Origin of the sequence: Enterobacter sp. 03-F-07-AD-ECC, assembly GCF_047530935.1 — a bacterium.
Taxonomy (GTDB): domain Bacteria; phylum Pseudomonadota; class Gammaproteobacteria; order Enterobacterales; family Enterobacteriaceae; genus Enterobacter; species Enterobacter cloacae.
On the sequence record NZ_JBLKBZ010000007.1, the window covers coordinates 121,707 to 235,558 of the forward strand.

General features: G+C 55.0%; 109 protein-coding genes, 2 tRNA genes and 1 other RNA gene (1 of these 112 only partly in view). 54 read left to right on the forward strand and 58 right to left on the reverse strand.

The features are described 5' to 3' along the window. Positions 1-77: 77 nt before the first annotated feature. Both aroH and ppsR read right to left on the reverse strand, forming a co-directional pair. The gene (gene aroH / locus ACMWKA_RS13065) at positions 78-1,124 is read right to left on the reverse strand and encodes a 3-deoxy-7-phosphoheptulonate synthase AroH (protein ID WP_095439343.1); all 1,047 of its coding nucleotides are present in this window, start codon (positions 1,122-1,124) and stop codon (positions 78-80) included. A 152-nt stretch (positions 1,125-1,276) separates the two neighbouring features. Next, positions 1,277-2,110: a posphoenolpyruvate synthetase regulatory kinase/phosphorylase PpsR gene (gene ppsR / locus ACMWKA_RS13070; RefSeq protein ID WP_023620693.1), complete on the reverse strand. Its 834-nt coding sequence runs from the start codon at positions 2,108-2,110 to the stop codon at positions 1,277-1,279. Positions 2,111-2,445: 335 nt separating this feature from the next. On the opposite strand from ppsR, the gene ppsA reads away from it, so the two are divergent. The 3 genes from ppsA (at position 2,446) to ACMWKA_RS13085 (ending at position 8,837) form a co-directional block, all read left to right on the forward strand. Further along, on the forward strand, positions 2,446-4,824 hold the full coding sequence (gene ppsA / locus ACMWKA_RS13075) for a phosphoenolpyruvate synthase (RefSeq protein WP_013096979.1): 2,379 nt from the start codon (positions 2,446-2,448) through the stop codon (positions 4,822-4,824). 233 nt (positions 4,825-5,057) lie between these two features. Further along, positions 5,058-6,458, forward strand: a complete 1,401-nt coding sequence (locus ACMWKA_RS13080) for an MFS transporter (protein ID WP_414760311.1) — start codon at positions 5,058-5,060, stop codon at positions 6,456-6,458. Between the two features lie 3 nt (positions 6,459-6,461). Continuing rightward, positions 6,462-8,837, forward strand: a complete 2,376-nt coding sequence (locus ACMWKA_RS13085) for a glycoside hydrolase family 3 N-terminal domain-containing protein (RefSeq protein WP_040019742.1) — start codon at positions 6,462-6,464, stop codon at positions 8,835-8,837. Positions 8,838-8,842: 5 nt separating this feature from the next. Here ACMWKA_RS13085 and rprA read toward each other — a convergent pair. Further along, positions 8,843-8,950: antisense sRNA RprA (gene rprA, locus ACMWKA_RS13090), an RNA gene on the reverse strand. 208 nt (positions 8,951-9,158) lie between these two features. Further along, the gene (gene ydiK, locus ACMWKA_RS13095) at positions 9,159-10,274 is read right to left on the reverse strand and encodes an AI-2E family transporter YdiK (protein ID WP_013096976.1); all 1,116 of its coding nucleotides are present in this window, start codon (positions 10,272-10,274) and stop codon (positions 9,159-9,161) included. Between the two features lie 199 nt (positions 10,275-10,473). Here ydiK and ACMWKA_RS13100 point away from each other — a divergent pair, with 199 nt between their 5' ends. From ACMWKA_RS13100 to ACMWKA_RS13110, 3 genes are all read left to right on the forward strand, one after another. Beyond that, complete coding sequence (locus ACMWKA_RS13100) at positions 10,474-13,530, forward strand: FAD-binding and (Fe-S)-binding domain-containing protein (RefSeq protein WP_414760312.1); 3,057 nt, start codon at positions 10,474-10,476, stop codon at positions 13,528-13,530. After that, a complete protein-coding gene (gene menI, locus ACMWKA_RS13105; RefSeq protein ID WP_023620692.1) occupies positions 13,527-13,937 on the forward strand; it encodes a 1,4-dihydroxy-2-naphthoyl-CoA hydrolase in 411 nt (136 codons plus the stop codon). The genes ACMWKA_RS13100 and menI overlap by 4 nt, the downstream gene beginning before the upstream one ends. 85 nt (positions 13,938-14,022) lie before the next feature. Continuing rightward, positions 14,023-14,217 carry a YdiH family protein gene (locus ACMWKA_RS13110; RefSeq protein WP_013096972.1) on the forward strand — a complete coding sequence of 65 codons (195 nt, stop codon included), beginning with the start codon at positions 14,023-14,025 and terminating at the stop codon, positions 14,215-14,217. Between the two features lie 44 nt (positions 14,218-14,261). On the opposite strand, the gene ACMWKA_RS13115 is transcribed toward ACMWKA_RS13110, so the two are convergent. Then, positions 14,262-14,891 carry a helix-turn-helix domain-containing protein gene (locus tag ACMWKA_RS13115; RefSeq protein ID WP_013096971.1) on the reverse strand — a complete coding sequence of 210 codons (630 nt, stop codon included), beginning with the start codon at positions 14,889-14,891 and terminating at the stop codon, positions 14,262-14,264. A gap of 66 nt (positions 14,892-14,957) precedes the next feature. Next, the gene (locus tag ACMWKA_RS13120) at positions 14,958-15,617 is read right to left on the reverse strand and encodes a helix-turn-helix domain-containing protein (RefSeq protein WP_013096970.1); all 660 of its coding nucleotides are present in this window, start codon (positions 15,615-15,617) and stop codon (positions 14,958-14,960) included. Between the two features lie 356 nt (positions 15,618-15,973). Between ACMWKA_RS13120 and ACMWKA_RS13125 the strand changes: the two genes are divergently transcribed. From ACMWKA_RS13125 to fliB, 7 genes are all read left to right on the forward strand, one after another. Continuing rightward, positions 15,974-16,504 carry a fimbrial protein gene (locus ACMWKA_RS13125; protein WP_029882031.1) on the forward strand — a complete coding sequence of 177 codons (531 nt, stop codon included), beginning with the start codon at positions 15,974-15,976 and terminating at the stop codon, positions 16,502-16,504. A 57-nt stretch (positions 16,505-16,561) separates the two neighbouring features. Next, positions 16,562-17,239, forward strand: coding sequence for a molecular chaperone (locus tag ACMWKA_RS13130; RefSeq protein WP_058684475.1), 678 nt, complete (start codon positions 16,562-16,564; stop codon positions 17,237-17,239). 44 nt (positions 17,240-17,283) lie between these two features. Continuing rightward, positions 17,284-19,821, forward strand: coding sequence for a fimbria/pilus outer membrane usher protein (locus tag ACMWKA_RS13135; protein WP_414760313.1), 2,538 nt, complete (start codon positions 17,284-17,286; stop codon positions 19,819-19,821). A gap of 1 nt (position 19,822) precedes the next feature. Beyond that, the gene (locus ACMWKA_RS13140; protein WP_149896460.1) at positions 19,823-20,770 is read left to right on the forward strand and encodes a fimbrial protein; all 948 of its coding nucleotides are present in this window, start codon (positions 19,823-19,825) and stop codon (positions 20,768-20,770) included. 35 nt (positions 20,771-20,805) lie between these two features. Next, positions 20,806-21,294, forward strand: a complete 489-nt coding sequence (locus ACMWKA_RS13145; RefSeq protein ID WP_100168537.1) for a fimbrial protein — start codon at positions 20,806-20,808, stop codon at positions 21,292-21,294. A gap of 51 nt (positions 21,295-21,345) precedes the next feature. Further along, positions 21,346-21,990, forward strand: a complete 645-nt coding sequence (locus tag ACMWKA_RS13150; RefSeq protein ID WP_013096964.1) for a helix-turn-helix transcriptional regulator — start codon at positions 21,346-21,348, stop codon at positions 21,988-21,990. A gap of 88 nt (positions 21,991-22,078) precedes the next feature. Next, the gene (gene fliB / locus ACMWKA_RS13155; RefSeq protein WP_414760314.1) at positions 22,079-23,296 is read left to right on the forward strand and encodes a flagellin lysine-N-methylase; all 1,218 of its coding nucleotides are present in this window, start codon (positions 22,079-22,081) and stop codon (positions 23,294-23,296) included. Positions 23,297-23,343: 47 nt separating this feature from the next. Here fliB and fdhF read toward each other — a convergent pair whose 3' ends face one another. The 4 genes from fdhF to ycgZ form a co-directional block, all read right to left on the reverse strand. Then, a complete protein-coding gene (gene fdhF, locus ACMWKA_RS13160) occupies positions 23,344-25,494 on the reverse strand; it encodes a formate dehydrogenase subunit alpha (RefSeq protein ID WP_414760315.1) in 2,151 nt (716 codons plus the stop codon). Positions 25,495-25,670: 176 nt separating this feature from the next. Then, positions 25,671-25,949: a biofilm development regulator YmgB/AriR family protein gene (locus ACMWKA_RS13165; RefSeq protein WP_013096961.1), complete on the reverse strand. Its 279-nt coding sequence runs from the start codon at positions 25,947-25,949 to the stop codon at positions 25,671-25,673. Between the two features lie 29 nt (positions 25,950-25,978). After that, positions 25,979-26,299 carry a hypothetical protein gene (locus tag ACMWKA_RS13170; protein WP_047023701.1) on the reverse strand — a complete coding sequence of 107 codons (321 nt, stop codon included), beginning with the start codon at positions 26,297-26,299 and terminating at the stop codon, positions 25,979-25,981. Between the two features lie 4 nt (positions 26,300-26,303). Next, positions 26,304-26,543, reverse strand: a complete 240-nt coding sequence (gene ycgZ / locus ACMWKA_RS13175) for a regulatory protein YcgZ (RefSeq protein ID WP_013096960.1) — start codon at positions 26,541-26,543, stop codon at positions 26,304-26,306. A gap of 341 nt (positions 26,544-26,884) precedes the next feature. On the opposite strand from ycgZ, the gene ACMWKA_RS13180 reads away from it, so the two are divergent. From ACMWKA_RS13180 to ldtE, 9 genes are all read left to right on the forward strand, one after another. Continuing rightward, positions 26,885-28,105, forward strand: coding sequence for a diguanylate phosphodiesterase (locus tag ACMWKA_RS13180; RefSeq protein WP_013096959.1), 1,221 nt, complete (start codon positions 26,885-26,887; stop codon positions 28,103-28,105). 190 nt (positions 28,106-28,295) lie between these two features. Then, complete coding sequence (locus tag ACMWKA_RS13185) at positions 28,296-29,024, forward strand: MerR family transcriptional regulator (RefSeq protein WP_013096958.1); 729 nt, start codon at positions 28,296-28,298, stop codon at positions 29,022-29,024. Between the two features lie 313 nt (positions 29,025-29,337). Next, positions 29,338-29,706, forward strand: a complete 369-nt coding sequence (gene sufA / locus ACMWKA_RS13190) for a Fe-S cluster assembly scaffold SufA (RefSeq protein ID WP_008500631.1) — start codon at positions 29,338-29,340, stop codon at positions 29,704-29,706. 8 nt (positions 29,707-29,714) lie between these two features. Then, positions 29,715-31,205, forward strand: a complete 1,491-nt coding sequence (gene sufB / locus ACMWKA_RS13195) for a Fe-S cluster assembly protein SufB (RefSeq protein WP_013096956.1) — start codon at positions 29,715-29,717, stop codon at positions 31,203-31,205. 9 nt (positions 31,206-31,214) lie between these two features. Next, on the forward strand, positions 31,215-31,961 hold the full coding sequence (gene sufC, locus ACMWKA_RS13200; RefSeq protein ID WP_013096955.1) for a Fe-S cluster assembly ATPase SufC: 747 nt from the start codon (positions 31,215-31,217) through the stop codon (positions 31,959-31,961). Next, entirely contained in the window at positions 31,936-33,207 is a 1,272-nt protein-coding gene (gene sufD / locus ACMWKA_RS13205; RefSeq protein WP_150057220.1) for a Fe-S cluster assembly protein SufD, read from the forward strand. The genes sufC and sufD overlap by 26 nt, the downstream gene beginning before the upstream one ends. Beyond that, positions 33,204-34,424, forward strand: coding sequence for a cysteine desulfurase SufS (gene sufS, locus ACMWKA_RS13210; RefSeq protein WP_414760316.1), 1,221 nt, complete (start codon positions 33,204-33,206; stop codon positions 34,422-34,424). The genes sufD and sufS overlap by 4 nt, the downstream gene beginning before the upstream one ends. A 14-nt stretch (positions 34,425-34,438) precedes the next feature. After that, positions 34,439-34,855: a cysteine desulfuration protein SufE gene (gene sufE / locus ACMWKA_RS13215; RefSeq protein ID WP_013096952.1), complete on the forward strand. Its 417-nt coding sequence runs from the start codon at positions 34,439-34,441 to the stop codon at positions 34,853-34,855. 97 nt (positions 34,856-34,952) lie between these two features. Beyond that, positions 34,953-35,966 (forward strand): L,D-transpeptidase LdtE, encoded by a 1,014-nt coding sequence (gene ldtE, locus ACMWKA_RS13220; RefSeq protein ID WP_023620680.1) that lies wholly within the window; start codon positions 34,953-34,955, stop codon positions 35,964-35,966. Positions 35,967-36,027: 61 nt separating this feature from the next. Here ldtE and lpp read toward each other — a convergent pair whose 3' ends face one another. The 4 genes from lpp to ACMWKA_RS13240 all read right to left on the reverse strand — a co-directional run bounded on the left by lpp (position 36,028) and on the right by ACMWKA_RS13240 (position 40,892). Beyond that, on the reverse strand, positions 36,028-36,264 hold the full coding sequence (gene lpp / locus ACMWKA_RS13225) for a murein lipoprotein Lpp (protein WP_001082307.1): 237 nt from the start codon (positions 36,262-36,264) through the stop codon (positions 36,028-36,030). Positions 36,265-36,575: 311 nt separating this feature from the next. Then, on the reverse strand, positions 36,576-37,988 hold the full coding sequence (gene pykF, locus ACMWKA_RS13230; RefSeq protein ID WP_013096950.1) for a pyruvate kinase PykF: 1,413 nt from the start codon (positions 37,986-37,988) through the stop codon (positions 36,576-36,578). 377 nt (positions 37,989-38,365) lie between these two features. Next, on the reverse strand, positions 38,366-39,511 hold the full coding sequence (locus tag ACMWKA_RS13235; protein WP_029883873.1) for a trans-sulfuration enzyme family protein: 1,146 nt from the start codon (positions 39,509-39,511) through the stop codon (positions 38,366-38,368). 10 nt (positions 39,512-39,521) lie between these two features. Further along, positions 39,522-40,892 (reverse strand): pyridoxal-phosphate dependent enzyme, encoded by a 1,371-nt coding sequence (locus tag ACMWKA_RS13240; RefSeq protein ID WP_414760317.1) that lies wholly within the window; start codon positions 40,890-40,892, stop codon positions 39,522-39,524. A 398-nt stretch (positions 40,893-41,290) separates the two neighbouring features. Between ACMWKA_RS13240 and ACMWKA_RS13245 the strand changes: the two genes are divergently transcribed. From ACMWKA_RS13245 to ACMWKA_RS13285, 9 genes are all read left to right on the forward strand, one after another. Continuing rightward, complete coding sequence (locus tag ACMWKA_RS13245) at positions 41,291-42,313, forward strand: methionine ABC transporter ATP-binding protein (protein ID WP_151347598.1); 1,023 nt, start codon at positions 41,291-41,293, stop codon at positions 42,311-42,313. Continuing rightward, on the forward strand, positions 42,306-42,974 hold the full coding sequence (locus ACMWKA_RS13250; RefSeq protein WP_013096946.1) for a methionine ABC transporter permease: 669 nt from the start codon (positions 42,306-42,308) through the stop codon (positions 42,972-42,974). Before ACMWKA_RS13245 ends, ACMWKA_RS13250 begins: the two co-directional genes overlap by 8 nt. Positions 42,975-42,998: 24 nt before the next feature. Beyond that, positions 42,999-43,811, forward strand: coding sequence for a MetQ/NlpA family ABC transporter substrate-binding protein (locus ACMWKA_RS13255; protein ID WP_129327508.1), 813 nt, complete (start codon positions 42,999-43,001; stop codon positions 43,809-43,811). A gap of 109 nt (positions 43,812-43,920) precedes the next feature. Continuing rightward, a complete protein-coding gene (gene fumD, locus ACMWKA_RS13260; RefSeq protein WP_013096944.1) occupies positions 43,921-44,130 on the forward strand; it encodes a fumarate hydratase FumD in 210 nt (69 codons plus the stop codon). Between the two features lie 118 nt (positions 44,131-44,248). Further along, positions 44,249-44,416 carry a hypothetical protein gene (locus ACMWKA_RS13265; protein WP_032666818.1) on the forward strand — a complete coding sequence of 56 codons (168 nt, stop codon included), beginning with the start codon at positions 44,249-44,251 and terminating at the stop codon, positions 44,414-44,416. 144 nt (positions 44,417-44,560) lie between these two features. Continuing rightward, entirely contained in the window at positions 44,561-45,967 is a 1,407-nt protein-coding gene (locus ACMWKA_RS13270) for a DUF1996 domain-containing protein (protein ID WP_414760318.1), read from the forward strand. A gap of 72 nt (positions 45,968-46,039) precedes the next feature. After that, positions 46,040-47,368: a sensor histidine kinase gene (locus ACMWKA_RS13275; protein ID WP_414760319.1), complete on the forward strand. Its 1,329-nt coding sequence runs from the start codon at positions 46,040-46,042 to the stop codon at positions 47,366-47,368. Continuing rightward, the gene (locus ACMWKA_RS13280; RefSeq protein ID WP_013096940.1) at positions 47,361-47,972 is read left to right on the forward strand and encodes a response regulator transcription factor; all 612 of its coding nucleotides are present in this window, start codon (positions 47,361-47,363) and stop codon (positions 47,970-47,972) included. The genes ACMWKA_RS13275 and ACMWKA_RS13280 overlap by 8 nt, the downstream gene beginning before the upstream one ends. 90 nt (positions 47,973-48,062) lie before the next feature. Then, positions 48,063-48,542, forward strand: coding sequence for a GlcG/HbpS family heme-binding protein (locus ACMWKA_RS13285; protein WP_029883877.1), 480 nt, complete (start codon positions 48,063-48,065; stop codon positions 48,540-48,542). 36 nt (positions 48,543-48,578) lie between these two features. Here the strand turns inward: ACMWKA_RS13285 and ACMWKA_RS13290 are convergent, their stop codons facing one another. Then, a complete protein-coding gene (locus ACMWKA_RS13290) occupies positions 48,579-48,719 on the reverse strand; it encodes a hypothetical protein (protein ID WP_013096938.1) in 141 nt (46 codons plus the stop codon). Positions 48,720-48,844: 125 nt separating this feature from the next. Here ACMWKA_RS13290 and ACMWKA_RS13295 point away from each other — a divergent pair, with 125 nt between their 5' ends. Together ACMWKA_RS13295 and ACMWKA_RS13300 are read left to right on the forward strand one after the other, a co-directional pair. Then, the gene (locus tag ACMWKA_RS13295) at positions 48,845-49,627 is read left to right on the forward strand and encodes a hypothetical protein (protein ID WP_058660879.1); all 783 of its coding nucleotides are present in this window, start codon (positions 48,845-48,847) and stop codon (positions 49,625-49,627) included. A 72-nt stretch (positions 49,628-49,699) separates the two neighbouring features. Further along, positions 49,700-50,335 (forward strand): carbonic anhydrase, encoded by a 636-nt coding sequence (locus ACMWKA_RS13300; protein WP_013096936.1) that lies wholly within the window; start codon positions 49,700-49,702, stop codon positions 50,333-50,335. A 25-nt stretch (positions 50,336-50,360) separates the two neighbouring features. Here the strand turns inward: ACMWKA_RS13300 and ACMWKA_RS13305 are convergent, their stop codons facing one another. The 4 genes from ACMWKA_RS13305 to mdtK form a co-directional block, all read right to left on the reverse strand. Continuing rightward, the gene (locus ACMWKA_RS13305; protein WP_129327504.1) at positions 50,361-51,956 is read right to left on the reverse strand and encodes an FAD-NAD(P)-binding protein; all 1,596 of its coding nucleotides are present in this window, start codon (positions 51,954-51,956) and stop codon (positions 50,361-50,363) included. 119 nt (positions 51,957-52,075) lie between these two features. Continuing rightward, positions 52,076-52,152, reverse strand: a tRNA-Val gene (locus tag ACMWKA_RS13310). 4 nt (positions 52,153-52,156) lie between these two features. After that, positions 52,157-52,233, reverse strand: a tRNA-Val gene (locus tag ACMWKA_RS13315). A gap of 153 nt (positions 52,234-52,386) precedes the next feature. Then, positions 52,387-53,760 carry an MdtK family multidrug efflux MATE transporter gene (gene mdtK / locus ACMWKA_RS13320; RefSeq protein ID WP_414760320.1) on the reverse strand — a complete coding sequence of 458 codons (1,374 nt, stop codon included), beginning with the start codon at positions 53,758-53,760 and terminating at the stop codon, positions 52,387-52,389. Between the two features lie 226 nt (positions 53,761-53,986). Here mdtK and ACMWKA_RS13325 point away from each other — a divergent pair, with 226 nt between their 5' ends. Next, positions 53,987-54,628, forward strand: coding sequence for a riboflavin synthase (locus ACMWKA_RS13325; protein ID WP_013096933.1), 642 nt, complete (start codon positions 53,987-53,989; stop codon positions 54,626-54,628). Positions 54,629-54,659: 31 nt separating this feature from the next. On the opposite strand, the gene cfa is transcribed toward ACMWKA_RS13325, so the two are convergent. Both cfa and punC read right to left on the reverse strand, forming a co-directional pair. Further along, a complete protein-coding gene (gene cfa / locus ACMWKA_RS13330) occupies positions 54,660-55,808 on the reverse strand; it encodes a cyclopropane fatty acyl phospholipid synthase (protein WP_013096932.1) in 1,149 nt (382 codons plus the stop codon). Positions 55,809-56,106: 298 nt separating this feature from the next. Further along, positions 56,107-57,306 (reverse strand): purine nucleoside transporter PunC, encoded by a 1,200-nt coding sequence (punC, locus tag ACMWKA_RS13335; RefSeq protein WP_038980360.1) that lies wholly within the window; start codon positions 57,304-57,306, stop codon positions 56,107-56,109. Positions 57,307-57,421: 115 nt separating this feature from the next. Between punC and punR the strand changes: the two genes are divergently transcribed. Next, entirely contained in the window at positions 57,422-58,333 is a 912-nt protein-coding gene (gene punR / locus ACMWKA_RS13340) for a DNA-binding transcriptional activator PunR (protein WP_013096930.1), read from the forward strand. Positions 58,334-58,349: 16 nt separating this feature from the next. Here punR and purR read toward each other — a convergent pair whose 3' ends face one another. Next, positions 58,350-59,375 carry an HTH-type transcriptional repressor PurR gene (gene purR / locus ACMWKA_RS13345; RefSeq protein WP_013096929.1) on the reverse strand — a complete coding sequence of 342 codons (1,026 nt, stop codon included), beginning with the start codon at positions 59,373-59,375 and terminating at the stop codon, positions 58,350-58,352. Between the two features lie 297 nt (positions 59,376-59,672). Between purR and ACMWKA_RS13350 the strand changes: the two genes are divergently transcribed. Together ACMWKA_RS13350 and ACMWKA_RS13355 are read left to right on the forward strand one after the other, a co-directional pair. Next, positions 59,673-59,762: a YnhF family membrane protein gene (locus tag ACMWKA_RS13350; protein ID WP_020688313.1), complete on the forward strand. Its 90-nt coding sequence runs from the start codon at positions 59,673-59,675 to the stop codon at positions 59,760-59,762. Between the two features lie 163 nt (positions 59,763-59,925). Beyond that, positions 59,926-61,092, forward strand: a complete 1,167-nt coding sequence (locus ACMWKA_RS13355) for an MFS transporter (RefSeq protein WP_262819416.1) — start codon at positions 59,926-59,928, stop codon at positions 61,090-61,092. A gap of 35 nt (positions 61,093-61,127) precedes the next feature. Here the strand turns inward: ACMWKA_RS13355 and sodB are convergent, their stop codons facing one another. Beyond that, complete coding sequence (gene sodB / locus ACMWKA_RS13360) at positions 61,128-61,709, reverse strand: superoxide dismutase [Fe] (protein ID WP_414760321.1); 582 nt, start codon at positions 61,707-61,709, stop codon at positions 61,128-61,130. Between the two features lie 122 nt (positions 61,710-61,831). Further along, entirely contained in the window at positions 61,832-62,605 is a 774-nt protein-coding gene (locus ACMWKA_RS13365) for a C40 family peptidase (RefSeq protein WP_161657528.1), read from the reverse strand. A gap of 338 nt (positions 62,606-62,943) precedes the next feature. Here ACMWKA_RS13365 and grxD point away from each other — a divergent pair, with 338 nt between their 5' ends. Then, positions 62,944-63,291, forward strand: coding sequence for a monothiol glutaredoxin 4 (gene grxD / locus ACMWKA_RS13370; RefSeq protein ID WP_003832760.1), 348 nt, complete (start codon positions 62,944-62,946; stop codon positions 63,289-63,291). Positions 63,292-63,335: 44 nt separating this feature from the next. On the opposite strand, the gene rnt is transcribed toward grxD, so the two are convergent. The 5 genes from rnt to eptA all read right to left on the reverse strand — a co-directional run bounded on the left by rnt (position 63,336) and on the right by eptA (position 68,008). After that, entirely contained in the window at positions 63,336-63,986 is a 651-nt protein-coding gene (gene rnt / locus ACMWKA_RS13375; protein WP_013096924.1) for a ribonuclease T, read from the reverse strand. 96 nt (positions 63,987-64,082) lie between these two features. Further along, positions 64,083-64,490 carry a lactoylglutathione lyase gene (gene gloA, locus ACMWKA_RS13380; RefSeq protein ID WP_013096923.1) on the reverse strand — a complete coding sequence of 136 codons (408 nt, stop codon included), beginning with the start codon at positions 64,488-64,490 and terminating at the stop codon, positions 64,083-64,085. Between the two features lie 100 nt (positions 64,491-64,590). Next, positions 64,591-65,688 (reverse strand): alkene reductase, encoded by a 1,098-nt coding sequence (locus ACMWKA_RS13385; RefSeq protein WP_013096922.1) that lies wholly within the window; start codon positions 65,686-65,688, stop codon positions 64,591-64,593. Positions 65,689-65,741: 53 nt separating this feature from the next. Further along, a complete protein-coding gene (locus ACMWKA_RS13390) occupies positions 65,742-66,341 on the reverse strand; it encodes a TetR/AcrR family transcriptional regulator (protein ID WP_028028082.1) in 600 nt (199 codons plus the stop codon). A 41-nt stretch (positions 66,342-66,382) separates the two neighbouring features. Further along, complete coding sequence (gene eptA, locus ACMWKA_RS13395; protein ID WP_097534256.1) at positions 66,383-68,008, reverse strand: phosphoethanolamine transferase EptA; 1,626 nt, start codon at positions 68,006-68,008, stop codon at positions 66,383-66,385. Between the two features lie 148 nt (positions 68,009-68,156). Here eptA and ACMWKA_RS13400 point away from each other — a divergent pair, with 148 nt between their 5' ends. The 3 genes from ACMWKA_RS13400 to sodC all read left to right on the forward strand — a co-directional run bounded on the left by ACMWKA_RS13400 (position 68,157) and on the right by sodC (position 69,941). Continuing rightward, positions 68,157-68,396 carry a DUF1289 domain-containing protein gene (locus ACMWKA_RS13400; RefSeq protein ID WP_013096919.1) on the forward strand — a complete coding sequence of 80 codons (240 nt, stop codon included), beginning with the start codon at positions 68,157-68,159 and terminating at the stop codon, positions 68,394-68,396. A gap of 48 nt (positions 68,397-68,444) precedes the next feature. Then, positions 68,445-69,341, forward strand: coding sequence for an aldo/keto reductase (locus ACMWKA_RS13405; RefSeq protein WP_013096918.1), 897 nt, complete (start codon positions 68,445-68,447; stop codon positions 69,339-69,341). Between the two features lie 81 nt (positions 69,342-69,422). After that, a complete protein-coding gene (sodC, locus tag ACMWKA_RS13410; protein ID WP_013096917.1) occupies positions 69,423-69,941 on the forward strand; it encodes a superoxide dismutase [Cu-Zn] SodC in 519 nt (172 codons plus the stop codon). Here sodC and ACMWKA_RS13415 read toward each other — a convergent pair. Genes ACMWKA_RS13415 through ACMWKA_RS13425 form a run of 3 tightly spaced genes read right to left on the reverse strand, consistent with a single transcriptional unit; the run spans position 69,920 to position 73,046 of the window. Further along, the gene (locus tag ACMWKA_RS13415; protein WP_130626028.1) at positions 69,920-71,947 is read right to left on the reverse strand and encodes an FUSC family protein; all 2,028 of its coding nucleotides are present in this window, start codon (positions 71,945-71,947) and stop codon (positions 69,920-69,922) included. The genes sodC and ACMWKA_RS13415 overlap by 22 nt on opposite strands. Beyond that, positions 71,947-72,807, reverse strand: a complete 861-nt coding sequence (locus ACMWKA_RS13420; RefSeq protein ID WP_013096915.1) for an HlyD family secretion protein — start codon at positions 72,805-72,807, stop codon at positions 71,947-71,949. The genes ACMWKA_RS13415 and ACMWKA_RS13420 overlap by 1 nt, the downstream gene beginning before the upstream one ends. 2 nt (positions 72,808-72,809) lie before the next feature. After that, on the reverse strand, positions 72,810-73,046 hold the full coding sequence (locus tag ACMWKA_RS13425) for a DUF1656 domain-containing protein (protein WP_013096914.1): 237 nt from the start codon (positions 73,044-73,046) through the stop codon (positions 72,810-72,812). A 186-nt stretch (positions 73,047-73,232) separates the two neighbouring features. Between ACMWKA_RS13425 and slyA the strand changes: the two genes are divergently transcribed. Next, complete coding sequence (gene slyA, locus ACMWKA_RS13430) at positions 73,233-73,676, forward strand: transcriptional regulator SlyA (RefSeq protein ID WP_020688303.1); 444 nt, start codon at positions 73,233-73,235, stop codon at positions 73,674-73,676. Between the two features lie 33 nt (positions 73,677-73,709). On the opposite strand, the gene ACMWKA_RS13435 is transcribed toward slyA, so the two are convergent. Together ACMWKA_RS13435 and slyB are read right to left on the reverse strand one after the other, a co-directional pair. Continuing rightward, positions 73,710-75,071, reverse strand: coding sequence for a GGDEF domain-containing protein (locus ACMWKA_RS13435; RefSeq protein ID WP_040023036.1), 1,362 nt, complete (start codon positions 75,069-75,071; stop codon positions 73,710-73,712). A gap of 198 nt (positions 75,072-75,269) precedes the next feature. Next, positions 75,270-75,737, reverse strand: a complete 468-nt coding sequence (gene slyB / locus ACMWKA_RS13440; protein ID WP_013096912.1) for an outer membrane lipoprotein SlyB — start codon at positions 75,735-75,737, stop codon at positions 75,270-75,272. A gap of 254 nt (positions 75,738-75,991) precedes the next feature. On the opposite strand from slyB, the gene anmK reads away from it, so the two are divergent. From anmK to pdxY, 5 genes are all read left to right on the forward strand, one after another. Then, a complete protein-coding gene (anmK, locus tag ACMWKA_RS13445; RefSeq protein WP_029882777.1) occupies positions 75,992-77,116 on the forward strand; it encodes an anhydro-N-acetylmuramic acid kinase in 1,125 nt (374 codons plus the stop codon). 93 nt (positions 77,117-77,209) lie between these two features. Further along, on the forward strand, positions 77,210-77,533 hold the full coding sequence (gene mliC / locus ACMWKA_RS13450; RefSeq protein WP_013096910.1) for a C-type lysozyme inhibitor: 324 nt from the start codon (positions 77,210-77,212) through the stop codon (positions 77,531-77,533). Between the two features lie 57 nt (positions 77,534-77,590). Then, positions 77,591-78,247 (forward strand): pyridoxamine 5'-phosphate oxidase, encoded by a 657-nt coding sequence (gene pdxH, locus ACMWKA_RS13455; protein ID WP_013096909.1) that lies wholly within the window; start codon positions 77,591-77,593, stop codon positions 78,245-78,247. 125 nt (positions 78,248-78,372) lie between these two features. Then, positions 78,373-79,647: a tyrosine--tRNA ligase gene (gene tyrS, locus ACMWKA_RS13460; protein WP_014831636.1), complete on the forward strand. Its 1,275-nt coding sequence runs from the start codon at positions 78,373-78,375 to the stop codon at positions 79,645-79,647. 66 nt (positions 79,648-79,713) lie between these two features. Next, positions 79,714-80,574 (forward strand): pyridoxal kinase PdxY, encoded by an 861-nt coding sequence (gene pdxY, locus ACMWKA_RS13465; RefSeq protein ID WP_097534337.1) that lies wholly within the window; start codon positions 79,714-79,716, stop codon positions 80,572-80,574. An 86-nt stretch (positions 80,575-80,660) separates the two neighbouring features. On the opposite strand, the gene gstA is transcribed toward pdxY, so the two are convergent. The 12 genes from gstA to blr all read right to left on the reverse strand — a co-directional run bounded on the left by gstA (position 80,661) and on the right by blr (position 90,946). After that, positions 80,661-81,266 (reverse strand): glutathione transferase GstA, encoded by a 606-nt coding sequence (gstA, locus tag ACMWKA_RS13470; RefSeq protein WP_414760322.1) that lies wholly within the window; start codon positions 81,264-81,266, stop codon positions 80,661-80,663. 98 nt (positions 81,267-81,364) lie between these two features. Continuing rightward, the gene (gene dtpA / locus ACMWKA_RS13475; RefSeq protein WP_013096905.1) at positions 81,365-82,873 is read right to left on the reverse strand and encodes a dipeptide/tripeptide permease DtpA; all 1,509 of its coding nucleotides are present in this window, start codon (positions 82,871-82,873) and stop codon (positions 81,365-81,367) included. Positions 82,874-83,490: 617 nt separating this feature from the next. Further along, complete coding sequence (gene nth, locus ACMWKA_RS13480) at positions 83,491-84,126, reverse strand: endonuclease III (protein ID WP_020688297.1); 636 nt, start codon at positions 84,124-84,126, stop codon at positions 83,491-83,493. Beyond that, the gene (locus ACMWKA_RS13485) at positions 84,123-84,809 is read right to left on the reverse strand and encodes an electron transport complex subunit E (protein WP_023622212.1); all 687 of its coding nucleotides are present in this window, start codon (positions 84,807-84,809) and stop codon (positions 84,123-84,125) included. The genes nth and ACMWKA_RS13485 overlap by 4 nt, the downstream gene beginning before the upstream one ends. Positions 84,810-84,811: 2 nt before the next feature. Continuing rightward, positions 84,812-85,432 (reverse strand): electron transport complex subunit RsxG, encoded by a 621-nt coding sequence (gene rsxG, locus ACMWKA_RS13490; protein ID WP_048971240.1) that lies wholly within the window; start codon positions 85,430-85,432, stop codon positions 84,812-84,814. A gap of 10 nt (positions 85,433-85,442) precedes the next feature. Beyond that, the gene (rsxD, locus tag ACMWKA_RS13495; RefSeq protein ID WP_048971242.1) at positions 85,443-86,495 is read right to left on the reverse strand and encodes an electron transport complex subunit RsxD; all 1,053 of its coding nucleotides are present in this window, start codon (positions 86,493-86,495) and stop codon (positions 85,443-85,445) included. Positions 86,496-86,513: 18 nt separating this feature from the next. Next, on the reverse strand, positions 86,514-88,616 hold the full coding sequence (gene rsxC / locus ACMWKA_RS13500) for an electron transport complex subunit RsxC (protein WP_414760323.1): 2,103 nt from the start codon (positions 88,614-88,616) through the stop codon (positions 86,514-86,516). Further along, a complete protein-coding gene (rsxB, locus tag ACMWKA_RS13505; RefSeq protein ID WP_013096899.1) occupies positions 88,609-89,187 on the reverse strand; it encodes an electron transport complex subunit RsxB in 579 nt (192 codons plus the stop codon). The genes rsxC and rsxB overlap by 8 nt, the downstream gene beginning before the upstream one ends. Then, on the reverse strand, positions 89,187-89,768 hold the full coding sequence (gene rsxA / locus ACMWKA_RS13510) for an electron transport complex subunit RsxA (protein ID WP_013096898.1): 582 nt from the start codon (positions 89,766-89,768) through the stop codon (positions 89,187-89,189). Before rsxA ends, rsxB begins: the two co-directional genes overlap by 1 nt. A 76-nt stretch (positions 89,769-89,844) precedes the next feature. Then, complete coding sequence (locus ACMWKA_RS13515) at positions 89,845-90,285, reverse strand: DUF2569 domain-containing protein (RefSeq protein ID WP_013096897.1); 441 nt, start codon at positions 90,283-90,285, stop codon at positions 89,845-89,847. An 87-nt stretch (positions 90,286-90,372) separates the two neighbouring features. Then, on the reverse strand, positions 90,373-90,588 hold the full coding sequence (gene ydgT / locus ACMWKA_RS13520) for a transcription modulator YdgT (protein ID WP_013096896.1): 216 nt from the start codon (positions 90,586-90,588) through the stop codon (positions 90,373-90,375). A 232-nt stretch (positions 90,589-90,820) separates the two neighbouring features. Then, positions 90,821-90,946, reverse strand: a complete 126-nt coding sequence (gene blr, locus ACMWKA_RS13525) for a division septum protein Blr (protein ID WP_168112406.1) — start codon at positions 90,944-90,946, stop codon at positions 90,821-90,823. A 243-nt stretch (positions 90,947-91,189) separates the two neighbouring features. Between blr and ACMWKA_RS13530 the strand changes: the two genes are divergently transcribed. Next, on the forward strand, positions 91,190-92,230 hold the full coding sequence (locus ACMWKA_RS13530) for an oxidoreductase (protein WP_029882780.1): 1,041 nt from the start codon (positions 91,190-91,192) through the stop codon (positions 92,228-92,230). Positions 92,231-92,274: 44 nt separating this feature from the next. Here ACMWKA_RS13530 and add read toward each other — a convergent pair whose 3' ends face one another. The 3 genes from add to malX all read right to left on the reverse strand — a co-directional run bounded on the left by add (position 92,275) and on the right by malX (position 96,186). Further along, a complete protein-coding gene (add, locus tag ACMWKA_RS13535; protein WP_013096893.1) occupies positions 92,275-93,276 on the reverse strand; it encodes an adenosine deaminase in 1,002 nt (333 codons plus the stop codon). Positions 93,277-93,372: 96 nt separating this feature from the next. Then, a complete protein-coding gene (locus ACMWKA_RS13540; protein WP_284958597.1) occupies positions 93,373-94,545 on the reverse strand; it encodes a MalY/PatB family protein in 1,173 nt (390 codons plus the stop codon). Between the two features lie 48 nt (positions 94,546-94,593). Further along, complete coding sequence (gene malX / locus ACMWKA_RS13545) at positions 94,594-96,186, reverse strand: maltose/glucose-specific PTS transporter subunit IIBC (RefSeq protein ID WP_020688287.1); 1,593 nt, start codon at positions 96,184-96,186, stop codon at positions 94,594-94,596. Positions 96,187-96,364: 178 nt separating this feature from the next. Here malX and ACMWKA_RS13550 point away from each other — a divergent pair, with 178 nt between their 5' ends. Then, positions 96,365-97,393 carry a Mal regulon transcriptional regulator MalI gene (locus tag ACMWKA_RS13550; protein ID WP_029882782.1) on the forward strand — a complete coding sequence of 343 codons (1,029 nt, stop codon included), beginning with the start codon at positions 96,365-96,367 and terminating at the stop codon, positions 97,391-97,393. Positions 97,394-97,479: 86 nt separating this feature from the next. On the opposite strand, the gene ACMWKA_RS13555 is transcribed toward ACMWKA_RS13550, so the two are convergent. Beyond that, the gene (locus tag ACMWKA_RS13555) at positions 97,480-99,012 is read right to left on the reverse strand and encodes a YdgA family protein (protein WP_414760324.1); all 1,533 of its coding nucleotides are present in this window, start codon (positions 99,010-99,012) and stop codon (positions 97,480-97,482) included. 98 nt (positions 99,013-99,110) lie between these two features. Beyond that, positions 99,111-100,286 carry a mannose-6-phosphate isomerase gene (gene manA / locus ACMWKA_RS13560; protein WP_058684449.1) on the reverse strand — a complete coding sequence of 392 codons (1,176 nt, stop codon included), beginning with the start codon at positions 100,284-100,286 and terminating at the stop codon, positions 99,111-99,113. Between the two features lie 199 nt (positions 100,287-100,485). Here manA and fumA point away from each other — a divergent pair, with 199 nt between their 5' ends. Then, positions 100,486-102,132 (forward strand): class I fumarate hydratase FumA, encoded by a 1,647-nt coding sequence (gene fumA / locus ACMWKA_RS13565; RefSeq protein ID WP_038419230.1) that lies wholly within the window; start codon positions 100,486-100,488, stop codon positions 102,130-102,132. 137 nt (positions 102,133-102,269) lie between these two features. After that, complete coding sequence (gene fumC, locus ACMWKA_RS13570; protein ID WP_414760325.1) at positions 102,270-103,664, forward strand: class II fumarate hydratase; 1,395 nt, start codon at positions 102,270-102,272, stop codon at positions 103,662-103,664. On the opposite strand, the gene tus is transcribed toward fumC, so the two are convergent. From tus to rstA, 4 genes are all read right to left on the reverse strand, one after another. Beyond that, positions 103,665-104,594 carry a DNA replication terminus site-binding protein gene (gene tus / locus ACMWKA_RS13575; RefSeq protein WP_013096877.1) on the reverse strand — a complete coding sequence of 310 codons (930 nt, stop codon included), beginning with the start codon at positions 104,592-104,594 and terminating at the stop codon, positions 103,665-103,667. Between the two features lie 73 nt (positions 104,595-104,667). Then, positions 104,668-105,966 (reverse strand): two-component system sensor histidine kinase RstB, encoded by a 1,299-nt coding sequence (gene rstB, locus ACMWKA_RS13580; RefSeq protein WP_013096876.1) that lies wholly within the window; start codon positions 105,964-105,966, stop codon positions 104,668-104,670. A gap of 109 nt (positions 105,967-106,075) precedes the next feature. Further along, positions 106,076-106,336 carry a hypothetical protein gene (locus ACMWKA_RS13585; RefSeq protein WP_048971255.1) on the reverse strand — a complete coding sequence of 87 codons (261 nt, stop codon included), beginning with the start codon at positions 106,334-106,336 and terminating at the stop codon, positions 106,076-106,078. A gap of 247 nt (positions 106,337-106,583) precedes the next feature. Beyond that, on the reverse strand, positions 106,584-107,300 hold the full coding sequence (gene rstA, locus ACMWKA_RS13590) for a two-component system response regulator RstA (RefSeq protein ID WP_013096874.1): 717 nt from the start codon (positions 107,298-107,300) through the stop codon (positions 106,584-106,586). 128 nt (positions 107,301-107,428) lie between these two features. Between rstA and ACMWKA_RS13595 the strand changes: the two genes are divergently transcribed. Then, complete coding sequence (locus tag ACMWKA_RS13595) at positions 107,429-107,764, forward strand: GlpM family protein (RefSeq protein ID WP_013096873.1); 336 nt, start codon at positions 107,429-107,431, stop codon at positions 107,762-107,764. Here the strand turns inward: ACMWKA_RS13595 and folM are convergent. The 3 genes from folM to ydgH all read right to left on the reverse strand — a co-directional run bounded on the left by folM (position 107,761) and on the right by ydgH (position 111,035). Continuing rightward, positions 107,761-108,483, reverse strand: a complete 723-nt coding sequence (gene folM / locus ACMWKA_RS13600; RefSeq protein ID WP_013096872.1) for a dihydromonapterin reductase — start codon at positions 108,481-108,483, stop codon at positions 107,761-107,763. The genes ACMWKA_RS13595 and folM overlap by 4 nt on opposite strands. Before the next feature lie 39 nt (positions 108,484-108,522). After that, on the reverse strand, positions 108,523-109,905 hold the full coding sequence (locus ACMWKA_RS13605; RefSeq protein ID WP_414760326.1) for an amino acid permease: 1,383 nt from the start codon (positions 109,903-109,905) through the stop codon (positions 108,523-108,525). A gap of 185 nt (positions 109,906-110,090) precedes the next feature. After that, positions 110,091-111,035, reverse strand: a complete 945-nt coding sequence (gene ydgH / locus ACMWKA_RS13610; protein WP_013096870.1) for a DUF1471 family protein YdgH — start codon at positions 111,033-111,035, stop codon at positions 110,091-110,093. 534 nt (positions 111,036-111,569) lie between these two features. Here ydgH and pntA point away from each other — a divergent pair. Further along, complete coding sequence (gene pntA, locus ACMWKA_RS13615) at positions 111,570-113,099, forward strand: Re/Si-specific NAD(P)(+) transhydrogenase subunit alpha (RefSeq protein WP_020688274.1); 1,530 nt, start codon at positions 111,570-111,572, stop codon at positions 113,097-113,099. A 10-nt stretch (positions 113,100-113,109) separates the two neighbouring features. Further along, positions 113,110-113,852 carry the 5' portion of a Re/Si-specific NAD(P)(+) transhydrogenase subunit beta gene (gene pntB / locus ACMWKA_RS13620; RefSeq protein WP_013096868.1) on the forward strand. It continues 646 nt past the right edge of the window, so the window shows 743 of its 1,389 coding nt (coding positions 1-743); it begins with the start codon at positions 113,110-113,112; its stop codon lies off the right edge, out of view.

The window sequence follows — 113,852 nt, forward strand, 5'->3', positions numbered from 1 at the left end:
CCGGCCCTCTCCCACAGGGAGAGGGAGAAGGGCACGTATCGTAGGTCGGGTAAGCGCAGCGCCACCCGACAATAACATCAGAAGCGCGAATCTACCGCCGACGCCAGCTTCTCCAGCAGCAGTTCGCTGTCTTCCCAGCTCAGGCACGGGTCGGTGATCGACTGGCCGTAAACCAGCGGCTGACCCGACACGATTTTCTGCGTGCCTTCGCGGATAAAGCTTTCGGCCATAATGCCCGCAATGGCGCTTGAACCGCTGCGGATCTGCTGGCAGATCTCATCGCAGACATCCAGCTGGCGACGGTGCTGTTTCTGACAGTTACCGTGGCTGAAGTCCACCACCAGATGTTCCGGCAGATCGAACTCGGCCAGCGTTTCACAGGCCGCGGCAATATCCCCGGCGTGATAGTTCGGTGTCTTGCCGCCGCGCATAATGATATGCCCGTACGGGTTACCGCTGGTCTGGTAGATGGTCATCTGGCCGCTCTTATCCGGCGAGAGGAACATGTGGCTGGCACGCGCAGCGCGGATCGCATCGACCGCAATCCGGGTGTTGCCATCGGTTCCGTTTTTAAACCCGACCGGGCAGGAGAGAGCAGAGGCCATTTCACGGTGGATCTGGCTCTCGGTGGTCCGCGCGCCAATCGCGCCCCAGCTGATCAGATCGGCGATAAACTGGCCGGTCACCATATCGAGAAACTCGGTGGCCGTGGGAACGCCCAGCTCATTCACCTGCAAAAGCAGCTTACGTGCCAGCTCAATCCCATGGTTAACGCGATAGCTGCCGTTGAGGTCGGGGTCTGAAATTAATCCTTTCCAGCCCACCACGGTGCGGGGTTTTTCAAAGTAGGTCCGCATCACGATCTCAAGGCGATGCTGGTGTTTTTCCCGCAGCCCCTGTAGCCGTTTTGCATAATCCATCGCCGCGTCCAGGTCATGGATCGAGCAGGGGCCAATTACCACCAGAAGACGTTTGTCTTCACCATTAAGAATTTTTTCAATGCGTCGGCGCGAGGCCGTAACATGCTCCGCAACGCCTGCGGAAAGTGGATGCCGCTGTGCCAGTTCAGCCGGTGTAACCAGGCTGTCAATGCGCGCTGTGCGGAGTTCGTCGGTTTTATTCATGGAATGTCTCAGAAATTTTTTGCTTCATCGGCAGACTACCGGGAAGTGATGGGCATCACCTTAAACCAATCCCTGCTGATTTCAAGTTCGGGGCGGCTCCGCCCCGAGGATGTGGTGGATGATACCTGAATCTGAGCTAATGTACTAGCATATTAGTACATGCGGCGATTAAGACCCATGATGTCGAGAATTTTGGTGGCGATCTCTTCGACCGAATAGTTGGTGCTGTTCAGCCACGGGATCTGGTTTTTGCGGTACAGCGCTTCCACTTCGGAGACCTCCATTCGACACTGGCGCATGGAGGCGTAGCGGCTGTTCTCGCGGCGCTCTTCGCGGATGGCGGCAAGGCGCTCCGGATTAATGGTCAGCCCGAACAGCTTGTGCTGCAGCGGCTTCAGGGCGGCAGGCAGCACCAGATTGTCCATATCATCGGCAATGAACGGGTAGTTGGCGGCACGAATACCAAACTGCATCGCCAGGTAGAGGCTGGTAGGGGTTTTGCCGCAGCGCGAGACGCCCAGCAAAATGACCTGCGCCTGGTCGAGGTTTCGCAGCGAAATACCGTCGTCATGCGCCAGGGTGTAGTCAATGGCGGCGATACGCGCATCGTATTTGGTCAGGTTGCCGGGGTTCAGCCCGTGGGTTCGGTGTGCGATGGGGGTCGGGTCGAGCTTCAGCTCGCTCTGCAGCGGGGCCACCAGCGCCTGCACGATATCCTGACAAAAGCCTTCGCTTTGCAGAATGATGTTGCGAATTTCCGGGATCACGATGGAGTAGAACACCAGCGGCCGTACGCCCGTCTGCTGGTAAATGGCATCAATCTGGTCCTTGACCGCCCGCGCGCGGCTCTCATTTTCCACAAACGGCAGCGTGATGCTGTTAATCGAAACGGGGAACTGTGACATCACCGCATGCCCCAGCACCTCGGCGGTAATCGCCGTACCATCAGAAATATAAAAAACGTGGCGATCGACAGCATTATCCATTTTATCCACCCTGAATATCGGACCTAATTGTCTGAAAGCATAAATTAAAAAAGTTAATTGCACAGCAAAGAAGTTATCTGAATTTAAAATGAAATGGTGTTTTTGATTTTCCTGAAAAGTGGATTTCATTTTTCAAATAGCGACGTCATTTTTGTGGTTTTTGGCTGAATATATAGGAATCATCGGCTTATCCGGTGGAGGGAAAGTATCCGAAAAGTTGAAAATTTAAATTGCTTACACGATTCACCGTTTTTTTAGCGTAAATAAATATGCCAGTATAAATACGTAGTCAGGTGTTTCTTACTCCGATCAAATATCACAAAAGGATTGTTTCGATGTCCAACAATGGCTCGTCACCGCTGGTGCTTTGGTATAACCAACTCGGCATGAATGATGTAGACAGAGTTGGGGGCAAAAATGCCTCCCTGGGTGAAATGATTACAAATCTGTCCGGTATGGGTGTCTCCGTACCAAACGGGTTTGCCACGACCGCCGATGCGTTTAACCTGTTTTTAGACCAGAGCGGTGTAAACCAGCGCATTTACGACCTGCTGGATAAAACGGATATTGATGACGTTACCGAGCTTGCTAAAGCCGGGGCGCAGATCCGCCAGTGGATTATCGACACACCTTTCCAGCCGGAACTGGAAAAAGCCATTCACGATGCGTACAACCAGCTCTCCGCTGATGATGCGCAGGCCTCTTTCGCCGTGCGCTCCTCGGCAACCGCAGAAGACATGCCGGATGCCTCGTTCGCCGGACAACAGGAAACTTTCCTGAATGTTCAGGGGTATGACGCGGTACTGGTGGCGGTGAAACACGTGTTCGCCTCCCTGTTTAACGATCGCGCTATCTCCTATCGCGTGCATCAGGGCTATGACCATCGCGGCGTCGCGCTCTCTGCGGGCGTACAGCGTATGGTGCGTTCCGACGTGGGCTCTTCCGGTGTGATGTTCTCCATTGATACCGAGTCCGGCTTCGACCAGGTGGTATTCATCACCTCCGCGTGGGGCCTGGGTGAGATGGTGGTGCAGGGGGCCGTGAACCCTGACGAATTCTACGTCCACAAACCGACGCTTGCCGCTAACCGTCCGGCGGTAGTTCGCCGCACCATGGGCTCGAAAAAAATCCGCATGATCTATGCCCCGACCCAGGAGCATGGCAAGCAGGTGAAGATTGAAGATGTACCGCAGGAGCTGCGCGACCGCTTCTCCCTGACCGACGCCGAAGTGCAGGAGCTGGCGAAGCAGGCGGTGCAGATTGAAAAACACTACGGCCGTCCGATGGACATCGAATGGGCCAAAGATGGTCACACCGGCAAGCTGTTCATCGTCCAGGCGCGCCCGGAAACGGTTCGCTCCCGCGGCCAGGTGATGGAGCGTTATACCCTCCACGCGCAGGGCAAAATCGTGGCGGAAGGCCGCGCGATTGGTCACCGCATTGGTGCCGGTCCGGTGAAAGTGATCCACGATATCAGCGAGATGAACCGCATTGAACCGGGCGACGTGCTGGTAACCGACATGACCGATCCGGACTGGGAACCGATCATGAAGAAAGCCGCGGCTATCGTCACCAACCGTGGCGGGCGTACCTGTCACGCGGCGATCATCGCCCGCGAGCTGGGGATCCCGGCGGTTGTCGGCTGCGGTGACGCAACCGAACGCATGAAGGACGGACAGAACGTGACCGTCTCCTGTGCCGAAGGGGATACCGGCTACGTGTATGCTGACATCCTTGACTTCAGCGTGAAAAGCTCCAGCGTCGATACCATGCCGGACCTGCCGCTGAAGATCATGATGAACGTCGGTAACCCGGACCGCGCGTTTGACTTCGCCTGCCTGCCGAACGAAGGCGTGGGCCTGGCGCGTCTGGAATTCATCATCAACCGTATGATTGGCGTTCACCCGCGCGCGCTGCTGGAATTTGACGACCAGGACGCAAAGCTGCAGAACGAAATTCGCGAGATGATGAAAGGCTACGACTCGCCGAAAGAGTTTTATGTTGGCCGTCTGACCGAAGGGATCGCGACGCTCGGGGCGGCGTTTTATCCGAAGCGCGTGATCGTGCGTCTGTCAGACTTTAAGTCTAACGAATACGCCAACCTGGTGGGCGGCGAGCGTTACGAGCCGGAAGAAGAGAACCCGATGCTGGGCTTCCGTGGGGCCGGACGTTATGTCTCCGACAGCTTCCGCGACTGCTTCGCGCTGGAATGTGAAGCGGTAAAACGCGTGCGCAACGACATGGGGCTGACTAACGTTGAGATCATGATCCCGTTCGTACGTACCGTGGACCAGGCGAAAGCGGTGGTGGACGAGCTGGCGCGTCAGGGGCTGAAGCGCGGCGAAAATGGGCTGAAGATCATCATGATGTGTGAGATCCCGTCCAACGCCCTGCTGGCAGAGCAGTTCCTGGAGCACTTCGACGGCTTCTCTATCGGTTCGAATGACATGACGCAGCTGACGCTGGGTCTGGACCGTGACTCCGGCGTGGTCTCTGAGCTGTTCGACGAACGCAACGAGGCGGTGAAAGCCCTGCTGTCGATGTCCATCCGTGCGGCGAAGAAACAGGGTAAATACGTCGGGATTTGTGGCCAGGGCCCTTCTGACCATGAAGACTTCGCGGCCTGGCTGATGGAAGAGGGGATCGACAGTCTTTCCCTCAACCCGGACACCGTGGTGCAAACCTGGCTGAGCCTGGCTGAACTGAACAAGTAACGTCTTCCGTATCTGAAAAGGCGAGGGAAATAATCCTCGCCTTTTTTATTTCCACTTATATTTGCTCCCCATCACAAATAAAGTAAAAAACCAAATATCATAATTTGTCTGTTAATTTAGACAATTGTTAGCACACAAAGGGTTGCTAATACTTGAGCCTTACCGCGCAAATCAACAGGATTTTGCGCAACTGGTTGAAATACGTTTTAACCTGATAAAAAGGCAAATAACAAATGACAATCTCCTCTGTACTGCGTACCAAAGATAAAATAGGTTATGGCTTAGGTGATATGGCCAGTGCGCTGGTCTGGCAAACAGCGACGTTATTTCTTGCTTATTTCTATACAGACGTTTTCGGTTTACCCGCGGCCATTATGGGCACCATGTTTTTAGTGGTACGCGTGGTCGATGCCTTTATTGATCCCTGTATCGGCGCGCTGGTGGATCGCACCCAAACGCGTCACGGTCGTTTCCGTCCATGGCTGCTGTGGTTTGCCATTCCGTTTGGCGTAAGCTGCCTCATTACGTTCTACGTTCCCGACGTCGGGCCCACGGCGAAAATCGTCTATGCCTGTGTGACCTACGGGATTTTAAGCCTCATCTATTCCGCCATTAACGTCCCTTACTGCGCCATGCCGGGCGCGCTGACGCTGGATCCGCGCGAGCGCCATTCGCTGCAGTCGTGGCGCTTTGGCCTGTCGTTTATCGGCGGGTTGATTGTGACGGTTATCGCTTTGCCGTTGGTTTCGCATCTTGGACAGGGCAACGTACAGAAAGGCTATTTCTATGCCATGAGCCTGATGGGATTACTGGGGATTATTTTATTCTTCTGCTGCTTCCTGATGACCCGCGAGCGCTATTCTCCGCGGAATGATACTTCTGGCTCCATGCTCACCGATTTAAAACTGCTGGCCGGGAACAGCCAGTGGCGAATTGTGTTCCTGTTTAATATTTTGCTGTTAACGGCGGTCGTGACGCGTGGCTCTGCCACGATGTATTACGTGAATTATGTGCTGTTGCGTCCGGAACTGGTGTTTGCCTTTATCGTCTCCGGGATGGTGGCCTCCTTAAGTGGCGCATTATTATCCGAACGGCTGCTGGGGAAATTTGACCGCGTTCGCGCTTATCAGTGGACCATTATTTCCTTCGTGATTTTTGGGGCGCTGATCTTCTTCCTGCCGCCTTCACAGGCCTGGCTGATTTTCGGCCTCAATATTGTCTTTAGCTTCATCCAGAACCTGACCACGCCGCTGCAGTGGACCATGTTCTCCGATGTGGTCGACTATGAAGAGCACCGCAGCGGTCGCCGGCTCGATGGCCTGGTCTTCTCCACCGCGCTGTTCGCCATCAAATTTGGTCTGGCGTTGGGTGGAGCAGTGGTGGGTTGGGTGCTCGGGATGGTGGATTACGCGCCAGGCCAGGCAACCCAGACGCCGCACGTACTCACGACCATTAACGCACTGTTTACCCTCATTCCGTGCGTGCTGTTCCTCTGCATGGTCGCGCTGCTTGCCATCTACAAACTCAACAGTCGGCTGGTGGATTCCATCGCCCGCGAACTGGCCAGCAAGCGCGACGTGCGGCCAGAAGCAGGGCAACTCAGCCCGGCTGCCCCTTCCGCCCTACAGGAGTAAAACATGACTGCAATCTATAAGGACGCGGGACGTCCCGTGCACGAGCGCGTCGCCGACTTGCTGGCACGCATGACCCCGGAAGAGAAGTTCGCCCAGATGCACGCGTACTGGCTGATCCTCGATGAAAACGGCAACCACCGTGAACGCAGCGACTTGAGTGACGAATTCGCGGGGGTGAGTGAACAGGCCTCGCTCAGCGAACGACTTAAGCTGGGCGTCGGGCAGATCACCCGTCCGCTGGGTACCCATATCGTTGATGCGCAAACCGGCGTGCGCGCCGCCAACCGTCTGCAGCGGATGATGATGGAAGAGACGCGGCTCGGCATTCCGGCGCTGTTCCATGAGGAGTGTCTGGTGGGGTTGTTGTGCAAAGCGGCCACGCTGTTCCCGTCATCGCTCAACTACGGTTCAACCTGGGATCCGGCGCTGGTACAGCGGGCAGCCGAGCACATAGGTAAAGAGGCGCGCTCTGTGGGCTGCCAGCAGGGGCTGGCCCCGGTGCTGGATGTCTCCCGCGATGTGCGCTGGGGGCGCACGGAAGAGACCTTTGGCGAAGATCCCTGGCTGGTGGGCGTGATGGCCACGGCCTACGTTAAAGGGCTGCAGGGCGATAAACGCGATCTGCTGGCCACGCTTAAGCACTATGTGGGCCACTCGTTCAGCGAGGGAGCGCGCAACCATGCCCCGGTTCATCTGGGCTTTAGCGAACTGAATGATACCTTCCTGCTGCCGTTTGAAATGGCGGTGAAGCTGGCCAATGCCGGGTCGGTGATGCCTGCCTACCACGATATCGACAATCAGCCGGGGCACAGTGACCACTTCCTGCTGACCACCGTCCTGCGCGAACAGTGGGGCTTTGACGGGATCGTTGTGGCGGACTATGGCGGCGTCAGCCTGCTACATCAGCATCACGGGGTCTCGCATGATGCGACCGAATCCGCCGCGCTGGCCTTTAACGCCGGGCTTGATGTTGAGCTGCCGAAAGATGACTGCGCCCGCCATCTGGCCGAGGCCGTTGAGCGTGGTCTGATCTCCATGGCGAAAGTGGACGAGATTGTAGGACGCGTGCTGACCGAAAAATTCCGTCTCGGCCTGTTTGAAAACCCGTATGCCGATGAAAGTGGCATTGATTTGCAAAATGAGACCACCCGGCAGGTTGCACGTGAGGTGGCGACCCGCTCGCTGACGCTGCTGGAGAATAACGGCATTTTGCCTCTCGGCGGCAAACCCCGCGTGGCGGTGGTGGGCCCCACGGCGGACGATCCGCTGGCGTTGCTCAGCGGCTACAGCTTCCCGGTGCATTTGATTATCAGCGATATGGTTGACGAAACGTCACAGGTGACGACTCCGCGCGCGGCGCTGGAGCACTATCTGGGCGCGTCGAACGTGCGTTATGCCAAAGGGTGTCACATCATCGAAAAACGAATGGCGGGCGCGCCGGTCTTCCCGGGTGACAGCGGGGGCAAACCGATGCAGCAGTCGCCGGTGTCGCAAAGTACCGCGCTGATCCCCGAAGCCGTGAACGCCGCGCAGGAGAGCGACGTGGTGGTGGCCTGCGTCGGCGACCTCGCCGGTTTGTTCCAGAGCGGCACGGTAGGGGAAGGATCCGATACCGATTCCCTGAACCTGCCTGGCGTTCAGCAACAGCTGCTGGAAGCCCTGGTCGCCACGGGCAAACCGGTGATTGTCGTGATGACCGGTGGGCGGCCGTACAATCTTCAGGGGCTGGAAGATAAGGTCGCGGCGCTGATGATGGCCTGGGCACCTGGGCAGGAAGGGGGCTGGGCAATTGCCGATGTGTTAACCGGCCGCGCGGAGCCGCAGGGACGTCTGGTGGTGAGCGTGCCGAAAAGTGCGGGCGCCATGCCGTACTACTACAACCACAAGCTGAAAAGCGGCGGCACGCCATTCGCGTTCCACTTTGGCTCCCGCTATCCCTTTGGTTTCGGCCTTGGCTGGACGCAATTTAACTGGGGCGCAGCACGCCTCGCGCAAAACAGCTTACCGGTGGACGGCGAGGTTGTGTTGAGTATTGACGTCACCAACCGCGGTGAACGCAGCGGCAGCGAGGTGGTGCAGGTGTACGTCCGGGATAAGGTTGCCACGCAGGTGCGGCCGCTTCAGGAGCTGAAAGCGTTCCAGCGCGTGGCGCTCGCGCCGGGCGAAACGGCCACGCTCACCTTTACGCTGCCCGTGGAGATGTTCAACTTTACCCGTCGGGACGGCAAACGCATTGTCGAGCCGGGCGAGTTTGAGCTACAGGTGGGAGCATCGTCGGCGGATATTCGCGACGTGGTGACGGTCAATGTGACGGGAGAGACGCGGGTGCTGCCTGCTGAATGGCGCATGCTAAGCACCTGTCAGGTTCAGCACGCGTAGCCAGGATAAAAAAAAGCCCATCGTGGGAGATGGGCAAAGACTACACACAGCAATTCGTTGTTTCACTCAGGGGATTTCCATGCTTATAAATCAAGGTGTTGATTTATAACCGTGAGCTAATAGTAGGCATGCCAACCTTGAGCGTCGATCAGATTCGTCTCAATAGTTAAAGAGAAGTAAAGATTTCTTGAGGTGAATAGCGGACTTAGAGCAAAAAAGGCGGGTCGGACCAGTGCGCAACGAATAAATAGTTTAGCAACGTTTAAGTATTGCCGGGGAGAATGTAGGCCGGGTAAGCGTCACGCCACCCGGCAACCCCTTTTACTGCGTATTCTTCTCTTCCAGCTCTTCGAGCTCGCTCAAAATCACATCCGGGTCGGTGCCCGGCGGCGGCACTTCGTGTACCCAGGCGGAGAAGAGACGCCAGGTGACGGCAAGCAGCACCGGTCCAATAAACAGACCGATCATCCCAAAGGCGATTAACCCGCCAATGACGCCGGAGAGGATCAGGATCAGCGGCAGGTCCGCGCCCATGCGGATGAGGATGGGACGAATCACGTTATCCATGGTGCCGACCACGCAGCTCCAGACCAGCAGAACGGTTCCCCACGTGGTATCCCCCGTCCAGTAAAGCCAGATGATGCTGGGGACCAGCACCAGCAACGGCCCCAGCTGCGCAAGACAGGTCATCAGCATCACCACCGTAAAGACGGTAGCGTACGGCACGCCAGAAATGGCCAGGCCGATACCGCCCAGCACCGCCTGCACCAGCGCCGTGACGACCACCCCAAGCGCAACCGCCCGCACGGCCTGCGCCGCCAGCAGAACCGCGGCATCGCCGCGTTTACCGGCCAGTCGGGTAGCGAAATGGCGTACGCCCAACGCTACCTGCTCACCGCGCCAGTAGAGCAGGGCGCTGAAGACCAGCATCAGCGCACAGTGCATCATAAAGCGACCAATATGTGCCGCCTGACCCACAAACCAGGTGGTGGTGGTGCCAATATACGGACGCACTTTCGCCATCAACGCGCTGCCGCCCATCTCCAGCAGGCTGTGCCAGCCGCTGTAAAGTTTGGCGCCTACCACCGGAATGCTGTTCAGCCAGGCGAGATCCGGCAGCGTCAAATCACCGCTGGTGACGGCGCGAATAACCGGGCCACTGGAATCGACAAGGCTGTTCACCAGCAGCGCAATCGGAATAATAAACAGCAGGAACAGCAGCAGCGTCATGACCAGTACCGCCAGACCGCGGCGGCCAAACAGCAGTTTCTGCAAACGTAACAGCACCGGCCAGGTCGCCACGACCACCGTCGCAGCCCAGGCGAAGCCAAGTATGAAAGGTTGAACAATCCACAGACACGCAATAATCATGAGGGCCAGAAACAGCACCGACAGCAAAATTTGCGCAACATCCCTGGGCTGGCGAAGATTGACCATAAATGAAACTTTCCTTAATAAACACCAGCGAGGCTGGCGGGAACGGATAACCGCGTCACTCTAATCATTAATGATATCAGCGATTTTTGACAGGCGGATTTTGCCCGTAATTCAGCGAAGCACATAAGAAAAAAATGTGATAAAACTTTCCAGACACAACGCAAACGATTTCACACTACTCTAATTAGGGTCGACAGTCATGATCCCACAGATTTCTCAAGCACCTGGCGTCGTTCAGCTGGTGCTTAATTTTTTGCAGGCACTGGAGCAACAGGGTTTTACAGGTGATACCGCCACGAACTATGCCGACAGGCTGACGATGGCGACCGATAACAGTATTTACCAGCTTCTTCCCGATGCAGTCGTCTTTCCACGTTCAACGGCCGATGTGGCGCTGATTGCCCGGCTGGCGACACAAGAGCGTTTTAGCGCTCTGGTGTTCACCCCGCGCGGCGGCGGCACCGGAACAAATGGCCAGGCCCTGAACCAGGGCATCATCATTGATATGTCGCGCTATATGAACCGCATCATCGAGATCAATCCTGAAGAGGGATGGGTTCGCGTTGAAGCGGGCGTGATTAAGGATCAGCTCAACCAGTATCTGAAGCCCTACGGCTACTTTTTTGCGCCGGAGCTTTCTACCAGCAACCGGGCAACCATCGGCGGGATGATCAACACCGATGCCTCCGGGCAGGGTTCGCTGGTCTACGGAAAAACCTCCGATCATGTTCTGGGCGTACGGGCGGTGCTGCTGGGCGGCGATATCCTGGATACCCAGCCTGTGCCGGTCGAGCTGGCGGAAACGCTGGGTAAAGAGAACACCGCAAGCGGGCGCATCTATCGCACCGTGCTGGAGCGCTGTCGCGATAACCGCCAGCTGATCCTCGACAAATTCCCCAAACTGAACCGCTTCCTGACCGGTTACGACCTGCGTCACGTCTTTAACGACGAACTGACCCAGTTTGATTTGACCCGTGTGCTGACTGGCTCCGAAGGAACGCTGGCGTTTATTACCGAGGCACGGCTGGATATCACCCGGCTGCCCAAAGTGCGCCGCCTGGTGAACGTCAAATATGACTCCTTTGATTCCGCGCTGCGTAATGCCCCGTTTATGGTGGAGGCGCAGGCGCTGTCGGTGGAAACCGTTGACTCGAAGGTGCTTAATCTGGCGCGGGAAGATATCGTCTGGCACTCGGTGCGGGAGCTGATTACCGATGTGCCGGACAAAGAGATGCTTGGGCTTAACATCGTTGAATTTGCCGGAGACGATGCAGAACTTATCGATAGCCAGGTGACCACGCTCTGTCAGCGGCTTGATGAACTGATCGCCCACGGCGAAGGTGGGGTCATTGGCTGGCAGCTCTGTAACGACCTGGCCGGCATTGAGCGTATCTATGCGATGCGTAAAAAAGCCGTGGGGCTGCTCGGCAATGCCAAAGGCGCCGCGAAGCCGATTCCGTTTGCGGAAGATACCTGCGTCCCTCCTGAGCATCTGGCGGATTATATCGTTGAATTCCGTGCGCTGCTGGACAGCCACGGCCTGAGCTATGGCATGTTCGGCCACGTTGATGCCGGGGTGCTGCATGTGCGTCCGGCCCTGGACATGTGCGATCCGCAGCAGGAGATCCTGATGAAACAGATCTCCGATGAGGTGGTGGCCTTAACCGCGAAATATGGCGGCCTGCTGTGGGGGGAACACGGAAAAGGGTTCCGCGCCGAGTACAGCCCGGCGTTCTTCGGTGAACAGCTCTTCGGCGAGCTGCGCAAGGTCAAAGCGGCGTTCGATCCCAATAACCGTCTCAACCCGGGGAAAATTTGCCCGCCGGAAGGCGTGGACGCGCCCATGCTGCAGGTGGATGCCGTCAAACGCGGCACGTACGACAGACAAATCCCCATTGCCATGCGCGCGTCCTGGCGCGGGGCGCTGGAGTGTAACGGCAACGGCCTGTGCTTTAACTTCGACGTGAAAAGCCCGATGTGCCCGTCGATGAAAATCACCAGCAACCGCATTCATTCGCCAAAAGGGCGTGCGACGCTGGTACGCGAATGGCTGCGTTTGCTGGCCGATCGCGGTATCGACCCGCTCAAGCTGGAGCAGGAGTTGCCGGAAAAACGGGCCAGCCTGCGTTCCCTGATTGAGCGCACCCGCAACAGCTGGCATGCGAATAAGGGCGAGTATGATTTCTCCCATGAGGTGAAAGAGGCCATGTCCGGCTGCCTGGCCTGTAAAGCCTGTTCGACCCAGTGCCCGATTAAGATAGACGTACCGGAGTTCCGCTCGCGCTTCCTGCAGCTCTACCACACGCGCTATCTGCGCCCGATGCGCGACCATCTGGTGGCAACGGTGGAGAGCTATGCCCCGCTGATGGCCCGGGCGCCAAAGACGTTCAACTTCTTTATCAATCAGCCGCTGGTGCGCAAGCTTTCCGAAAAACATATCGGGATGGTGGATCTGCCGCTGCTCTCGGTGCCGTCGCTGCAGCGTCAGCTGGTGGGGCACCGCTCGGCAAACATGACCCTGGAGCAGCTTGAGGCGTTAAGTCCTGAGCAAAAAGCGAAGGTGGTGCTGGTGGTGCAGGATCCGTTTACCAGCTATTACGACGCGCAGGTGGTGGCCGATTTTGTCCGTCTGGCGGAAAAACTGGGGTATCAGCCGGTGGTTCTGCCGTTCTCACCCAACGGTAAGGCGCAACACATTAAAGGCTTCCTCAACCGCTTCGCGAAAACGGCGCAAAAAACGTCTGATTTCCTTAACCGGGTCGCCGGGCTGGGCATGCCGATGGTGGGTGTCGATCCGGCGCTGGTGCTCTGCTATCGCGATGAATATAAGCAGACGCTGGGCGATAAACGCGGGGCGTTCCACGTTATGCTGGTGCACGAGTGGCTGCCGGCGGCTCTCGAGCAGACCAGCGCCATGGAGGTCAGCGGTGAGCCGTGGTACCTGTTTGGCCACTGTACCGAAGTCACCGCGCTGCCGGGCGCACCTGCGCAATGGGCCTCTATTTTTGCCCGCTTTGGCGCGAAGCTTGAGAGCGTCAGCGTCGGTTGCTGCGGCATGGCAGGCACTTACGGGCATGAAGTGAAGAATCACGCCAACTCGCTCGGTATCTACGAGTTGTCATGGCATCAGGCGATGCAGCGCTTGCCGCGAAACCGCTGCCTGGCAACGGGCTACTCCTGTCGTAGCCAGGTGAAACGTGTTGAAGGTAACGGGGTACGCCATCCGTTACAGGCTTTACTGGAGATTATCGGATGATCTGGAAACGTGCCGTCACGCTACAGGCGTTAAACGCCATGGGCGAGGGGAATATGGTTGGGTTGCTGGATATTCAGTTTATCCGCATCGGCGAAGACGATCTGGAGGCCACCATGCCTGTCGATCATCGTACGCACCAGCCGTTTGGTTTACTGCACGGCGGTGCGTCCGTGGTGCTGGCCGAAACCCTGGGCTCGGTGGCGGGGTATCTCTGCACCGAAGGGGAGCAGAAGGTCGTCGGGCTTGAGGTGAACGCCAACCATATTCGCTCGGTGCGCAGCGGGCGCGTGCGCGGTATTTGCCGCGCGCTGCACGCCGGTAGCCGTCATCAGGTGTGGCAGATTGATATTCTCGATGAGCAGGATCGGCTGTGCTGCTCATCCAGGCTGACGACGGCGGTGGTGTAAATTTCCTGATGTTTTTGCATTTGGTCAAAATCTCGCCAGGGTGTTGTGATATACTGGTCAGGATTTGTACACAAGTGAGGACATCATGGATACTGAAATAACCCCAACGCAACTGGCAATTGAATATTTACGTCGCGATAACAGCAACCTGTCTCCGGCGCAGTACCTGAAAAAGCTGAAACAGCTTGAACTGGAGTTTACAGATTTGCTGGCGCTCTCTTCGAATGAACTGAAAGAAGAGATCTATTTTGCCTGGCGCTTGGGCGTTCACGTCCATTGAGAGAATGAAAAGGCCGCGAGCGCGGCCTTTTTTGTGTCTGCAATTCAGTACCGGGCGGGAAGTTTATTGATTTTAATCAGCCTGCCATCTTCCATTTCAATAAAGCCCCCTGTTTTGAGATCGGCCAGGATACGCATCACGCCGCTGCGGGAAAGCTGGGTTTTATCGCGAATGTAGCGTTCTGCGGTTATCTCCCGGCGATAAGATTCATCTTCATTCATTAATAACATCAGCTGCTGGCGGATCATCTCATAGGCCGTCGGGGCACCCTTTGGCATGACGGTGTTATAGAGCCGGTTGTACATAAACATCAGGTGGTTTGATATCAACCCCCACAGCGCCTTCTCCTGAATAATGACGTGGAGCTGCTCTGCGGTCAGCGTTCCAATCTTGCAGGGGGTCACCGTTTTCAGGTAGTCGTCAAAAAAGATGTCATTAATATTGGCCACTCCAAATAACGCCGGGCTTTTCGCGGTCGACAGCATCAGATTGTCGCTGCGTCGGTAAATAGCAACGGTCCCTTCCAGAATCAAATAACTCATTCCCCGGCCATCAACCACCAGATCCAGCTGCTCCCCGCGATCGAGATGACGGACAGTAGAATAAGGTTGTAAGTGCGTAATCAGCGCTTGCGCATAGGGAGAACCACGATGGGGTTTTTCTGTGGAGGACATAACCTGAACCTGAAAGAATCGTCTTTCTGATTATAGCGTTACTCCTTATTACCGACATCACCTGAATCAGTATTTCCGCGGCAGATGGTGGACATCAAGCAGCACGCCGCGCTCCATCGTAATGTACTTCCCGGTGCGCAGTTCGGCCAGGATCCGCATTATCCCGCTACGCGAAAGCCAGGTGCGACTTTGTATATAGGCGGCCGCCGTGGTGTTCAGCCGTATTGCTTCGGGCTCCTGCATCAATTCAACCAGCTGAAAACGGATGATGTCATAGGCCGACATCTGCGAGATCCGCGAGCAGTGCTCATAGACCCGGGAGGCGGTATAGATCAGCAGATGCGAAAACGGCTCCCACAAATTGTGTTGCGCAATCACGCCGTTAAAACGCTCCAGCGAAACGCCGGCGAGTTCGGAGGTCTCCAGCGCCCTGACATACAGGTGCTCTGAGGAGAACTGGCTACTCACGCCAAGAATAAACGGCGCGGATTCAGAATTTAAGACGATGCCATCTCCCCGACGGTGCAACGCCACGCTGCCCTGGAGCAATAAAAAACACTGACGCACGTCGTTTGCATAATAGTGGAGCACTTCCCCCCGGGACAGTATGCGCCTCTCTGCCAACGGAAGAAGATGATCAATTAATTTCTCGATGTGCTTATAGGGTTTAGCCGTAAGCACGGTGGCTTTTTCATTATCGAGACTGGGAGCCATTCGGGTGTTCATCAGATACCTCACTCACGGACGCGATCATTATTTGATCGATATAGAGAATTATCTTAAAAAACAGCGAGTCGTGGAATATTTAAGACGGGTCCAAAAATAGACCGCAGTAAATGATGAGCCTAATTATATGAATTCTAAGGGCGTAAATTAGGGGTCTAAAAGTAGACTGAAAATAGAAAGGCTTAAGAAATTTCAAAACTGAAATGTATTTATTTTGTTAAAGAGAAGTCTACAGCTAGACCTCAAAATAGATTGTGTGCCGAAAAAGAGTTGTATAAATTTCGGTCATCGGCTGATGAAGCCCGAATTATGTAATCTGGATTTCAGTAATAAATAAAGTGATACAGGATTTGATGATGAAAAATAAAATGATGATAACCCTGCTGGCAGTGGGTTCCGCCCTGACAGCAACCCACGCTTTCGCCGCAGCAGGTACCGTTAATTTTAACGGAAATATTCTGGATTCCGCCTGTGACGTTGATGTGGCTTCGCAGAACCAGGTGGTGGTATTAGGTGATTATTATAAGACCGAGTTTCCAACCACCGGGGCCAGAACCGCAGCCACGCAATTTAATATCGTGTTGAAAAATTGCCCGGTGACGGTGACCAACGCGAAGGTTCGCTTTGATGGTACACCAGATGCCACCAATTCCAGCCTGCTGGCGATTGATTCGTCTGCGGCGGGAGCGGCGACCGGAGTGGCAATCAACCTGATGAGTGCGGATAAGGCGGATCTGCCGCTTCACGGCAGCAACAGCTATAGCTATGTGCTGAGCAGCACCGCGGATAATACCCTAAGTTTCTACGCTCAGTATATTTCCACCGCAGCGACTGTCACCGCCGGTCCGGCGAATTCTGTCGCTAACTTCTCCGTGGTTTACAACTAATCGTTTGCAGCAATGTGCAGGGGGCCATCCCGGCCCCTTTGTGGTATGAGGTTTACAATGCGTTTTATCAACACAACCGGACTGGCCGTAGCGCTGTCAGCACTGACGCTGAGCACAGCGCAGGCCGGAGTGATTATTGGCGGCACCCGTATCATTTTCGATGGGACAAAAAAAGAGGCGTCAATAAGCATTAATAATCCTGACGCGACGCCTTATTTAATTCAGTCATGGATAGATCTGCCGGAAGGTAATTCAGGTAAAGCGCCTTTTATTATTACACCACCGCTATACCGACTGGATGGCGGGCAAAAAAACGTCGAGAGAATTGTGATGGCGGGTGCACTGCCTCAGCAGCAGGAAAGTTTATTTTGGCTGAATATTAAAGCGATCCCTTCGGCATCAAAACAGACGAACGCCCTGCAAATAGCAGTGAAAACGCGCATCAAACTGATCTACCGGCCAGAAAGTTTGCGGGCGTCTACGCCAGAAGAACAGGCTAATAAATTAACCTGGCAACGAGCCGGGAATGAAATTCAGGTCAACAACCCCACGCAATATGTCGTCAATTTTAATGAAATTACGCTGGGGGGGAAAAAGCTGGACGATGTGACCTACGTGTTACCCGGTGCCTCAGCCCGGTTTGTATTACCCAATGAGGCAAGGGGAAATTCACTCACGTTTAAAATTATTAACGACTATGGCAGTCCCGGCGTATTACATAAAGCCAGTTTGTGATCCTTTCACAAACGGCAACGCCTGCATTAACCCGGTAATTCGCAATGACGGTAAATAACACGATGAAACCCGCACGCCTGGCGATGTTTATCGCCTTAGCGTTTGGCGGATCCTCAACCTCGCTCTACGCCAGTGTTGCCTTTAACACCGAATTAATTGAGCTGGATAATCCAGGCATGGATAAAGCCGATTTGTCGGCCTTTGAATCAGGTTCGCAGGCAGCGGGGATCTACCATGTCGATATTATTGTCGACGACGCGTTTCTCGAGACGGGGGATATTCAGTTTACCGCGAGCAAAGCCGACAACGGCGATGCGTCATTGCAGCCTTGTCTGAGTCTTGCGCAATTAAAACGCTGGGGGGTGAAAACGGCATTATTTCCTGCGCTCAGTGCAGGACACGGTGAATGCGTCAATCTTCAGGCGATTCCCCAGGCCAGTGCCGATTTCCAGTTTGGTGCCCAGCGTCTGGTGTTGAGTATTCCGCAGGCCGCCATCGATCTGCCGGCAAGAGGCTATGTGCCGCCGGAGATGTGGGATGAGGGGATAACGGCAGCCATGCTCAATTACAGCCTCAGCGGCGCGAACAGCCGGGCGAAAGCGGGTGAGGGGGCCAGCAGCAACAGCCAGTATGCGAACCTGCGTCCGGGGATAAATATTGGCCCGTGGCGTCTACGCAACTACACCACCTGGTCACGGGATGGCGCGGGGAAAGATCGATGGGACACGGTCTACAGCTATCTGCAACGTGCCGTTATTCCCCTGAAAGCGCAGCTTACCCTTGGGGACAGTTCCTCCCCGGCGGATGTCTTTGACAGCGTGCCTTTTCGCGGGGTTCAGCTGGCATCGGATGATGACATGTTACCGGACTCCCTGAAAGGCTATGCCCCAGTGGTCCGCGGGATCGCGCGCACCAATGCTCAGGTGGTGATTCGCCAGAATGGCTATCAGATCTACCAAAGCTACGTGGCGCCGGGCGCGTTTGAAATTACCGATATGTATCCCACCGGCGGCGCGGGCGATTTAGACGTGACCATCAAAGAGGCCGATGGCAGCGAGCAGCATTTCACGCTGCCGTATGCCTCGGTACCGATATTGCAGCGCGAAGGGCGACTGAAATATGCCCTCACCGGTGGACAGTATCGCGCCTACAACAGCAGCGTGGAGAAAACCCCGTTCGGGCAGATCGCCGCGATTTATGGGCTTCAGAAGGGCATCACGATCTATGGCGGGGTGCAGGGTGCCAGCAAATATCAGTCGCTTGCGGTCGGCGCCGGTAAAAACATGGGGGATTTCGGCGCGCTTTCCGTCGATGTCACCCAGGCCTGGTCAACGCCGGCCAATACTGCAAAAACGCAGGGGCAGTCCTGGCGAGCGCGTTACAGCAAGAACGTCATTAATACCGGCACCAACTTTTCGATTGCGGGGTACCGTTATTCAACGCGCGGCTATTACGGACTCCAGGACGTGCTGGACTCCTGGGGGAACAACGGCGCACTTCAGGACAGACGGCGTAACCGCCTGGAGCTCACCATGAGCCAGACGCTGGGCGGTGACCGGGGGGCGCTGACGCTCAGCGCCGCGCGGGAAGATTACTGGAACGCTGACAGACCCATGGCGTCGTGGAGTGTCGGCTACAACAATGACTGGCACAACATCAGCTATGGCGTGAGCTGGACATACAGCAAAAATGGCAGCCCGTCGTCCGGCAGTGGAAGTACAAAGACCTACGCTAACGACCAGCTTCTGGCGCTGACCGTTAGCGTACCGCTGGATAAATTTCTGCCGCAGACGTGGGCTAACTATGGCCTGAACGCCAGCAAGAACAGTGGCACGACGCACAGTATCGGCATGAACGGGGTGGCCCTCGACAATAGCGCCCTGAGCTGGAATATCCAGCAGGGTTACGGTACGGATGGCGTGGGCTATACCGGTACGCTCAACGGCGACTATAAAGGCACGTACGGGGAAGTTACGGCGGGCTATGGGTACGACAAACATAGCGAGCGCCTTAGCTATGGTTTGCAGGGAGGGATCCTCGCGCATGCTGATGGCGTGACGCTGTCTCAGCCGCTGGGGGAAACCAACGCGTTAATCAAAGCCCCGGGCGCGCACGGCGTGAATATTCGTAATCAGTCCGGCGTGCGAACGGATTTCCGGGGCTATACGGTGGTGAATAACCTCTCCGTATACCGCAAAAACGATCTCACTCTCGATCCGGAAAATATGCCTGACGATGTGGAGCTGGAGATCAACACCCGCACGGTCACGCCTACGCGCGGCGCGGTGGTAAAAGCCGATTATTTGTCCAAAGTCGGACGTCGGGTGCTGATGACGTTGACGACGCCTGAGCAGTTCGTGCCGTTTGGCGCGGTTGTTACCCTGGCGGATGATGACAAGAGCAGCTTTATCGTGGGCGATCGCGGCCAGGTCTATTTAACCGGCCTGCGCGACCAGGGCACGGTCCTGGCAACATGGGGACATCAACCTCACCAGCAGTGTCGGGCAGATTTTAGCCTGCCGAATGGAGCGCAATACGGCGGCATCACGGACATCAGCGTCTCGTGTCGCCGGGAGCATTAAGATGAAACGGATCAACATGTTATTACTGCTGTGCTGTCTTTGCGCATGGCATATCGCCCGGGCCGGGACCTGCACCACCATTACGCCTCAACTTTCTACGCTGTCGGTGGGCACAATCAATGTTCAGCGCGATGCGCCTGTCGGCACGGTGATTTTTTCCGGCGCGGCGAGTAATACCGGCACCTACCTTAGCGGGTGTACCAATCCACTTATGTTGGGTTTTAGCATGCGATACAACAATGCCGCGCTGAGCAGCTACGGCAATCATGTTTACAACACCAACGTTAGCGGGATTGGCATTCGGCTTTCATCAAATGCCTATTTTGAGAACCCGAGCAATACGTTCTCGTATAGTGCGCAGACCTCGTATGTGGTCTGGTACGGGGGCTGGGTCGAGTTGGTGGTGACTGGCCCGGTATCGTCCGGCGCCTTAACGCCAGGCCCCATAGGGGCGGTGACGCTGCAGGGCAGCGACGGTATTTACCGTGACGGGTTAACCGTGCAGCTGACCGGCGGCACAATCAACGCGCTGGCCTGCACCATCACCACGCCGCAGCTGACGTTCCCGATTGGTGATATTTCGGCCGCAGCATTTGGCTCAGTGGTGGGGACCACGCCAGCAGTTGCGCAGAATACGCAAAACCTCGGGTTGAACTGCAGCGTTGGCACCAATATTTCGGTTTCCCTGAGCGGAATACAGAACCCGGACAGTGCGAATACCAGCGTAATGGCATTAACAGGGCAGGGAAACAGCGGCACCGCAAAAGGCGTTGGCGTGCAGCTTCTCTATAATGGCTCGCCGCTGACGTTAAACAGCCGTCTTTTATTAAAACAGTCAGCAGGCGGGCAGGAGACGCTCCCGTTAACGGCACGCTATTACCAGACATTAACATCCGTTGAGTCCGGCTCGGCAAATGCCTCCGCCACCCTTAATTTGACCTACCAGTAACAGGTGAAATGATGAAATTACCCTTCAGGAGAGGGATGTTCCTCCTTGCATTCAGCTGGAACGTCGTTGCGGCTGATAGCGTTAATCTGGGCGTGACGGGAAATATCATCGCCTCGCCCTGTGTATTTAATGGCGGGAGCGCAAACCTGGATATTAATCTTGGAAATATACAGGCGACTAATATGGCGACGCCGGGATCGACATCAGATCCGGTGCCGTTTAATTTGCAATTTACCCAGTGCCCGGCGGGGACCCGCAGCGTCACGGTCTCGTTCACCGGCACCCCCGATCCGGCGGCCGGTGCGGACTACTACATGAACAGCGGCTCGGCGACAAACGTGGCGATAGCCATGCGTGAGGCCGCAACGGGAACGTTGAAGGGGACCGGGTCCAGCATAACGCAAAATATTGCGCCGGACAGAACGGCGACCATGGCCATGCAGGCTTCGGTAAAATCTGTTACCGGTGGCGCGACGCCGGGCAGCGTCAGCGCAGTTGTTGTGATGACCATGCAATACAATTAACAATCCCGCGCGTTAATAACGCTTATTGACTGACCCACATCGGTATTTGCTATGTTGAATATTCTGATTCAAGAGACAGACCAATTTTTTCACCATGGGCTGCAGTGTTTCTTTGTGGAATTCTTTTTGCGTAATTTTAAGCAGCAGATTCATTTCGAGGCGGAGCTTAGCCGTGATAACGTCAGTGCCGCCGATATTATCGTTCTCTCGTTTTGTATGGGGGAGGCGCTGGTCTGTTTTCCCGAATTACAGGCGCGCCAGAAAGGGATTGTGATCGGATTGGTAGAAGATGAATATCATTTTTCTGCCTTACCCTCCTGCTTTAACGATATTATTTTTATTTCACGTCGTGCTTCTCTTGATCGGATAAGCCAGGTGCTGTTCATTGCCTGGTACCGCGCAGAGCTGGCGGGGAACAGCTGGAAGCAAAAAAGCTGCGCAGAGTGTCAGCATAAAATATTATCACCCCAGCAAAAACGCATTATGGCCAATTTTTACCGGGGATTATCGGTAGTGCAGATCGCGCATGCGCTGAAGATCAGCGATAAAACCGTTTTTACGCAAAAGTATGTAATGATGCAAAAGTTTAATCTGCGAACCGATTTTGAACTGATTGCCCTTATTCGCCGAATGGTGCAAAGGAACAGTTACCCAAACCGGCTCGGTGACTATCTCGCATTCTCTTTGATACTGTAAATTACCTGAATTTGTGCGCCGTTATGCGCCTTTAGCATAGCGCGCGCGTCATGGTACTTTTTATGCTTTATATAATGACGCCTTCACTATGCAAATTCACAAAACCATCAAGCCGATTTTTGTCTGTAAATTTAAGTGTGTTGGGCCAGAATGCTTAATGTCATGTTGTCGTGGCTGGACAATCGCTATCGACAAGAAAACTCATCAGAAATACGTTCTCTCCTCGCACACAGAGATTGCCGCCATTGCCAAAAAGAACCTTATCCTGCAGAGAAAGGGTAAGAATAGCTACTCCAGAGTGAAGTTAAACGAAAAAGGGGACTGTCCTTTTATCGATGAAAACAAGCTCTGCATGGTCCACCGCGATCTGGGGGAAGAGGCGCTCTCGCATACCTGCAGCACTTACCCCCGGAGTTCAACTCGCTACCAGGATGAGACACGGCACACGATGACGCTCTCCTGCCCGGAAGTGGTGCGGCGGGTGCTGTTTGACCCGGATGCGATGCTGCTTCAGGAGCAGGATGAGCTCGTGGCGGGCTATAAAACCAATTTGATTGGGCAGCGCCAGTCTGTCTCGCAGACTCAACAGGTGATCCATCTTTTCGCCTGGAATTTAATCCAGTCGCCATCCCGTAATATAGAAGAAAATTTGATGGCGCTGGCGCAGTTTATTCTTTGTCTCCCGCACGTTAACTTTGATCTGCATAATAAATTTGCTGAAGTGGAAAATTTCTACGAAGCGCTTCTCAATGAGTTGCAAAGCGAAAAATCGCTGATGGATTCCGGTCATCTGGCGAAGTCAAACGCAATGAAATATCTGGCGTTGTCCGTCATGGGAACGCATGTTGCAAAAGATTCAGCCCGGGACGGTTTTATTCTTGAAGGGCATCAGCAAATTGCCGCATACCTGGATGTTGCCGGTATTAGCGACGCGGCGGAACTGGAGACGAAATTCGACGCGATTAATCAGCAGTGGCACAAATTATGTGAGGATTCCTGTTTGTCAGAACCTTACGTGTTACGCAATTACCTGCTGTACAAACTCTACAGCAGCTATTTCCCCGGCAAAAACATGGCGACGATGATGCGTCAGTTTTATCGTATCGTGCTGGACTTTTTCTATATCAAATTCATCCTCAGCGTGAGATCGATGCAGGGCGAAATCGACCAACAGGTGGTAATGAAAACCATCGCCAGCCTCTCCGAAAAGACCATGCACAATAACACCATTGATGCCCGCATGGACGCTGCGATTGATAAAATCAATGGCGGCGATGATTTATCCTGCCTGCTGTTGATTGAATAAACGCCCGTAACGTAGGCCGGGTAAGCGCAGCGCCACCCGGCATTTTCTCAGGCATTCACCGCACTGATCAGCCGAGACTTCATGGACTGGTACGCCGATGCCGCAAAGTCCTCAGCCCAGCGTTGATCCTCAATGGCGTCCATCTGAACAGCACAATACTTCGTTTCCGGCGTTTTGGAGATCGGATCAAGATTATCCTGCGTCAGTTCGTTGCAGGCACCAATCCACCACTGATAGGTCATATATACAGCCCCGGCGTTGATGCGTTCGCTGAGGCTGGCGCGGGTAATCACTTTACCGCGGCGCGAACGCACCCAGACCAGTTGCCCGTCAGTGATACCGCGTTGTTCCGCATCCGCCGGGTTCAATTGCACCCGACCCGGTTCGTCGGCCAGGCTTTGCAGCGCAGCGCAGTTTCCGGTCATGGAACGACAGGAGTAATGTCCCACTTCGCGCACCGTGCAGAGCACCAGAGGATAGTCTTCGTCTGGTGTTTCAGCGGGCGCTCGCCAGGGCGCGGCAAACAGTTGCCCTTTGCCGGTTGGCGTGTCGAAGTGATTATCTTTGTACAGATACGGTGTGCCGGGGTGATCGAGCGTTGGGCATGGCCACTGGACATGGCCCATTTCGCCCATTTTTTCGTATGTTACGCCGTAGAACAGCGGACACAGCGCGCGCATCTCATCCCAGATCTGCTGGTTTGAGGTGTAGTGCATCGGATAGCCCATTTCTGTCGCCAGCAGGCTGATGATCTCCCAGTCGCGTTTTACGTTGCCGCTGGCCTCGACGGCCTTGCCGAAACGCTGGAAGCCGCGATCGGCACAGGTAAAGACGCCCCCGTGTTCGCCCCAGGAGGTGGCGGGTAACAGAACATCCGCCACTTCCGCCGTTTTGGTCATGAAGATGTCCTGAACCACCACAAAGTCGAGCGCCTCAAAGCCGCTGCGCACCAGGCCCAGGTCGGCCTCGGTCTGCAGCGGATCTTCCCCCATGATGTAATAGGCTTTGACTTTACCTTCCAGGGCGAGATGCGGCACCTCGGTAATGCGCGTGCCGACGCGATCGTCCATTACCGTAACGTCAATTCCCCAGGCATCGGCGAACTTCTGCCTGACAGCCGGGTCCGTCACGTCCTGATAGCCGGGGAACATATTGGGCAATACGCCCATGTCACACGCTCCCTGCACGTTATTTTGTCCGCGAACGGGACCGACGCCGACTGCAGGGCGACCAAGATTACCGGTTAACAGCGCCAGACTCGAAAGGCCTTTTACCACATCTACGGCCTGACCAAACTGTGTGACGCCCATTCCCCACATCACGGTCGCGGAAGGGGCCGCTGCGAAAGTGCGCATCGCCTGGCGGACATCGTGGGCGGGAATGCCGGTCAGATGTTCGACCTTCTCTGGCGCGTACTCTTTCACCGTCTGCCGGTAGGCCTCAAGCCCCTCCGTGAAGCGTGCGACGTAGTTTTTGTCGTACAACTCCTCTTCCAGCAGCACATAGCCAAAGGCGTTAACCAGTGCCATATTGCTGCCGTTTTTCAGTTGCAGATGTTGGTCGGCAATGCGGGCTGTTTCAATCCGACGCGGATCGCAGACGATAATTTTCGCACCGTTCTCACGGGCTTTCAGCACGCGGCGGGCGACTATTGGATGGGAATCGGCGCAGTTGTATCCGAAAACCAGCAGGCATTTTGAGTGTTCAATGTCGTTAATGGAATTACTCATCGCGCCGTTGCCCAGCGTTTCCTGCAAACCCGCCACGGAAGGCCCGTGGCAGACGCGTGCGCAGCAGTCCACGTTGTTGGTATGGAGTACCGCACGGGCGAATTTCTGTATCACATAGTTGGTTTCATTGCCCGTCCCCCGGGAAGAGCCGGTGGTCATGATGGACCGCGGGCCGAACTGCGCTTTAATGTTTTTAAGCTTGTTGGCGGTATAACGAATGGCCTCGTCCCAGGTGACCGGGGTAAAGGGTTCGCCTTTGTGGTAGCGGATCATCGGTTGCGTCAGGCGAGGGGTGAGCAAGCGGGTATCGTTAAGGAAGTCCCAGCCGTAAAAGCCTTTCAGGCATAAGGTGCCCTGATTGGTTACGCCGTCTGCGGCTTCGGCACGGATAATACGGTTATTTTCAACAACGAGGTTTAATTTACAGCCTGCACCACAGTAAGGGCAGACGCTGGCGATTTTTTTCATCAATAACAGACCTGTTAAGAAATGAAGCAAGATGACCGGAGAGCCCGATCCCGTAAAGAGGAATAAGCAGGAAGTGTGCCATCTTTACGATGCGTGTTTCACAGGGTGTTATGAGGGGGGGAGGGGTGTCATCGTCAGGCTGGTCGACAGTTATGACGATGACACGTTAGCTAATTTTAAAGGTCGTCCATTGTGTAACCCACAACAATTTCCAGCGTTTTACGAATGACGTCGGCCTGAACCACGTCATCCGTCGCTTCCAGCGTCTGGATCAGCCAGAGAATGATCGCTTTGTTGGTAAGGTGACCTTCCGTGGCCAGGACACAACGTACTGCAGTAGAAAAAATCGCGGATTCTTCAGCAAAACGATCGCCAGCGTGGCGGAAATACTCCGACAAAGCGCTGTCCAGAAAAGCCGAATGGTATTCGGGTTGTGGCTGAATATTCTGTCTCATTTGTTCTCACCGTAGCTGTTAAATTGCAGTCAATGTATTTTCCTGGGATTGGACGGTTTTCCATCACCAAATAACGGCACTACATTGTCTCTGTTATCCTTGAGAGATCCCTCTCTGCCTGGTCGTCCTTGCGCGGTTCTGCGACGTATAAAGGCGCTGTTTTTTGAGCCGATGTCGGCTATCACCCTCGCCAGTGTCTCCCGCCGCCGGGGATCCTTTTCATGTATTTGCATTTTACGCAGACGCTGTACCAGAGAATCGGTCGTCAGTGGCCCCCGTTCTTTCAGGAGGGAAAGCACGGCTTCACCGATAAGCTGGTCTGTGAGTCTTTCAGCGTCACTGCGATTCATAACGTTACCGTTCGAAGAGCAAACCAAGCAGCATGTGGTAATGCTGTTCCTCTTCCGGCCCTTCGGCCTTTTCGAGGCGACTTAAGAGTTTGGTGCAGAGCGACTTGCGGTTGAGGTTTCGCCCGTCGCTAAGAATTTCAACCACAACTTCACCCAGCGTTTCCTGTTGCGTTGGAAGCGCGGCTTTTTCGAAGTACTGCGCAATAGCGGCGGCAGAATCTGCGACGTAACCGTTCTGTTGCATGTTTCGCTCCTGTAAAATTTAGTAATCACTAACGTTACATTTAAGGTATACACAAATCCCAAATCTGTACATTAAAAATGTACAGATTTTTAAATATTTTATGATATATTTTATAAACTTTTTATATTTCAGAAGGTTATCGATGGAGTTTGTAACGGTATCGTAACAGAATATATTGTACAACTTGAAGCGTCGTGGTTAAGTTGTACAACATCGAAAACTCGGGTCATAAACGTCCTAAATCATTGAGACGTAAATTATTTGCCTGACAATTAATATGCTATAACAGAACTCTATCCACGCGTTTTCGTGGCCAAACCCCTAACCCCTCCAGGAAAAGCATGCTGACAACCATCATATACCGCAGCCATATCTGCGATGACGTTCCGGTGAAAGCGCTGGAAACCATGGTCGCTGCTGCAGATAGTAAAAACCGACAATCCGACGTCACGGGGATCCTGTTGTTTAACGGCACGCACTTTTTTCAGTTGCTCGAAGGGCCAGTCGAAAACGTGACCGCCATTTATGAGCAGATCTGCCGCGATCCGCGTCACCACAATGTGGTGGAACTGATGCGCGATCACGGACCTTCCCGGCGTTTTGGCAATGTTGGGATGGAGCTCTTTGATTTGCGTCACTTCGACCGGGAAGATGTTCTTCAGCAGGTGCTTAATAAGGGCACGACCCGCTATCAGCTGACCTATAACGATCGTCCGCTGCAGTTCTTCCGCACGTTCGTTGAGGCAACCGAGAAGGCCAACTATTTTGAATTGCCGCCCGCCGATGCCTGGGATTTTATCCCCGAGGAGACGCCGTTATCCGCACAACCGCCGGTGGTAGCAAAAGGGGCAGACTGCAGCTTTGCGTTTCAGCCGATTGTGGATCCCTTTATGCAGGAGGTGGTCTCCTGGGAGGCACTGCTGCGCACGCCATCCGGCGACTCGCCACGGGCCTATTTTGCGGCTCTTCCGCGTGAAGAGGTCTACGCAGCAGATTTGCACAGCAAACAGGTTGCGCTCTCCATGGCCAGTGCGCTGGGGCTACAGAATCAGACGCTGTCGATTAACCTGTTGCCCATGACGCTGGTCAATGTCCCGCATGCCGTCGATTTCCTGCTCACCGCTATCGACGCGAACGGCTTTGTGCCGGAGCAAATTGTGGTGGAATTCACCGAAAGTGAAGCCATCTCGCGCTTCGATGAGTTTACCCATTCGGTCCGGCAGTTAAAAAGTGCCGGTATCAGCGTGACGATCGATCACTTCGGGGCCGGTTTTGCCGGGCTGCAGTTGCTGGCCCAGTTCCAGCCGGACAGAATTAAGATTAATCGCGATCTAGTGCTGGATGTGCATAAAAGCGGTCCGCGTCAGGCCATCATTCAGGCGATTATCAAGTGCTGTTCCTCGCTGGAAATTCAGTTCTGCGCCGTCGGCGTGGAGAAGGCTGAGGAGTGGATGTGGCTGGAATCTGCGGGAATTTCCCAGTTCCAGGGGCATCTGTTTGCCAGCCCCCGACATGGCGGCATTCCGGCAATTTCGTGGCCCGAGAAAAAGTCTGGATTGTGATAAAGCTGTACAACCTTTGGCAGAGTTAACTGTACGTAAGGTGGAATTTAGACAACAATAGAGTTAACGGCGTGGATGGTGTCCTCACCATTCACCTGTTTCAAACTGAGGTCTTAGTTATACAAATAGCTTGTACAATCTGATAAGGTTGCTGTGGTTGGGTATGGAAGTATTGAGCGTGAGGGAGTTAATGGCCTATTACAGTATCGGCGAAGTCGCCGAACGATGCGGTATCAACCCCGTTACGCTGCGTGCCTGGCAGCGCCGTTATGGTTTGTTGAAGCCGCAGCGCAGCGAAGGGGGGCATCGTCAGTTCGACGACGAGGATATCCTGCGTATTGAAGAGATCAAACGTCTGATGAAATCAGGCGTTTCGGTGGGGAAAGTAAAAGCCTTGCTGGAGAACAAGGAAGTGATGACCCAGGGTAACTGGGCCGCTTTCCAGGAAGAGATGATGACCGTTTTGCGCTATGCCAGCCCGGCAAAACTGCGCGCAAAAATTGGCGAGTTTCGCCGCGATCACGCCATGGATGCGCTGATCGACAACATTATTACCCCCGTAAGGCAGCGCATGAATCAGGATCAAAATACGGTGCGCCATATGGCGAGCCTGTTTGATGGTGTGCTGATCGAATTCGCCGTGGCAAGCCTGGCAGAATCGCGTAAAAAAGCTGGTAAAGATGCGTTGCTCATCGGTTGGGAGTGCGACGACCGCACTCATCTGTGGCTTGAAGCCGCGCGCTTAGCCAATAAGGGCTGGCATATCGACGTGCTGGCAGAGCCGATTGATTCACCGCGTCCCGAACTCTTCCCCGGGCAGAAACTCTTTGTCTGGACGGGAAAATCGCCCACGCCCCGTCAGCAGGAACAGCTCGATCACTGGCGTGAACAAGGTTTTTCCGTCGCCTTTCATCATTAATCATCAGAGGCCTTGAGGGCCTTTTTTTCTTTCTGTCCTGTCCTGCGCAAAAGCTATCTCAAAAATAGGCATTTCCGATGCATATTTTGCTTTTCCTTTTAATCAGACGAACGACGCAGCGAAATGCATTATTAATCAATGCATTGAACAATTAAATCCATCCCGCCAGCATCCTCTCACAGGGTCTATGCTTAATAAAACCAGGCAAAAAGGGCGATTAAGCCTAATGCCCCTGCTGTCAGAGGGTTGAAGTGATAATCGTTATCACTAACATGGTGTTATGCCCTGATGGCTTATCAGATGAGGTGGACCTATGGAACTGCATTCAGAAACCTTTAACCCTGCCGATTTCGCCTGGCGCGGTTTAACGCTCACGCCAGCGGCGGCGGCACATATTCATGAGCTGGTGGCGAAAAAGCCAGAGATCCTCGGCGTGCGTTTAGGGGTCAAGCAGACCGGCTGCGCGGGGTTTGGTTATGTGCTCGACACCGTCACCGAACCCGAAAAAGATGATCTGGTGTTTGAAACGGATGGCGCAAAACTGTATGTCGCGCTTCAGGCGATGCCGTTTATCGACGGCACCGAAGTGGACTACGTGCGTGAAGGTTTAAACCAGTTATTCAAATTTCATAACCCGAAAGCCCAGAACGAATGTGGCTGCGGCGAAAGCTTTGGGGTATAGGCGGTACTATGTCTCGTAATACTGAAGCAACGAGTGAAGTAAATACCTGGAGCGGCGGACACCTCAACTATAAAGAGGGGTTCTTCACCCAGCTGCAAACTGATGAACTGGCGAAGGGCATCAACGAAGATGTCGTGCGCGCAATTTCAGCCAAACGTAACGAGCCGGAATGGATGCTCGAATTCCGCCTGAGCGCTTACCGGGCCTGGCTGGAGATGGAAGAGCCGCACTGGCTGAAAGCCCACTACGATAAGCTGAATTATCAGGATTACAGCTACTACTCTGCACCTTCCTGCGGCAGCTGTGACGACACCTGCGCCTCGCAGCCCGGCGCGGTACAGCAAACTGGCGCGGATAATAGCTTCCTGAGTAAAGAGGTGGAAGAGGCGTTTAACCAGCTTGGCGTACCGGTTCGCGAGGGGAAAGAGGTGGCGGTGGACGCCATTTTTGACTCTGTCTCGGTGGCAACCACCTACCGTGAGAAGCTGGCAGAACAGGGGATCATTTTCTGCTCTTTCGGCGAAGCGATCCACGATCACCCGGAACTGGTGAAAAAGTACATTGGCACCGTGGTGCCGTCTAACGACAACTTCTTCGCGGCGCTCAACGCAGCGGTCGCCTCAGACGGCACCTTCATCTACGTGCCGAAAGGGGTACGTTGTCCAATGGAGCTGTCGACCTATTTCCGCATCAATGCGGAAAAGACCGGCCAGTTCGAGCGCACCATTCTGGTGGCGGACGAAGGCAGCTACGTCAGCTACATCGAAGGGTGTTCCGCGCCGGTGCGCGACAGCTACCAGCTCCACGCCGCGGTGGTTGAAGTTATCATCCATAAAGACGCCGAAGTGAAATACTCCACGGTGCAGAACTGGTTCCCGGGCGACGGTAATACCGGCGGTATCCTCAACTTCGTCACCAAGCGTGCGCTGTGCGAAGGCGAAAACAGCAAGATGTCCTGGACCCAGTCTGAAACCGGCTCGGCCATTACCTGGAAGTATCCGAGCTGTATTTTGCGCGGGGATAACTCCATCGGCGAGTTTTATTCCGTTGCGCTGACCAGCGGCCATCAGCAGGCGGATACCGGCACCAAGATGATCCACATTGGTAAAAACACCAAATCGACCATCATCTCAAAAGGTATCTCCGCCGGACACAGCCAGAACAGCTATCGCGGGCTGGTGAAAATCATGCCTACGGCCACCAACGCGCGAAACTTTACCCAGTGTGACTCCATGCTGATTGGCGCAGACTGCGGCGCGCATACCTTCCCGTACGTGGAGTGTCGCAACAACAGCGCCCAGCTTGAGCATGAGGCGACAACGTCGCGTATCGGGGAAGATCAGCTTTTCTACTGCCTGCAGCGCGGGATCAGTGAAGAAGATGCCATCTCGATGATTGTCAACGGCTTCTGTAAGGACGTGTTCTCTGAACTGCCGCTGGAATTTGCCGTTGAAGCCCAGAAACTCCTCGCCATTAGTCTTGAACACAGCGTCGGTTAAGGAAAGCACATGTTAAGTATTAAAGATTTACAGGTTAGCGTGGAAGACAAAGCCATCCTGCGTGGCCTCAATTTTGACGTCAAGCCGGGTGAAGTCCACGCCATTATGGGGCCGAATGGCTCCGGGAAAAGTACGCTTTCAGCGACGCTGGCGGGACGCGAAGATTACGAAGTGACCAACGGCTCGGTGGAGTTTAACGGCAAAGATTTGCTGGAGATGTCGCCGGAAGAGCGCGCGGGGGAGGGCATCTTTATGGCTTTCCAGTATCCGGTCGAAATTCCGGGCGTCAGTAATCAGTTCTTCCTGCAAACGGCGCTCAACGCGGTACGCAAATACCGTGGCCTGGAGGCGCTGGATCGTTTTGATTTTCAGGACCTGATGGAAGAGAAGATCAAGCTGCTGAAAATGCCGGAAGATCTGCTGACCCGCTCGGTGAACGTCGGTTTCTCCGGCGGCGAGAAGAAGCGCAACGACATTCTGCAGATGGCGGTGCTTGAACCTGAACTGTGCATTCTGGATGAGACCGATTCCGGTCTGGATATCGATGCCCTCAAGATTGTCGCCGACGGGGTGAATTCTCTGCGCGACGGCAAACGGTCATTCATTATCGTTACCCACTATCAGCGTATTCTTGACTACATCAAACCGGATTACGTCCACGTGCTTTACCAGGGGCGCATTGTGAAATCCGGTGATTTCACGCTGGTCAAACAACTGGAGGAGCAGGGTTATGGCTGGCTTACCGAACAGCAGTAATGCGCTCCAGCAGTGGCACCGCCTGTTTGAAGCGCAGGGCGGAAGGCGTTCTGAGCAGGCACAACAGCACCTGCAACAGATGCTGCGCCTCGGTTTACCCACGCGTAAACATGAGAACTGGAAGTACACGCCGCTTGAGGGCCTGCTGAACGCTGAATTTGTCTCGCAACGGGCGGATATCACACCGACGCAGCGCGATGCACTGGCGCTGAATGTGGATGCCCTGCGCCTGGTGTTTGTCGACGGCCAGTTCCGTCCTGATCTGAGCGACAGCACCGACGAGAGCGGTTATACGATCGCCATTAATGATGAGCGCCAGAGCCTGACGGCACCCGTGCAGCCGGAGGTCTTTCTGCACCTTACCGAGAGCCTGGCGCAGAGTGTGACGCAGATTCACGTGAAGCGAAACCAGCGCCCGGCGAAACCGCTGCTGCTGATGCACATCACCCAGGGCCTGGACGGCGATGAAATCAATACTGCGCACTATCGCCACCATCTGGAGCTGGCGGAGGGGGCGGAAGCCACGATTATTGAACATTACGTCAGCCTCAACGATACCCGCCACTTTACCGGGGCGCGCCTGACGATGAATGTCGCCGCCAACGCTCAGCTGCACCATATCAAGCTGGCATTCGAGAACCCGCAGAGTCACCACTTTGCGCATAACGATATCCTGCTTGGACAAGATGCAGCGGCATACAGCCACAGCTTCCTGCTGGGGGGCGCGGTACTGCGTCACAATACCAGCACGCAGCTTAACGGCGAGAACACCACCCTGCGCATCAACAGCCTGGCGATGCCGGTCAAATCGGAAGTGTGCGATACGCGGACCTGGCTTGAGCACAACAAAGGCTACTGCAACAGCCGCCAGTTGCACAAAACCATTGTCAGCGACAAAGGCCGTGCGGTGTTTAACGGTCTGATCAATGTGGCGCAGCACGCCATTAAGACCGACGGGCAGATGACCAACAACAACCTGCTGCTGGGGCGCCTGGCAGAAGTGGACACCAAGCCGCAGCTGGAGATCTATGCCGACGACGTCAAATGCAGCCACGGCGCCACGGTCGGGCGCATTGACGATGAACAGATGTTCTATTTGCGTTCGCGCGGTATTGACCAGCAGGCGGCGCAGAAAATGATTATCTACGCCTTTGCCGCAGAGCTGACGGAGGCGCTGGACGATGGCCTGTTAAAACAGCAGGTGCTGACCCGTATTGGTCAGCGTCTGCCTGGAGGCGAAGCATGAGTTTTCCCCTAGAGAAAGTACGGGCCGATTTCCCGGTTCTGACCCGTGAAGTGAATGGACTGCCGCTGGCCTATCTCGACAGCGCTGCCAGCGCGCAAAAACCGAATCAGGTGGTGGATGCAGAAGCCGAATTCTACCGACACGGTTACGCCGCCGTGCATCGCGGTATTCATACGCTGAGCGCAGAGGCGACCCAGCGTATGGAGAACGTCCGCACCCAGGTGGCCGCTTTTCTGAATGCGCGCTCGCCGGAAGAACTGGTGTTTGTGCGCGGCACGACGGAAGGGATCAACCTTGTCGCCAACAGCTGGGGCAGTGCGCAGGTCCACGCGGGCGATAACATCATCATCACCGAGATGGAACACCACGCCAATATCGTGCCGTGGCAGATGCTCTGTGAGCGTGTGGGTGCTGCGCTACGGGTAATCCCGTTGAATCAGGACGGCACGCTTCAGCTTGAGCACCTTGATGCCCTGCTGGACGACCGCACGCGGCTGGTGGCGATAACCCAGGTCTCTAACGTGCTGGGCACTGAAAACCCGGTAGCAGAGATCGTCGAAAAAGCCCACCGGGCGGGCGCGAAGGTCCTGATTGATGGCGCTCAGGCGGTGATGCATCACGCGGTGGATGTTCAGGCGCTGGACTGCGATTTTTACGTCTTCTCCGGGCATAAGCTTTATGGCCCAACCGGGATCGGCGTGTTGTATGTGAAAGACGATATTTTGCAGGCCATGCCGCCGTGGGAAGGGGGCGGCTCGATGATCGCCACCGTCAGCCTGTCGGAAGGGACCACCTACGCGCGCGCGCCGTGGCGTTTTGAGGCTGGTACGCCCAATACCGGCGGGATTATCGGGCTTGGGGCTGCTCTCTCTTATGTCTCCTCCATTGGCCTTGAGGCCATCCAGGAGTATGAGCAGATGCTGATGCACTACGCGCTGCAGGAGCTTGCCAGCGTGCCCGAGTTGACCCTGTATGGCCCGGCCAACCGGCAGGGCGTGATTGCGTTCAATCTGGGAAAACACCATGCCTATGACGTGGGCAGTTTCCTCGATAACTATGGCGTGGCCGTGCGTACCGGGCACCACTGTGCCATGCCGCTGATGGCATTTTATCAGGTCCCGGCAATGTGCCGCGCGTCGCTGGTGATGTACAACACAACGGAAGAGGTCGACAGGCTGGTGGCGGGGCTAAAACGCATTCACCAGTTGCTGGGCTAACGGAGAAGCGAACAATGGCAGAGTTGCCGGACAAAGATAAATTACTGCGTAACTTCGGACGTTGCGCAAACTGGGAAGAGAAGTATCTCTATATTATTGAGCTGGGGCAGCGTTTGCCGCCGCTCAGTGAAGCGGCGCATAACCCGGATAATATTATTCAGGGCTGCCAGAGCCAGGTGTGGATTGTGATGGAGCAAAAGGGCGACGGTACGATTGAATTGCACGGCGACAGCGATGCCGCGATTGTGAAAGGGCTTATCGCCGTGGTCTTTATTCTCTACCACCAGATGTCCGCGCAGGATATTGTCGCCTTTGATGTGCGCCCGTGGTTTGAAAAAATGGCCCTGACCCAACACCTCACCCCGTCCCGCTCCCAGGGGCTGGAAGCGATGATTCGCGCCATCCGCGCCAAAGCTGCAATCATTAGCTAGACTTACAGGACAGCATTCATTCTGTTTCGCGAGGTGGTTCCCGCCTCGCTGGTTTTTCAGCTTTCTGGCGTTCTGTCAGTGAATAAGGAATCTCAGCATGAAGCGCGCGTCTCTAATAACACTCTTACTCCTTGGTTCGCTCGGCGCTCTTAATTCGGCCAGTGCGATGGATTATCCGTTACCGCCCGCAGGCAGCCGTCTGATTGGGCAAAATCAAACCTACACAATACAGGAAGGGGATACCAAACTTCAGACCATCGCACGTCGGTTTAATACTGCGGCACAGCTCATCCTTGAAACCAATAATACCATTGCGCCGGTAAACCCTGCGCCGGGAACGGTGATTACCATTCCATCCCAGATGCTGCTTCCGGACACGCCACGCGAAGGTATTGTGGTGAACCTGGCCGAGTTACGGCTTTACTACTATCCGCCGGGGGGGAATATCGTCCAGGTCTTCCCGCTGGGGATTGGACAGCTGGGGCTGGAGACGCCGGTCACGACGACCCGCGTGAGCCAGAAGATCCCTAATCCAACCTGGACCCCGACGCCGGGCATCAGAGCGCGCTCTCTGGAACAGGGCATTAAATTGCCGCCGGTCGTACCCGCCGGGCCAAATAACCCGCTGGGGCGCTTTGCACTGCGTTTAGGCGTGGGCAATGGGGAATATCTCATCCACGGTACCAGTGCGCCGGACAGCGTTGGTCTGCGGGTGAGTTCAGGCTGTATGCGCATGAATGCCCCGGACATTAAAGCCCTGTTCGAACAGGTGCGGGTCGGCACACGGGTGCAGATTATTAATGAGCCGGTGAAGTTCTCCGTCGAGCCGGATGGCAAACGCTATATTGAAGTGCATCGTCCGCTGGCGCAGGTGGAGGGAGAAAACCCGCAGATTACACCTATTACCCATTCCGCTGACTTTGCCTCGTTTGTTTCTCAGGCAGGAAGTGACAAAGCGCTTATTGATAAAGCCTTGTCGCGCCGGGCGGGGATCCCGGTCGCCGTATCGGCGGCTAACGGCCCGTCGGCCAGCAACAACGTGCAGTCCGTGCAGAACAGCCGTGTCTCTGCTGCGGTAACGGAAGAGGATGGCGAGAAGGTGACGCAGTAGGGGGTTTGACGCAGGCAAAAAAAATGGCGCACAATGTGCGCCATTTTATTAACAGGTACTATTACTTACGGTATTTAGTAGCCTGGTTGTCCAGACGCTGGTTAGCGCGAGCTGCGTCGTCTTTAGCAGCCTGAACGTCGGAACGCATTGCGTTCACGTCGTTGCTCAGCTGGTCAACTTTAGCGTTCAGAGTCTGAACGTCAGAAGACAGCTGATCGATTTTAGCGTTGCTGGAGCAACCTGCCAGCAGAGTAGAACCCAGGATTACCGCGCCCAGTACCAGTTTAGTACGATTCATTATTAATACCCTCTAGATTGAGTTAATCTCCATGTAGCGTTACAAGTATTACACAAACTTTTTTGGGTTGAGAATATTTTTTTGATGGGAATACGCCTATTTTTGATCGTTCGCTCAAAGAAGCAACGAATTCGGCATTTTTGTCGAAAAAGCTATGTTAAAAAAGGCATTTTTCATCGGATTCATCTTACATAAATCGCGATTAAATAGAAAAACCCGATTTGCTTTTTGAATAGAGTTGGCTAATACCACGAATAAAAAAAGCGCCCCGAAGGACGCTTTTTATCAAAAACTAATTCGTTTGAACATTATTACAGCACGTGAACAGAGGCGGTATTGGTTGTACCACTCGGTACCAGTGCACCCGAGACCATTACCACCACGTCGCCTTTCTGTGCCAGGCCGCTTTCCAGCGCCAGTTCTTTACCCTGAATATAGAAATCGTCAGTAGAGGCGATCTCTTTCACCAGGTGCGCAACAACACCTTTGCTCAGCACCAGCTGACGCGCAGTGGTTTCATTGGTGGTCAGCGCCAGGATAGTAGCATCCGGGAAGTATTTACGTACGGCACGCGCAGATTTACCGCCCTGCGTTGCAACCACGATCAGTGGCGCTTCCAGCTTCTCAGCCGTTTCTACCGCACCGCGGCAGACCGCTTCAGTGATGCGCAGTTTGCGGCTGTCGTTGTTGAAGTCCAGACGGCTGGTCATCACGCGGTCAGTACGTTCGCAGATGGTGGCCATGATGGACACCGCTTCCAGCGGATATTTACCTTTTGCGGATTCGCCAGACAGCATGACGGCATCAGTACCGTCGAGGATGGCGTTCGCCACGTCGCCTGCTTCTGCGCGGGTTGGACGTGGGTTTTTGATCATGGAGTCCAGCATCTGGGTGGCAGTGATAACCACTTTACGTGCGCGGACACATTTCTCGATCATCATCTTCTGCGCGAAGATCACTTCTTCAACCGGGATTTCAACACCCAGGTCGCCACGCGCAACCATGATACCGTCAGACGCTTCGAGGATTTCGTCGAAGTTGTTCAGGCCTTCCTGGTTTTCGATTTTGGAGATGATCTGGATCTTCTCGCCGCCGTGCGCTTTCAGGTGCTCACGGATTTCAACCACGTCGGAACGTTTACGGATGAAGGAGGCAGCAACGAAATCAACGCCTTGCTCGCAGCCGAAGATCAGGTCTTGCTTGTCTTTTTCAGCCAGTGCTGGCAGCGCGATGGAAACGCCTGGCAGGTTAACGCCTTTGTTTTCGCCCAGGTCGCCGTTGTTCAGCACTTTACAGATGACTTTGTTGCCTTCGATGGCGGTCACTTCCATTCCGATCAGACCATCGTCTACCAGCACGGTGTTACCCACAGACAGATCGCTGGTGAAGCCTTCATAGGTTACCGCAACGATTTCGCTGTTACCGACCACAGACTTGTCAGTGGTGAAGGTGAAGGTCTGGCCCGCTTTCAGGGAGACGTCGTTACCACCTTCCAGTTTGATGGTGCGGATTTCAGGACCTTTGGTATCCAGCAGGATGGCGGCTTTTTTACCGGTCTTGCTCATGACGTTGCGCAAGTTCTGGATACGCTGACCATGTTCAGCGTAGTCACCGTGAGAGAAGTTCAGACGCATAACGTTCATGCCGGCGTCCAGCATTTTGGTCAGCATCTCTTCAGATTCGGTTTTCGGGCCGATGGTACAAACAATTTTCGTCTTTTTCATGACAGTCTTAGTCTTTAAGTTGGGAAGGATATGGAAATCTCGCTCCGGGGGCGCACCGCCGCGGAGTCAAACCTGTGTTGCAAAAGAGTATATGACACGCACTAAGGATAGGAGACATCAAATGAGCGTGCAGAAGAAAGTGTGCCTGAGTGACAGCCCAACGAAGGATAGGAGAAGTTGTACGTTGTTTTTTGTATTCCAAGCGCTGAAACCATTCACCAGGGATTTAGCGCGCATTATACGCTGATTTTAAGATAAAAGGAAAATGGAAACGGTGTTTCAGAAATAATCTGTGCAGTTTCACATAATATTGTTATCAATGCGTTAAGGCATAATGACATCTTATGGCGGCAGGCGAGGGGCCTGCCGCCTTTTGCTTATTTTTCCAGCGCCTGACTCAGATCGGCAATCAGATCGTCTGCCTCTTCGATCCCCACGGACAGGCGGATCAGCTGCGGCACAATGCCGTTAGCCAGACGCTGCTCGCGCGGGATTGAGGCGTGGGTCATGCTGTAGGGCTGGCTCACCAGGCTTTCCACACCGCCGAGACTTTCTGCGAGGGTGAACAGCTTCAGCTTGCGGATCACCTCCGTCGCACGTTGCGCATCACCTTTCACCACGACGGAAATCATCCCGCCCGGCAGCGCCATTTGCCTGCGGGCGAGCTGATAGTGCGGGTGCGAATCCAGCCCCGGATAGAACACCTTTTCGACCTGCGGCTGCTGCGCAAGCCATTGCGCAATCGCCAGCGCGTTGCTGCTGTGCTTTTCCATCCGCAGAGCCAGGGTACGCATTCCGCGCAGCGTCAGAAAACTGCTGAAGGGATCGAGCACGCCGCCGATGGCGTTTTGCAGATAACCCAACCGTTCCGCCAGCGCCGGGTTATCGCCCACCACCGCCAGCCCGGCTACTACGTCGGAATGGCCGTTCAGGTATTTGGTGGCGGAGTGCACCACGATATCAAAACCCAGCTCCAGCGGACGGTGAATGACCGGGGAGGCGAAGGTGTTATCCGCCACGCTTATCACGTTATGGCGGCGGGCAATGGCCCCGATGGCTGCCAGGTCGGCCAGTTTCAGCAGCGGATTAGTCGGCGTCTCCACCCAGATCATGCGCGTTTGGGGACCAATGGCGGCTTCCAGCGCGGCCAGATCGTCGGGCTTTACCCAACTGACCCGCAGCCCGGTGCTGCGCTTACGCACGTTTTCAATCAGACGGTAGGTGCCGCCATACACGTCATCAATGGCGACGATATGGCTGTCTTTATCCAGCAGCTCCAGTACGGTGGAAATGGCGGCCAGACCGGAGGCAAAAGCATAGCCGCGCGTGCCGCCTTCCAGTTCGGCGATGGCGGTTTCCAGCGCATGGCGGGTAGGATTGCCGCTACGGGAATATTCGTAGCCGGTATGCTCCCCGGGCGACGGTTGCGCAAACGTCGAGGTGGCGTAAATGGGCGGCATGACCGCGCCGTGTTGATCGTTAACCTGGCCGCTGTGTACGCTGAGCGTGGCGAGATTTTTCATTCTTGTTTCCTTATTGCTGTAGACGGTTGCGCCAGGCGGTGAGGAGATCGCTGCGGGTGATCAGACCCAGAAAACGATCATTGTCATTAATCACCGCCACCAGACCGCGGTCGAAGATGGCGTGCAGGGCACTTTCCGGCGCGTGCTTATCGAGAATCTCCACCTGTTGCGTCATGGCCGCCGTGACGGGGAGGGCAAAGCGAGCCCCGTCGCCGCCAATGTGGCGCAGCAGATCCCACTCATCAATAATGCCCACCACCTTGCCGTTCTCCAGCACCGGCAACTGCGAGATGTCATACAGGCGCATGCGTGCCAGTACGGTGGAAAGCGTGTCGTCCGGGGCGGCGGTGACGGTGGCGCCCTCGTCGTGGCGCAGTGCAATGTAGTCAGAGAGATCGCCTGCCTGCGGGCGGGACATCAGCCCCTGCTGGCGCATCCAGTCATCGTTGAACATCTTTGAGAGGTATTTGTTGCCGCTGTCGCAGGCGAAGGTCACCACGCGTTTCGGCGTGGTCTGTGCCTGGCAATACTTCAGCGCGGCTGCCAGCAGAGTTCCGCTGGAGGAGCCAGCCAGAATGCCTTCCGTTTTCAGCAGCTCGCGCGCGGTGGCGAACGCGTCGCGGTCGGTGATGCGACAGGCGCGATTCACCCGGTCAATGTGGGCCAGTGGCGGAATAAAGTCTTCGCCAATTCCCTCAACCAGCCAGGAGCCCGCGTCGCGGTAGCGTCCGGTTTCCACCTGGTCGGCCAGAACCGATCCTGCCGGGTCTGCGAGGACAAACTCCGTGTGCGGCGAGTGTTCGGCGAACCACGCCTGCAGGCCACCCAGCGTGCCGCCTGACCCCACGCCCACCACGATGGCGTCGATCCTGCCGTTAAGCTGTTCAAACAGCTCCGGCGCGGTGGTGGTACGGTGCGCCAGCGGATTGGCTTCGTTGTTGAACTGGTCGATGTAAAACGCGCCGGGCAGTTCACTCGCCAGACGCCGGGCGTAATCCTGGTAATAGGCGGGATGGCCCTTATTGACGTCCGAACGCGTCAGTACCACCTGGGCACCCAGCGCGCGAAGGTGGAAGATTTTCTCGCGGCTCATTTTGTCCGGTACCACCAGGATCAGCGAATAGCCTTTCTGGGCGGCGATCAGGGCCAGACCCAGGCCGGTATTTCCCGCCGTGGCCTCAATAATCGTGCCGCCCGGCTGCAGCTGGCCGGTGCGCTCCGCTTCATTAATCATCGACAGCGCCACGCGGTCCTTTATAGAGCCACCCGGGTTCTGGTTCTCCAGTTTCAGAAACAGCGAGCAGAGGCCGGTGTCCAGTTTATGCAGCTGGATAACCGGTGTATGGCCAATCAGTTCAGTGACGGAGTGGTAAATCGTCATGGTTTTTTCCTTTCAGGAGGTCATGACGGGATGATAGGGCGGTGAAAATTTCGCAAGAAAGAACGAATCTCTGCTTTTTAGAACAGAAAAGAATATAAATGGTGTTTTTGGATGTCAGGATAGCAAGACGTAAAGTGCTCCGGATGTGAGGATGGCTATATCAACAGGATATGTTGAAAAAATGCGCGTTTTTGGCGTGGGTCGCCCCTGACATATGCATCGTGCAGATAAACATTGCTGAAATTGGTCTAAACGGGTCCCGCCCGCGACAGGCAGTGTTTATTCCCGCTGGTTATAACACATGCTTTTTTGTTCATTTAAAAGCAAGTAACGGCTGATTACTATCGTTTGGACATCCATACTTCTAAACCGCCAGGGCGGACGGATAACGAATAAGAATGATTGTTCTCAGCAATATTTCGAAGGTCTTTGACAACGGCAAGGTGGCGCTCACGGCCGTTGATAACGTCAATCTGACGATTGAGCAGGGGCAGATATACGGCATTATTGGCTACAGCGGCGCGGGGAAAAGTACGCTTATCCGCCTGTTAAATGGCCTGGAAAAACCGAGCAGCGGCAGCGTGACCATTAACGGTCAGGACATTTCTGCCGCAAAGGGGGAAGCGCTGCGACAGGCGCGTCTGAAGATCAGCATGGTGTTCCAGCACTTCAACCTGCTGTGGTCGCGAACGGTAGCGGAAAACATTGCCTTTTCGATGCAGATCGCCGGGGTGCCAAAGGCCAGGATTCAGGCCCGCGTGGCCGAGCTGGTGGAACTGGTCGGGCTGAAAGGCCGTGAAAATGCGTATCCGTCGCAGCTGAGCGGCGGGCAAAAGCAGCGCGTGGGCATTGCGCGTGCGCTGGCGAACAACCCGGATGTATTGCTCTGTGACGAAGCCACCTCTGCGCTCGATCCACAGACCACCGATCAGATCCTCGATCTGCTGCTGGACATAAACCGTCGTTTCAGGCTGACCATCGTCCTCATCACCCACGAGATGCACGTGGTGCGCAAAATCTGTGACCGGGTGGCGGTGATGGAGAACGGTAAAGTGGTGGAAGAGGGCGACGTGCTGAGCGTTTTTACCCATCCGCGGCAGCCGATTACGCAGCAGTTTGTCCGCCAGGTGAGCCAGTACGCCGAGGAAGAGACCTTTAATACCGAGCTGGCAAACGATCTGGAAGGGACGGTCATCCGTCTGACCTTCACCGGGCACAGCACACATAAACCGATTGTGGGTGAATTGACGCTGCGCTACGGCCTGCCGTTTAACATTCTGCACGGAAAAATGACCCAGACGGCGCACGGCGTGTTTGGCCAGCTGTGGGTACACGTGGTGGCATCCGATGAACAACTGAACAATATCCTCGCCGACCTGAAGCACAGCGATATTGAAGGCGAGGTGATTAAACATGGCTGAGAATCTCTTTCCGCATCTGAAGTGGGATCAGCTCTGGGCGGCAACGCTTGAGACGCTGTACATGACCGCGCTCTCCGGTGTGGCGACCTTTGTGCTGGGGATCGTACTGGGTCTGGCGCTGTTTTTAACCGCCCGCGGCGGATTGTTCCACAACCGCACGGTCTATAGCGTCATTTCAATTGTGGTGAACGTGTTCCGCTCTATCCCGTTCATCATTCTGATTGTTTTGCTGATCCCGTTCACCAAGACCGTTGTTGGCACCATCCTGGGAGCTAACGCGGCACTGCCTGCCCTGATTGTGGGCGCCGCACCGTTCTACGCCCGTCTGGTGGAGATCGCCCTGCGTGAAGTGGACAAAGGGGTCATAGAAGCAACGCGCTCAATGGGGGCACGACTGAGCACCTTAGTGTTTCGGGTTTTACTGCCGGAATCATCACCCGCACTGGTTTCTGGTATTACGGTGACGCTGATTGCGCTGGTGAGCTACAGCGCAATGGCCGGGGTGATTGGCGCCGGTGGGTTGGGAAATCTGGCTTATCTGGAAGGATTCCAGCGCAACCATGGTGACGTCACGCTGGTGGCAACGGTGACCATTTTGATCATCGTTTTTGTTATCCAGTTCTGTGGCGACATCATTACCTCACTGTTAGATAAACGCTAATAAATACACACAGGAACCATCATCATGAAAAAGACACTGACACTGATCGCCGCAGCAACCCTCAGCGTCCTGAGCTTTGCCTCCTGGGCTGACACCCTCACCGTGGGCGCGTCGAATACGCCACATGCTGAAATTCTTGAGCAGGCGAAGCCGATTCTGGCGAAGCAGGGTATCGACCTGGAGATCAAACCGTTCCAGGACTACATTCTGCCCAACACTGCCCTGGCGGGTCATGACATTGACGCGAACTACTTCCAGCACATCCCTTACCTGAACAGCGTGCTGAAAGATCACGAAGGCGATAAGGATTATGATTTTGTCAGCGCAGGCGCGATCCACATCGAGCCCATCGGCATCTACTCCAAAAAATACAAGTCGCTGAAAGACCTGCCGGAAGGCGGCAAAATCATCATGCGTGATGCCGTTTCTGAAGAGGGGCGTATTCTCTCTATCTTCGAAAAAGAAGGGGTGATCAAGCTGAAGCCTGGCATCGACAAAGTGACCGCGCGCATCAGCGACATCGTGGAGAACCCGAAAAAGCTGCAGTTCACCCCTAACGTGGAAGCGTCTCTGCTGCCGCAGATGTATAACAACGATGAAGGCGCGGCGGTTGTGATCAACGCCAACTACGCGATTGACGCCGGTCTGGATCCGGTTCACGACCCGATTGCAGTTGAGAGCGGTGAAAACAACCCGTATGCCAATATCATTACCGTGCATCGCGGTGACGAGAAGAAGAAAGATATCGTTGCGCTGGTGAACGTGCTGCACTCCAAAGAGATTCAGGACTGGATCCGCACCAAGTACAAAGGCGCGGTGATCCCGGTAAATAACTAATTAACTGATTTAGCTTAGGAAGCCCGGTGAGTTTCTCGCCGGGCTTCTTTTTTGTATCCGGGCGAGGGATCATTTAAGCTGACGGTTTAGGGCAACGGAGTGGAGCGCCATGGGCAATGTGACCAAAGACGAAGAGCTGTACCAGGAGATGTGTCGGGTGGTAGGGAAGGTCGTTCTGGAGATGCGTGACTTAGGGCAGGAACCCAAGCATATCGTGATTGCCGGGGTACTGCGTACGGCGCTGGCGAACCAGCGCGTAAAACGAAGCGAGTTAACCACTCAGGCGATGGAGACAGTGGTGAAGGCGCTGGCCGGGTAAGGCACCAGCGTTTCGCGAGTTACTCAAATCCTGCATATCAACTGTCGTTATTGTTATTTCCCCTTCCTGATGGAGGCGTGTTTTACTGAAGTCAGGTAAAGCGAGAGGGGTAAAGACGATGAAAAAGTGGATAAGCACGTTACGGCGGTTTTTTGCGGCCCGTCCCGCGAATGCGGAGAACAGCGCGCAACGTGTTCTTGAGTCGATACTACCTGTCGCCAGTCTGTATGGCGTGGACGTGGCCAACATTGACCCGGAGTGGTTCCATGATAAAACGCCACGCTGAACTGCGCCGCACGCGCGAAATGTACTGGAATGAGCTGTGCATCGATGCTGTAAAGCGTGGATGAGCGGAAAAATACGCTGGGAAATCCTCGGTTAACGCAGACCGTTTTGTTACCAATATCTCCTTTTACAGATGGAGATGAAGATGAAACGGACTGTATTCACGCCCGCCCTTTTAACCACCGCGTTACTGATTGCCATGCAGGCGGCCCATGCCGGGCCACAGGCGCATGTGGTCTGCAGTTACTCCCACACCCTCGGCGATGACGCCATCATGATGTTTGGTATGCCCAACCAGGCCATGTGGCACGATTTCTTTGGCAATACCCATACCGATGCCTTTTCAACCCGGGAAACCTTGCGCCAGCATGAAGAGACGACCTGTGATAACAAGGCTGACGGCTCTGCCTACTGGGCGCCTTCTCTGAGATTACCCGACGGAACGGTGGTCAAACCGGCCTACCAAAAAACCTATTATCAGGCCTCGAAGGTTGATGCCTATCCCTTGCACCCGTTCCCGGCCGGGCTGTCGCTGCTCGCCGGGGATCATCACGGCAGCACGCCCAACCCCCATATCAGCTTTTTATGCGCGAACGGGAATGGCTATAGCAGCAAAATCGGGGAGGTGTGCGGGCTGCGTAAAGCTAACGATGCCGTCCAGTTTAATATTGGCATTCAATTTCCGAACTGCTGGGACGGTGTGAATCTGAAGCCCGACCACGGTCTGGCCAATGCGACGTATGACGTTAACGGCCAATGCCCGAGCGCGTTCCCGGTAAAAATTCCAACGGTTAATATGAATGTGGCTTACGTGCTGCATGGTATTACCCGCCTGGACACCCGTCAGGCGCAACTGTCGCTCGATCCGGTGATGCAGGGGGCTGAACGTGAAGAACGCTGGGGTAGCCTCTACACGGCGCATGCCGATTTCATGAACGGCTGGACGGACGATGCCGCCCGCTTTATGACCGAACGCTGCATGAACCGCGGTATGGATTGTGGTTCAACCGTGCCCTATGGTTATTTTATGGCGAAGGCCAATGTCTGGCTCAGCAGTCTTGAACCGAACATCACTCAGCCTTCACCGCAGGTGTTACTGGTAGAAGATAACTGGCAGAACGGTGGACGCACAAAAAACAGCGAGACGCTGAGCCTGGTAAAATTCCATATCCCACCGCTGCCCGCCGGGCAGGATCCGTCCTTGTTTAAATACCGCATCCGTATTTTCGGTGGGAAGGTAGAAAACAATGGGGCTGATCAGATTTTCTTTTATCCGGCCAGTAATGACTGGGATCCTGCGACCGTGAAGTGGTCGTCGCGTCCGGCCTGTAATTACCGTTCCGATGCCGTGCTTTATCTGAACCATGTTCGTGAATACCGGATGGTCGACGTGGATAAAGCCGTGCGTAAGGCGCTGGCGGAAGGGAAAACCGAGATCTCGTGGTATATCGGTGGCGATCGCCAGGGGAATCATTATCAGTTTGAACCAGCCTCATCACCAGACGGGGTAATGCTCATGCTGACTGGCTTTAAACATACGCCGGAGGTCTGACCCCACGTTTTTTTGTTCTTAACAGGGTTAGCTGGTAAGGTCTCGGCATTCGCCACTGCCCCTGTTAACGCAATGACCACCAACAGCATGATGAAACGCGCTATCGTTCTTTGGGCGATAGCGTGCACGCTCAGCGGCGTACTGCTCTACGCCGAACAAATTCGCCGTCAGTTCTGGGAGCGAGACCGTGAGTTCTCGGCGTTATTCTCCGAATTAAGCGCGGTCCTGACGCAAAATGAATCGGTCTTACCGCTTCTGAATGGCGATGAAGACATTGCCGCCCTGCGCAAAAAATTCCCCCATCTGCTCGCCCTGGAAAAAACGACGGGACGCCCACTGGATGCGGCGCGGGTGGAGCCTGCCCACGAGATGCAGTACTGGCTTTATAACCCCTGGCGTCAGATCCGCGTGCGGGTGGATCTCGGCCCGATTCTGAATGCGCATCATCCGTTTACCCACCTTGGGATCCGCTTCATACCGACCGGAGAAGAACGGCCCTCTGACGCATTCTGGCACTGGCAACGCACCTTCCCGCAACATACGCAACCTTTTACGCTTGAAGCGGATTCCCGGCCGGACTGGTTTGGCGTCTCCTGGTCTGTTTACCCTTTACTGTTTATCGGCTGGGGGATAGTGATTGCGCTGGCAAACGTGGTGCTCTGGCAGCGTAAAGCGCGTAAAGACGCCGAGCAAAGGGCGCGCTATTACCAGCACGCCAGGCTCAATACCCTGGGGGAGATCACCGCAGGTATTGTGCATGAGATAAACCAGCCGCTGACCGCCGTCCAGACGTGGATCCAGGGCGCGCAGCGTCAGTTACAGCAGGAAAACGGCCAGGCCGTGTCGCAGGCGCTGTCGGCTGCGCTGACACAAACGCAGCGTATTAGCGCATTATTAACCCGTTTTCGTGAGCACGTTGTGAAGGAGAAAGTCACCCTGCGGGAAACCGATCTGGCAGCATGCTGGCTACAGGTGGTGAACTTACTTGAGCATGAGCGCAGGGCTGAACATATCTCGGTCAGTCATGCGTTTGCCCCCGGGGCCACCACCGTGCTGGCCGACCCGCTCTGGCTGGAGCAGGTGCTGCATAATCTGCTCAGCAATGCGATTCAGGCCCAACAGGCGAGTCCTGCTGGCTGGGTAAAGATTGAAAGCCACAAAACCGAGAGCGGCATTCAGATTACCGTGACGGACGGCGGGCCCGGCTTTAGCCCGGAGGCGTTACAAAATGCCTTTATGCCGTTTTACAGCGGCCGGGAAGAGGGCATTGGACTGGGAATGACCTTAACGGAATCATTAATGACGCGTATGAATGGATCGATTACGCTGGGCAATGCGCCGCAGGGCGGGGCACAGATCCGGCTACAACTGGCAAACGGAAAGGAGGCTACGGTTGGATAACACAATCTGGCTGATTGATGATGATGAATCCATCAGAGAGTCGATGGCGTTTTTGCTTTCGGGCATGGGGTGGCCGGTCAGGACGTTTGAAAGCGTTGATGCCTTTACCGCAGCCCATGCACGGGACACAGAGCTGGTAGGCTGCATGCTGCTGGATATGAGGATGCCGGGCAAAGGCGGGCTCACCTGGCTTGAGGAGGGGAAATGGCCCTGGCCCCTGCTGCCGGTGATCATCATGACCGGGCACGGGACCGTAGATGCCTGTCGTCGGGCATTTCGCAACGGCGTGTTTGAGTTTTTCACCAAACCGCTGGATGCCGATAAGCTTATTGAAACGGTAGGATTAGCCTTTGAGGAGAGCCAGCGCCGGTTTGCCGGCTGGCAGGAAACCTCCAGGGTGAAAGCGCGCTTCGCACAATTAACCGCGCGGGAGCATGAGGTGCTGGGGGAGTTGATGAAAGGGCTCAGCAATAAAGAGGTGGCCGCCCGGCTGAATCTCTCGCCACGGACGGTGGAAGCGCACCGCGCGGCGGCGTTTACCAAGCTTGGCGTCGGCAGTCTGGTTCAGGCAATACGCGAATACGATAAATTGCAATCCGTATAACTACCAGGTTGAGTGCGTATTCAACCGAATTATGTTTCATCGCCCGGCGGGGTACGCTCTGCCACGTATCCCAACACGCGAGGAAGTGCGATGAAAAAATTAATGATGGTTGCGGCACTGGCCGCAGGTAGCGTAAGTCTGACGGCACAAGCCGATACGTTAAACCAAAAGAGTCTCTCGCTGGCGCAGGCGAATGCGCTGGCCACGTCCGCCATTCAGGCGTGTACGGCAAAGAATTATCAGGTGACGGTCACCGTGGTTGACCGTGCGGGCGTGGTGAAAGCCGTGCAGCGTACGGACAATGCCGGTCCTCATACGGTTAAAGCCAGCGAAATGAAAGCCTGGACGGCGCTCAGCGCAAAGAATGCCTCAGGCAAAGTGATGGAAGCGGCGCAGAGCAACGCTGGCGCGCAAAACATGCGTGATATTCCGGGCTTCCTGCTGCTGGCGGGCGGCCTGCCGGTGAAAGAGGGCGATGAGGTGATCGGGGCGATTGGCATCGGCGGTGCGCCGGGCGGTCATCTTGATGAAGCCTGCGCGCAGGCGGCCATTGACGGGCTGAAAAAGTAACATAAAAAAAGCACCGGGTTAACCGGTGCTTTTTCATCAGATCTTGCAGGCATCGCCGCAGTCGTCATCCGCAACAATCGCCTGGGCTTTTTTATCTGCGTCGTCCAGACGTTCCGCATTACGCTCTTCTGCTTCATCCAGTCCGTTAAAGACCAGGTTTTCGAGATCAATTTCCATGTGGCACCTGCTTTGTTCAGTTTTTGATACTGGCACAGTATAGGGCAAAAAAGGCCAGCAATGTACCTCGCAGCACATATGGATAATCCCTGCCATACTCTCTGCTTTATGGCTGAGGAATGCATATGATGACACTCTGCAAAACCTGTGGTACTGCGTATGACGCCACGCCGGAAACATGCCCGATTTGCGAGGATGAACGCCAGTATGTTCCGCACAGCGGCCAGGCGTGGATTGACTTTGCTACCGTGACTTCCACCCACAGCAACAAATGGCAGCAACTGGAGCCACAGCTGTTGAGTATCAAAACGGTGCCTGCCTTTGCGATTAACCAGCGCGCGCTGCTTTTACGTACCCCACACGGCAATATTCTCTGGGACTGTATTGCCAACCTCGACCCGGCAACCAAAACGCTCATTACCGCGCTCGGCGGCATCAGCGCGATTGCGATCTCGCACCCACACTATTACACCACCATGCAGACCTGGGCTGCGGTATTTAATGCACCGGTGTACCTGCACGCCAGCGACAGAGAGTGGGTCATGCGCGGCAGTCCTGCCATTCAGTTCTGGGAAGGGGATGCGCTGGAACTATTTCCGTCGGTCACCTTGTTGCGTCTGGGGGGACATTTTGCAGGCGGTACGGTGCTGCACTGGCAGGAGGGCGAAGGCGTATTGCTGGCGGGGGATATTCTTCAGGTCACGCCCGGAAAAGACGCCGTTTCGTTTATGTGGAGCTACCCGAATATGCTGCCGCTGCCAGCCCGCACCGTTGAGCGGATTACCGGTCTTCTGGAAGGCAAAAAATTTGCCCGCCTGTACGGTGCCTTTGAGGGACAAAACATCCCGGCAAACGCGGATGAGATTGTGCAGCGGTCAGGCCAGAAATATATTGCTTGTCTCAGGTAAAGCACGATGGGTAAACTTCATGAGTGTGATCCCGATCATACCTAAACTACAACAGATAAAAGAGAAATTGCTATGCAACATATCATTGAAGGTTTCCTCAACTTTCAAAAAGAGATTTTCCCGCAACGTAAAGAGCTCTTCCGCAGTTTAGCGTCCAGCCAGAATCCCAAAGCGCTGTTCATCTCATGCTCCGACAGCCGTCTGGTACCAGAACTGGTCACTCAGCAAGAGCCAGGACAGCTCTTTGTCATTCGAAATGCTGGCAACATTGTGCCGCCGTTCGGGCCAGAGCCGGGCGGTGTCTCCGCAACCATCGAATATGCCGTTGTGGCGCTGGGCGTGACGGATATCGTGATTTGCGGTCACTCCAACTGTGGGGCGATGAAGGCGATTGCGGATAACGCGAACCTCGAGCCGATGCCTGCCGTCTCCCACTGGCTGCGTTATTCTGATGCCGCTAAAGCGGTGGTGGAGAAGAAAAGCTGGGATCAGCCGATCGACAAAGTGAATGCAATGGTGCAGGAGAACGTCTTTGCGCAGCTGAGCAACATCAAGACTCATCCATCCGTTGCTGTGGGTCTGCGCAATAACGCCCTTCGCTTGCACGGCTGGGTGTATGACATTGAGAGCGGTGAAATTCGTGCGCTGGATAAAGCGACGAAAACCTTCGTTTCTCTGTCAGAGAACCCGGAAGTGTTCTTCGAATAATGACGATCAGGGCATGGAAGCCCTGTCAGCTATCGAAATACGGCAATCTCCTGCGTAACCCAGAAGCAGGTTTTTCCGCCGCTTTCGCCATCGACCCGGCAATCTCCGCACACTCGGCCAGTCCCTGAACGAAGGGATGATCGTGCATCAGCCACGGTATCGCGCCAAACGCGATTCTCCCGCGCACCGTTTCTGGTGCTTTAAGCGTGTAATCCTCGCCAATATCAGGGATCTCGTCGCCTGTCGCCTGCAGCTGTTTGCGCAGTGTCGGGAAAGGCAGATCCTCTGTTTTCAGCGGTTTTTGCCCGCGGGCATCAATAAACACGTCAAAGAGATAGGTGTTTTCTTCAGTCGCGATCGCCGTCTGGGCACGACCGACATCCAGCGTGTAATCATCACCTAATGCGACAACGCTGATGATCCCGGCCTCGCGCAGCGCAAGCAGCCGACGGATAGACTGCGGTGGAATGGCGGCGTAGTTGTCGATAAACACCCGCGCCAGTCCCTGTTTGAAACGTTCCCGGTCCTGCTCATTAAGATGCGGCACGATCTCCTGAACCACCTCGTGCAACCGAAGCACGGTGTAGCGCCAGGGCACCGTTCGCCGCTCACGTTTGTTGCGTTCGACCTCATTCAGATTGGCTTCTGCCCAGCTAAACGGGCCATGCTGTTTGCGGTCCTCAAACCAGGCATCGCGAAGGGTGTCCGCATCCAGGGCGCGCAGCCCGATTTTCTCACACCATGCCGGGTCGGCGAGTTCCAGCTCTTTTACCATCAGGGCAAAAATACGATCCAGCAGGCCGTCAGACCCTTTGGCGATTTCATTCTCAACGACAAATTCAGTTAATACCGACAGCGGCTCGTAAGGAATAGGGCAGTAAAAATCGGCCTCAGGCAGAATGCCTGTCCGGGACATGAGGACTATTTTTAACGCCTCGCTGCCTTTATCCAGAACGAATTTGTCATCAACAAAGGCGCCATGCTGCATAACAACCGCCATGGCGGCGTCCAGTCCGCTTAATGAGGTCCCCATAATCCCCACCCGACAGGCTGGAATGTCGGCGTCCATCAACCCGGACCAGGGGCTTGGGAAGAAGGTGCGCGTGGCCTCATCCTCATCAGGCCAGACGTGGCCGGTGGCGATGACGGCAAGATTGAAGCGTTCAGGTAAGCGGCTGTTATTTACCGAAAGCGTAACGCCGTCTTTGTCGGTGGCGATATCCGTCACCTCGGCGGATTCATGGATATCGACCTGAAATCCGAGCCTGCGGGCCTCTTTGACCACCCTGAGAAAACTGTCGCGAAAATATTCCCCCAGCAGGATTCGGGGCAGAAACTGCCGGTCGTGCAGGGAAGCTTTATCGACGTGATAGCGGGCGAGATGGGCTGCACTCTGCTCTTTTAACCAGTCGAGGTAGGTCATAAAAACGGGTGGGATTTCAATGCTGGCAATATTCGCCAGCATCAGACGCGAGTTTTCATCAATTCGATAGGGCATGCCCACGCCCGCTTCCTCGGCTTTTTCGAAAATGGAAACGGCCAGTGGCGTTTTATGCTTCAGGAGCGCGTAAAAGGTGTAAATCCCTGTGGGGCCGGAGCCGATAATGGCGATTTTTTTCATCGACACTGTTCCTGCTTTTTTTGTCATATAAAAAGCGTAGCAGGAGAAAGCGTAAAAAATCAGGCGATTGGGATTATTCAGACTACAAGAAGAGGATTTGCACCATTTCAGGACTGAAATGGTGCGTCCGAGTGGACTCGAACCACCGACCCCCACCATGTCAAGGTGGTGCTCTAACCAACTGAGCTACGGACGCAGAATGGTGCGTTCAATTGGACTCGAACCAACGACCCCCACCATGTCAAGGTGGTGCTCTAACCAACTGAGCTATGAACGCAACGTGTTGTCGGTGACAACGGGGACGAATATTAGCGGCACAGCACCGCAGTGGCAAGAGGCAAAATGCATTTTTCTCTCTGATTTCACGCGATTGCTTCATTACCGCGCAAAGTGAAGAGAAAGTAGCCGCCAGCAGGCGGCTGCTGTGTATTTAACGTGCGGCGCGTTGCAAAATTACCGTGGATGGTTGACGTTGCAGGAAGCGCATACGCAGCATCATCATGATAGCCGCAGAGGTCAGACCGATGATAAAGCCGATCCAGAACCCGGCGGGCCCCATTCGATCCACCACCAGATCGGTGAGCGCGAGAATGTAACCGCTCGGCAGACCCAACACCCAGTAGGCGATGAAGGTAATAAAGAAGATGGAGCGGGTATCTTTATAACCACGCAGTACGCCGCTGCCGATCACCTGGATGGAGTCAGAGATCTGGTATACCGCTGCCAGCAGCATCAGATGCGATGCCAGCATCACCACTTCCGGGTTGCCATTATAGAGCAGGGCAATTTGCTCCCGCAGTGCGACGGTGAAAAGCGCGGTGCAGACCGCCATACAGACACCCACGCCCAGCCCGGTGCGCGCAGCCGTTTGTGCATCAAGGGTTGAGCCTTGCCCCAGACGAAAGCCGACGCGGATGGTGACCGCGGCCGCCAGCGACATCGGCAGGACGAACATCAGCGAGCTGAAGTTCAGCGCAATCTGGTGTCCGGCCACGTTCACAATGCCCAGCGGCGACACCAGCAGGGCGACCACGGCAAACAGAGTCACTTCAAAGAACAGTGCCAGTGCAATGGGCAGCCCAAGCTGTACCAGACGCATCATAATGTGCCAGTCCGGCGTGCTGAACGAACGCTCATTACGGATATCACGCAGGGAGCGGGCGTGTTTAACAAAGGTAAGTATGCTAAAGAACATCACCCAGTACACCGCCGCTGTTGCCACGCCACAGCCTACGCCGCCAAGCTCCGGCATACCAAAATGGCCGTAAATAAAGATATAGTTCACCGGAATGTTGACCAGTAAACCGATAAAGCCCATGACCATCCCCGGCTTGGTTTTTGCCAGGCCTTCGCACTGGTTACGCGCCACCTGGAAGAAGAGATAACCCGGGACACCCCAGAGCAGGGCGCGCAGATACCCCACGGCTTTGTCTGCCAGAGCCGGGTCGATATTATGCATGGCGCGAATGATATGCCCGGCGTTCCAGAGCACGATCATAATCAGTATGGAGACAAATCCAGCCAGCCAAAAGCCCTGGCGCACCTGATGGGCGATACGTTCACGTCGGCCGGAACCATTCAGCTGGGCGATAACCGGCGTGAGTGCCAGCAGCAGGCCGTGACCGAAGAGAATGGCCGGAAGCCAGATAGAGGTTCCGATTGCCACGGCGGCCATATCGGTGGCGCTGTAGCCACCGGCCATCACCGTATCCACAAATCCCATTGCGGTCTGGGCCACCTGCGCGATGATCACCGGGATAGCCAGTGCCAATAACTGCCGCGCTTCATTCATGTACTTCTGCACGTGAACACCTTTATTTTGTAGTTATATGAGAGACTAAAAAAGCCGCCGTAACTGGCAGCAAGAAGAAAAAGCAGAGGGGGTGCCAGCTATTGTAGCGGGCTTTAGCTATTAATCTAGTGAAAAAATCGCCAGAAAATGCGCTGCTCTGGCAACCTGTATTTCCAACTGTTATTGTGGTGGGATTAAACGGTGTCACCACCGTCCGGAAAATACAGGAGTTGTAAGCATGTTTACTGGTATTGTGCAGGGCACCGCTAAAGTGGTGTCCATTGATGAAAAACCTAATTTCCGTACCCACGTCGTTGAGCTGCCAGAATATATGCTGGATGGCATCGAAACCGGTGCCTCGGTTGCGCATAACGGCTGCTGCCTGACGGTGACCGAAATTAACGGCAACCAGATTAGCTTTGATTTAATGAAAGAAACGCTGCGTATCACCAACCTGGGCGAACTGGTGGTGGGCGATACCGTAAACGTAGAGCGTGCGGCGAAGTTCAGCGATGAAATTGGCGGCCACCTGATGTCGGGCCATATCATGACCACCGCCGAAGTGGCGAAAATTGTCACCTCTGAAAATAACCGTCAAATCTGGTTTAAAGTGCAGGATCCGTCATTAATGAAATACATCCTGTATAAAGGATTTATTGGTATTGATGGGATTAGCCTGACGGTCGGAGAAGTGACGCCGACGCGTTTTTGCGTGCATTTAATTCCGGAAACGCTACAGCGTACGACGCTGGGGGCGAAAAAACTGGGGCAGCGTGTGAATATCGAAATCGATCCGCAAACCCAGGCGGTCGTAGATACCGTCGAGCGTGTGCTGGCGGCGAAAGAGGCGGCCATAATAAAGGCCACCGAAGAAGAATAAAAAAATAACCCCGGATACCCGGGGTTATTTTTTAGCGCGGCACACGTAAGCCGTGTTCAATCCCGCGACTGAAGACCACCTGCCAGAGCTGAATATCACGCGCGCGGAACGCACCTGCGCAGGCATTCAGATAATAGCTGAACATCCGTTTAAATCGTTCAGAATAGTTGTCTGCAATCTCAGGCCACGCTTGCTGGAAACGTTCATGCCACGCCATAAGCGTGGTGTCGTAATCCGCGCCAAAGTTATGCCAGTCTTCCATAATGAAGTGGCTTTCGCTGGCGTTGGCAATCTGGCGAACGGAAGGCAAACAGCCATTCGGAAAGATGTATTTATTGATCCACGGGTCAACGTTATTGTCCGTGCGCTTAGAGCCTATGGTGTGCAGCAGGAAAATGCCGTCGGGTTTTAAATTACGATCCACCACCTCAAAATAGGTGTCGTAATTTTTCGGCCCCACGTGCTCAAACATGCCCACGGAAACAATGCGATCAAACTGCTCGTTGAGGTCGCGGTAATCCTGCAGACGGATATCAACGTCGAGACCCTGGCAGCGCTCCCGGGCCATTTTTTGCTGTTCGGCTGAAATGGTTACGCCGACCACGCTGACGCCGTAGTGCTTCGCCATAAAATACGCCAGACCGCCCCAGCCACAGCCGATATCCAGCACACGCATGCCGGGCTGCAGCTGCAGTTTCTCGCTAATCAGACGCAGTTTATCCTGCTGGGCTTCTTCGAGGGTTGTCGCCTTTTTCCAGTAGGCGCAGGAGTATTGCATGAAGGGATCCAGCATGCGGCTGAACAAATCGTTACCGAGGTCGTAGTGCTCTTTGCCCACGATCCACGCCCGTTTTTTGCTTTGCAGATTGAACAAACGGGCGGAGGCGACGCGCAACGTATCTTTTATATTGCGGGGGAGCTGGTTCTCCAGACCGGCGCGCAACACGCTGGCAAAGAAAATATCCAGCCGCTCGCAATCCCACCAGCCATCCATATAGCTTTCGCCCAGCCCTAACGATCCCTCGCGCAGTACGCGTTTAAAAAAATCGGGATGTTTGACCTGCGGATCGGAGGGTGAAGATCCGTTGATAGTGATGCCTGCACGACCTAACAGTTCACTGACGATCCGGGACCAGTTATCGTCCGGAACGCTGACTTCTTCTATACACGATGAACTCATAGCTTCTCCATCACCTTACTGTGATCAGAACCTTCAAACAGCGTAGACGCTTTTTATGGTTTGTGAGAAATCTCACGGTAAATACCGCGAGGCTAGTATCCGACGTAGAACAGAGGAAGGGAGATAACCCTTGCCGAAATGCCTTCCATGGTAAAACGGGAGCACTCCGGCTCCCGTTAACACTTAATATTTATCGTATTTAATCGAACCAAATTTAGTATAGGCCTCAAAATTTGGTGATTCAATAGAAAATTCTTAGCAACCTAATCACTGAAATGTTACATATTTTCCCCAGTGATTACGCGTGCGACGTCTCCGCCTGTGCGTGGTTCTCAAGCTCGCGCTGTGCGGCGGATTGCATGCGATAACCCATTACTGCCAGCGCAACGGTGACCAGCATCACGCTGGTGGTAGTTAACAGCGGGGTAGCAATCAGCGCTGACACCACCAGGCTTGCCAGGAAGCACAGGCCGAGTTGCAGGGTATTTTGCAGCGCCGCGGCGCGTCCTGTCGCCTGCGGGAAAGGACGTAACGCCTGTGCGACCACGATAGGGTAAATGGCACCGTTAGCCACCGCCATCACGCAGAACGGAATCAAAATCTCCGCCAGACCGACGCCTGGAATAAACCCAACGGCCCAGGTCGCGCCCACGCTCAAGGCAAACAGCGCCAGCAGCCAGGGCAGCATCTGCTGGCCTTCCCATTTCTGCAGCGCCGCACGGCAGCCATATCCGCCCAGCAGGAAGGCGATGGTCTGTGGGACATAGCTCAGGCCAATGGCGGCCGGGCTGTATCCCATATCGTGCAGAATAAACGGCGAGCCGGTGAGCCAGGCGAAGAAGCTCGCCGAGCAGGCGGCATAGACCAGGACGTTACCACGATACGCTTTGGCGCTCAGCAGGGAGAGGAACGTGATCGGTTTGGCGTCAGCATGCGCCTCTTTTTTATGCGCGGGCTTGAGGGCAAACGCTGGCAGCATCAGTACCAGGGTGATGGCAAACAGCGTGGCAAAAATGGCCTGCCAGTCAAAGTGCGCGAGGATCCAGCTGCCCAGCAGGGGAGCGAGGGCGGGTGACAGGCCAACCAGCGGCATAATTGTGGCGAAAATGCGGTTGGTACGGTTGGCCGGGTAGTAGTCGGTCACGAGAGCCTGCCAGGTTACCGCCGCGGCACAGACGCCGACGGCCTGCACAAAGCGCAGCACCAGCAGCCAGGTCGCATCGCGTACCCATAACATTCCCAGACAGCCTGCGGCAAAAATGGCCAGGCCCAGCAACAACACCGGTTTACGCCCGAAGCGATCGGAGAGCGGGCCCCAGAGCAGCTGTGCGATGGCAAATCCGGCGAGGAACAAACTCAGGCTGGCGCTGATGGCCGCGGCTGGCGTTTGCAGATCTTCCTGCATCGCCGCAAACGCGGGCAGGTACATATCGGTGGCCAAAAAGCCTAGCACGCTCAAACCGCCGAGCCAGACTAAAAATCCATTCCTGGGTTGCATTGTTTTATTCTCCTTGAGGAGGCAGGTAGACACTGGCGCAGAGTGTAGGGAGTGCAAAGCGGGTTGTGAAACGCTAATATTTGGCGGTTGCATTCAAATTTTTTGCAGGCAGAAAATGTGGTCAGATTATTCTCTTGAAGTGGTGGATGCTGTCGCGCGTAACGGTAGCTTTAGCGGTGCGGCACAGGAGTTGCACCGCGTCCCTTCGGCTATCAGCTACACGGTGCGGCAGCTTGAAGAGTGGCTGGCGGTTCCGCTGTTCGAACGGCGGCATCGCGATGTGGAATTAACGCCTGCTGGCGCGTGGTTTTTGAAAGAAGGGCGTTCTGTTATCAAAAAAATGCAGATCACCCGAGAACAGTGCCAGCAGATCGCCAACGGCTGGCGCGGACATCTTTCCATCGCCGTGGACAATATCGTTAAGCCAGAGCGTACCCGGCAGATGATCGTGGATTTCTATCGCCATTTTTCAGACGTTGAACTTCGTGTCTCGCAGGAGGTATTCAACGGGGTCTGGGACGCGCTGGCGGACGGCAGGGCAGAGATGGCGATTGGCGCAACCCAGGCGATCCCCGTCGGGGGGCGCTATGCGTTTCGCGATATGGGCATGTTGAGCTGGAAATGCGTCGTGGCACACGATCATCCGCTGGCTGCCCTGGAGGGACCGCTGAGTGACGACACGCTGCGCAACTGGCCGTCGCTGGTGCTGGAGGATACCTCGCGCTCGTTGCCGAAACGTATTACCTGGCTTCTTGATAACCAGCGGCGGGTGGTAGCGCCGGACTGGGAATCCTCCGCGACCTGCCTCAGCGCCGGGCTGTGCGTCGCGATGGTTCCCGTCCATTTCGCTAAGCCGAGAATCGATACCGGTGAATGGGTCGAGCTGACGCTGGAGAATCCGTTCCCGGATGCGGCCTGCTGCCTGACGTGGCAACAAAATGATGTGTCGCCCGCCATGGCATGGCTACTGGATTATCTGGGAGACAGCGAAACGCTTAACCGGGAATGGCTACGGGAGCCAGCTTAGCTGGCTCCACACGAGATTAACGACGGTAGTCGCGGAATGGACCATCCGCAACGGAACGGCGCTCGATAAGGCGCGGGTGAACTTCAATGGACTGCGACTCTTCACGTTTGTTGACGATCCTGTCCATCAGCATATTGAAGGCCGTTTCACCGAGGGAGTCCTTCGGCTGGTGGATGGTGGTCAGCGCAGGCGTAAAGAAGCGCGCGTTGCGCACGTTGTCATAGCCGATCACGGAAATATCCTGCGGCACGCGCAGGCCCAGCTCATCGGCTGCACACAGGGCCCCCATCGCCATGATGTCCCCGCCGCAGAACACCGCCGTTGGACGATGCGGCTGAGAAACGATCTGCTGCATGGCGCGGTAGCCAGACTCCGGTTCAAAGTCGCCCTGCACGATCCAGTTTTCCGGCACGGTGATCAGCGCTTCTTCCATCGCCTTCATAAACCCGGCCAGACGGCCAGCACCGGTGTTGCGCTCGAGCGGCCCCGGGATCACGCCAATTTCACGGTGACCGCGTTCAATCAGATAGCGGCCCGCCATATAACCGCCTTCGAAGGCGTTATCGATGACGGAGTCGGTAAAGTCGGCGCGCGCTTCGCCCCAGTCCATCACCACCATTGGGATATGACGATACTCTTCCAGCATAGAAAGGACAGATTCCGGGTATTCGGAACACATCACCAGCAGGCCATCCACGCGTTTTTGCGCCATCATCGACAGATAGGCGCGCTGTTTTTCAATATTGTTCCACGCGTTGCCGAGGATAAGGGTATAGCCTTTCTGGAAGCAGTTTTTCTCAACCGCTTCGATGATTTCGGCAAAATAGGCCGCTTCACTGCTGGTCGCCAGCAAACCAATGGATTTGGTGTGATTAACTTTAAGGCTACGCGCAACGGCACTCGGCGAGTAGTGCAGCTCTTTGATTGCCGCCCAGACGGCGTTGCGCGTCTCTTCCGCCACGAAGCGGGTTTTGTTAATTACATGTGATACGGTTGTAGTGGAAACGTTTGCGCGTTTTGCTACGTCTTTAATTGTTGCCATTAAATGTCACTCCAGACCATATCCTAAACTCCTGAAAACCTTGAAGGTAAACGTTTGCCTTCTCTCACCCTTATCACGCAATCTTGAATTGCGGCACGCCAGGAAAACGACACGGGACGTCAGGAGGGGGTCAATGGCCGGTACGCTAATAAATTTAGCGTGGAATTTTGTCCTATCTTGATGAAAAGGGGAAGAGCTAAAGTGGTTATCCGTTTAAATCCTGGAAGATTTTTGACGTAAATTGTGTAAAAATGAGCAAGCTCACTTTTCGTGGGGGGATTAAAAGGAGAAAAATTGATGAGTTCCGATCTGAAGTTTTCGCTGTTCACCACCGTTATTGTGCTGGCGCTGATTGTTGCTGCAGGTCTGACGGCTGCACTGCACTGATTTACGCGGAGGGGGCGTTCGCTCTCTCCCGCTCGTCCTGATTGTTACATCTCCGGCAAAAATCTTTTGCCAATTTGTTAACTTCTCATTTTTTGTGATTGATGTCATGCTTTCGGCTTCTTTGTTCTGTGTCACCACATGACACGGCATCCGGAGTTGACGCATGAAAATCAATTTTCCCCTGCTGGCCCTGGCGATTGGCGCTTTTGGGATTGGCACCACTGAATTTTCCCCTATGGGACTCTTACCGGTTATCGCCCGCGGTGTGGACGTCTCTATCCCTGCAGCCGGGATGTTAATCAGCGCCTATGCCATTGGTGTGATGGTAGGGGCACCGCTGATGACGCTGTTGCTTTCCCACCGAGCGCGCCGCAATGCGCTGATTTTCCTGATGGCTATCTTTACCCTTGGCAACGTGCTCTCCGCCATTTCGCCGGATTACACCACGCTGATGCTGTCACGTATCCTGACAAGCCTTAACCACGGCGCTTTCTTTGGGCTGGGGTCGGTGGTGGCGGCAAGCGTGGTGCCCAAACATAAGCAGGCGAGTGCCGTGGCAACCATGTTTATGGGCCTGACCATCGCCAACATTGGCGGCGTTCCTGCGGCCACCTGGCTGGGTGAGGTCATTGGCTGGCGTATGTCGTTCCTCGCAACCGCCGTACTGGGCGTTGTCGCGATGGTGGCGTTGTTCTTCTCCCTGCCGAAAGGCAGCACTGGTGAGCGTCCTGAAGTTCGTAAAGAGCTGTCGGTACTGATGCGCCCGCAGGTCCTTTCTGCGTTGCTCACCACCGTACTGGGTGCCGGGGCGATGTTTACCCTTTACACCTATATTTCGCCGGTGCTGCATGACATCACTCACGCGACGCCGATCTTTATTACCGCGATGCTGGTGCTGATTGGCGTGGGCTTCTCGATGGGTAACTATCTGGGCGGGAAATTTGCTGACCGCTCCGTGAGCGGAACGCTGAAGGGTTTTCTGACCCTGCTGATTGTCATCATGATTGCCATTCCCTGGCTGGCGCGTAATGAGTATGGCGCGGCCATTGCGATGGTCGTCTGGGGTGCGGCCACCTTTGCCGTGGTTCCGCCGCTGCAGATGCGCGTAATGCGCGTCGCGCATGAGGCGCCGGGTCTTTCATCGTCGGTGAATATTGGCGCGTTCAACCTGGGCAATGCGCTCGGTGCCGCAGCGGGTGGTGCTGTTATTTCAGGTGGTCTGGGATACAGCTTTGTGCCGGTGATGGGGGCCATTATTGCCGCGCTTGGCCTGCTGTTAGTGATGATGTCGGGTCGTAAACAGCCTGAAGCGGCCTGTGCTGCCGAATAAAAAAACGCAGAAGGGGAAACCCTTCTGCGTCTCTCTTACGCGGCGAAGTTCTTCGCCACAAAGTTCCAGTTAACCAGTGCCCAGAAGTGCTCCAGGTAGTTAGGACGCGCGTTACGGTAATCAATGTAGTATGCGTGTTCCCAGACATCCACGGTCATCAGCGGAGTCGCGCTGGTGGTCAGTGGTGTACCCGCGTTAGACGTGGAGACGATAGCCAGTTTGCCATCGGCCTCTTTTACCAGCCATGTCCAGCCAGAACCGAAGTTTTTGATTGCGGCATCGGTAAATTTCGCTTTGAACTCCGCAAAGCTGCCAAAGGCGGCGTTAATCGCAGCAGCCAGTTCGCCGGTCGGCTCGCCGCCAGCATTTGGTGCCAGGCAGTGCCAGTAGAAGGTGTGGTTCCACACCTGAGCAGCGTTGTTGAATACGCCACCGTCTGAACTGCGGACGATCTCTTCCAGCGTTTTGCCTTCAAAATCGGTGCCCTTGATCAGGTTGTTCAGGTTGGTGACATAGGTCTGGTGATGTTTGCCGTAATGATATTCCAGGGTTTCCGCAGAAATGTGCGGTGCCAGGGCGTCTTTTGCATACGGTAGTGCAGGTAATTCGAACGACATTGCTTCTCTCCTTATTGTATTTTGCGTTGCCAATAACCACACAGACAACAAGGACAGGATAGCAAATTGAAAGGGTATGCAAAAGAGGAACTTACCCTGCCGTAGTGACGGCAGGGCAGGGTTTAGCGGATGGTTTTCGGCGTCATGACGCGGCGTGCGCCGACGTAGTGACGCACCCAGTAGTCTTCGCTAAGCGAGGTGATCTGAATGTCCTGACCGCTTCGTGGGGACTGAATAAACTTCCCGTTACCCACATACACGCCGACGTGATCAGCCGTACCGCGACCCTGGGTGCGGAAGAAGACCAGATCGCCATTTTGCAGCTCGCCACGGTTAACGGGGGCGGCGTCGCGCAGGTGGTACATTTCATTGGCGGTACGCGGAATGCGGAATTTCACCAGATCTTTATAGGCGTAATACACCAGCCCGCTGCAGTCAAAACCGGTGCGGGGAGAGGTGCCACCCCAGCGATACGGTTTGCCAATTTGCCCCATCAGCTTATTCATCGCCGTTTTTTGCGCTTTCTGTACCCGAACCTTATGCGCGTCGGCAATTTTTGTCACTTTCGTGCATTTGGCTTTATGCCCTTTGCGCGTGGTGCATTTTTCCGTTACGAGGTTGGCAGCAGTTTTTGAGGCTTTACGTTTCGATGCGAGGGCAGTGCGGGAAGATGTTGATTTCGATTTGCTGGAGGCGGTCTTTTTCGTTTGAGCGGTTGTTTTTTTCTTTTCGTTCTTACTGGTAGTCTTTTTTTTACGTTCTGTGGTTTTTGCCAGATGCGTTTTTTGCACAGCAGAGTGCCGCGCCTGTTGAGAGGCGTTTGCCACTGGCGTGAAAGAGAGTGATGTAAACAGTAAAGCACAGAGCGTGATCGAGATTTTATTTATCCGCGCCACTGGGCAGTCCCCTGATAAATGCAGGTCATCAATAATACCCGCGTGTGATTTACAAAGCCCGTCGATTCTAATCCATAAAAACCCGAGAAGTTAATAGCATTTTTCAATCTAAAAACCTGTTTCGTTAGCAAGTGCAAAAAAATTCATCGATTTGTCGCACAATTGTTCACGCCCTAAGCAAAACCCTGCCTGCCGCAGGGTTAAGCACCATTTACAATGCAACTTTTCGCCACTCGCGATAAAATAGCTATACGTGACAAAAATGTTATTTTCCGATGCCAGTCTGAACCGCTACAATGTCAGACTAATGCCGTAACAGAAGTTAAAGGAAGCAAGACATGAGCACCACTATTGAAAAAATCCAGCGCCAGATCGCTGAAAACCCGATTCTGCTGTATATGAAAGGTTCTCCGAAGCTGCCAAGCTGTGGCTTCTCCGCGCAAGCGGTTCAGGCGCTGTCTGCCTGTGGTGAACGTTTTGCTTACGTTGATATCCTGCAGAACCCGGACATCCGCGCTGAGCTGCCAAAATACGCGAACTGGCCGACGTTCCCGCAGCTGTGGGTCGACGGTGAACTGGTTGGCGGTTGCGATATCCTGATTGAAATGTATCAGCGCGGCGAACTGCAGCAGCTAATCAAAGAGACGGCGGCGAAGTACAAAACCGAAGAGCCGGACGCAGAGTAATTTTCTGCGCAAACAAAAAAGCGACCTTAAGAGGTCGCTTTTTTTTATTCTTCGCTGTCGCCCATCGCCAGCGGCCAGCCGCCCAGACGCTTCCAGCGGTTGACTATTTCACAGAACAGCTCTGCGGTGCGCTCCGTATCATACAGCGCGGAGTGCGCTTGCGTGCCGTCAAACTCAATCCCGGCCGTAATACAGGCTTTTGACAAGACCGTTTGTCCCAGCGCCAGGCCACTCAGTGCGGCGGTGTCAAAGGTCACAAACGGGTGGAAGGGGTTACGCTTAAGAGAGGCTCGCTCGGCGGCGGCCATCGTAAAGCTGTGATCGAACGTGGCGTTATGCGCCACCATAATGGCGCGGCTGCAGTTGCTCTCTTTCATGCCTTTACGCACCATTTTGAAAATGGCGTGCAGCGCGTCATATTCGCTCACCGCACCGCGCAGCGGGTTATGCGGATCGATGCCATTAAACGCCAGCGCCTCTGGCTGCAGGTTTGCGCCTTCAAAGGGCTCAACGTGGAAATGCAGCGTGGTGTCCGGTGTAAGCCAGCCCTCTTCATCCATCTTCAACGTGATGGCGGCAATTTCAAGCAGCGCATCGGTTTTAGCGTTAAATCCGGCTGTTTCGACATCAATGACAACAGGATAAAAACCACGAAAACGGTCGCACAGACCGGTAAGTTGAGCGTTATCGGACATCAGGGTCTCTTACAAGGGGAAAAAAGCAGAGCGCATTATGGCAAATTTTGGCGTGGGATGCAGTAAAACAACGGGCGCATAGTGCGCCCTGAGGGATCAGTTGCCCAGACCGCGACCGGCGTCTTTGGCTTCAATCAGCTCGATTTTATAACCGTCTGGATCTTCAACAAACGCAATCACGGTGGTGCCGCCTTTTACCGGGCCCGCTTCACGCGTGACGTTGCCACCGTTGCTGCGAATGCGTTCACAGGCTTCTGCCGCGTTGTCCACTTCCAGCGCGATGTGGCCATACGCCGTGCCCAGCTCATAGCTGTCGACGCCCCAGTTATAGGTCAGTTCGATAACCGCTTCATCCGTTTCCGGGCCGTAACCCACGAATGCCAGCGAGTATTTGTATTCCGGGTTTTCGCTGGTGCGCAGCAGCTTCATACCCAGTACGTTAGTGTAGAAATCGATGGAACGTTGCAGATCGCCAACGCGCAGCATGGTGTGAAGTAGGCGCATAATTTCCTCATTAACCAATGGAGTAGAGTATCTTTTTGAACAGAAACGATGTTTTAGTATAGCGGCGAAAGGCCGCCGCTATCAATGCACAACGGAGAGATTACAGCGTAGGGTAGTCGGTATAGCCTTCCGCGCCGCCGCCGTAGAAGCTTTCCGGGCGCTGTGGGTTCAGCGCTGCTTTCTGCTGCAGACGGGCAACCAGGTCCGGGTTGGCAATGTAATCACGACCAAAGGCCACGGCGTCGATCAACCCTTTATTAATCAGATCTTCGGCTTTCTCAGGCGTATAGGCCCCCGCACCGATGATCACCCCGTGGAAACGCTCGCGCACTTTCTGGCGGAAAGCCTCAGAGTAAGGCTGACCACCGGCCCAGTCCGGCTCGGACATGTGCAGATACGCGATACCGCGTTTCGCCAGTTCTTCAATCAGATACAGCGCGTCCGCTTCTTCGTTCGGACCGTTGTCGACGTTCTGGAACGTACCGATTGGGGAGACGCGAATACCAATACGGTCCGGGCTCCACTCCTGACAAACGGCATCAACCACTTCCAGCACCAGACGGGCGCGGTTTTCGACGTTACCGCCGTACTGGTCGGTGCGGTGGTTGGACGACGGTGAAAGGAACTGGTGCAGGAGGTATCCGTGCGCGGAGTGCAGTTCAACCAGATCAAAACCGGCTTCGCGGGCGTTAGCCACCGCCTGACGGAAATCGTTCACGATACCCGGGATCTCATCCAGCTCAAGGGCGCGTGGCGTTGAGGTATCGACGCGGATCGCGTTACCGTTTTCATCGCGCAGGGAAGTGCGGGTATTCGCATTCAGGGCCGACGCGGAAACCGGTGCCTGTCCGCCAGGCTGAATGCTGCTGTGAGATATACGACCGGTGTGCCACAGCTGAACCGCAATGCGACCCTCTTCGGCGTGAACGCCAGCGGTGATTTTCTTCCAGGCGGCAATCTGCTCCGGGCTGTGCAGGCCTGGTGCGCCGGCATATCCCTTCGCCTGTGCGGAAATCTGCGTGGCTTCAGTGATGATGAGGCCAGAGCTGGCGCGCTGACGATAGTATTCACCCATCAGTGGGGTTGGGATATCACCCGGCTCAATGCTGCGCAGACGGGTGAGTGGGGCCATAAACACGCGGTTTGGTGCGGTGACGGCGCCCACTTTCAGTGGGGTGAAAAGTTTTTCAGCTGACATAACGACTCCTGAGTAGACCAGTCGACTAGTAATTAAGTAAATAAAAACGCCTGCTACACACCAGGCGCAGTAATGCTGCTATTAACATGTGCCAGTGCGCTTTCCAGCGGCACGGCACTGCGGGAAATTTTGGCCTGCAGGTTCGCCCCTAACCAGAGCGAATATAAAACTTGCGCCTGGGTTAACGCCTCACCGGCGAAGGCCAGCGTTTTTTCACGGCGGCCGTTCTCAAGCGCCTGCGCCAGCAGGGCGATCACGCCGCTGGCACCTTTATCCATTGCCGCGCGCATATCTTCGGAGAGATCGCACACTTCTGCAGAGAGTTTTACCGTCAGGCAACCGCTGATAATGCCCTGCTGACAGAACTGGTTCAGCGTTTCCTGATAGTAGTTGAGAACACGATCCCGATAGTTTCCTTCACCACTGGCGAAATGGGTAGCCAGGCGTTGATGGTAGCTGGCATAGTGCCGCTCCAGCATCGCCACGCCAAACGCCTCTTTGGATCGGAAGTAGTGATAAAACGACCCCTTTGGCACTTCAGCGGTTTTAAGTAACTCGCTTAACCCCATACCGGTAAACCCGCGATGCATGCAAAGCCGCTCGCCGGTCGCCAGTAAATGTTCGCGTGTATCGTGTTCAGTATTTCTGCTCATGGCCAAACTCTAATAGACCGTTCGGTCTATTGCAAGGGCGTTTACTGACGACATGCGTTCAGAATATCCAGTTGTTGCTGATAAGTCGTTGATTTCACATCCATCATACCCAGTACGGTAGAGAACAGATTATCCTGCGAAACCGCATTTTTTGCTGCATAGTCGCGCAGGCACTGCGCGTTGATACCAAAGTGTTTCGCGTAGTCCGGTGATAACCAGAACATGAACGGAATGTGCGTTTGTTGCTCTGGCGCCAGCATGTATGGCGTGCCGTGCAGATAAATTCCGCTTTCGCCCAGCGATTCGCCGTGGTCGGAAAGGTAAATCAGCGCGGTGTTCATATTTGCCTGACGTGCCTTCAGCGCATCGATGGTTTTGCTGACCACGCTGTCGGTATACAGAATGGTGTTGTCATAGGTATTCATCAGCGCCTGGTGATCGCAATCCTGAATCTCATTGGTGTCGCAGGTTGGGGTGAATTTGCGGAAATTGTCCGGGTAACGGTGATAGTAAGCCGGGCCGTGGCTGCCCATCAGGTGGATAACCAGTACGGTGTCCTGTTTCAGGCCGTCCAGCACGTTGTCGAGACGGTAGAAGTTCACATCATCAATACAGGACTTGTCTTTGCAGAACTGATCCAGGTTCCACTGGGTCATATCGGTATGGGGTACGCGGTCGCAGGCACCTTTGCAGCCGCCGTCATTGTCGCGCCACAGCAGGTTAATTCCCGCGTGTTTGAGCACATCGAGCAACCCTTCCTGGTGATGCGCCAGGTCGGCATCGTATTTGCTGCGCGTCATCCCGGAGAACATGCAGGGAACGGAAACGGCCGTTTCGGTGCCGCATGACGTGGCCTGCGGGAAGTTGATGACATCCTGCTTTTTCAGTTCCGGGTTCGTTTCACGGCCATAACCATTCAGCGAGTAGTTCGCGGCACGTGAGGCTTCACCGACAACCAGCACCAGAACCGTTTTCTTGTTCTGACCTGCAATCAGCGGGCCTTTATGCGCATCTTCACCTATACGCACCAGCGTTTGGTCACCTTCGAACCAGCGCATTTTGCTGTATTTCATCATGGCGCTGACGTAGTTAGCAGGGGTGACCATCTTGACGATGCTCTTATTGTTGCGAAACAGCGACGCATAATCTTTATAAAACACGGCGGCGACGAGGATGATCACCAGCAGGGCGCCAAGCATGGCGGCAACGCGCATCAGCAGCGCATACCACCATTTTCCGGTTTGAATACGCGTCATCGCCAACACCACGGAAGGAACCAGTCCTGCTATGACAATCCACAGAATCATCTGCGGCGTGACCAGCGCTGTGGCTTCCTGAGAGTTGGTTTCGAACACGTTAACAATCATGTTCTGATCGATCACCGCGCCATAGGTATACATAAAGTACGTTGCCGCGGCACAGCCGACGGTTAAGACGATCAGCAGCGGCTTACGGATAAAGGGGATATTGAGCAGGCTGAAGACAATCACCCAGCCGCAGAACAGCACCAGCGGCACGGACGCGGCAAAAAGAATATCGTGAAGCCTTGCCGGGGCAATAATGGCCCAGCTACGTTGAATAAACAGTGCGTTTATCAGCGTAAAGAAAAGCGCACAACCCAGAGTGAATTTTATATCGTTACACTGTAACTTCTTCGTTAACCACATCGAAAAGAAACCTGTCATCATATTGATGAGGCGAGTATAGAGAGGGAAGATTAGTGAAACCTTAATGCCACAAAACTGTGGTAAAGCCCTTGCACGTGGGGCGTTTAACGTCTTCACTGTAGGTGAGTGTCGGTATTCGGAGGTGAACGTGGCAGAGCAGCTGGAGTTTTTCCCCATCCAGAGCCCGTGCCGGGGGATTTGTCAGGTGGATGAACGCGGTTATTGCCGTGGGTGTATGCGTACCCGCGACGAGCGGTTTAACTGGCAAAATTTCAGCGACACGCAAAAGCAGGAGGTGCTTCGCCTCTGCCGCCAGCGGTTTCTGCGCAAAATACGTGCAAACAAGCCGGGTGAAACCGAAGAACCCCAGCAACCTTCACTGTTTTAACACGCTTATTGCGTATACTCATGACATCACTTCCTTGAGGAAAATGTTATGGTTCAGCGTATTACCCTTGCCCCCCAGGGGCCAGAATTCTCCCGCTTTGTGATGGGTTACTGGCGCCTGATGGACTGGAATATGTCCCCCCTGCAACTGGCGAGCTTCATTGAGGAGCACCTCGATTTAGGGATCACCACCGTCGATCATGCTGACATTTATGGCGGCTATGCGTGTGAAGCGGCGTTCGGAGAAGCCCTCAAGCTGGTTCCGGCGCTGCGTGAGCGGATGGAAATTGTCACCAAATGCGGTATTGCCACGACGGCAAAACCTGAACATACCCTTGGTCATTACATTACCGACAGCGCACACATCATCAAAAGCGCCGAGCAGTCGCTGGTGAACCTGGCGACGGATCATATCGACCTGCTGCTGATCCACCGTCCCGACCCGTTAATGGATGCCGATGAGGTCGCCGAAGCCTTCCTGGCGCTGCATCAAAGCGGCAAAGTGCGTCATTTTGGCGTCTCAAACTTTACCCCGGCGCAGTTTGCGCTGCTGCAGTCTCGTCTGCCCTTTACCCTGGCCACCAACCAGGTGGAAATCTCCCCGGTGCATCAGCCATTGTTGCTGGATGGTACGCTCGATCAGCTGCAACAGCTGCGCATCCGTCCTATGGCGTGGTCCTGCCTCGGGGGCGGTCGTCTGTTCAATGACGATGAATTCCAGCCGCTGCGCAATGAGCTGGAAACCATTGCCCGTGAACTGAACGCTGAGAACATCGAACAGGTGGTTTACGCGTGGATCCTACGTCTGCCGTCGAAACCGCTACCGATTATTGGTTCCGGTAAAATTGAACGCGTGCGTTCTGCCCTGGCGGCTGAAGAGCTGCAGATGAGCCGTCAGCAGTGGTTCCGCATCCGCAAAGCTGCGCTCGGTTACGACGTTCCGTAAACCGGTAAAAATGTGACTTTCCGGTGAAATCTTTGCCTCTGGTATACACTTAAGAGGCAAAAAATAACCAGCGGAGGTCATATGAAGCGTTTTGCTCTGGCACTGGTCACGCTGGTTGTTTGCGCAGGGGCGCAGGCAGCCAGCGATGAAGTAGAAATGAATCTCGTCACCTCGCAGGGCGTAGGTCAGTCCATCGGCACAGTGAAAATCACTGAAACCGACAAAGGACTGGAATTTGCGCCCGATCTCAAGGCCCTGCCTCCCGGCGAACATGGTTTTCATGTTCATGCCAAGGGGAGTTGTCAGCCCGCGTTAAAAGAGGGTAAACCCTCGGCAGCAGAGGCGGCAGGCGGCCACCTTGACCCACAACATTCCGGTAAGCATGAGGGCCCGAACGGAATGGGCCATCTGGGCGATCTGCCCGTGCTGGTGGTAAATAATGACGGCAAAGCCACGGATCCGGTTGTGGCGCCACGCCTCAAAAAGCTGGATGAGGTGAAAGGCAAGGCGCTAATGATCCACGTCGGCGGCGACAATATGTCCGATCAGCCGAAACCGCTTGGCGGTGGCGGGGCACGCTATGCCTGCGGGGTGATCTGATCCCCAATCGTCCCCGGCGGTGGCGCTTGTTCCAGCTGCGAGAGGGAACAGTGCAGCCGCCAGATTATCGACGCTAAATCACGCGCGGCGGGCTGATGGTGGTGAGCAAGACTGTCGCAGATCCGCTGCAGTTCAGTCAGCGTCGCTTCCAGCGGGCGTTGCTGAACGCCGCGTTCACTCATCACATCGCGTAGCAGAGAGATGCACACGTCGCGCACCTGCGAGAGCGGATCGGACCGCGTCTCCCATGCGCGAAGTTGCCAGACCACGTGGGAACAGTTCAGCAGGACCACTCCCCAGCGCAGCAGCCAGCGGCGGGAAAGCGAGTCCTGGCTGTTATTGAGCTGGCTGACATGGTGGTACACCAGGGATTCATACTCACTTTCACGCAGATGCGGTTTACGGCTGAGCTGATCGACAAACCCCCGACGAAGCTCGCGGATATGGCGTCGGCTTTTACGCGCGTCTGAGCCGGGGCGTAATACGGCAAAAGCCAGCCACGCCAGACCCACGCCCAGGATTTTTGCCAGATTATCATTGAGAAAATCGGCGTAATCATAAACCGGCGGGTTTGTGACTGAGATAAACGAGCCCATAAAGACAATCAACTGACCCCAGAGCCCCGCCAGTTTGGGCATTTGCAGCTTCAGAAGCTGCATCGTGGTTAACAGCGGAAACAGAAACAGCAGGAACTGCCACAGGTCGCTTATCTGCACCATCAGGCCGAACTTGACCACAAAGCTGAACAGCGATAACAACACCAGCGTGCGCAGCAGCAGCGTAAGCGAGTTGAACGGCGAGGCGGCGACGGAGTAGAGCACGCAACTGATGGCGGCCAGCGTGAGCGCGGCGGAGCCAGATTCCCACTGCGTGGTGATGCTCCATGCCCCCACCAGCGTCAGGGCGCAAAAGGTTCGAAAACCGCTCCACAGCGCTTCCAGATAGTCAGTGTGCCGCGCCAGCGCCGGGCTACTGGGAACGGCGAATTCCGTTATCGGCGTGGCATTTTCAACGGCCTTGATCCAGCGACTGCTGCGCAGATACAGGCGGCAAAAGTAGTTCAGACGTTGCCAGAAGGCGCGGTGGCGATAATCGTACTCATCTTTCGGCGCAAGCGGGGCGATAATGCGGGCCACCGTGTAGATGTCGGCATCCGGGCGGGCAAGGGCTGCGAGCAGCGTTTCAATGATGGCGCGGGTGTTTTCCGGTGGCGTTGACCAGTTGAGTAACATCCGGCGCAGGCTGGAGATCGCACTGGTCATCCGTAGCTGCTGGTGAAGCAGGTAGTTCAGCAGGGTATTCTGGCGGCGAAAACGATAATGGCTCCAGAAGGCCTGAATGCGTAACAGATTCATGGTCAGGATCTGACCAATCACCTTTTCATGCGCCAGGCGAATCTCATCGTTTGTATCCGGCTGCCAGAGCAGGCTCGCATGTTCCAGCAAGCGGGTATGCATGGTCTTCAGCGCCGTGATAAGCGCGGTGCCGTCGGAGGTGCTGGGCAGGATCATCATCATAAACCCGCCGCTCAGAATACCGACAATAACTTCACAGACGCGCGCCTGGGCGATATCCCATAACTCGGTGGTATCAAGAACGTTAACTACCGGAAAGGCAATAATCGCGGCGGTATAGCCCGCCAGCTGGAAGGCGTAGGCGACGTTATTAGTAAAGTGGGCGCAGGCCCAGGTACAGCATCCCAGCCATGCCGCCATGCTCAGTAAAAAAAGCCACGGATCGTTCAGGGTATGGCCTGCAATGATCAGCGCCGCAGTGGCACCGAGCAGGCTGCCCGCGATGCGCCCAAGGCTTTTACTGATCACTCCGCCAACGGTCGGGAAGCTCACGACCGCCGCGGAGGTCATGGCCCAGTAAGGCTCGTCAAGGTTCAGATAGTAGGCGACGGTCAGCGCAAGGCACATGGCAATGCCATTGCGCAGGGCGTAGCGCCACTGAGGGCGCGTTGCTTTCATCCACGGCAGATTTCGCCAGGAGAAGGCATTCATCAGGGTGTTCCGATCGAGACAGTACAGGTTGTGCCGGAGACCAGCGTTAACCCCTGCGGTAAGCGGTCAAATTCAACCCGAACCGGCACGCGCTGGGCCAGGCGCACCCAGGGGACATTAGGTTTGATGTCGGGAACCAGGCCAGAATCGGTTTCAACGCTCTGATCGTAAATGGCACGGCCAATGCTGGAAACGTGACCCTGTAACCTTTGCGAGCCGCTATAAAGCGTTATTGTGGCAGGGGCACCTTCCCGAATATGGCGAAGTTTGGTCTCTTCAAAATAGCCCACGACGTAAAACGAGTGGCTGTCGACCAGCGCGAAAATCGGTTGGCCGGTGGTGGCATAATTACCCACGCGGGCAGAGAGGTTCGTCACCCAGCCATCGACAGGGGCCTGTACCACGGTTTGCGTCAGTTCCCATTGCGCCTGTTTGAGCGTTGCCTCTGCCACATTGACGTTGGCCTGCATCGCCTTGACGTTGATGTTGGCGGTATCCAGGTCTTCGGCAGAGATATAGTTTTGTGATAAATGCCGACGACGCGTGGCTTCGTTGTTCGCTTTCGCCAGTTCAGTCTGGGCCTTAGCCAGCTGCGCCTGGGCGTTTAGGATCGCAATATGGTACGGGGTATCGTCAATGCGGAATAAAACATCTCCCTTTTTAACAAACTGGTTATCCTTAACCAGAAGCGCCGTGATACTGCCAGATACCTGCGGGGTGATACTCACCTGTTCAGCGCGAATTTTACCGTCGCGTGTCCAGGGTGACTGCATATAAAAATTCCACAGCCACCAGCCGGCAACCAGGGCCAGAGCCAGGACAAAGAGGGTGGAAAAGTACTTCAGCGTTTTCAGGGGCATAATCACCACACAATCAGCACAGCAAGGCCAAGAGACACGGAGAGAGCGAACAGGGAGAGATCCATCAGCATGGGGTGCCAGATCTCGCCAGAATACATCCAGTCGCGGAGCAGACGATGCGCGACAAGCCAGATCACAAAGCCCACCAGAACGGCTTTAAACAGGGGAGGAAAGTAGACTGATGCACCGAAGATCAGGTCCTGAAGGGGCAGCCCCTCTGAGCGATGAAAAAACGTCACGAGCAGAGATCCTTTGCAGTGAACAGAATGCCGGAATGGCTTGTCTTAATGAGATGGAACATCACTTTTCAGTGTAAGTCATACTTTTAAATTTGATGAATGTCGTAATGCATTTGTTTTGGCAATACAAATGCTGCACACTATTCTAAAATCAGTATAATAACTTAGCAAGCTAATTATAAGGAGATGAAATTGGAATCGCCATTAGGTTCTGATCTGGCAAGGTTGGTACGCGTCTGGCGTGCTCTGATTGACCATCGCCTGAAACCTCTGGAATTGACACAGACGCATTGGGTCACGCTGCACAACATTCATCAGCTGCCGCCCGACCAGTCACAAATTCAACTGGCAAAGGCGATTGGTATTGAGCAGCCGTCGCTGGTGCGTACGCTTGACCAACTGGAAGAGAAGGGGCTGATCTCCCGACAAACCTGTGCCAGCGACCGTCGCGCCAAGCGAATTAAACTCACTGAGAAAGCGGCTCCCATTATCACTGAAATGGAAGCAGTGATTACCAAAACGCGCGGTGAGATCCTGTCCGGGGTTTCCCCTGCGGAGCTTGAAATGCTCATCAGTCTGATTGGACGCCTTGAGCAGAACATTCACGACCTGCAGGCACGCGACGCCTGACCTTATCAGGCCTTGCATTCGCAAGGCCTTTTATCATCTGGAGACGATCACCCGGTTGCGACCCGTCTCTTTCGCCTCATACATCGCTTTATCAGCCTTTTCCACACACTCTTCAGCCGTCGTCTCCACGGACGTTGCCGTAAAGACGCCCATGCTGATGGTAATGGGCTCCGGAAGCTGTCCCCCGCTGCTGGTCTTATCAAAGCTGCTCAGTTTCAGGCGGATGCGTTCCGCCACCTGGTACGCGGCTGCTGAAGGGGTGTTGGTTAACATCAACACAAATTCCTCACCGCCAATACGTGCGGCAATATCCTGAGGCCGTACAGAATCCATCAGCAGATGCGCCACAAACTGCAACACTTTGTCGCCCTGCAGATGGCCGTAGCAGTCGTTGATGCGCTTGAAGCGGTCGAGATCGCTGACGATAACCGAAACCGGACGGCTGGCTTTACAGGCACCGAGTGCCTGGTTTAGCGAGTCGTAAAAATAGCTGCGATTGTAGAGGCGGGTCAGAGGATCGCGAATCGAGTTTTGATACGACTGTTGATATTTCAAATGCGAGTCGCGATAGAGTCTAAAGACATCATAAAGCAGAACAAAAATAATCAATAACGTCGCAACAGTTTCAAATAAGCGCGCTCGATACCAGGAAATATCCTCCGCGTGTCCGCCTGCTAATAGCATCGCGAGCGTCACGATATAACAGACACATAAAAAATTACCGCCCACCCAAAAAATATTGCGTACGCGGGTAATAACCATTAGCGTTGCTAATGTCACCACCCAAAGAATAATCAAGACGATATTTATTGCATGGCTCCAGAGAACCATAAATTGATGGGTTTCATTATCCACCAGGTCTAACGACATTAATGATGAGTGGCTGGAGCTAAGCCAGGCCAACAGCACCATGCCCACCATAAACAGAAATGTACCGGCAACGATGGCGATATGCGCCGCACGTGAAAGCGGATTATCCCTGACGATATACAGCAGGGCCGACGCAATCATCAGCACCGCCATTAACAGATGGCGGTACATAAAGAAGATCATCGTATCGTTATAGTCCACGACGTTGAGCTGGTAGAGATCAAGCCAGGCCGGGAAACTAGTAAGCGTACCCACCATCAGCATGGCTGAACCGGCAAAGGCAAAAGCGATAGCAATCAGGTACAACCGTCTTCTGTCACACCAGTATTTCATGGCCATAAAGCAGGCAATAAACAGATGGAATACCAGTAAAAAAATGGTGAGTGTAGGGAATAAAAGCGGTGAGAAAGAGGGAACCCATTCGACCAGTTTTAAAAATAAAATTTGTAATATTCCAATGACGACAATGCACCCTAAACAGAATGGAATATAGGGCTTTTTCACGTACCGGGAGATCGCAAGCATAAGTATGTTTCAACGAAAATAATAAATAAAAAAGTTAATTGAGATTAGCCTAATGCAAAAGAGAGGGGAATACTTTGCGCAGGAACAAGATACGGCGTGGTTAATTATTCATTGCCTGAATAAATTTTGTAAAACTATTTATTATAATGATGCTATTTGTAAAAGGATGCGGCCTGGCAGCCACATCCTTTTTATGAATTAACGCGGAGAAACGGTAACCTGGCTACCGTTGCTTGCCAGCACGACGCGCTGACCGGCAGAGAAGCGGGTGCTGCCCTGTTTCTGCACAACCATAATGGTGCTGCCGTCGTCTTTACGGATTTCCAGCTCTACGCCCTGGGTTTTATTCATCGCACCCTGAACGCCCTGGCCTGCTACGCCACCCGCAACGGCACCTGCCGCAGTCGCCAGAGAACGGCCTGTACCACCGCCTACGGTGTTACCCAGGAAGCCACCCAGAACCGCACCGCCGATGGCACCCATGACGTTGTTCTCGTCACCACCCTGAATTTGAACAGGACGTGCGTTAACAATCGTACCGTAAGTCACGTTCTGAACCTGTTTCGCTTCAGAAGCGCTATAAACGTCGCCAGAAAGTGAACTGTCATTCACACAGCCAGCCAGAGTTAAACCAATCAGCGAAACGCCCAGTACACGTAAAATCATTTGAATCTCCTGTTCACCAAAAACGCCCAATCCGGGCATCCGTTATGGCTAAATTATATGGCATAAAGGGCCATCGTTCATATCTTTGCACTAACAATCGGAAAATTGTACTTGAATTTGACTTAACGAGAGATAAACAAAATTTCGACGCGTTACCTCACTGAGAGTGTTAAAAAATATTATCGCCTGATGGCAAAGCGGGGCTGTTTATGGTTGAGTGGTTATCCTTAGCCCACGCAACGTAAGGAAAGCGCATGAAATCGGGTCGCTATATTGGTGTGATGTCTGGCACCAGTCTGGATGGGGTAGATGTCGTTCTGGCCGCCATAGACGAAAACATGGTGGCACAACAGGCAAGTCTGACCTGGCCTATCCCTGTTTCGCTGAAAGAGGAGATCCTGAGCATCTGCCAGGGGCAACAGCTGACGCTTTCGCAGCTTGGACAGCTTGATGTCAGGCTGGGGGCGCTGTTTGCCGATGCGGTGCTGGCGCTGATGCATAAAGAGAATCTCCGGCCGCAGGATGTGGTCGCGATTGGCTGTCACGGGCAGACCGTCTGGCACGAACCCACTGGCGATGCGCCGCATACCCTGCAAATTGGCGATAATAATCAGATTGTGGCAAAAACGGGCGTCACGGTCGTGGGTGATTTCCGGCGTCGCGACATCGCGCTGGGCGGGCAAGGTGCGCCGCTGGTGCCGGCCTTCCACCAGGCGTTGCTGGGGCACCCGTCAGAGCGCCGTATGGTGCTTAACATTGGCGGTATTGCCAACCTGTCGATGCTGATCCCGGGCCAGCCGGTACGGGGATATGATACCGGCCCGGGTAACATGCTGATGGATGCCTGGATCTGGCGTCAGTGCGGTAAACCGTATGATAAAGACGCGGAGTGGGCGAGCGAAGGCAAAGTCATTATCCCGCTGCTGCAGTCCATGCTTAGCGATCCCTGGTTTGCCCTGCCGGCACCAAAAAGCACGGGACGCGAGTATTTTAACTATGGCTGGCTTGAACGTCAGCTGGCTCGGTTCCCGGCGCTGGCACCGCAGGATGTTCAGGCGACGCTGGCCGAGCTCACGGCGGTCTCCATATCAGAACAGGTACTTTTGAGCGGTGGCTGCGAACGTCTGCTGGTCTGCGGGGGCGGAAGCCGCAACCCGCTGGTGATGGCGCGCCTTGCCGGGTTGTTGCCGGGCACCGAAGTGACAACCACCGATGAAGCCGGCATCAGCGGAGACGACATGGAAGCGCTGGCCTTCGCCTGGCTTGCCTGGCGTACCGTTGCCGGGCTGCCGGGGAATTTGCCCTCAGTCACCGGCGCACGCGAAGCCAGCGTTCTCGGTGCCATTTTTCCGGCCAATCCCCGCCATAATCAGAGTTAACTGAAATTCAGCGCAGCGCGTCGCCGGTAAAATAAAAGGGAACAGGAGGGCCCGTTAGCCCTCCAGGACCAGGATAGTCTTCGGAATACGCTCATGAAAAAACTTCTTCTTATTGCTGTACCTGTCTTGCTGTCAGGCTGCAGCGTCTATAACCAGCTCGTTGAGCGCATGCAGACCGACACGCTGGAATATCGCTGTGATGAAAAGCCGCTGACCGTCAAGCTTAATAACCCACGCCAGGAAGCCAGCTTTGTCTATGACAATAAATTGCTGACGCTCAAGCAGGGGATCTCCGCCTCCGGCGCGCGCTACAGCGACGGTATTTACGTCTTCTGGTCGAAAGGTGACAGCGCCACCGTCTACAAACGCGACCGCATCGTGCTGAACAATTGCCAGCTCGAAAATCCGAAGCGTTGAGATTTTCACAGGGGCGGCGCACAATAGCGCCACCCAATCTCAACGTCACCTAATGCCATGTCTGATAACGACGAACTGCAGCAAATTGCGCATCTGCGCCGTGAATACACCAAAGGCGGCCTGCGTCGCCAGGATCTTCCCGCTGAACCTCTGGTGCTTTTTGAACGCTGGCTAAAACAGGCCTGCGAAGCAAAACTGGCCGACCCAACGGCCATGGTGGTTGCCACGGTGGACGAAAATGGTCAACCGTATCAACGTATCGTGCTGCTTAAGCATTATGACGAGAAAGGGCTGGTGTTTTACACCAACCTGGGCAGCCGCAAAGCACACCATTTAGAGAACAATCCCCGAATCAGTCTCCTGTTCCCCTGGCATATGCTGGAACGCCAGGTCATGGTCACAGGAAAAGCGGAGCGCCTTTCCACACTGGAAGTGGTGAAGTACTTCCACAGCCGCCCGCGTGACAGCCAGATTGGCGCCTGGGTCTCAAAACAGTCCAGCCGAATTTCTGCCCGCGGCGTGCTGGAAAGCAAATTCCTTGAACTCAAGCAGAAATTCCAGCAGGGCGAAATTCCACTGCCCAGCTTCTGGGGCGGTTTCCGCATCCCGATCGAGCAGATTGAGTTCTGGCAGGGGGGCGAACATCGCCTGCACGACCGCTTTTTATACCAGCGCGACAACGGCGGCTGGAAAATCGACAGGCTTGCACCGTAATCCCCGAAATTTGTTGATTTAAGCGCTAGCGCACGCCGCGCTTGCGCTTTATTCTATGGTCCTTTCGCATCAGGCGAAAAGTCGTGTACCGGCAAAGGTGCAGTCGTTTATACATGGAGAATTTGATGGCAAGCAGTAACTTGATTAAACAATTGCAAGAGCGGGGCCTCGTGGCCCAGGTGACGGACGAGGAAGCGTTAGCAGAGCGACTGGCGCAAGGCCCGATCGCGCTCTATTGCGGCTTTGATCCCACCGCTGACAGCTTGCATTTGGGGCATCTTGTTCCATTGTTATGCCTGAAACGCTTCCAGATGGCAGGCCATAAGCCTGTGGCCCTGGTGGGCGGCGCGACCGGTCTGATCGGCGACCCAAGCTTTAAAGCCGCTGAGCGTAAACTGAACACCGAAGACACCGTGCAGGAGTGGGTGGATAAGATCCGCAAACAGGTTGCACCGTTCCTCGACTTCAACTGTGGTGATAACGCCGCGATTGCCGCCAATAACTACGACTGGTTTGGCAGCATGAACGTGCTGACCTTCCTGCGTGACATCGGCAAGCACTTCTCTGTTAACCAGATGATTAACAAAGAAGCGGTGAAACAGCGCCTGAACCGTGACGATCAAGGTATCTCCTTTACTGAATTCTCTTATAACCTGCTGCAGGGCTACGACTTCGCCTGTCTGAACAAACTGCACGGCGTTTGCCTGCAGATTGGCGGTTCTGACCAGTGGGGTAACATTACTTCCGGTATCGATCTGACACGTCGCCTGCATCAAAACCAGGTGTTTGGTCTGACCGTTCCGCTGATCACCAAAGCCGACGGGACTAAATTCGGTAAAACCGAAGGCGGTGCGGTATGGCTCGATCCGAAGAAAACCAGCCCGTACAAATTCTATCAATTCTGGATCAACACCGCGGACGCCGATGTTTACCGCTTCCTGAAGTTCTTCACCTTCATGGACATTGAAACCATCAACGCCCTGGAAGAAGAAGATAAAAACAGCGGTAAAGCACCACGCGCGCAGTATGTGCTGGCGGATGAAGTGACCAAACTGGTTCACGGTGAAGAAGGTCTGGCTGCGGCGAAACGCATTACCGCAAGCCTGTTCAACGGTACGCTGAGCGATTTGAGCGAAGCTGACTTCGAGCAGCTGGCGCAGGATGGCGTACCGATGGTTGAGATGGAGAAAGGGGCTGACCTGATGCAGGCGCTGGTGGACTCTGAGCTGCAGCCGTCTCGTGGGCAGGCGCGTAAAACCATTGCGTCTAACGCCATCACCATCAACGGTGAAAAACAGGCTGACCCGGAATACACCTTCGCCGACAGCGATCGCCTGTATGGCCGCTACACGCTGCTGCGTCGCGGCAAGAAAAATTACTGTCTGGTCTGCTGGAAATAAATAAAAATCTCCAGGGGCGTGGGAAACCACGCCCTTTTTGTTTTTTCAGGGTTTGGTAAGCATAAAATGAAGAACATCCTCGCCATTCAGTCCCACGTTGTTTTTGGACATGCTGGCAATAGCGCGGCGGAATTCCCGATGCGCCGCCTCGGGGCTAACGTCTGGCCCCTCAATACCGTACAGTTCTCAAACCATACACAATACGGCAAATGGACCGGCTGCGTGATGACGCCTTCGCATCTCACGGAGATCGTGCAGGGCATTGCCGATATCGACCAGCTCAAACGCTGTGACGCGGTTCTGAGTGGTTACCTGGGCTCCGCAGAGCAGGGGGAGCATATCCTCGGCATCGTTCGCCAGGCTAAAGCAGCCAATCCCGCAGCAAAATACTTCTGCGATCCGGTGATGGGGCATCCGGAAAAAGGCTGCATTGTGGCGCCTGGCGTGGCTGAATTCCATGTTCGCCATGCGTTACCTGCCAGCGATATCATCGCGCCCAACCTGATTGAGCTGGAGATCCTTTGCGAGCATCCGGTTAACAGCGTAGCAGAGGCGGTAAGCGCGTCTCGTGAACTGATAGCCCAGGGGCCTGAGATTGTGCTGGTGAAACATCTCGCCCGTGCAGGGCTGAGCAGAGACCGCTTTGAGATGCTGCTGGTGACCAAAGACGAAGCCTGGCACATCAGCCGTCCGCTGGTAGATTTTGGCCTGCGTCAGCCAGTTGGCGTGGGAGATGTGACCAGCGGATTGTTGCTGGTGAAACTGCTACAGGGGGCGACGCTGCGCGAAGCGCTTGAGCATGTGACTGCAGCGGTGTACGAAATTATGATTGCGACGAAAGAGATGCAGGAATACGAACTGCAGGTAGTGGCGGCACAGGATCGTATTGCGCAGCCGGAGCACTATTTCAGCGCAACACAGCTCTAAACTATGCCGGGTGGCGCTGCGCTTACCCGGCCTACAAATCCCGTAGGCCCGTGCAAGCGAAGCGCCGCCGGGCAATAACGACCCGGTTAATTCAATCCTTCCGCTTTCAGCGCCGCGGCCACCGCAGGGCGCTCCGCCATACGCGTCATATATGCTGCGATATGGTCTAACCCGTCCAGATTCAGCTTAACCGCACGCGCCCAGCGCAGCACGGTAAAGAGATACGCATCGGCAATGGTGAAGCGTGCCCCGCAGATATACTGGTCGTCCTTCAATGACTCATTGACGTACTGCAGCTTTTTCTCCAGCAGGGCGCGAACGGTCGGTTTGTACTCTTCCGGTGTATCCGGGCGGAACAACGGCGTAAATCCTTTATGCAGTTCGGTTGCAATGTAGTTCAGCCACTCGAGCGTTTTATAGCGTGAAACCGTACTTACCGGGGCCAGCAGCTGGTGATCGGGCACGCTGTCTGCCAGGTACTGCATAATGGCGACGCCTTCTGTCAGCAGGGTACCGTCATCCAGAAGCAGGGCCGGAACTTGTCCCTTCGGGTTAATCGCAAAAAAATCGTCGCCGTTTTCCAGGCGCTTTTTCATCAGGTCAACGCCGTCCAGCGTGAAATCTTTGCCGCTCTCGCGCAGGGTAATATGGGAAGCAAGAGAGCACGCGCCCGGTTTGTAGAACAGTTTCATCGGTAACTCCTTTTTGCTGAGGTTTCAGCTATGTTAGTGCGCAAGCAAACAAAAAAAAAGCCGCTAATAAATTAGCGGCTCATCGTTTCTCAATAACGTTACGCGGTAGCGGTTTCGGTCGCTTTCGTCGCTTTGTCGTCGTCCTGAGTCATACGGTTCAGCTTCGGTGCCGTCAGCAGCATCAGCGCCGCGATAACCGCCGTTGCGATACCAATCTGCAGGAAGACGGTACCGTATACATTCAGGGAGACCAGCGGGTCAGTCACGTTCTCAGGCACCGCCATCAGGTTTGCGATTTTACCTGCGATGATGGCTGCACCGGCAGTGGTCAGGAACCAGCTACCCATGATGAAGCCCATCAGACGCTGTGGCACCAGCTGTGCAACCATCGCCAGACCCAGACCGGAGATCATCAGTTCACCGATAGACTGCAGGGCATAGCTCAGGATCAGCCAGTTAACGGAGACGATACCGGCGTCAGTCGCAAATTTGGTACCCAGTGGCAGCACGAGGAACGCACCAGAGCACAGCACCATACCGATGGCGAACTTGTGCGGCATTGGCAGACGGTCACCCATCTTGTTATAGATAGCCGCCAGAATTGGGCTACCAATCATGATCCAGAACGGGTTCAGCGCCTGATACTGCTCCGGCTCGAACGCGATACCCAGGATGGAGTGCTCAACGTTGCGAATAGCGAAGAAGTTCAGCGAGGTAGGCATCTGGCTGTAGAGCACGAAGAAGATAATCGCTTCCAGCATCAGGATGAAGGCCACAATCATCTTGCGACGGGCCGCACCCTGCATCGCGAAGGCTTCTTTCGCGAAGATGATGACGATACCCAGTGCCACCACGCCCAGAACGGCACGTGCAACACCCTGGTTATGCAGCAACCAGGTGGCGATGGCCGCGAGGATAACAACACCCACGATGGTGGCCAGCAGTTTGCCCATATGCACCGGTTCGAAATCAGGTTTTGAACCGTAGTCCTTAACCCAGCTACGGCAGAACAGGAAGTTCACAACGGTAATCAGCATACCGACAAAGCTCAGCGCAAACGCCACGCTCCAGCCGAATTTTGCGGCGAGCCATGGGGTTGCCAGCATGGAGAAGAATGAACCAATGTTGATGGACATGTAGTACATGGTGAATGCACCGTCCAGACGTGGGTCATCTTTGCTGTAGCAGGTAGAGAGCAGGGATGACGGGTTCGCTTTGAACAATCCATTACCAACGGCGATGGTTGCCATACCCATATAGACTACGGCTGCGTCATGACCAGACCAGGCAACCAGACCATAGCCGATTGCCAGAACAATGGCGCCCAGCATAATGACACGCTTCGTACCCAGAACTTTATCACCAAGCCAGCCGCCAATCGCGACCAGACCGTAAACGAGGGCACTGAATGAAGAGAACAGCGTGATGGAATCGGCTTCGGACATACCCAGCTGTTTTACCAGGTAAACCGCCATGATCCCTTGCAGGCCGTAATAACCAAAACGCTCCCATAACTCGATAGAGAAGATGAGATAGAACGCTTTTGGCTGTTTAAAAGCGTTCAAACTCACGCTTTCATCTGTTGGTTTATTGTTTGCAGTTGACACATATACCTCTTTTTTTACATCCCATATTAACGGGGGTGTTCATAGCGTGATGGTCGGAGTCCATCCGCTTTATAGTTATATTGGGAGGAGAAACGGCGGGTAATGTTCACTATCCTGACCCGTCTGGCAATACGTTTGTAATAATCTGTTACATATAACTGAGCCGCTATAATCCTCGGTTTCTGCAAATGTTATTCAGCGTTAAATTTCACACAATGGGTTTTGTTGGTTTTTTTGACTGCGAAAAACCGGCGGAGAGGGTTGTGTGGCGATATGTTCTGCTATTTACCGTTAAATGCAGTCATATAGCCCATATTCTGAAAAATGAGTGGTCTTATCTGCGGCCATTGAAGGATTACATCTTGTCTGGCAAAGGGTTTAGGTGGGATCTGACAACAAAAAATCAACATGAAGTTATCAGAGTGATCGCGATCACAAATGTATAGAAATTTTCGGTAGTGAAAAAACTATTAACCTGTTTGAGCGTTAAATAACCGAACAATTGACAGGGCGTAAGAGAACATAAGCGGACAACTTGCGGCCTAAAGGAAGGTTTTTAGTTAAGCCTTCCTTTAGTAAGGTCTTGATGATGCGAAAGTAAAAAGGAATAACGCCGCTCAGGGATACACTTTTTCTTTATATTCGCAGAGATCTTCAATGATACATGAGCCGCAGCGAGGCTTTCTGGCAATGCAGGTATAACGGCCATGCAGGATAAGCCAGTGATGACAGTCGACTTTGAATTCAGCGGGAACCACTTTTAACAGTTTCTCCTCCACCTGTTCGACATTTTTACCCGGAGCGAAGTTGGTTCGGTTAGCGACACGGAAAATATGGGTATCAACCGCGATGGTCGGCCAGCCAAACGCGGTGTTCAGTACCACATTCGCCGTTTTACGTCCCACCCCCGGCAACGCTTCCAGCGCCTCGCGATCTTCCGGCACTTCACCACCGTGACGCTCCAGCAAAATGCGGCAGGTCTTAATGACGTTCTCCGCTTTGCTGTTAAACAGCCCGATGGTTTTGATATAAGACTTCACCCCTTCCACGCCCAGCTCCAGCATGGCTTTAGGAGTATTGGCCACCGGATAGAGCAGGGCGGTGGCCTTATTCACGCTCACGTCAGTGGCCTGAGCCGAAAGCAGCACTGCGATCAGTAGCTCAAACGGCGAAGTGAAATTCAGCTCAGTCGTCGGGTGCGGGTTTGCGTCCCGAAGACGGGTGAGGATCGCAATGCGCTTTTCTTTGTTCATGAGGCTTTCCCGGGTATCCCTTCCTGCACGCTGCGCTCAGCCGCGCGGCGCTTACGTTTTTCATCAATCAGGTATTTTATCGCCAGCATCATGCCAAGGCCAATAAACGCACCCGGTGGCAGCATAGCCAGCAGGAACGGCGTATCAGTATGAAACACCTCGATGCGTAAAACTTTAGCCCAGCTTCCCAGCAGCGCGTCTGCGCCGTCGAAGAGGGTACCGTTGCCAAGAATTTCACGCAGTGAGCCCAGAACGAACATCGCGCAGGTGGCTCCCATTCCGATGGAGAAACCATCCAGGGCCGACATCGCCGGGGTGTTCTTCACGGCAAAGGCTTCTGCACGCCCCACCACGATACAGTTGGTAACGATCAGCGGAATAAAAATCCCCAGTGACTGATACAGACCGAACGCGTAGGCGTTAATCAGCATCTGAACGACGCTCACCACTGACGCGATGATCATGACGTAAATCGGAATACGGATTTCCGACGGCGTCCAGCGGCGCAGGGTGGAAATGGAGAGGTTGGTCAGGGTCAGCACCAGCGTGGTGGCAAGCCCCAGCCCCAATGCGTTGGTAGCGGTGGATGTCACCGCCAGCAGCGGGCACAATCCCAGCAGCTGTACCAGTGCGGAGTTGTTCTTCCACAACCCCTGGACAATGACCTCTTTAACCTGGCTCATGCTCACTCCTCACAGGCCGGAAGATTGTTAATCTGTGCAGGCAGCGTTTCTGCATACAACCCGGCACGTTTTACGGCATTCACGACGGCACGCGGCGTAATGGTGGCCCCGGTGAACTGGTCAAACTCGCCGCCATCTTTCTTGACGGCAAATGCCGTGTCCGCTTCGCCGTGGATCACCTTACCGGCAAAATGCAAAATCCAGTCGCTCAGGCGTGTCTCAATTTTATCCCCAAGGCCCGGCGTTTCGTGGTGTTGAGTCACGCGGGTACCCAACACGGTACCGGAAAAATCGGTACCCACAAGTAGCTGAATGGCACCGGAATATCCGTCTGGTGCCGTGGCCTCCATCACCACGCCCACCGCGTTATCGCCTTTACGGGCGATATAGAGACGATGCGGGCCTTTACCTAACTGCGGCGCCTGTACCACGAAACAGCTTTTCTGCAGGTCATTATCGTAGAAATCAGACGGCATCACCTGATCGAACAGCGCGCGTTGCTGCTTCGCGGCCTGTTCATCAATGGTCGTTTTGGTCAGTTCGTTCACCAGTGCCGTCATCCCGGTGAGGACAGCAGCGAAAATGGCCAGCGTGACGCCATGTTTTTGCATTGTTTTCAGCATCGCGAAACCCTTAACGATGGCCGTACACGCGTGGGCGCGTGTAGTAGTCAATGAGCGGAACGGTGATGTTGGCAAGCAGGACGGCGAACGCTACGCCATCCGGGTATCCGCCGAAACTGCGGATCAGCCACACCAGCAGACCGGCCAGCGCACCGAAGATCAGACGACCGCGATTGGTGGTCGAGGCGGTTACCGGATCGGTCAGAATAAAGAACGCGCCCAGCATGGTGGCACCAGAGAGCAGATGCATCTGCGGGCTCGCCAGGGATTCAGGAGAGAAGAACCAGCCCAGCGTGGAGCAGACCGCGAGCGTGACCAGGAAGCTCACCGGAATATGCCAGCGGATCGCTTTCTGCTGCAGCAGAAACAGGCCGCCCAACAGATATGCCAGGTTAACCCACTGCCAGCCTGCACCGGCCAGCACGCCGCTGTAGATGGCTGATTGCATGATCTGCTCAACGCTGTGCCCGGCACGCAGGGACGTTTTAAACGTATCGAGCGGTGTGGCCTGGCTGACACCATCCACGCCCATACGCAACGCATTCATATCGGCACCGGACGCCGTATGGCCGGTAAAGATCACCTGAAGGGCATCCATAAAACCCGGCACCGTGGCGGCGATATCGTGCGGCGGCAGCCAACTGGTCATTTGTACCGGGAAGGAGATAAGCAGTACCACGTAGCCGACCATCGCCGGGTTAAAGGGATTGTGGCCCAGCCCACCGTACAGCTGTTTGGCAATAATCACCGCAAACACCGTACCGAGCACGATCATCCACCACGGCGCAAACGGCGGAATACTGATGGCCAGCAGCAGGCCCGTCAGCAGAGCGGAGTTATCGCTGAGAATACGGGAGATGTTCATCTTACGCAGCTTCAGCACCAGCGCTTCGGCCGCTACGGCGCTGGCACAGCCCAGTGCTAACTGGAACAGGGTTCCCCAGCCGAAAAACCAGAACTGAACGGCAATACCCGGCAGTGCAGCCAGGCAGACCAGCATCATAATGCGCGACGTCTGGCGCTGGTTATGGGTGTAAGGGGAACTTGCGATTCTGAAAACCATTTAATCCTCGTTAACTGCTTACTGTGCGGCTTTCTTCGCCTGAACGCGTGCAATCGCGGCGGCGACGGCGGCTTTGCGTGGATCGTCGTTCGCGGCAGGCTGTTGTACTTCCTGCTGAGCCGCTTTACGCGCTTTGGCCCGAGCGATGGCCGCTTCGACAGCGGCTTTGCGCGGATCGACTGGTGCCTCTTCTGCAGCTGGTTGTGGTTGCTGCGCCGCTTTCCGTGCTTTGGCGCGGGCGATGGCCGCTTCGACAGCCGCTTTACGCGGATCGACCGGCGCCTCTTCTGTGGCCGGTTGCGGTTGCTGCGCCGCTTTACGCGCTTTAGCGCGGGCTATCGCGGCTTCAACGGCGGCTTTGCGCGGGTCTGCGGCCTCTTGCTCAACGACCACCTGCTGCTCTCCCGCTTTACGGGCCCTGGCGCGGGCGATGGCCGCTTCAACGGCCGCTTTACGCGGATCGACACGGGTTTCTTCCGGTTGCCCTGTTTGCGCTTTTTCCGCCTGACGCGCGCGTGCCGCGGCCTTACGCGCTTCACGTGCGGCAATGGCTTCGCTGTTATCTGGCTTCTCACCGGCGGAGATCACCACAGGTTGCGCTGCGGTCGCTTTTTTCTCGCGCACGCGAGCCAGCGCCGCGTTAATGGCATCCTGATCTTTCTCGCCTGGCTGAACGGCAGCCTGCTTATGACGCTCCTGACGGGCCAGTTTTTCACGCTCCAGACGAGCCTGGCGGGCTTCAAAGCGGGCTTTCGCTTCGGCAGCGCGTTTTTCTTCCATCGAGATGGCATAAATCTCGGCCTTCTCCTGACGGAAGTACTGCACCAGCGGAATGTTGCTAGGGCAGACCCAGGCGCACGCGCCGCATTCGATGCAGTCAGCCAGATTATGCGCTTGCGCTTTATCGTGCAGCTGACCTTTGCTGTACCAGTACAACTGCTGTGGAAGCAGATCGGCCGGGCAGGCATCGGCGCAGGCGCTGCAGCGGATACAGCCTTTCTCTTCCTGCTCTTCACCCATTTCGGTGGGGGAGGGGGCGAGCAGGCAGTTAGTGATTTTTACGACCGGAACGTCCAGCCACGGCAGGGTAAAGCCCATCAATGGACCGCCCATGATCACCAACTGATCGCTGCCGGGACAGAATCCGGCCTGCTCCAGAAGATGACGAACCGGCGTGCCCAGACGCGCCCAGACGTTCCCCGGACGAGACACTGACTCGCCCGTCAGCGTCACCACGCGTTCGGTCAGGGGTTCACCGTCAATCACCGCGCGTTTCACGGCGTAGGCGGTACCCACGTTTTGCATCAGCACGCCAATATCCGACGAGCGGCCGCCGTGGGGAACCTGCTTTCCGGTGAGTATTTGCGTCAGCTGTTTTGCCCCGCCCGACGGGTACTTGGTCGGAATGACGCGCAGGCTGATATCGTGGCTACCGGCGAGCACCGCGCGCAGCATGGAAATGGCCTGCGGTTTGTTATCCTCAATGCCAATCAGCACTTCACGGGGTTGCAGCACATGGGCAAGGATACGGATCCCCTCCACGACCTGCGCGGCGCAGTCCTGCATCAGGCGGTCATCGGCGGTGATATAGGGTTCGCATTCAGCGGCGTTGATAATCAGGGTCTGAATTTTATCGCCGCCACCGCGCAGTTTGACGCCGGTCGGGAACCCTGCGCCACCCAGCCCGGCAACGCCGAACTGATGAATACGGTCGATAAGCGCTTCCCGGCTGCGGGCGCGGTAGTCGCTCCAGCCATCACGCTCGATCCAGCGGTCTTCGCCGTCGGCTTCAATAATGACGCTCAGTTCGGAGAGGGCTGACGGATGGGCAACGGTGTGAGGGGTAATCGCCACCACTTTACCGGATGTCGGGGCGTGGATCGGCAGCATACGCCCACGACCAAAGGTCAATGGCTGGCCGCGAAGGACGGTATCGCCTTCTTTAACGCACAACTCACCCTCAGCGCCAATGTGCTGCTTCAGCGGCATGACGAAACGGGTCGCCAGCGGAATTTGACGCAGCGGCGTGCCGCTGGACTGGGTTTTCATCTCTGGCGGATGGATCCCGCCGTCAAAGTCCCAAATCTTCTCTTTTCTGAAAGCAGAAAATAACTTAAGCATGTTGTTCCACAGGAATATTGCGAACCGGAATGGTTTGAAGATCCCACTTCCAGCTTTCGGTAGTCGTTTCAACCGGGCGCAACTCAATACATTGCGTCGGGCAGGGGGCCACGCAGAGGTTACAGCCGGTGCACAGATCCGCCACAACGGTGTGCATGGCGCGGGTGGCGCCAACAATGGCGTCGACAGGGCATGCCTGAATACACTTGGTGCAGCCAATGCAGTTCGCTTCGTCAATCACCGCGAGGGCGCGCACGGGCTCCTGCACCTGTGCATCGCCGTCAATGGGTTGCGGGTCGACGTTTAGCAGCGCTGCAATTTTCAGCATTACCGCTTCGCCACCTGGCGCACAGCGGTTGATTTTCTCACCCTGAATACCCACGGCTTCTGCATAGGGACGACAGCCAGGATAGCCGCACTGCCCACACTGGCTTTGCGGCAAAAGCTCATCGATTTTTTCAACAACAGGATCGTCCTCCACCGCGAATCGGCGGGAGGCGTAACCCAGAATCAGGCCAAACACCAACCCCAGCACGCTGATGGAGGCGATGGCAATCCAGATGGTATTCATTACAACTTCACCAGACCACTAAAGCCCATAAAGGCCAGAGACATTAAACCTGCGGTCACCAGCGCAATCGCGTTTCCGCGAAAGGGCGCAGGGATATCCGCTGCGGCGAGGCGCTCACGAATAGAGGCAAACAGCACCATCACCAGCGAGAAACCGACGGCGGCAGAAAAACCGTACAGCGCCGACTGCATGAAATTATGCCCGAGATTAATGTTCAACAGCGCTACGCCAAGAACGGCACAGTTGGTGGTGATCAACGGCAGAAAGATACCCAGCAGACGATAGAGCGCCGGACTGGTTTTACGCACCACCATTTCGGTAAATTGCACCACCACGGCAATGACCAGAATGAAGGCCAGCGTACGGAGATAGACTAAACCCAGCGGGATGAGGATCCAGGTATCAATCAACCAGGCGCAGATGGACGCCATCGTCATCACGAAGGTGGTTGCCAGCCCCATGCCCATTGCCGTTTCCAGCTTTTTGGACACGCCCATAAACGGACACAGGCCAAGGAACTTCACCAGAACGAAGTTGTTAACCAGCACTGTGCCGACAAAGAGCAGTAAGTAATCGGTCATTATTCAGCCTGAAATAAAAAAGCCGCCTATTATCGGATAAACCACAACAGGCGACAACAGGTTATCTGTAAGGTTATTACGGATTCACGAAGGTGTTCTTCACCCGCGTCGAACGCTTGAAATAGGGCACCAGAAGCGCCGCCGCCAGTAACGGGAAAAGCAGCTGACGAACGGCCAGCGCGTCCGAAACCGGTGAAAAAGCAAAGGCTTTCACCGCCAGCAGTACGGAAACGAGCAGCCAGATGATGTAGTGCTTAGGCACATTTTTGCGGCGTTTAAAGAACGCAATGGTTAGCCACAGCGTGTAGTACCACATGCCAATGGCGAAGACGAACGACACGAACCACAGCGTAATATTCAGCACACTTTGCGACATCAGGGTCTGGATTGCATGAGGGGTAACCAGCGCGGTGGTATAAAGCAGCAGCGCAAGTGATGCGCTTAATAAGGCAACCAGCAGCCATGCCAGTGGGGCGATTAACCAGCCTCCAATTCTTTCTCCAGGCGTTGCGGTCATGAACTCTCCCATAAATCTGCGCGAAATGTTGTACAGCCAGTTTGCAGGGCGGAGAGTATATAACATTTCGCGCGGATGGCTACTTTCTTATAAAACGTAACGCCATACGGACTTAGGCACTTCGCCGACGTTAAACAAACGGCCACCGGAGACCAGCTCCGCACGGCGATGATCCGCTGCACGATACATATTGATGATGTCCTGATTATCCGACAGCGTGTAGTTCAGGTGGTCAAACAGTTTTTCCAGGCTCTCAAGGGAATTGATCTTGCGAAATTTTAATAAATAGTCCTGAACTGTCATATTAATAAGTTTCCATATAAAAGTGAGTCATACCCGTTAAGGTAATTCGTTTGAATAATAAACGGATTAATAAAGACGTAAACTGCCCACTCAGGTAACGCGACTAAATTAGGAGTTTTCTTTGCGAAAGATTCAGGCATCTGATGATGCCTGGAAGAGAAGGTTAACCGTGTTCACCAGGAGTGGCAATAAGTAACTGACATATTATGTCACTCTTTATTACCGTAACCGGTTATTTAGGTTGGGCGACAGTGACAGGCTCCGGCGGTTGGTAGTTATCGATGTGGCTGGCAACGCCAAGCAAAATGACCGATACCCCAAGAACAATCCATCCCGCTAATTCAATGATTCGATTAATAATTGACGTCATAATTCGTGTTTGTAATTTATCCATAAATACCGGTTGCAAATGTTACAGCGCCAGGGGGGAGACAGCAAGTGCTTTGGGAACGGTTCCCTTAAGCACAATCAGCGGGTTAACCCCATATAACAAAAACAAGCGGAGCAGGATGCTATTTTAAGTCATATGGCACATGCTTAATCTGTCATGAGGCCAGGTTAGCCAGTGTGAAATAAGAACATCACAGGAGAGGGCAACACTATGAGTGATAGCATCCGTGTCGGGCTTATTGGTTACGGGTATGCGAGCAAAACATTCCATGCGCCGTTAATTGCCGGTACGCCGGGAATGGCGCTGGCGGCGATGTCGAGCAGCGATGCCACCAAGGTGCATGCCGACTGGCCCACCGTTCCGGTTGTCTCTGAGCCTAAGCACCTTTTCAATGATCCGAATATCGATTTAATTGTGATCCCCACGCCGAATGATACCCATTTCCCGCTGGCGAAAGCGGCGCTGGAAGCCGGTAAGCATGTCGTCGTCGATAAACCCTTTACCGTGACGTTGTCTCAGGCACGCGAGCTGGACGCGCTGGCGAAAAGCCTTGGCAGACTGCTGTCGGTGTTTCATAACCGCCGCTGGGACAGCGATTTTCTCACGGTAAAAGCGCTGCTCAGCGAGGGAACGCTCGGGGAGATAACCTTCTTTGAATCGCACTTTGACCGCTTTCGGCCGCAGGTGCGAAACCGCTGGCGTGAGCAAGCCGGGCCAGGCAGCGGCATCTGGTACGATTTAGCCCCACACCTGCTCGACCAGGCCGTGAATCTGTTTGGTCTGCCGGTGAGTATGACGGTTGATCTGGCCCAGCTCAGACCCGGCGCGCAAACGACCGATTATTTTCATGCCATCCTGAGCTACCCGCAACGGCGGATAGTGCTGCACGGAACGATGGTTGCGGCTGCGGAATCTGCGCGTTATATCATTCACGGCACGCGCGGGAGCTATGTGAAGTTTGGTCTGGATCCGCAGGAAGACCGGCTGAAAAACGGCGAGCGTTTGCCTCAGGAAGACTGGGGATATGATATGCGAGACGGGGTGGTGACCAAAGTGGAGGGGGAGACGCTGGTGGAAGAAACCTTGCTGACGAGCCCGGGGAACTACCCGGCATATTATGCGGCCGTGCGTGATGCGCTGAACGGCACGGGGGAAAACCCGGTACCAGCCAGTCAGGCGATTCAGATTATGGAGTTGATTGAACTGGGCATTGAATCTGCCAAACATCGCGCCACGCTCTGTCTGGCATAAGTGTTGTTGGCCGGGTAGGGCGTAGCCGCCACCCGGCAAAGGGGTTATGCGTTTGCCACCTTATCACGAAGCGCCTGCTTCTCTTCCGGCGTGAGGAAGGCCATCTCCAGCCCATTAATCTGCGCCTGGCGGATCTGTTCGCGGCTCAGGCCCGCCTGCGGTGCGGCGACAGTGTACTCGTGGATAATGTCCACGCCCTGTACCGCCGGGTCATCGGTATTCAGCGAGGCCAGCACGCCGTGCTCAAGGAAGGTTTTCAGCGGGTGCTTATCCAGCGCGGGCACGGTGCTGGTCTGAATATTGGAGGTCAGGCAGGATTCAATCCCGATACGTTGCTCGGCCAGGAAGTCCATCAGGGCGCGATCTTCCACCGCTTTTACACCGTGACCGATACGCTCGGCACCCAGTTCACGGATGGCCTGCCAGATGCTCTCCGGCCCCGCCGCTTCACCGGCGTGAACGGTTACATGCCAGCCGGCATCACGTGCGCGGTTGAAATGTGACAGGAACAGGCTGCCCGGGAAGCCCAGTTCATCCCCGGCCAGGTCGACTGCGGTGATCGCGTCACGATGCGCCAGCAGCGCTTCCAGTTCCTGCAGACAGGCCGCTTCGCCGAAGGTACGGCTCATGATGCCAATCAAACGGGCCTGCACATCGAAGGCTTTGCACCCTTCACGGACACCTTCAATAACGGCTTCAACCACGCCTGCAACGGGCAGGCTGTGGGTCATCGCCATATAGCCTGGCGAAAAGCGCAGTTCGACATAGTGCAGGCCGTTACGGGCGGCATCTTCGATGTTCTCAAAAGCGACACGGCGACAGGCATCCAGTGAGGCCAGCATCTTTACGCCCCAGTCGAGTTTGCTCAAAAAACTGACCAGATCCGGTTCATTAGAGGTGACCTGAACGTGCGGGATCAGGGTTTCAAGCGATTGAGCAGGGAGCGTTAAATTGTACTGGCGGCCAAGATCGAGGATGGTTTGGGCACGAATGTTACCGTCAAGGTGACGATGAATATCTGTTAAAGGCAGGCGTGTATCAATCATGGTCGCACTCTTTTCTGGTTAAAGTGCGCCACATTATAAAAACAAAACGAGGTAAAAAGCTATTTGCGCAAGGGAATATTCCGTTGCGCAAACAAACTACAGGAGCGTGTTGATACCCGCAATCAGCCGCTGCACCCCTTGTTCCAGCTTGCTGCGCGGGCAGCCGGCATTCAGGCGGATAAAACCGATGCCTTCGTTTCCGTAGGTATATCCCGGCATGATGGCGACTTTTTGCTGCTCAATCAGTACGTTTTGCAGGGCGCGATCGTCAATATTTAACGGGCGCAGGTCAATCCAGGCGAGATAGGTCGCCTCGGGTGGCGTCCAGTTAAGTGCCGGAAAAGCGCTGTTCATTTCACGTGCGATAAATTTCAGGTTCGCTTCCAGATAGTCGCGCAGCGCGGCAAGCCACGGCTCACCCTGCTGATAGGCGGCAATATGCGCCGTCAGTGCCAGCACGGAGGGAGAGGAGAGGCCGTCACGGCCTTTTAGCGCGCTCAGATACGCATTACGGCTCTCCTCATCGCCTATTAACCCATATGCGCCGGTCAGTGCCGGGATATTAAAGCTCTTGGAGCCTGAGGTCAGCAGTGCCCATTTACCGCGCGCGACCCTGTTCCATGGCGTGTGGCGATGTTCTCCCCATACCATGTCCATATGAATTTCATCGCTTATCACCGCCACGTCATAGCGCGCGCACAGTTCAGCCATCTGCGCCAGCTCCTCCTGCGTCCAGACCTTGCCGGTCGGGTTTTGCGGGCTGCACAGCAGCAATATTTTGTTTTCCGGTTTCGCCAGGGCGGCCTCAAGCGCGGCCATATTTCCCTGCCAGCCCGACGCCTGTTTCTCCATCGCCACTGGCACCACGCGGCGCGCATTGCCTTCAATGGCTTTATAAAACGCGTCATAAGCCGGGGTATGCACCACCACGCCGTCTCCCGGCATCGACCACAGGCGAATCAGCTCAGAGACCATATAGATCACGGAAGGGCCATAAACAACGGTTTCAGTATCAATCCGGCTGTTAAAACGTTGCTGGAACCAGTGCGTCACCGCGGCCAGGAATTCTTCGTTTTTCCAGCGGCTGTAGCCAAACACGCGGTGATCAATACGTTGATGTAGCGCATCGATAATGCAGGGGGCGGTGGCGAAATCCATATCAGAGATCGTAAAGGGCAGCAGGTCGGCGGCACCAAAACGGTCGGCAACATAATCCCACTGTGTACACCAGGTGCCGTGGCGATCGACAACGGTCGAGAAATCAAACATGACGTAGGTCCTTAAAGTAAAACCCCCTCAGCGTGAGGGGGTGAGGCATCAGGCTTCGACTGTGCGCATCAGGGTGGCCAGTTCATCTTTGACCGACTGCACCTGCGGGCCGATAACCACCTGCAAATTGTGTTGATTCAACTGTACCACGCCGATTGCCCGGTTGGCTTTCAGGGCATTGGTATCCACTTTCGACATATCCGCCACCGACAGACGCAGACGGGTAATGCAGTTATCCAGAGAGGTAATGTTATCCGCACCGCCCAGCGCCGCCAGAATTGCCGGCGTGTTATAACCCGATTTACCCACTGTACCGGCAACGGCCTGTTCCACGCTGGTGGCGGTTTCGGCATCGCGGCCTGGCGTTTTCAGGTTAAAGCGGGTAATGGCGAAGCGGAAGATACCGTAGTACACCACGAACCAGATCGCCGCCACGACCGGTACCAGATACCACTTGGTGGACAAACCATGCAGGATGCCGAACACCACGAAATCAATTACGTTGCCGTCGGTGTTACCGATGGTGACGCCCAGCACCGCCATCACGGTAAAGCCCAGACCGGTCAGCACCGCGTGGATGAGATACAGCACCGGCGCGACAAACAGGAACAGGAATTCGATAGGCTCAGTCGTACCGCCTACAACGCAGGCGATTACCCCGGAAATCAACAGCCCTTTAATTTTGTGACGATTTTCAGGTCGGGCGCAGTGGTACATCGCCAGCGCCGCGCCTGGCAGACCGCCGAGGAAGGCCGGCATTTTACCCTGTGACAGGAAGCGGGTCGCACTCTCAGAGAAGCCATGAGTGGTTGGGCAGCTCAGCTGCGCCTGGAAGATGGTCAGCGCACCGCTTACATCATGACCGCACACTTCCATGGTGCCGCCTGCTTCGGTGAAGCGAATCAGCGCCACCAGAATATGTTGCAGGCCAAACGGCAGCAGCAGACGTTCGCCGGTACCGAAGATCATCGGGCCGAAATCGCCCGCGCCGTTAATGATACGGCCAATACCGTTGATACCGAGCGCAAAGACCGGCCAGATCAGCGGGATGACCAGACCAAACAGCCCCATGACCACGAGAGTAATAATTGGCACGAAGCGGGTGCCGCCGAAGAATGCCAGGGCATCGGGGAGGCGGATATTGTGGAAGCGCTCATGCAGCATCCAGATAATGACCCCCGCGATCACCGCGCCGAGGATCCCGGTGTCGATGGACTGAATACCAATCACGCTCTGAATGTTGTTGGCTTTCAGCACCGCAGCATCGGTAGTGGGCAGGATGCCTTTGGCGGTCAGCCAGAAGTTCACCGCAAGGTTCATCACCGCGTAGCCCACAAAACCGGCGAACGCCGCCACGCCTTTATTCTCACGCGCCAGGCCCAGCGGGATGGCGATACAGAACATCACGGGCAGGAAACTGAAGGCAAAGGAGCCGACCTTACTCATCCAGATAAAGATCGCCTGCAGCACAGGGGTACCGAGGAACGGGATCAGCGTAATGACGTCCTTACTGCTGAGCGAGCTGCCGATCCCGAGCATGATCCCGCAGAACGAGAGAAGCGCCACGGGCAGCATAAAGGTTTTACCCAGTTGCTGGAAAAATTCCCACAGCGATATTTTTTGTGCTGTTTTCGCCGTCATAAAACGACTCCTTTATTGTTAAAATCAGTTTGTCTGCTTCAATGCTGCGAGAAGATAAAACGTTTTATCAAAGTTTAGTGCGCGCTGAATCACATTCTCAGCCTTTCATTGGTAGTATAAAGATAACGTATTGATAAAACGTTTTACCGATCTCATTATCAGGGAGTCACGCCAACACATGGCTGTAGCGAAAAAGATCACCATCAACGATGTCGCGCTGGCGGCGGGGGTTTCCGTCAGCACCGTTTCACTGGTCCTGAGTGGAAAAGGGCGTATCTCTCCCGCGACCGGTCAGCGGGTTAACGACGCCGTTGAACAACTGGGTTTTGTGCGTAACCGTCAGGCGTCGGCCCTGCGCGGGGGACAAAGCGGCGTGATTGGCCTGATCGTGCGTGACCTGACTTCACCCTTTTACGCCGAACTGACCGCCGGGTTAACCGAAGCGCTGGAGGCGCAGGGACGGATGGTGTTTCTGCTCCACGGCGGGCGCGAGCCGGACCAGCTTCTTTCCCGGCTCGACATGCTGCTCACCCAGGGCGTTGACGGTGTGATTGTTGCCGGAGCGTCGGGCGTGAGCAGTGAATTATGCGAGCGCGCGGCCGCAAAAGGGGTGCCGCTGGTCTTTGCGTCGCGCGCCAGTTATCTGGATGAGGCCGATACCCTGCGGCCAGACAACATGCAGGCGGCTCAAATGTTGACCGAGCATCTTATTCGTCGCGGACATCAGCGGATTGCCTGGCTCGGCGGAAAAAGCTCGTCGCTGACCCGCGCCGAACGGGTGGGCGGTTATTGCGCGACGCTGATTAAATACGGTTTACCGTTCCACAGCGAGTGGGTGGTAGAGTGTGAATCCAGTCAGAAAAAAGCCGCAGAAGCGATCGGTGCGCTGTTAAGCAGCAGTCCGACAATAAGCGCCGTGATTTGCTATAACGATGTGATTGCGATGGGGGCCTGGTTTGGTCTGATCCGCGCCGGGCGTCAGAGCGGTGAGGGGGGCGTTGAAACCTTCTTCGGCCATCAGGTGGCGTTAGGGGCATTTGCCGACGTTGGCGAAAATGCGCTGGACGATCTGCCCATCGTCTGGGCCACCACGCCCGCACGGGAGATGGGTTACACGCTGGCGGACAGGATCATGCAACGCATCGAAAAAACAGACGTGCAGGCCGGGCACCAGATTGTGGCGGCGCGTTTGGTAACGGTGAAATAATCCAGAGCACGTTGCGGATCGTAGGCCGGGTAAGGCATCGCCGCCACCCGGCAATAAAAAACCCCTCACGCGAGGGGTTTTGTCGTTTACTGCTGCGGCGCCGCAGGTTCGGCTGGCGCTGCTGGTTCAGCCGGTTCCGGCATGCCCAGGGCAGGCATACCAAACATGCCGACAAAGTCCTCCAGCGGCATTTTGTCACCGTTGAGCGTCACCTGGCCGTTGGCATACTGCAGGCTGGTGGAAATCGTGTTGTCGTCCACCTTCGTGATACGGAACATCTGGCCCATCGCCGCCAGGCCTTTCACCTGCTGGTTTGCCAGCTTGCCGGCATCGTCATCGCCGTACCCTTCAAGCTTCGCAATCTGAGTCATAAACTCGGTTGCCATATCCATTGGGATCGTCAGCTTGCTGTCCAGAGACTTCACGCTGCGATCCACTTCCTGCGCCAGCGTTTGCGGTTCGCCCGTTGCGGTTGCCGGATCTTTCAGGAACAGAGACAGGTTAAAGCTGGTTTCGCCTTTGCTGTTTTTCCAGCTCAGCGGAGCGACGGTGATCACCGGTTCACCTTTGAGCAGAATAGGCAGGTTGTTGAACAGCACGGCCATCGCCTGCTGCTGATACACTTCCGGGTTCTGCTGCAGCGCGGCATCGGTCAGCAGCGCCTGGCTCTCTTTGCTGTATTTCTGGCTGAATTCATGCCACGCCTGACCGTCAATATTGCCGATCTTCAGCGAAAGCTTGCCGGTACCCAGGTCCTGATTCTGCACTTTCAGGCTCTTCAGGGTGTAATCCAGCTGAGTATTGATGCTTTTACCGTCTTTGGAGACATCCGATTTACCATCAACGTCCATGCCTTCCAGCACGGCCATCTCTTTACCTTCAATCGCAATGGCAATCTTATCAATCGAGAGTTTCTGATCGCCGATACGCTCTTTGAAGTCGGTCATGCGGCTGTTGCCGTCTGCTTTCAAATTGTTGAAGGTAATCTGTACCTTCTGATCGTATTCGTTAACGGCGTTGACCAGACCGCTTTGCGCTTCCCCTGTCAGGGAGAGCACGTTCCCTTCGCGGTCAGCATCTACGGTGAAGTTGCCACCGCTGAAGGTGACTTTCTCGTTCTCTTTCTCGTAGTTCAGCGCCTTCAGCGCGATATTCGAGCGGGTGTCACCGGCATAGCTGATGCGGGTATCAACCGCGAAAGGCGATTCATTTTTTGCCAGATCGAACAGCGGCTTAGTTAAGTCGTTATTCACCAGCACGGTGTGAACGGACGCCATTGATGGGATCAGGTTAAAGGACTTCAGCTGCGCCAGCGGGAACGGACCGTGACTTACCACCTCATCCAGCACCACCGTCTGGCCCGGCTTCAGCCAGCCATTTTCATTTCCGGCAACGGGCTTCACCACAAGCTGCATATGGCTGGTGAATACCCCGCGCTCATAATTCTGATAGCTCAGCTCTACACCCGCTTCCGGTGCGCCACGCTTAATTTGGCTGTTAGCCTGTGCCACCATCTCAGCCAGACGGCTCTCCAGCTGCTTCCCGGTAAACCAGGATGCTCCCGTCCAGACTACGCCTAACACTACAATCACGCCTACCGCTACGACCGATTTTTTCATTGCGACTATCCCTAAAATGAAACCAGGCGGTAGAAACCGCCCGGAGATATAAAGCCTGCCACTAGCTTAGCAAGAGTTGTTAAAAAATTCAGTATTGTCTAAAGCTTATTAAATACGCGCGCCAGGCGACCGGTACCGCTCACGCTGACCGGGGACTCATTAGCAGCAACGAATGCTGACTCACCCGGCTTAAGCACCAGACGCTGTTCGCCTTTATGCAGTGTCGCTTCACCCTCAACGCAGAACAGGATCGCCGCGCTCTCCTGCGCGATGGTCGTTTTGGTCTGGCTGAGGTCGTGCAGGGAGAAAGCAAAATCGTCAACCGGAATAGGGAAGTCCAGCTCTGCGCCATTTTTGACGGGCTGAGTAAGCAGCTCGGCAGCAGGTTTTGCCACAAACTTCACGTTAGCCACCAGTTCAGGGATGTCGATATATTTCGGCGTCAGACCCGCGCGCAGCACGTTGTCCGAGTTGGCCATTACCTCCAGCGCCACACCCTGCAGATAGGCATGCGGCGTTTCCGCGAACAGGAACATGGCTTCGCCCGGGTTTAGCTTCACCACGTTCAGCAGCAGCGGGGAGAACAGGCCGCTGTCGTCCGGGTAAAACGCAGAAATCAGACGGATGGTGTCCCATGGTTCGCCCTGCTGGCCGTCCAGCGCCGCTTTCAGCACCGCCAGGGCGTGGGATTTCTCGTCGCCCTGCATGTTGAGCAGGCTGGCGAACAGCTGGCTCAGGCTTTCCGCGTTCGGATTTGCCAGGAAATGCGCGATAGCGTTATGCGCTCCTGCGACCGGCTGCAGCAGAGAGATGATCTCGGAGAACTCGCGAAACGCGTTCATCGCCAGGAAAGGGGTCAGCGCAAAGACCAGCTCCGGCTTGTGGTTCGGATCTTTATAGTTACGCTCGGCGGCATCTAACGGGATACCGGCCGCATTCTCTTTTGCAAAGCCAATTTCAGAGGCTTTCTTGTTCGGGTGAACCTGGATGGAGAGAGGTTGATCGGCACACAGCACCTTAAACAAGAACGGCAGCTCGCCAAATCGGCTGGCCACACTGTTGCCCAGCAGCGTGGCTTTATCGGCATCAATTACGTCGCGCAGCGCGCGCACCTGGCCGCTGGCATCTTCAACTTTTGAGCTGCTCTTCGGGTGGGCGCCCATCCACAGTTCTGCCATCGGCAGGTTGTCCGGGTTCGCGATACCGTAGAGTTCCGTTAACGCAGTTTTACTTCCCCAGGCGTAGTTTTGCACTGAGTTGATGAGTTTTTGCATTATCAAGCCCTGATTCAAATGTGGAATAAACTCCGGGTATTAAAGCAATAAACCACCTGGAAGTAACCTGCGGATGTAAAAAGTCGTACTAGTCTCAGTTTTTGTTAAAAAATTGTGTAGGATAAGCTGACTCGCTTTTAAGCCGGGCAGCGGAACATCTGCCCTGAATAATCAGACCGACGCAGTAAGTGAGAGAACAATGTCGAACAAACCCTTTCATTACCAGGATCCTTTCCCGCTCGGTAAGGATCAGACCGAATATTACCTGTTAACCCGCGATCATGTCTCTGTCTCTGAGTTTGAAGGGCAGGAGATCCTCAAGGTCGATCCGCAGGCGCTGACCTTACTGGCGCAGCACGCCTTCCACGACGCCTCGTTTATGCTTCGTCCTGCGCATCAGCAGCAGGTGGCCGATATTCTCAGCGACCCGGAGGCCAGCGAAAACGATAAGTATGTCGCGCTGCAGTTCCTGCGTAACTCCGATATCGCGGCAAAAGGCATTCTGCCGACCTGCCAGGACACCGGTACGGCCATCATCGTGGGTAAAAAAGGCCAGCGTGTCTGGACCGGTGGCGGCGATGAAGCCGCGCTGGCGCACGGTGTCTACAACACTTACACCGAAGACAACCTGCGCTACTCGCAAAACGCGGCGCTGGATATGTATAAAGAGGTCAACACCGGCACCAACCTGCCTGCGCAAATTGACCTCTACAGCGTGGACGGCGATGAGTACAAATTCCTTTGCATCGCGAAAGGCGGCGGTTCAGCCAACAAAACCTACCTCTACCAGGAAACGAAAGCGCTGCTCACACCGGGCAAGCTGAAGAACTACCTGGTGGAAAAAATGCGTACCCTCGGGACTGCAGCCTGCCCGCCATACCATATCGCCTTTGTCATTGGCGGCACGTCGGCGGAAGCGACGCTGAAAACCGTGAAGCTGGCATCGACCAAATACTACGACGGCCTGCCAACCGAAGGGAACGAACACGGCCAGGCGTTCCGTGATGTTCAGCTTGAGCAGGAGCTGCTGGAAGAAGCGCGTAATCTGGGGCTCGGCGCACAGTTCGGCGGTAAATACTTTGCTCACGACGTGCGTGTGATCCGTCTGCCGCGTCACGGCGCATCCTGCCCGGTGGGTATGGGCGTCTCATGCTCGGCGGATCGTAACATCAAAGCGAAGATCAACCGTGAAGGCGTGTGGATCGAAAAACTGGAGAACAACCCGGGTAAATACATTCCGGAAGAGTTGCGTAAAGCCGGTGAAGGTGAAGCGGTTCGCGTTGATCTGAACCGTCCGATGAAAGAGATTCTGGCGCAGCTGTCTCAGTACCCGGTCTCGACGCGTCTCTCCCTGAACGGCACGATCATCGTCGGCCGCGACATCGCCCATGCGAAGCTGAAAGAGCGCCTGGACAACGGCGAAGGGTTGCCGCAGTACATCAAAGATCATCCGATCTACTACGCGGGCCCGGCGAAAACGCCAGAGGGTTATGCCTCCGGCTCATTAGGCCCAACCACCGCAGGCCGTATGGACTCCTATGTTGACCAGCTCCAGGCCAACGGCGGCAGCATGATCATGCTGGCGAAAGGCAACCGCAGCCAGCAGGTGACGGATGCGTGCCACAAGCATGGCGGGTTCTACCTCGGCAGTATCGGTGGTCCGGCGGCCGTACTGGCGCAGGGCAGCATCAAGAGCCTGGAGTGCGTGGAATACCCGGAACTGGGTATGGAAGCGATCTGGAAAATTGAAGTGGAAGATTTCCCGGCGTTTATCCTGGTGGATGACAAAGGCAATGACTTCTTCAAGCAGATCCAGTCCTCTCAGTGTTCGGCATGTGTGAAGTAAGCTAAAAAGCCGGGTGGCGGCTACGTCACCCGACAACAAAAAGAGCGCACAAAGCGCCATAACGTTTCTCAGAAGTCATCAATACTTATCTCTTAAGCATGTGAGCAATCCCATCTTTAATTATCAAGGAGAAAGTAATGACAACGCATCGCCGTGAGAAAGATTCGATGGGCGCGATCGACGTTCCGGCCGACAAACTCTGGGGGGCGCAAACCCAGCGCTCGCTGGAACATTTCCGTATTTCGACAGAGAAAATGCCCGTTTCGCTGATTCAGGCGCTGGCGCTGACCAAACGTGCCGCCGCCAAAGTGAATCTGGATCTGGGCCTGCTGGCGGCTGACAAAGCCAACGCCATCATCAGTGCCGCCGACGAAGTGCTGGCGGGCAAGCATCCCGACGAATTCCCCCTGGCCATCTGGCAGACCGGCTCTGGCACGCAGAGCAACATGAACATGAATGAAGTGCTGGCCAACCGGGCAAGCGAGCTGCTGGGCGGCGTGCGCGGTATGGAGCGTAAGGTTCACCCGAACGATGACGTTAACAAGAGCCAGAGCTCCAACGATGTCTTCCCGACGGCAATGCACGTGGCGGCGGTGATTGCCATCCGTGAACAGCTGATCCCGCAGCTAAATGTGCTTAAAAGCACCCTTAACGAGAAAGCCCAGGCCTTCAGTGATATCGTCAAAATCGGGCGTACCCACCTGCAGGATGCCACGCCGCTGACCCTTGGACAGGAGATATCCGGCTGGGTGGCGATGCTGGAACACAATCTCAAACACATTGAGCACAGCCTGCCGCATCTCTCTGAGCTGGCGCTGGGCGGCACGGCGGTGGGGACGGGGTTGAATACCCATCCGGAGTACGCGGTGCGCGTGGCGGAAGAGCTGGCCGCGATTACCGGGCAACCGTTTGTTACCGCGCCCAATAAGTTTGAAGCGCTGGCAACCTGCGACGCGCTGGTTCACACCCATGGTGCGCTGAAAGGGCTGGCGGCATCACTGATGAAAATCGCCAACGACGTGCGCTGGCTGGCCTCTGGCCCGCGCTGCGGCATTGGTGAAATCAGCATCCCGGAAAATGAACCGGGTAGCTCCATTATGCCGGGCAAAGTGAACCCGACGCAGTGTGAAGCCATGACTATGCTCTGCTGTCAGGTGCTGGGAAATGATGTGGCCGTCAACATGGGCGGTGCGTCAGGCAATTTCGAGCTGAACGTCTATCGTCCGATGGTTATCCACAATGTGCTTCAGTCTGTACGGCTGCTGGCGGACGGCATGGAGAGTTTCAAGGCGCATTGCGCCTCCGGCATTGAGCCGAACCGCGAGCGAATCAGTCAGTTGCTCAATGAGTCGCTGATGCTGGTGACCGCCCTCAATACCCATATCGGCTACGACAAAGCCGCTGAGATCGCCAAAAAGGCGCATAAAGAGGGGCTGACGCTGAAAGCCTCTGCGCTGGCGCTCGGCTATCTCACGGAAGCCGAGTTTGATGCCTGGGTCCGCCCTGAAGCGATGGTCGGCAGCCTGAAATAGTCACGTCGCCACATACAGGTGCAGCCGGGGAATAATCAGCTGCAGCGGCTGCGCCTGAGGCTTATAGCGATGCTGAACGTTTTCCGCATCGTAATTCAGCAGTTCGCCAATGTCCGGTACCACGGCGCCCTGATCGGCATCATAGAGGGCAATCAGCGGCGTTGGGCAGGCGTACTGGATTTGCTTTTGCTGGCCTGAATACCAGACGCGGGCGATAGGCTGCACCTTCACCGGGCGTTTAATCTTAAGGCGCGTTTCAACGGGCAATGACGCGATGCTGTGATACTCCTGCTCCAGGCGCTCAATCCACTGCTCGCGCGACCACGGAGCCACGGTGCGCGGCGCTTTCAGGCTCTTTTCCAGCTGGGCCAGGATCTCATCCCGGGTAAAGTTTTTGATAATGTGCTTGTTGGCCCAGCCGAAGCGCAGCGTGGCGGGCTGACGCAGTACCGTCAGCGTACGGTAGGCGTTCAGGGTGATTAAACCCGGAAGCTGGCGGTGCACCCACTCAAAGCGGGCGGCTGGTGCCAGGCCTGACTCTTCGGTAATGATCTTTTCAAATGCCGCTTTCAGGGTATTGATGTGCGTAATCTGGGTTTCCAGCGCCTCACGGGTTTCGGCGTCCGTTTGCAGACAGATCACCCCCGGCAGGCGAACGGCCGCCTTGCTGCTGCGGTTTTCTGACTGCTGCTGAATAAACAGGCGACGATAGTGCTGTAGCGCCAGATCCCGGGCGGATTGGCCGATATGCTGTTTCACGTCGATGGTTTGCAGCGGATCGTGCTCTGCGCCTTTTGCCACCTCCGGCAGGGTAAAGACCCGCGCAGCCAACAGGCGGCAGGCCTGCAGGCGCTCGGTCAGCGTTAACAGCTCATGCTCCATCTCCCGAAAGGTGCTGTTCAGCCTTTCGATAAGATCGTATGTCGCCATGTGAATCCCCATTAGTTACAACATACTCATGGTATAGCACAGCACGCCGGGTCAGGCCAGCGTGCGGTTAAGGTCAGGCAGGAACGGGAAGGGCGATGTTATGGTACACCGGCCAGCTAAAGCAGAAGCATGCGCCGCCGAGTTCACTCTCCCCGCACTGCACCGTGCCGCCCATCGCCTGCGCGATAGAGTGGACAATCGCCAGCCCCAGACCACACCCTCCCGTCGCACGGTCGCGGCTCGGGTCGAGACGCACAAACGGCTCGAACACGGTTTCACGCGCATCCGGGGCGATGCCGGGGCCATCGTCTTCCACCGTCAGACGGGCCTGATTGTCCTGCAAGTCCAGGCCAATCCGCAGCGTGCTCTCGCTGTAGCGCATGGCGTTGTTCATCAGATTATCCAGCACGCGTTCCATCAGGCGCATGTCCAGCGCGCCGTAATCTCCCGGCGTGACGCGCGTTAACAGGGTGCGTTGCGGATTGACGCTCTGGACGTCATCAATATGAGTTTGGATCCACGTCGGCAAATCCGGGGTACTGAGGTGCAGTTCATTTTGTGGACGGTCAAGACGAGCATAGGTGAGCAGCTCCTCAATGAGCGCTTCAAGCTGGCCGATGTCGCGGTTTAACGCCTGAGACTCTGCCGCCGTAAGGTTTTCGCTCATCTCCAGCCGATAGCGCAGACGCACCAGCGGCGTGCGCAGTTCATGAGCAATCCCGTCGATCAGCTGTTTTTTGCTGGCAATCAGGGCGTTGATGTTATCGGCCATCTGGTTAAATGCCACCCCCAGACGTTCAAAGCTGGACCCGCTGTCAAAGTGAATACGCTCGGTAAGATGCCCCTCGCCAAAGCGCTGTGCGGCGGATTCCAGTTTCAGCATGTCCTGCCAGTGTGGGCGCATCCAGATAAAGACCGGGAAGGCGAGTGAAATGGCGATAAAGGCCATCAGGGCCATATCCAGCAGGCGCATCTGGTGCAGATAATAGAGATAAGGCACCGGCCCTACGGCCAGCACATAATGACTGCGCGGAATGCGCTGGATAAAGGTGTATTTCTCATCCAGTGCCACGATATCCCCGTCACGCAGGCGCTGCATGGCAGGCGGATCTAAATCGAAATCCTTCAGCGGTTCAATGCGCAGATCGAACGACAGGTTCAAATCCAGCTCTTTTAAGGTTCTCGCCCAGTCATGTGGTGGAATTTCACGCAGTTCGCTGCGCATCAGATAAAGTGAGCTTTTCATCAGGTCGTCCAGCGACTGCCTGCCCGCTCGTTCGGCAGTGAACTTATAGACCAGCCCGACCAGCATGGTCATCACCAGGAAGCAGACAAACAGCAAAAGATAAAACTGCACAAAAAGCTTTTTCATTAAATCTCACCGAAAAAACGATACATGCAGAATATACATGAAAAACCTTCCGGTGTTTTCACCACCATCATGCACGACAAACGTATTATCTGAGCCGTGCCGAGGTTTGTTACATGGCGTGAGTACTTCTTTTGATTTTGGCGATGAGTTTTTCTGTCACGCTCAGGCCTTCCGCGATCTCCGCATCAATCACGGCGCTTCCGAATTCGTTAATTAAATCCAACAATATTTCGTAAGACTGAATCAGTTCCAGAAGATCAAAGAGGGCTTTTTGGTCGGCACGCGCGGGGGAGGCTTGGTTAAGCGTTGCCTGATTAACAATCCATTCAAGATTGGTTTTGATGGCTTCTACGTCATGGTAGCTATACATATGTCATAGGCTTAAATCCTCATTTCAAGATTTTATGGGAGAGAGGTAGCGAAAGCGTCGCGATAAAAACGTTTATGTGGCGGGCCCGGTGCGAGCTTAAGAAGGAATGCAGGAAAAGTAATTATGGATTAGTTCGCTGGCTTAGCAAGTTAATTGTTGCGCCAACGGGCAAATTAACGCGCGAAAGAAAGGGCATTGTCATGTAATGCCTTCATTTCGCGCAGGCTATGCTATTTTGCTAACGCGATCAGGTTTCCCAGGCGTGCGGGGCGAACAGATAACCCTTGTTACGCACGGTTTTGATGCGGTACGGCTCGGTGGCGTTGTCCTGCAGTTTCTTACGCAGTCGCGAAATAGCCACGTCAACACTGCGATCCATTCCATCGTAACTTACGCCGCGCAGGTTTTTCAGCAACGCGTCACGGTCCATAATTTGCCCCGCATGGGTGGCCAGCTCCCAGAGCAGGTCAAAATCGGCGGTAGAGAGCGCGATAAGCTCACCGGAGAGCAGGACCTGGCGGTTAACCGGATCGATGGATAACGTGCCAAACCGCATCGCTTTATGCGGCATCAGGGACTGCGCCGGCACCTCGCGTTCACTGCTGGCATGCTGGCGCAAATGCAGGCGCAGACGGGCGAGCAGAACGGCAGGCGGCGTGGTTTTAAGAATGTAGTCATTGGCCCCCATCTCCAGCGACAGAATATGGTTCATGTCGCTGTCCAGTGAGGTCAGCAGCACGATAGGGCCATCCCACTGAGCCCGCAGGTCGCGGCACAGCGTCATCCCGTCTTTGCCGGGCAACATGATATCCAGCAGCACCAGATCCGGGTTTTCACGCACCACGACCTCTTCGGCGCGATCGCCACGTGGCTCAACAATAACGTCCATATCATGTTTACCCAGATAAGCGGCGATCAATTGCCCCACTTCGGGCTCATCTTCTACATAAACAATCTTATTCATACAACGTCTGTTATCGCGAAAAATGCCAACATACACCGCGTAACCTTAACCTTCCATTAATCTTTCAAAATTAACGTCAGTTCCGTTATTCTGGCTCATATTGTTACTTGATTGTTATAGGAAAAAGCATGGGGCTGGCGATAAAAGCCGCGCTGGGCGCGCTGGTGGTGTTATTGATTGGCGTACTGGCAAAAACAAAAAATTACTACATTGCCGGGCTGATTCCGCTCTTCCCGACGTTTGCGCTCATTGCACACTACATTGTCGCCTCGGAACGCGGCACTGAGGCGCTGCGCACCACCATTGTGTTTGGCATGTGGTCAATCATCCCTTACTTTCTCTACCTGTTGTCCTTGTGGTATTTCACGGGCTTTCTGCGGCTTCCCCTGGCGCTGGGCGGGGCGGTGGTCTGCTGGGGGCTCAGCGCCTGGGTGCTGATTTTCTTCTGGAGCCGCTATCACTAGCGCAGCGGTCGCCCGCCGTCCACGGCAAAGGTTCTGCCGGTGACGTAACAGCTGGTGAGCAGATAATCGATAAGATCGATGACCTCTTTCTCGCCAGGGGCGATTTTCATCAGGGATTTATTCAGCGCCTGCTGACGATACTCGGCATCATCGCCCTCGTTGAATAAAATCATCGCCGGGGCGATGGCGTTCACCTTGACCTCTGGTGCCAGCTTGCGGGCAAATGAACGCGTCATGTTATCCAGTGCGGCTTTACTCGCCGCATAAGCGATGTGTTTGTCGCTCCCGCGCTCCACCACATAATCGGTGAAATGAATAATGTCACCCGCGGCATGGCCGTGGCCGCGCAGCAGATCCTGTAGGGCATGGTTAAGCAAATAGGGGGCATTGACGTGGATCTGCAGCATACAGGCGAGCGTTTCGCTGAGCGACGTACCGGGTTTTTCTGCAAGCCATGCGCTGGCGTTATGGATAATCGCCCGCAGACCGTGGGTCGTTGATTTGACCTTATCCGCAAAGGCAAGAATGCCGTCGTCGGTGGAGAAATCAGCCTGAATACAGGTTGCACCTGCTTTTCGTAGCCCGTCTATCGAGGGGTATTCCGTGCGGTAACTGACAATGACCGGGTGGCGAAGGTTGAGAAAGTGATGGGCGAGGGCGAGGCCGATACGACGGCCTCCACCGGTGATCAGTATTGGGCGATGCTGCGCAGTTCCCATCGTATTCTCCTTTTCAGTTCAACAATGGGAAACGCAGGGTTATCCCATTAACATCCAGGTTGCCGGTACGGCAGCAACCAGTAACAGCCCGATGAGGGCCATTTCGCGGCGTTTAAGCGCGTTCTCCAGCTGATGAGTACGGCGGGCATAGATAAACACCAGCAGGCCCGGCGCATACAACACCACCGACAGCAGCAGGTGCATAGGCCCGGAAGCATACAACAACCACAAACCGTAAATACAGGCGCCGATCCCTACCGCATAGTGCGCCGGGCGGGTGGCGATTTTTAACAGATACGCACCCACTAAGAAATAGGGTACCAGAATCATCTCCGAGGCGATGGTCAGCAGGGTGTTATAGTCCGAACCTGTGAGCCAGATCAGCACCAGGCAGACCTGAACGCTGATATTCGTCAGCCAGAGTGACGCTGACGGCGCACTGTTTTTATTCTGACGGGCAAACAGACGCGGAAACGCTTTGTGCGTGGCAGCCAGGAAAGGCACTTCTGCCGCCATGATGGTCCAGCTCAGGTAAGCCCCACAGACGGAGATAATCAGTCCCGCGGCAATGACCACATCACCCCATCTACCGAGCATTTTCACCATCAGACCGGCCATGGATGGGTTACGCATTTCGGCCAGTTCAGGACGAGCCACCACACCCAGCGACAGCAGCGTCACCAGCAGATAGACACCGAGGGCCGCCAGCACCGCCAGCAGCGTGGCGCGTCCGACGTCGCGCTTGTTGCGCGCGCGGGCAGAGACCACCACCGCACCTTCAACGCCAATGAAAACCCACAGGGTGATCAGCATGGTGTTTTTCACCTGCTCCCAGACGGGGACGCCCAGCGCAAGGCCAGTGAAATCGAGTTTAAATACATCCAGACGGAATGCCATAAACGCCAGCACAATAAACAGCCCGAGCGGAACCAGTTTGGCCAGCGTCGCCACCAGGTTAATGCTTGCCGCTGTCTGGACGCCGCGCAAAATGAGCCAGTGTACGACCCACAGCAGCACCGACGCCCCGACAATCGACTGCCCGGTGTTGCCGTCACCAAAGAGACGCAGCTCGGGCGTATCGGTAAAGAAACTGAGCGCCGAGAAGACAATAACCAGATAGGAGACGTTAGCGATCACCGCACACAGCCAGTAACCCCACGCGGAACAGAAGCCAATCAGTTCCCCAAAACCGGCCCGCGCGTAGGTGAAAATACCGCCATCGAGATCGGGACGAATACGGGTCAGCAGCAGCATGGCGAAGGCCAGCAGCAAAATGCCAACGCCGGTAATCCCCCAGCCAATCAGCAGTGCGGCAGGGCTTGCGACGGCCGCCATATTCTGCGGTAAACTGAATACCCCCGCACCCAGCATTGAGCTTAAAACGAGTGCAGTTAAAGCACTCAGGCCAAGTTTCTTTTCCATTGGCTTCCTGTTATGAAAGGTCCAAATCCAGAATAATTATTTCGCACAGGCGCATAAAAATGGTGGATCACACTAAGGCGCGGGATTTTACGGAGTGTCACGAACGCATGCAATGATGTGTAGCAGAAATTCAAAAAAAGTAACAAAAAAAGGCGGCACTGAGCCGCCTTTAATGAAGGGTTTTGTTACTTGTACAGATCGGCGCTGATGGTCATGTTGTTACCACGTTCCTGCCACTGGCGGGTGATGTGGTAGTACTTCGCCCCTTTCTTCGCCGCACGCTTCGCGACCTGATAAGAGACTTCCGTACCGTTGCCATAGTTGCCGGTAAACTTGATGCTGTCGAACGGCACCATCTGCGCAGCCGTGGCGTTGTTCAGCTCTTCAACTTTGGTGCCGTCTGGCAGGGTAACGGAGTAACGGCCACCTTTCGTGGATTGCGTCTCAAAGAAACGGCCCACTTCAGCGCTTGGCGCTGCGGAGGTTGCTACGCCTGGAATTTCGACTTTCTTCGCTTCTTCGCCGCCTTTCGCTAACGCCGCGCGACCGGCTTCTGAATCAGCAGGGATGGCATCCGGGCTTTGCAGAACGCGTTTTTTCGCATCTTCTTTATAGATGAACGCGGTAATACGCTGGTTGCCACCCTGGTTAGCATCTACCTGACGCACGATGTAGAACGAGTAAGCCCCTTTCTGTTTCGCGGCTTTGGTGATGGCATCGTTCACTTCTGGCTGGCTGCGGTAGAAGCCCTGAACGGTAACGGTGTCATACGGTTCCAGCTCAATCGCCTGATCTTTAGGCAGTTCAACGACGCCGTTGATCACGCGGTTTTTCGGCGCGTCAGCTTTTGGCGCATTCTCTTTGTACAGCGCAATGGTCACGCGCTGGTTGCCGCTATTGCCTTGATCGGACTGGTCAAGCACGTAAAACGACGCTGCGCCGTTTTTATCAGCGGCTTTTGATGCGGCGGTAACGGCATCGCCAATAGAGTTGTAACGACCCACAATGACCGTATGGTCAAAAGGTTTTAACGCTGCCGCTTGCTCCGGCGTTAACTCTGTCGCGGCATTCGCAGACAGGGCGGTCGCGGAAAGAAGTGCGGACGCCAGGAGTGTGTTCTTAAGCTTCATAAAAATAATCCTTCGCCTTGCGCAAACCATGTACTGGTATTGTTGTTAATTTGAGACGGTCCCGATTATGGCATTTAAAACCTGTTGCTGTCTGCGCCATTTTTCACAGCCTGTGCTCACCGAAGGATCTGATTCGATAACATTTAGTGATATGTTGAAAAAACAGGCGTTTGACAAGCAAAAGTGATAAAGCATATGACTTTTACAAGTTAATTTAATGTTAATAAGTTGATCTCATATGGCGCTATATCATGTTTTTACCGCTTCGCTTGCGCGATTTATCGGTTCTGAGGATGAATTTAAGGTAAATATCTCTGTCAGCGAGGCCGATCGCTTATTTTTCACAGATAATGTAAGAAATAGTGTTTTCAGGCGGTAGATCGCAGGCGCTATTTTCAGTAGGTTATAGAAAGTTTGTTACTGTTTTATTTTCCGGGGTTACTCATTTGCCGCCGCTCTAAGGATGGCGAAATTTGATGCAACTGCGGGCATTTATCGATAAACCATCATCAAAAACCGATGGAAGGGAAAACTATGCGTATTGGGGTACCAAAAGAACGGTTTGCCAATGAAACCCGCGTAGCGGCGACACCAAAAACGGTGGAGCAACTGCTTAAACTGGGTTTTACCGTCGCCATTGAAAGCGGCGCGGGCAAACTGGCGAGTTTCGATGACGAGGCCTTTATTCAGGCTGGTGCGGACGTGGTGGACGGTGCTGAAGTCTGGCAATCACCCGTTATTCTGAAGGTGAATGCGCCGCAAGAGAGCGAGATTGAGCTGCTGAACCCGGGCACCACGCTGGTGAGCTTTATCTGGCCTGCCCAAAACCCAGAGCTGATGGAGAAGCTGGCGGCACGTGGCGTGACGGTAATGGCGATGGACTCCGTGCCGCGTATTTCGCGCGCGCAGTCTCTGGATGCCCTGAGTTCAATGGCGAACATCGCCGGTTACCGTGCAATCGTCGAAGCCGCCCACGAATTCGGCCGTTTCTTCACCGGTCAGATCACGGCGGCAGGCAAAGTGCCTCCGGCAAAAGTGATGGTGATTGGTGCCGGTGTGGCAGGCCTAGCGGCTATCGGTGCGGCAAACAGCCTGGGCGCTATCGTCCGCGCCTTTGACACCCGTCCGGAAGTGAAGGAGCAGGTGCAGAGTATGGGCGCCGAGTTCCTTGAGCTGGACTTCAAGGAAGAAGCGGGCAGCGGTGATGGTTATGCGAAGGTGATGTCCGAAGCCTTTATCAAAGCGGAAATGGAACTCTTTGCCGCGCAGGCAAAAGAGGTGGACATTATTGTCACCACCGCGCTGATCCCGGGTAAACCGGCACCGAAGCTGATCACCCGTGAGATGGTGGACACCATGAAGCCGGGCAGCGTGATTGTCGACCTGGCCGCGCAAAACGGCGGTAACTGTGAATATACCGTGCCGAACCAGGTATCCACGACCGCCAACGGCGTGAAGGTGATTGGTTATACGGATCTGCCTGGCCGTCTGCCCACGCAGTCGTCCCAGCTGTACGGTACTAACCTTGTTAACCTGCTGAAACTGCTCTGCAAAGAGAAAGATGGCAACATCACCGTTGATTTTGACGATGTGGTTGTGCGCGGCGTGACCGTGGTGCGTGAAGGCGAAATCACCTGGCCTGCGCCACCGATTCAGGTTTCCGCCCAGCCTCAGGCTGCACCGAAAGCGGCGCCAGAACCCACAGAGCCTGCTAAACCGGCATCTCCGTGGCGTAAATACGCGCTCATGGCGCTGGCGATTATTCTGTTTGGCTGGCTGGCCGATGTCGCGCCAAAAGAGTTCCTCGGCCACTTTACCGTCTTCGCGCTCTCCTGCGTGGTGGGTTACTACGTGGTCTGGAATGTCTCCCATGCACTACACACGCCATTGATGTCGGTCACTAACGCCATCTCCGGGATCATCGTGGTCGGGGCGTTACTGCAGATTGGTCACGGCGGCTGGATTAGCTTCCTGAGCTTTATCGCGGTGCTGATCGCCAGTATCAATATTTTCGGTGGTTTCACCGTGACTCAGCGCATGCTGAAAATGTTTCGTAAAGGCTAAGGGGTAGCATATGTCTGGAGGATTAGTGACAGCCGCATACATTGTTGCTGCAATCCTGTTTATTTTCAGTCTGGCGGGACTTTCCAAACACGAAACGTCTCAGCAGGGTAATAACTTTGGTATCGCCGGGATGGCGATTGCGCTGATTGCCACTATTTTCGGACCCGATACCGGCAACGTTGCCTGGATCCTGGTGGCGATGATCATCGGCGGGGCGATCGGTATTCGTCTGGCAAAACGCGTTGAAATGACCGAAATGCCGGAGCTGGTGGCGATCCTGCACAGCTTCGTCGGTCTGGCGGCGGTGCTGGTGGGCTTCAACAGCTATCTGTACCACGAACCGGGCATGGAGCCGATTCTGGTCAACATTCATCTGACCGAAGTGTTCCTGGGCATCTTCATCGGTGCAGTGACCTTCACCGGCTCGATTGTGGCGTTCGGTAAGCTGCGCGGTAAGATCTCCTCCAAACCGCTGATGCTGCCAAATCGTCATAAGCTGAATCTGGCGGCGCTGGTGGTCTCCTTTGTGCTGCTGGTGGTCTTTGTGCGTACCGAAAGCGTAGGTCTGCAGGTGCTGGCGTTACTGGTGATGACCATCATTGCGCTGGCGTTCGGCTGGCACCTGGTGGCCTCCATCGGTGGGGCAGATATGCCGGTTGTGGTGTCGATGCTGAACTCCTACTCCGGGTGGGCGGCCGCAGCGGCTGGCTTTATGCTAAGCAACGACCTGTTGATTGTCACCGGTGCGCTGGT

What these genes read in the sequence shown, in the direction of transcription:
- ACMWKA_RS13120 (WP_013096970.1), bottom strand. Translation starts at nt 15,617, where the DNA reads ATGAACACCCGAATGGCTCCCAGTCTCGATAATGAAAAAGCCACCGTG.
- ACMWKA_RS13540 (WP_284958597.1), bottom strand. Translation starts at nt 94,545, where the DNA reads ATGTTTGATTTCTCGACCGTTGTCGATCGCCACGGCACCTGGTGTACA.
- menI (WP_023620692.1), top strand. Translation starts at nt 13,527, where the DNA reads ATGATCTGGAAACGTGCCGTCACGCTACAGGCGTTAAACGCCATGGGC.
- fliB (WP_414760314.1), top strand. Translation starts at nt 22,079, where the DNA reads ATGCAAATTCACAAAACCATCAAGCCGATTTTTGTCTGTAAATTTAAG.
- ACMWKA_RS13295 (WP_058660879.1), top strand. Translation starts at nt 48,845, where the DNA reads ATGATGACACTCTGCAAAACCTGTGGTACTGCGTATGACGCCACGCCG.
- rsxB (WP_013096899.1), bottom strand. Translation starts at nt 89,187, where the DNA reads ATGAATACCATCTGGATTGCCATCGCCTCCATCAGCGTGCTGGGGTTG.
- ACMWKA_RS13255 (WP_129327508.1), top strand. Translation starts at nt 42,999, where the DNA reads ATGAAAAAGACACTGACACTGATCGCCGCAGCAACCCTCAGCGTCCTG.
- rstA (WP_013096874.1), bottom strand. Translation starts at nt 107,300, where the DNA reads ATGAATAAGATTGTTTATGTAGAAGATGAGCCCGAAGTGGGGCAATTG.
- ACMWKA_RS13555 (WP_414760324.1), bottom strand. Translation starts at nt 99,012, where the DNA reads ATGAAAAAATCGGTCGTAGCGGTAGGCGTGATTGTAGTGTTAGGCGTA.
- nth (WP_020688297.1), bottom strand. Translation starts at nt 84,126, where the DNA reads ATGAACAAAGAAAAGCGCATTGCGATCCTCACCCGTCTTCGGGACGCA.
- ACMWKA_RS13170 (WP_047023701.1), bottom strand. Translation starts at nt 26,299, where the DNA reads ATGAATCGCAGTGACGCTGAAAGACTCACAGACCAGCTTATCGGTGAA.
- folM (WP_013096872.1), bottom strand. Translation starts at nt 108,483, where the DNA reads ATGGGAACTGCGCAGCATCGCCCAATACTGATCACCGGTGGAGGCCGT.
- aroH (WP_095439343.1), bottom strand. Translation starts at nt 1,124, where the DNA reads ATGAATAAAACCGACGAACTCCGCACAGCGCGCATTGACAGCCTGGTT.
- ACMWKA_RS13265 (WP_032666818.1), top strand. Translation starts at nt 44,249, where the DNA reads ATGAAAAAGTGGATAAGCACGTTACGGCGGTTTTTTGCGGCCCGTCCC.
- manA (WP_058684449.1), bottom strand. Translation starts at nt 100,286, where the DNA reads ATGCAAAAACTCATCAACTCAGTGCAAAACTACGCCTGGGGAAGTAAA.
- sufS (WP_414760316.1), top strand. Translation starts at nt 33,204, where the DNA reads ATGAGTTTTCCCCTAGAGAAAGTACGGGCCGATTTCCCGGTTCTGACC.
- sodC (WP_013096917.1), top strand. Translation starts at nt 69,423, where the DNA reads ATGAAGCGTTTTGCTCTGGCACTGGTCACGCTGGTTGTTTGCGCAGGG.
- ACMWKA_RS13080 (WP_414760311.1), top strand. Translation starts at nt 5,058, where the DNA reads ATGACAATCTCCTCTGTACTGCGTACCAAAGATAAAATAGGTTATGGC.
- ACMWKA_RS13250 (WP_013096946.1), top strand. Translation starts at nt 42,306, where the DNA reads ATGGCTGAGAATCTCTTTCCGCATCTGAAGTGGGATCAGCTCTGGGCG.
- add (WP_013096893.1), bottom strand. Translation starts at nt 93,276, where the DNA reads ATGATTGATACACGCCTGCCTTTAACAGATATTCATCGTCACCTTGAC.
- ACMWKA_RS13130 (WP_058684475.1), top strand. Translation starts at nt 16,562, where the DNA reads ATGCGTTTTATCAACACAACCGGACTGGCCGTAGCGCTGTCAGCACTG.
- pntA (WP_020688274.1), top strand. Translation starts at nt 111,570, where the DNA reads ATGCGTATTGGGGTACCAAAAGAACGGTTTGCCAATGAAACCCGCGTA.
- ACMWKA_RS13390 (WP_028028082.1), bottom strand. Translation starts at nt 66,341, where the DNA reads ATGAGCAGAAATACTGAACACGATACACGCGAACATTTACTGGCGACC.
- pdxY (WP_097534337.1), top strand. Translation starts at nt 79,714, where the DNA reads ATGAAGAACATCCTCGCCATTCAGTCCCACGTTGTTTTTGGACATGCT.
- ACMWKA_RS13245 (WP_151347598.1), top strand. Translation starts at nt 41,291, where the DNA reads ATGATTGTTCTCAGCAATATTTCGAAGGTCTTTGACAACGGCAAGGTG.
- sufC (WP_013096955.1), top strand. Translation starts at nt 31,215, where the DNA reads ATGTTAAGTATTAAAGATTTACAGGTTAGCGTGGAAGACAAAGCCATC.
- ACMWKA_RS13125 (WP_029882031.1), top strand. Translation starts at nt 15,974, where the DNA reads ATGAAAAATAAAATGATGATAACCCTGCTGGCAGTGGGTTCCGCCCTG.
- sodB (WP_414760321.1), bottom strand. Translation starts at nt 61,709, where the DNA reads ATGTCGTTCGAATTACCTGCACTACCGTATGCAAAAGACGCCCTGGCA.
- ACMWKA_RS13415 (WP_130626028.1), bottom strand. Translation starts at nt 71,947, where the DNA reads ATGAATGCCTTCTCCTGGCGAAATCTGCCGTGGATGAAAGCAACGCGC.
- ACMWKA_RS13145 (WP_100168537.1), top strand. Translation starts at nt 20,806, where the DNA reads ATGTTCCTCCTTGCATTCAGCTGGAACGTCGTTGCGGCTGATAGCGTT.
- ACMWKA_RS13240 (WP_414760317.1), bottom strand. Translation starts at nt 40,892, where the DNA reads ATGACGATTTACCACTCCGTCACTGAACTGATTGGCCATACACCGGTT.
- eptA (WP_097534256.1), bottom strand. Translation starts at nt 68,008, where the DNA reads ATGTGGTTAACGAAGAAGTTACAGTGTAACGATATAAAATTCACTCTG.
- malX (WP_020688287.1), bottom strand. Translation starts at nt 96,186, where the DNA reads ATGACGGCGAAAACAGCACAAAAAATATCGCTGTGGGAATTTTTCCAG.
- anmK (WP_029882777.1), top strand. Translation starts at nt 75,992, where the DNA reads ATGAAATCGGGTCGCTATATTGGTGTGATGTCTGGCACCAGTCTGGAT.
- ACMWKA_RS13595 (WP_013096873.1), top strand. Translation starts at nt 107,429, where the DNA reads ATGGGGCTGGCGATAAAAGCCGCGCTGGGCGCGCTGGTGGTGTTATTG.
- rstB (WP_013096876.1), bottom strand. Translation starts at nt 105,966, where the DNA reads ATGAAAAAGCTTTTTGTGCAGTTTTATCTTTTGCTGTTTGTCTGCTTC.
- ACMWKA_RS13270 (WP_414760318.1), top strand. Translation starts at nt 44,561, where the DNA reads ATGAAACGGACTGTATTCACGCCCGCCCTTTTAACCACCGCGTTACTG.
- ACMWKA_RS13135 (WP_414760313.1), top strand. Translation starts at nt 17,284, where the DNA reads ATGACGGTAAATAACACGATGAAACCCGCACGCCTGGCGATGTTTATC.
- ACMWKA_RS13285 (WP_029883877.1), top strand. Translation starts at nt 48,063, where the DNA reads ATGAAAAAATTAATGATGGTTGCGGCACTGGCCGCAGGTAGCGTAAGT.
- ACMWKA_RS13100 (WP_414760312.1), top strand. Translation starts at nt 10,474, where the DNA reads ATGATCCCACAGATTTCTCAAGCACCTGGCGTCGTTCAGCTGGTGCTT.
- fumC (WP_414760325.1), top strand. Translation starts at nt 102,270, where the DNA reads ATGACAACGCATCGCCGTGAGAAAGATTCGATGGGCGCGATCGACGTT.
- slyB (WP_013096912.1), bottom strand. Translation starts at nt 75,737, where the DNA reads ATGATTTTACGTGTACTGGGCGTTTCGCTGATTGGTTTAACTCTGGCT.
- ldtE (WP_023620680.1), top strand. Translation starts at nt 34,953, where the DNA reads ATGAAGCGCGCGTCTCTAATAACACTCTTACTCCTTGGTTCGCTCGGC.
- ACMWKA_RS13300 (WP_013096936.1), top strand. Translation starts at nt 49,700, where the DNA reads ATGCAACATATCATTGAAGGTTTCCTCAACTTTCAAAAAGAGATTTTC.
- gloA (WP_013096923.1), bottom strand. Translation starts at nt 64,490, where the DNA reads ATGCGCCTACTTCACACCATGCTGCGCGTTGGCGATCTGCAACGTTCC.
- sufE (WP_013096952.1), top strand. Translation starts at nt 34,439, where the DNA reads ATGGCAGAGTTGCCGGACAAAGATAAATTACTGCGTAACTTCGGACGT.
- lpp (WP_001082307.1), bottom strand. Translation starts at nt 36,264, where the DNA reads ATGAATCGTACTAAACTGGTACTGGGCGCGGTAATCCTGGGTTCTACT.
- ACMWKA_RS13085 (WP_040019742.1), top strand. Translation starts at nt 6,462, where the DNA reads ATGACTGCAATCTATAAGGACGCGGGACGTCCCGTGCACGAGCGCGTC.
- fumA (WP_038419230.1), top strand. Translation starts at nt 100,486, where the DNA reads ATGTCGAACAAACCCTTTCATTACCAGGATCCTTTCCCGCTCGGTAAG.
- ACMWKA_RS13290 (WP_013096938.1), bottom strand. Translation starts at nt 48,719, where the DNA reads ATGGAAATTGATCTCGAAAACCTGGTCTTTAACGGACTGGATGAAGCA.
- rsxD (WP_048971242.1), bottom strand. Translation starts at nt 86,495, where the DNA reads ATGGTTTTCAGAATCGCAAGTTCCCCTTACACCCATAACCAGCGCCAG.
- ACMWKA_RS13110 (WP_013096972.1), top strand. Translation starts at nt 14,023, where the DNA reads ATGGATACTGAAATAACCCCAACGCAACTGGCAATTGAATATTTACGT.
- rsxA (WP_013096898.1), bottom strand. Translation starts at nt 89,768, where the DNA reads ATGACCGATTACTTACTGCTCTTTGTCGGCACAGTGCTGGTTAACAAC.
- ACMWKA_RS13350 (WP_020688313.1), top strand. Translation starts at nt 59,673, where the DNA reads ATGAGTTCCGATCTGAAGTTTTCGCTGTTCACCACCGTTATTGTGCTG.
- slyA (WP_020688303.1), top strand. Translation starts at nt 73,233, where the DNA reads ATGAAATTGGAATCGCCATTAGGTTCTGATCTGGCAAGGTTGGTACGC.
- ACMWKA_RS13515 (WP_013096897.1), bottom strand. Translation starts at nt 90,285, where the DNA reads ATGACCGCAACGCCTGGAGAAAGAATTGGAGGCTGGTTAATCGCCCCA.
- ACMWKA_RS13140 (WP_149896460.1), top strand. Translation starts at nt 19,823, where the DNA reads ATGAAACGGATCAACATGTTATTACTGCTGTGCTGTCTTTGCGCATGG.
- punC (WP_038980360.1), bottom strand. Translation starts at nt 57,306, where the DNA reads ATGCAACCCAGGAATGGATTTTTAGTCTGGCTCGGCGGTTTGAGCGTG.
- ACMWKA_RS13150 (WP_013096964.1), top strand. Translation starts at nt 21,346, where the DNA reads ATGTTGAATATTCTGATTCAAGAGACAGACCAATTTTTTCACCATGGG.
- mliC (WP_013096910.1), top strand. Translation starts at nt 77,210, where the DNA reads ATGAAAAAACTTCTTCTTATTGCTGTACCTGTCTTGCTGTCAGGCTGC.
- ACMWKA_RS13355 (WP_262819416.1), top strand. Translation starts at nt 59,926, where the DNA reads ATGAAAATCAATTTTCCCCTGCTGGCCCTGGCGATTGGCGCTTTTGGG.
- ACMWKA_RS13530 (WP_029882780.1), top strand. Translation starts at nt 91,190, where the DNA reads ATGAGTGATAGCATCCGTGTCGGGCTTATTGGTTACGGGTATGCGAGC.
- ACMWKA_RS13385 (WP_013096922.1), bottom strand. Translation starts at nt 65,688, where the DNA reads ATGTCAGCTGAAAAACTTTTCACCCCACTGAAAGTGGGCGCCGTCACC.
- gstA (WP_414760322.1), bottom strand. Translation starts at nt 81,266, where the DNA reads ATGAAACTGTTCTACAAACCGGGCGCGTGCTCTCTTGCTTCCCATATT.
- sufA (WP_008500631.1), top strand. Translation starts at nt 29,338, where the DNA reads ATGGAACTGCATTCAGAAACCTTTAACCCTGCCGATTTCGCCTGGCGC.
- ACMWKA_RS13550 (WP_029882782.1), top strand. Translation starts at nt 96,365, where the DNA reads ATGGCTGTAGCGAAAAAGATCACCATCAACGATGTCGCGCTGGCGGCG.
- purR (WP_013096929.1), bottom strand. Translation starts at nt 59,375, where the DNA reads ATGGCAACAATTAAAGACGTAGCAAAACGCGCAAACGTTTCCACTACA.
- ycgZ (WP_013096960.1), bottom strand. Translation starts at nt 26,543, where the DNA reads ATGCAACAGAACGGTTACGTCGCAGATTCTGCCGCCGCTATTGCGCAG.
- cfa (WP_013096932.1), bottom strand. Translation starts at nt 55,808, where the DNA reads ATGAGTTCATCGTGTATAGAAGAAGTCAGCGTTCCGGACGATAACTGG.
- ACMWKA_RS13180 (WP_013096959.1), top strand. Translation starts at nt 26,885, where the DNA reads ATGCTGACAACCATCATATACCGCAGCCATATCTGCGATGACGTTCCG.
- ppsR (WP_023620693.1), bottom strand. Translation starts at nt 2,110, where the DNA reads ATGGATAATGCTGTCGATCGCCACGTTTTTTATATTTCTGATGGTACG.
- tyrS (WP_014831636.1), top strand. Translation starts at nt 78,373, where the DNA reads ATGGCAAGCAGTAACTTGATTAAACAATTGCAAGAGCGGGGCCTCGTG.
- ACMWKA_RS13235 (WP_029883873.1), bottom strand. Translation starts at nt 39,511, where the DNA reads ATGAAAAATCTCGCCACGCTCAGCGTACACAGCGGCCAGGTTAACGAT.
- sufD (WP_150057220.1), top strand. Translation starts at nt 31,936, where the DNA reads ATGGCTGGCTTACCGAACAGCAGTAATGCGCTCCAGCAGTGGCACCGC.
- ACMWKA_RS13405 (WP_013096918.1), top strand. Translation starts at nt 68,445, where the DNA reads ATGGTTCAGCGTATTACCCTTGCCCCCCAGGGGCCAGAATTCTCCCGC.
- ydiK (WP_013096976.1), bottom strand. Translation starts at nt 10,274, where the DNA reads ATGGTCAATCTTCGCCAGCCCAGGGATGTTGCGCAAATTTTGCTGTCG.
- ydgT (WP_013096896.1), bottom strand. Translation starts at nt 90,588, where the DNA reads ATGACAGTTCAGGACTATTTATTAAAATTTCGCAAGATCAATTCCCTT.
- sufB (WP_013096956.1), top strand. Translation starts at nt 29,715, where the DNA reads ATGTCTCGTAATACTGAAGCAACGAGTGAAGTAAATACCTGGAGCGGC.
- ACMWKA_RS13185 (WP_013096958.1), top strand. Translation starts at nt 28,296, where the DNA reads ATGGCCTATTACAGTATCGGCGAAGTCGCCGAACGATGCGGTATCAAC.
- ACMWKA_RS13435 (WP_040023036.1), bottom strand. Translation starts at nt 75,071, where the DNA reads ATGCTTGCGATCTCCCGGTACGTGAAAAAGCCCTATATTCCATTCTGT.
- ACMWKA_RS13165 (WP_013096961.1), bottom strand. Translation starts at nt 25,949, where the DNA reads ATGAGACAGAATATTCAGCCACAACCCGAATACCATTCGGCTTTTCTG.
- rsxC (WP_414760323.1), bottom strand. Translation starts at nt 88,616, where the DNA reads ATGCTTAAGTTATTTTCTGCTTTCAGAAAAGAGAAGATTTGGGACTTT.
- ppsA (WP_013096979.1), top strand. Translation starts at nt 2,446, where the DNA reads ATGTCCAACAATGGCTCGTCACCGCTGGTGCTTTGGTATAACCAACTC.
- fumD (WP_013096944.1), top strand. Translation starts at nt 43,921, where the DNA reads ATGGGCAATGTGACCAAAGACGAAGAGCTGTACCAGGAGATGTGTCGG.
- rsxG (WP_048971240.1), bottom strand. Translation starts at nt 85,432, where the DNA reads ATGCTGAAAACAATGCAAAAACATGGCGTCACGCTGGCCATTTTCGCT.
- ACMWKA_RS13305 (WP_129327504.1), bottom strand. Translation starts at nt 51,956, where the DNA reads ATGAAAAAAATCGCCATTATCGGCTCCGGCCCCACAGGGATTTACACC.
- ACMWKA_RS13115 (WP_013096971.1), bottom strand. Translation starts at nt 14,891, where the DNA reads ATGTCCTCCACAGAAAAACCCCATCGTGGTTCTCCCTATGCGCAAGCG.
- tus (WP_013096877.1), bottom strand. Translation starts at nt 104,594, where the DNA reads ATGGCGACATACGATCTTATCGAAAGGCTGAACAGCACCTTTCGGGAG.
- grxD (WP_003832760.1), top strand. Translation starts at nt 62,944, where the DNA reads ATGAGCACCACTATTGAAAAAATCCAGCGCCAGATCGCTGAAAACCCG.
- ACMWKA_RS13585 (WP_048971255.1), bottom strand. Translation starts at nt 106,336, where the DNA reads ATGTATAGCTACCATGACGTAGAAGCCATCAAAACCAATCTTGAATGG.
- ACMWKA_RS13605 (WP_414760326.1), bottom strand. Translation starts at nt 109,905, where the DNA reads ATGGAAAAGAAACTTGGCCTGAGTGCTTTAACTGCACTCGTTTTAAGC.
- ACMWKA_RS13485 (WP_023622212.1), bottom strand. Translation starts at nt 84,809, where the DNA reads ATGAGCCAGGTTAAAGAGGTCATTGTCCAGGGGTTGTGGAAGAACAAC.
- rnt (WP_013096924.1), bottom strand. Translation starts at nt 63,986, where the DNA reads ATGTCCGATAACGCTCAACTTACCGGTCTGTGCGACCGTTTTCGTGGT.
- pykF (WP_013096950.1), bottom strand. Translation starts at nt 37,988, where the DNA reads ATGAAAAAGACGAAAATTGTTTGTACCATCGGCCCGAAAACCGAATCT.
- ACMWKA_RS13325 (WP_013096933.1), top strand. Translation starts at nt 53,987, where the DNA reads ATGTTTACTGGTATTGTGCAGGGCACCGCTAAAGTGGTGTCCATTGAT.
- ydgH (WP_013096870.1), bottom strand. Translation starts at nt 111,035, where the DNA reads ATGAAGCTTAAGAACACACTCCTGGCGTCCGCACTTCTTTCCGCGACC.
- pdxH (WP_013096909.1), top strand. Translation starts at nt 77,591, where the DNA reads ATGTCTGATAACGACGAACTGCAGCAAATTGCGCATCTGCGCCGTGAA.
- ACMWKA_RS13420 (WP_013096915.1), bottom strand. Translation starts at nt 72,807, where the DNA reads ATGCCCCTGAAAACGCTGAAGTACTTTTCCACCCTCTTTGTCCTGGCT.
- fdhF (WP_414760315.1), bottom strand. Translation starts at nt 25,494, where the DNA reads ATGAAAAAAATCGCCAGCGTCTGCCCTTACTGTGGTGCAGGCTGTAAA.
- ACMWKA_RS13275 (WP_414760319.1), top strand. Translation starts at nt 46,040, where the DNA reads ATGACCACCAACAGCATGATGAAACGCGCTATCGTTCTTTGGGCGATA.
- punR (WP_013096930.1), top strand. Translation starts at nt 57,422, where the DNA reads ATGTGGTCAGATTATTCTCTTGAAGTGGTGGATGCTGTCGCGCGTAAC.